The organism is Colwellia asteriadis (genome assembly GCF_039523295.1).
GTDB lineage: Bacteria > Pseudomonadota > Gammaproteobacteria > Enterobacterales > Alteromonadaceae > Colwellia > Colwellia asteriadis.
This window is the reverse complement of sequence record NZ_BAAAFA010000012.1, coordinates 1-115,343: the sequence shown is the minus strand read 5'-3', so window position 1 is coordinate 115,343 and position 115,343 is coordinate 1. Positions and strand designations below refer to the sequence as shown.

Genomic DNA, 115,343 nt, shown 5'->3' with positions numbered 1-115,343 from the left:
ACTTAGTTTGAATAGGCTCAAGCATGGCAACTACAGCATCAGCAACATCACCTTTTAAATGACCATACATTTTATCTTCATACTCAGGCACTAAATCAGCGACGGTTTTTCCTGTTGCGCATGATAATAGCGATAATAAATTAGACACGCCTGGCTTTTCTTCAATGTTGTAATAAATACGTGCTTGCTCGTCTGAATCAGTGACCGCACGCTTAATCTTTTTACTAATTTTTTTAGGGTCTTCTAATAAACCAATAAAGTTACCCGGATTAGTGTCCGACTTAGACATTTTCTTGCTTGGTTCAAGCAAACTCATAACACGAGCGCCGTGCTGTGGAATAAAAGGATCTGGCACAGTAAAAATATCACCATAAATATTATTAAAGCGTGTTGCAATATCACGCGCTAACTCTAAATGTTGCTTCTGGTCGTCACCTACCGGCACAGTATCGGCACCATAAAGTAAAATATCTGCCGCCATTAATACTGGATAAGTAAACAAGCCTGAGTTCATATTTGCTTCAGATTTTTGTGACTTATCTTTATATTGAGTCATACGGTTTAATTCACCCATTTGGGTGTAGCAGTTTAGTACCCAACTAAGTTGTGCATGCTCAGGTACATGTGACTGAATAAAAATAGTGCTTTGCTCTGGGTCAACACCACAAGCCAAATATAGCGCTAAACCGTCAAGGGTAGCATTACGTAAGTCAGCCGCTTTAGGGCGAACCGTAATAGCGTGTTGATCAACCAACATATAATAACACTCATGGGTTGGTTGCATATTTACCCATTGCTTTAATGCGCCTAAATAATTACCAATAGTTAATTCGCCTGAAGGCTGACAGCCACTTAATACAATAGGTTTACTCATGATTTTCCTTTAAATTACTTTAATCGTTATTTTATCGTAACGGCTATGGCGTTACTTTTTTTAATTCTGCGCGCATATCATCAATGGCGACTTTATAATCTGGCTGCGAAAAAATCGCGCTACCGGCAACAAACATATCAGCACCTGCCGCCGCAATTTCAGCAATATTACTTGCCTTAACACCGCCATCAACTTGCAAGCGAATATCTCGGCCACTAGCGATAATTTTTTCTTTGACTAAGCGAATTTTATCTAAAGTAGTTGGAATAAATGATTGCCCACCAAAGCCAGGATTCACCGACATCAATAAAATAACATCGAGTTTATCCATCACAAAGTCTAAACAATGCAGAGGTGTTGCTGGATTTAACACTAAACCCGCTTTACAACCATTATCTTTAATTAGCTGTAAAGTTCTATCAATATGATCGCTAGCTTCAGGATGAAAGGTAATAATATCAGCTCCTGCTTTAGCGAAACTAGGCACTAAGCTATCAACCGGCTTTACCATTAAATGTACGTCAATAGGCGCTGTAATACCGTAACTTCTTAACGACTCACAGATCATAGGACCAAATGTTAAGTTAGGCACAAAATGGTTGTCCATCACATCAAAGTGAACAACATCTGCACCTGCAGCAAGTACTTTAGCTACATCGTCACCTAAACGAGCGAAATCAGCAGAAAGTATTGATGGAGCAATTAAGTATGAAGGCATAATGGTATATTCCTGAAAAAACAGCCCACATTATACCCAAGCCAAAATGAAATGCGAATATGAAAGTGATAACTGTACCTATTAATCTGGTGCAGTTTTAACAAAACCGCACCGTTAAGGAGCATAAAAAACAATCACCCTTGATTATATAATTCATTTAAACCTCCTAAACCACTGTTATTAATATCGTTATTTTTTATATTACTTATTTTTTTTCATAGGCATTATTTTTGCTCTATCTGTAACTAGAATAAAACTTAACGTCAACATAAACACTTAGGAATATAATATGAAAAGTATACTTTTACCTATTACGTTAACTGGTTTGGTTTTCAGTACTCTCGCTATCTCTAACACTGCACAGGCAACTGAAGGCCTATCTGCTAATGTTGGCGCTACTTCAAATTATTTATGGCGCGGTTTAGAACAAACTAATGGCTCTGCCGCAATATCAGGTGGTATTGATTACGAAGATAGCTCAGGGTTTTATGCTGGCACTTGGGTGTCTAATGCCGACTGGGCTAACAATGATATGAGCTATGAGTTAGATTTATATGGTGGTTACTCTGCAGATATTAATGACAGTTTATCTTATGATGTCGGCTTTATTTATTATGCTTACCCAGATGAAACTACAGGTGATGCCGATTTTTCTGAAGTTTATGCCAGCGTAACTTTTGAAGCACTGACTTTAGGGGTAGCCGTATTAACCTCTGGTGAAGGAGCTGATGTAGGTGACACTATATACGCCAGTGCTGATTACAGTTTTGCTTTAGCAAACGATGCCGACATCACCCTGCATTTAGGCTCATACTCTGGTGATTGGCTTAGTGAAGATTCTATTGATTATGGTGTAAGCTTTAACAAATCAGGCTTTACCTTAGGTGCATCAGCAACGGATTTAGATGGTGCTGCAGGCGATATAAAAGCCTATATTGCTTACAGTATAGATATTGATTTATAAAAATAATTAAAGATACAAATTAGTATAAAATTCAAACAAAGACATAAAGGTGTGATTCGGTTATAATCGATCACACCTTTTTTATGTAATAGAGTAAATCATGTCAATACGGATGCTGGCAGATATAACTTTAACCAAGCCTAAAAGACTCTGTTTAGTCTTTATTATTGCATTAACTTTATCTTGCACTTATCGTTATAGCGTAATAATATTCACGCCAAGCAAACTCAATATGAAAACACACTTACAATCTGCACTACACTGAAGTCTGAATTACCATTAAGTCACAGTAACCATCCCTGTAATGCCGTTTATAGGCCCAACAAAAGCTGGTGGGCATGGTTTGCTGGAGAGAGTAAGTCAACTCACCGACAATTTTTAGATTTAATAGAGTTAGTACATTATAGTTTTGATTAATTAAAAATAGTTAAGCGGTAAACTACTATGAGAAATGCTAAACAAATATTTAAGAGTGTATTCGCTGCCTTTTTTGGAGTGCAAAGCAATAGCAACCGAGAAAAAGACTTTACTCAAGGAAAGCTATCCCACTTTATTATTGCAGGCGTAATATTGACGATTGCATTTATTGCATCGCTTGTTTTAATTGTGCAGTTAGTCTTAGTAAATAGTTAACTCGAAAGTTCAGTTTAGGGTTTACTATCCCGAGCTCAGGTTACTTATACAAAGCCAATAATTCAGCAACCTTTTTACGCTGCCCTGCATTTTGACTAATTGTTCTAGCCACTTGAATTGATTTTATTTTAGCTGAATGCTCATAAATCTTACGCGTCCAAATAGTATCGTGATTTGAAATCAATACCGGAATATTTTTAGCTTCATTCACTTCTTCTGCGACATTAGCTAGATCAGCCTGCTCATCTAAACCAAAGCCATTACCTGAATAACTGGTAAAACTTGCTGTTTTACTTAATGGGACATATGGAGGATCACAATAGATAACATCGCCCTGCAGTGCTCTAGCGAATGTTTTGCGATAACCTTCACAAACAAATGTAGCTTTTTGGCTCTTCTCAGCAAAAAAATTTAATTCAACTTCAGGGAAGTAAGGCTTTTTATATTTACCAAAAGGAACATTGTAACCGCCTGACTTATTATATCGACATAAGCCGTTATAACCGTGGCGGTTCATATAAAGAAAAATAAGCGAACGAAAGTAGCTATCTTTACTAGCGTTAAATTCAGCTCTTAATTGATAATAAGTGTCCGCTTCATTATGTTCAGGATTAAATATTTTTCGCGCGTCGGCAATAAAGGTATCAGGAGATTTTTGCAGTATTTGGTACAAATTAATCAAGTCTTGATTAATATCATTCAAAATATAATGATCGTAATTGGTATTTAGAAAGACCGATCCTGCGCCAACAAAAGGTTCAATTAAACGCTGTTCTTTGGGTAGCATTTTAGCAATAACATCAGACAGACCATATTTACCACCTGCCCACTTGAGAAATGCTCGATGCTTCTTGCTCATTAATCGCTTAAACCTAAAATCTGAATAAAATTACGCTGCGAATTGTAGCTCGATTTACTCTTTAAAGGTATTAATTTCCGCAAGAACAAGCGAAATGGGTTTAATCCATGGGTCTCTTACTACTAAATCATCAGGAAAAGCTTGAATTGCCGCTTTAGCATCTTCTTTGGTTGCATAATTATCAGAAGTAACGACGGTAAATACCTTACCATTTAGATCTTTAGTGTAATGATGTAAAGGCATTGTTTCATAAGTAGTTAAAAACTCAGTTAAGCGTTTATTATCAAAAAATCCAGCTATTTGTATAACGTACCCCTCTGGCGCTAACAATGCTGCTTGAGCATAGTACGATCCAGCCTCTGAAGTATTATTTTTTAAGGTTTCTGATGCTTTAATTGCTTCATTATTTTGGCTCAGAATTTCCGTATCTTCACTCGCTTCTTCTAGCGCTGCCGTTGACGTAGTTGCAAATAAAGCGTTGAACACTTCCGAACTATTTGCGACTTGTGGCGCTTTCAATTCAGTATCATTTAAAAGCGCTTGGTAAATATCAGTCGCATTAGCCTCATTAACAGTTGTAGCAGGCTTATTTAGCTGTTTATCGTTACTGTCGGTTATAGGAGCAATAAAAGTCGCTATAGGCTTACTAAAGGAGTCTTCGCTGGCTTTATCAGCCATCACCGTTGTTTGTGTGAACAATGATTTATTATCTACATCGCTAATATAAATAAATAACGCTAAGCAAGCAGCCATTAATAAAACAACACTTAAGCCTAACACTATTTTTTGCCATAAATGTACTTTAATCGGTTTAACTACGGGTGCCAGCTTCGGGTCATCGTAGTTATATAGTTGCCCTGTTAAAGCATCAATAATCACTAACTTATTCTTGAATAGCGTTTTATCACCAACGACTTCTTTACCTGAGTCAAAGCTGCCAAAAAAAATCACATTAATTAACGTGTTGCTCTTCTTAGCTACTTGAACTAGTTGACATAGTTCATATTTAATTTGTAGTGATAACGCTTGGGCATGTTCAATAATAATTGTTAATACATCACTTTGTTGCTGAGCTAAGCGTAAAACGCTTTGTACTAGTGATTGCTCAGGATCAAATAAGGTATTTGAGAAAAGCTGTTCGATTAAGCGACAACGCAGCTGAATATCATTTAATTTAGAAGATGCAGAAACAAAAGCGGTATTTACTTGGTTAGTTTCTTGATTTGATATGGCAACAAGGTATTGGCGAGCAACCTGACTATAATCATCATTACTGTCGCCTACAACAAGTACAGCTTGCTTAGTAAAGCGTAAATTATAATCAATACGAGCCGTAACATTAATATTAGCGATGCTATTATCTGGTTTTATATTAATCACTGTTGAACTGCTTGGAAGTGCAGACATACTTTACCCTTTCTATGAAAATTTGTGATAGTGTCATTTATGATGACACTATCAAATAATTTATAGAATTTGCTGAAGTAAGTCTTGTGATACATCATCACGGATTTCCGATTTACCGATTGCTGTTGGAACGATAAAGCGTAATGTACCGGCTATGTTTTTCTTATCTCTGCGCATATGTTGAATAAATTCATTAAACCCCATATTACTCGGTGCTTTAATTGGTAAGTCAAATGCAGAAATTAACAACTCTATGCGACGATATTCTGACTCTTCAAGCAAATTCATTGCTACAGCTAGTTTAGCAGCAAGTACCATGCCAGTAGCAACAGCTTCACCATGCAACCAATTACCATAGCCTTGTTCTGCTTCAATAGCATGGCCAAAGGTATGACCTAAATTGAGTAAAGCGCGTAAGCCTGATTCAGTTTCATCTTTAGCAACAATATCAGCTTTACACTGACAGCAAGTCTCTATCATTTGAGCTAAAATATCACTTCGACCTGACTTGATTGCCTCGATATTATTTTCTAACCAAATGAAAAATCGCTGATCGCCTAAAATGCCATATTTAATCACTTCAGCCATACCGGCATTAAACTCGCGTACAGGTAATGTTGTTAGGCTGTCAATGTCGATAAAAACCGCTTTAGGTTGGTAAAAAGCACCAATCATGTTTTTACCTAGCGGGTGATTAACTGCTGTTTTACCACCAACAGAAGAGTCAACTTGAGAAAGCAGTGTCGTAGGTATTTGAATAAAGTTAATACCACGTTGATAACACGCAGCAGCAAAGCCGGTAATATCACCAATAACTCCACCACCTAAAGCAATAAGCGTAGTATCACGACCATGCTCATTTTTCAGTAAACTTGCCATAATAACTTCAAAGCTAGCCAAGTTTTTATAAGCTTCGCCATCAGGGAGCACTACGTCATCAACAATAAAGTCAGTGAGTTTAGCTTTAAGTTGCTCGAGGTATAACGGAGCAACAACATCATTAGTAACAATACAGACTCTTTTACCACCAATATACGAGGGTAATTTTGACGTTTGTTGTAACAACCCTGATTCAATAAAAATAGGGTAACTGCGTTCGCCAAGCTCTAAATTCAGGGTAGTCATAGGGTGCCACTAATGATAAAAATATAAAAGTCGAACTGCTATAGATTAAAATTCGATATTAAAACTCAAGTTTATCAATGATGTTATGTGCAACAACTTTTGCACTTTGCTCATCAGTCTTAACAATAATATCAGCAATTTCTTCATAAAGAGGATTACGCTCAACAGCAAGGTTTTCGAGTACTGTACGAGGCTCTTCTGAGGTTTGTAATAAAGGACGGCGACGATCACGTTGCGTACGAGCAACTTGCTTATCAATAGTTGTCTCAAGGTATACAACAATGCCACGAGCAGATAATCGATTGCGAACATTAGTACTTATTACTGAACCACCACCAGTAGCTAGAACAATACCTTGTTTTTCACTTAAGTCTTCGATTACAGTTTCTTCTCTTTTACGAAAGCCTTCCTCGCCTTCAAGATCAAAAACCCAAGCGATATCAGCGCCAGTACGACGTTCAATTTCCTGATCAGAATCAAAAAACTCAAGGTGCAATCTGTCGGCTATTTCTCTACCTATAGTACTTTTACCAGCACCCATAGGGCCAACAAGGAAAATATTACGTTTTTCTGCCATTAGATTTATTTCATACTCGTTTTGTTAACAGGTCATTCAAAAGAAATTTCTACCTAAATAATAGTAAAAATAGCACTTTTGACGGAATAGAGGTCTCCCTCGGAAATTTCAAGGGCGTAATTATCGCAATTGTTAACTACAAATTGCAAGTAAGTTTACCGTTAACTTAATTAAAAACTCTTAAAAGCTAAAAATTCACTAAATAATAAGGGAATATTATTTAGTGAATTGAAGTAAATGTTATAAATGTTCTGTGACAATGCGCGGAGTAACAAAAATTAATAATTCTTTTTTGCGATTACTATTACTCTTAGAACTAAACATCCAACCTAAGTAAGGAATATCACCAAGTACAGGAACCTTAGAAACACTGCTAATAATCTCTTGCTGGTAAATACCACCTAATACGATTGTTTGGCCATTGTCAGCCAGTACTTGCGTACCAATACGCTGAGTATTGATTGAAGGAGCAAAGCCTACTTGTATCTCTGATATAGAGTCTTGAGTAACTACTAAATCAAGAATTATCTTATCATCAGGTGTGATATGTGGTGTTACCGTTAAGCTTAAAACGGCTTTCCTAAATTGAGTTGCCGTTGCACCACTTGAAGCAGCTTCTTGGTAAGGAATTTCAACACCTTGCTCAATATAAGCTTCTTTTTGGTTTGCGGTAGTAATTCTTGGACTGGCAATAACTTCACCTTTTTTCTCTTTCTCTAACGCTGAAAGTTCTAAATCAAGAATTGTACCATTGGCTAGTTTTGCCACTTGAAAAGCAATAGAACCAGCAGGACTAACAACAGGTAAATTTACATTTAATCTATCGCCTAAGTCAGGAACATTACCACCTCGTGCAGAGTCTACCCCAGCTAAAGAGCCTGAAGATATATTCTCGCCATCGGTATTAGTAACACCCCAACGTATACCTAACTCTTCATCTAAATCATCGTTAACCGTTACCATACGAGCTTCAATGATTACTTGGCGAACAGGAACATCTAATATAGTTACCATACGCTTAATATCTTCAATGCTTTTAGCGGTGTCACGAATTAATAAGGTATTAGTACGCTCATCAACTGACACACTACCGCGTGGCGATAAAATACTGGTATCTTCATTTTTAATAAGCTCTGAAAATTCTAATGCTTTAGCATAGTTGATTTGTACATATTCAGAGTATAAAGGCGCTAACTCTTCAACTTGTTGCTGTGCTTGTAAAGTTTGTGCTTCACGTGCGGCCAATTCATCCGCCGGAGCAACCATTAAAATGTTACCTTGCATGCGCTTATCTAAACCTTTAACTTTTAAGATAATGCTTAATGCTTGATCCCAAGGTACACCGTCTAAACGTAGCGTAATGTTACCCGTTACTGTATCGCTTGTTATTAAGTTAAAGTCGTTATAATCCGCAATTAATTGCAGTACCGTTCTTACCGGGATATCTTGAAAACTAAATGAAATGCCACGGCCAGTAAAATCTTCTGTTTCACCTAAGTATGAAGGAGCTTTCTCCGCCTCTTTTTGTACGGTTAAAATGAATAAATTACCTTCTTGCTCTTGCGAGAAAGTAAAGTTGCTTTCAACATCCAGTACAAAACGTGCATTACGGCCATCTTTAAAAGTTTCAATACCTTTAACAACAGTACCAAAATCAGTTACATCAAGTTTATAAAGTAATTCATCACTGATATTAGTGTTATGTAATTCAACATTCACCTTGCCTAACTTGTCATTAACGTCTGCTGCTAATGTACTGTCACTAAGATAAATAAGTAGCTGTCCGTCATTATTCTCATTCAATCTAAAGTCAATCGACTCAACTTGGTTAATAAATGCTTTTCCAGCAGGGCTTAAACTCTCAACAACCTCTGCAGATGAACCTGAGTTAAAAGTAATAGAAAATTCTTTATCATCTGTTAAAGCAACATCAAATACTGAGAGTTTCTCTAACTGAATACTTGCCACCATGTTACCCGTAGATGTATCAATAGTTACTTCTTCAATTCCAGCATGTTGAACAAGTGTTTTTTGTAAGTGCTGAGCATAAGTAGCAGCACCAAAATTAATTTTCACAAATGCGGGAGTCATTGAAGTGTTTACTTCAGGTAACTCACTAATACTACGATCAAACTTAAAAACTAGCTCAATTTGATCAGCTTGTAGCGTGTTATACGATATTTCACTGAGGTGGCTAACATCATTATTTTCATTCGCATTAACAATATGAGCCGCAAAACAAAGTAACAAAACTAAACAGAGTGGTAATTTGCTAAAGCCTTGGTGATTTTTGATTTTATTAAATAACATTATTATTTCCTTTACTTATTTGGCTCTGATTTAACAATTTCCAATTCTGCTTCACGCTCAACCCAACAACCTGCTCCATCCGGGGATAACTCCATAATTTTTACTTTTGTTGTACTCACTTGTGTAATTTTTCCATGATAGAGTCCTAAATAATTACCAATAGAAACTCTATGTAAGGTTAAATCTGAAGCTTCTAATAATGCCCAAAGTTTATTTTCGTCACCTAATGTGCCCTTCATAACTAAATCACTGAGTGCATATTTTTCTAATGGCTGTTTACGTCGATTACTATCAGGACTCAAACAACCTGATACTTGTTGAATTTTTTGTTCTATTACTTCAGGCTTAGGCAACACAAAGGGGCTACGTTGCTCTTGCGCTGAATACGCAATATGAATGAATGCATGAACTTCAGGCATAGGCTCAATATAGTTTGTTGTAGTGGCTTTCACTTGCTCCATATGTGCTTCAATGTCTTTAGTATCATCAAAACAGCCCGTTAATGACAGTGATAGCATCGACGCAATCAATAAAGAGCGGTAATTTATACGCTTCATTGAACTACCTCCTCTTGATAACGGTAGGTCTTAGCTTGTAACTTTAAATTAAGCGTTTCATTATCATTTTCAGCGATATTGATAATAAAGTCATGTAAAGTAACAATTCTTGGCAACCCTGCGATTTTACTCACAAATTGACCAAAAGCGTGGTAAGGACCAATCACTTCAATATCAATAGGTAACTCGATATAGATTTCTTTACTTATTTCTGGCTGCCATTCTAATTTAACAAAATCTAAACCGCTTGTAGTACCAATGAAAGTAATATCATCAAGTAAACCAGGCGTTTCATGACTGTTAGGCAAACTTCTTAATTGATTAGCAAAAGTATCTTCAGCTTCTACCATTTGCGCGCGAAATAACTCTAAATTAGCCGCAATATGATATTTGGTTTTATACGAATCTTTTAATGTTTTCTCTTCTGCATAGGAGCGTTCCAGTTGGGTTAATTGATTACTAATAATCCCCATATATCCTAGGCCTAATACAAGTACACCTAAAAATATTGCTAATACCAACTTAGCCGCTGCTGGCCACTGTCCTATGTTATCAAGTTCGAGGTTATCAAATTGCGATGCATCAAACTTCATCTTTAAACTCCCTATTTAGCCGCCAATGTTGCACTTGGATTTGCAATTAAGCCTTTAATTCTTACTTTCATTTTAAAGCTACTTAGCAATTTCGGTGAATCATCATCAGCAGTAATTGACTCTGGTGTTGCATCTGTAAATAAATCAGATAGTTCAATAGCGCGTATCATATTAGCTAAATGGTTATTAGATTCGCTCTTTCCTGTTAAATAAATAACATTCCCTTGCTTTTCAAGCTGGGTAATATAGATGCCATTAGGCACTATTTTTGCTATTTCATCAAGTACTTGAGTACCCACGTTTCGGCTACGTTGTAATTGTTCAATTACATCGATACGTTTTTGTAAGGCATCTTTTTTTTCATTAAGTGTTCTTATCTCGCTAATTTGAATGTCAAGTTGCGCTATTTCGTTTTTGAGAAATTGATTACGACTATTTTGTCCGTCAATTCGCGCTTGATAGTAAAAATTAACAATTAAAACTAACGCTAGAGCAGTTAAACCTACCGCCGTTAAAATAGTAAAATACTCTTTCTTTTTTCTTTTTAGTGAGGCTTCACGCCAAGGGAGTAGATTTATATGTGCCATGGGGTAAAACTCCTTAACGCTAAACCTGTTGCAACCATTAATTGCGGTGCAACAATAGCAAGCTCTTCACTATTAACTGATGAACCTAAAGCCATGCCGTGAAAAGGGTTAGCAATAACGGTATAAATACCTATTTCTTCCGATAATAGCGCTTCAACCCCTTCAAGTTTTGCCGTACCACCTGAAATCAACAAGTAATCGACTTTTGTTTGGCCACTAGTTGTTAAAAACATTTGAATAGCACGGCGAATTTGCTGCATCAGTACAGTATGAAAAGGAGCGAGCACTTCAAATGTATAATTAGGAGGTAAGTCGTTACTTACCTTTGCTCTTTCCGCATCATCAAAAGATTTATTATAGTAAGAGACGATCGAACGCGTATATTGCTCACCACCAAACATTTGATCGCGGCTATAAATGTGTTTACCTTGTTGAGTAACAGAAAATAAAGTAACCGTTGCCCCAATATCGACAATTGCAACAACTTTATCCTCGGCATCTTCTGGAAGTTGAGATAGGCATAAGTCATATGAACGCCCTACGGCATAAGATTCAACATCGATAACTTTTGCTGAAAAATCTCCAGCTTCTAAGGCCGCAACTCTAGCCTCAACCGACTCAGTACGCGCTGCACTTAACAAGACATTAACTTTACTGGGATCAGATTCATTAATATCCAAAGTTTCAAAATCAAGGCTGACCTCATCTAATGGGAAGGGGATTAAGCTATCAGCCTCTATTTCTATTTGGCTAGCCAGCTCTTCCTCATTTAATGCAACATCCATATAAATAACTTTGGTAATAACCGTTTGCCCTGAAACAGCTGCTGCTGCGTCTGTTGCTTTGAGTGATATTTTTTTTCTTATTTTTTCAATCACACTACCAACCGCTTCAATATCTTGAATTTCACGATCGATTACAGCGCCACGCGCCATCGGCTCAATGGCATAATCTTCTAGAATATATCCTTCAGCACCTTGACTTAATAACACAGCTTTTACTGAATGTGAGCCTATATCAATCCCAACCATCATCGGGACTTTCTTTTTCCATAAATTGTCCAGCATAAGAACCCGCAAATATTTTTTGTAATTATTTTAGACGTAAAATACGTATAAATACATTTATTACATGCTTTTACACGATATACTAGTATTATCTTACATTTTTAACTATAAAATGAGTTTTTTGTGTTTTCTCTTAAGAATTTATTAAAAATCAGCCTTGTAATGGCAACTTTAGTATTTATTGCTGCTATCGCTCTTTATTTAAGTATGCGTGATGAATTGCCCGATGTTAATTCTTTAAAGGATATTCAATGGCAAACTCCCATGAAAATTTATACGCACGATGGTTTACTCATTTCTCAGTTTGGTGAGAAAAAACGTATTCCATTAACGTTAGAGCAAGTTCCTCAACAACTGATAGACGCTTTATTAGCCACTGAAGATGACCGTTTTTACTTACATTTTGGTGTTGACCCAATTGGTATGGGTAGAGCGGTTCTTGCCAAGTTAATGGGGCAAGATAAAGGCGGCGCAAGTACTATTACCATGCAAGTTGCTCGTAACTTTTTTCTTACTCGTGAGGTTACTTACACCCGAAAGATTCGTGAAATTTTTCTTTCTTTTCATATCGAGAGCTTACTCACTAAAGATGAAATATTAATGCTGTACATTAATAAAATCGAATTAGGTCACCGTTCATTTGGTTTTGGCGCTGCTGCGCAAGTGTATTATGGTAAAGAGATTAATGAGCTAACATTACCGCAAATAGCTGTATTAGCGGGTTTACCTAAAGCCCCTTCAACGCTTAATCCGATACGTTCCCCTGAGCGTGCATTAGCGCGACGCTCTGTAGTTTTACACCGTATGCTCGTAAGTGGTTATATTGATGAAGCGACATATCAAGAAGCCAATGCTGCCCCAATTACGGGCGAAAGACATGGCGCACAAATTGAGTTATCAGCACCTTATGCTGCTGAGATGGCGCATCAAAAAATGATAGCGCTTTACGGTAAAGAAGCGGCTTATACAAACGGCTACAATGTTTTCACTACTATTAATAGTAAATTGCAAAACGCAGCTGACACCGCAGTGACTAATAACTTATTAAGCTATGATCAACGCCACGGCTACCGCGGACCAATTTTATCTTTACGCCCAAACTTAAGAAAACAAACTGAAAATAATAACTCAAGCAATGCTCCTCATGATACAAATATCAATACATCAGAAGTAGATGAACTTACGCTAGATGAAATTAATCAAGCCTTAACACAAGTTGAGTATGATCAAGGCCTTGTACCTGCGGTTGTCACCACTGTTTTAGAAAATTCTGCAAAAATTGCACTGCTTAATAATGAGCAAGGCACAATTCCTTGGGAAGGAATGCATTGGGCACGTGCTTTTATTAATGATAGAAAACAAGGCTCCCCCCCTAAAAGTGCGAATGAAATACTCACTTACGGCGATGTTATTTTAGTGCAAAAAGACAGTGATGCTAACTACCACTTAAGCCAATTACCGCAAGCGAGCTCAGCAATGGTGTCAATGTCTCCAGATGACGGGGCTATCAAAGCCATTGTCGGTGGGTTTAGCTTTAAAAAGAGTCAGTTTAATCGAGTCACTCAAGCTAAGCGCCAAGTTGGTTCTAACATTAAACCTTTTATTTATTCTGCTGCGCTTGAGCAAGGTTATACCCTAGCCTCAATCCTTAATGATGCGCCAATTAACCAATGGGATAAAAGTGGTGATGATGTATGGCGCCCTAAAAACTCTCCCGAAGAATATATTGGTCCTATTCGAATGCGCCAAGCATTAGCCCAATCAAAAAACGTTATTGCAGTACGTTTACTACAAGGTGTCGGACTCGATGGTATTATTAATCATCTGACGAAATTTGGCTTCGCTCCTTCAGACTTACCTAGAAATGAATCGCTTGCGTTAGGCTCGGCTTCTTTAACTCCGCTAGAAATAGCGACAGGTTTTGCTGCATTTGCTAACACAGGTTATTTAATATCACCTTATATCATTGATCGTATTGAAAACTCTGAAGGTGAAATTATTTACCAAGCAGATCCATTAATGGCATGTAACCCATGTGCTGCTGTTGATGCAACAAATGAAAACTTTGATAGCATGGTTAATATAGATAATGATGTAAAACTCACCGAAGACTCAATAATGACAGAGCCTGAAAGTGTAGTTTTACAACAAGAGGCTGCATCAAATACTAGCTCCCATGTTATTAAGAGCGCACCTCGTGTTATTAGTGCACAAAATGCTTTTTTAATTACTGAAGCACTTAATAGTGCAATTTGGGAAGCAGACTGGTCTGGAGCCAATGGTTGGCAAGGTACTGGCTGGCGTGCTAGAGCTTTAAAACGTCGTGATATCGCAGGAAAAACAGGTACCACCAACGAAGCAAAAGATGCTTGGTTTTCTGGTTATTCTCGCCGTTTAGTAACAACGGCCTGGATTGGCTTTGATGATCCTAGTCGTAACTTAGGTCAGAGTGTTTACAATAGCAATTTAGACAGAGAACAAATTGTTGGCGGTGAGTTTGGTGGGCGTTCGGCACAACCTGCATGGATTGCTTTTATGAAAGAGGCATTGGCTGATTTACCAATAGAGCCTTTCCAGCCACCAACTGAAATTGTTTCAGTGAGAATTGACAAAGCAACAGGTAAACTCACCAATAAAACCGACAGAAGTACTAAGTTTGAATACTTTAGGTTAGGTAAAACGCCAACGGAATATGTAACTAAAGATACCAGTGATGAAATACTTAATGGTACAGAAACAAAAACCGAAGTTGAACTATTTTAAGGCTTCATCTAAAGCATCAAGCCTAAGTAATTCAATCTAAAATATTGATTATAAATAATTATACCTAAGACATTAAAAAAGCCACTATCAAATAGTGGCTTTTCATTTTATAAACGCTCATCAAGCTATTTATATATGTTTGATAAATACTTGAGAATTACGCTGAAAGTTGTACATCTGTTTTTTCCCTTCTGGTAACGCATCTAAATTTTTCTCGATGAAACCTTGCTCTCTAAACCAGTGTCCACTTACGGTGGTTAATAAAAACAATGACGACAAACCTTGCATTTTAGCCTCTAACTCTACAGCCTGCATCACTCGTTCACCACGATTACCGTTACGATAATCAGGATGAATTACCACACAGGCAACTTCACCTGTAGCAACTTCTGGGTAAGGATATAATGCCGCACATGCAATAATGACATCTTCCTTTTTAAGCACAATAAAACGACCTATTTCTACCTCAAGTAGCTCGCGAGAGCGTTTAACTAATACCCCCTCCTCTTCCAAAGGCTGTATCAATTCTAAAATACCAGCAACATCATCAATACTAGCAACGGCTATCAGCTCTTTATGATCTTTGGCAATTAACGTACCGGCACCATCTCGGGTGAATAACTCTTGCAGTAATGCAGTATCACTTTGATAGCTAATACAATGACAGCGTTCAACACCGTTTTCACCACTTTGAATAATTGCCCGTAACAATAATTGCCGTACATGGCAGTCTTTTTCATCTAGCAAAGTTTTTACCGTTCTAACACTACAACTTTTGATTAACTCCCCAGTATTATCGATTAAACCTTCATCTTCAGTAAAAGTAATTAATTTATCGGCTTTTAAAGCAATAGCAGTTTGCGCGGCAACATCTTCTAAGGCTAAATTAAAAACCTCACCGGTTGGTGAATAGCCAATAGGCGACAATAATACAATAGAGCCATAATTTAACTGCATGTTAATGCCGTCAGAATCTATTCTGCGCACAACGCCCGTGTATTTATAATCTACACCGTCACGGACACCCATTGGTTTAGCAATGACAAAATTACCTGTACTAACACGTATTTGCGAGCCATGCATCGGTGAATTAACTAAACCAGTACTTAGTAGCGCTTCAATGTGTAAGCGTAACGAGCCCGTTGCATCTTTCACCGCAACTAAAGTTTCTGCGTCGGTAATGCGCACATTTTTTTCTATTTTTCGCTCAATATCACGCTGCGCCATGCGCTCTTCAATTTGTGGTCGTGCACCATGCACAACCACCAATTTAACGCCTAAGCTACGTAACAAAGAAATATCATGGATGATATTAGCAAAATTAGGGTGTAGTACCGCCTCACCACCAAACATTAACACAACGGTTTTACCACGATGCGCATTAATATACGGCGCGGCATTTCTAAACCATTTCACGTTGTTGATATTATTGTCCATAGACTTCAATTATTTTCCTATGCCTTTCTTATGCACGTTATGGGGTAATACTTGCACGGTTAACCATGTATTGCATGGCAACCTCATCATTGGGATCTTTATGCGGGCTAGGCTCGCTATCCTCAATAATGTTGTCTGCTAATGAACTTTTATCAATTAAATTAAAGCCTAACTTAGTGAAGTACTGTGGAATATAAGTCAGTACAATTACTTGCTGTAATTCCATTTGATGAGCAAACTCGAGTAAGTACTGAATTAATGCTCGACCTTGACCTTGCTTTTGAGCATTTTGTTCAATAACAACCGAACGAATTTCAGCTAAACCTGTTTGATAAATATAAAGTGACGCTGTGCCAACAACTTTTCCATCAAGCTCTGCAACCACAAAATTTTGAATATCGTGAATAATGTTGTCACGAGTACGCGGTAAAATTTCGCCTTGCTCTGCCCAAAACTCTGTTAACGCAAAAATATTATCTACGTCTGACATCCGCGCACGTCTAACCGACATTGCCGCTGCCTTTTGAGCATTTAAACGCTGCTTCACTTGTTTTAAAGCTGAGCTTATTTGTATTTTACTTGGCGCGCCTACCACTTGAGCATTCAAGCTATCGTGATTACCTTGAATATCAGCAAGGGCTTTTTGTACTTGAGTTCTTGAAGTACCGCCAATAGCAACACGTTTATCTAAACATGACTCAATGGATAAGTGCCCAAAAACATCTTGCTCAATTTTGTCACTGTATTGTTGCAATTGTGCTAATGAAAAATCTTCTAAAGCGTGATCCGCTTCTATCGCCGCTAAAACAACTTCGCCAACAATGTGATGCGCTTCACGAAATGGCACATCTTTACTTACTAAGTAATCAGCAAGTTCAGTTGAGTTTGCATAGCCTTGTTGAGCTGCGGCTAAAGTGCGAGCTCTATTAACTTTTAAGCCATCAGCAACCAACACTGCCATTTCCATACATTCTTGCCATGTATCAAGCGCGTCAAATAAGCCTTCTTTGTCTTCTTGCATGTCTTTGTTATAAGCCAATGGTAACGCTTTCATTGTTACCATCATACCAGACAATGAGCCCATTACGCGCCCTGCTTTACCACGAATTAATTCACAGGCATCGGGGTTTTTCTTTTGCGGCATTAATGATGAACCTGAGCTCACTAAATCGCTCATTTCAACAAAGCCGGCTTCCCCTGAGTTGTAGAAAATTAAATCTTCAGCAAAACGCGATAGATGCATCATAGAAATGCTGGCATTAGAGAGTAACTCTAATACATGATCTCGGTCTGAAACCGCATCTAAGCTGTTTAAAGTAGCACTTCTAAAGCCTAAGTTTTGCGCTAATAAATCGCGATCAATTGGGTAAGCAGTACCTGCTAAAGCACCAGATCCTAATGGTGAAGTGTCTGCTCGATAAAGGGTGTCTTTTAAACGACCAATATCACGGTCAAACATTTCAACATAAGCCAAACACCAGTGACCAAAAGTTACGGGTTGAGCACGTTGTAAGTGGGTATAGCCAGGTAATACGGTATTGCTTTCGCGCTCTGCTAAATTAAGCAGCGCTTGTTGTAAACTCACAAGGGCGAATAAAATTTCTCCCCCTGTTTCTTTACACCATAATTTTAAGTCGGTAGCGACTTGATCATTACGGCTACGGCCTGTATGGAGCTTCTTACCTAAATCACCTGTTTTTTCTATTAGGTTAACTTCAACCCAGCTATGAATATCTTCAGCATCCGAAAGTAAAATCTGTTGAGGATTTTCTTCAACTGAAGCTTTTAATTCAAGCAGTGCTGCTTTTAAGCGAGTAAATTCATCCTGACTTAATACGTCAACTGTTGTTAACGCTTCAGCCCACGCAATTGAACCAACAATATCTTGTACTGCCATACGGTAATCAACAGGTAATGAGTCGTTGAATTTTTTAAACTGTACACTCGCTTTTTCTTTAAAGCGTCCGCCCCATAGTGCCATAATTATTTGTCCTTACTTGCTTTAAGTACTGAGTCAGCTTGAGAAAGTGCTGTAATTCTGCTTGATAAACTGAACAAACGAATAAAGCCTTCAGCATGCTTTTGGTCGTAAACATCATCAGCACCAAAGGTTGCAAACGCTTCTGAATATAAGCTGTTTGGTGAACGACGTTGAATGACTTGTGCCATACCTTTGTATAACTTAACCACAACATCGCCCGTTAGTTTTTCAGCAAATGAAGCCGCTGAAGCTAACTGTGCTTTAGCTAATGGTGTAAACCAACGTCCATCGTAAATAACATGTGAGAATTCAAGACCAACTGACTCTCGGTACTTTAATGACTCTTTATCTAAAATTAAGGTTTCTAATCCTTTGTATGCCGCCATTAATACCGTACCACCTGGAGTTTCATAACAACCACGTGACTTCATGCCAACCAAACGGTTTTCAACGATATCAATACGACCAACGCCATGAGCAGCTGCTTTATCGTTTAGATACATTAATGCGTCATACGCACCTGCTCCGTTTTTACCTGAAAAGTCTTTACCATCAACAGCAACTAACTCACCTTCTACAAAGCTAAGCGCTACTTTTTCAGGCGTGTTAGGCGCATCCATAGGATCTACGGTCATAGTCCATACTTCTTTTGATGGCTCACACCATGGATCTTCTAACTCACCACCTTCGTGAGAAATATGCCATGCGTTTGCATCACGGCTATAAATTTTAGTTAATGAAGCTGAGCAAGGAATATTACGCTCTGCTAAGTAATCTAATAAATCTTCACGAGAAACCATGTCCCACTCACGCCATGGTGCAATAACGGTTAACTCTGGCGCTAACGCTGCAAAACATGACTCAAAACGCACTTGGTCATTACCTTTACCTGTACAACCATGACAAACCGCATCCGCACCAACTTTTAATGCCACTTCAACATGGGCTTTAGCAATAACTGGACGCGCCATTGAGGTACCTAATAAGTACTGACCTTCGTATACTGCACCCGTTTTAAGAATTGGGTAAATATAATCTTTTACATACTCTTCTTTTAAATCAACAACGTGACACTCACTTGCGCCCGATGCTATAGCTTTTTCTTTAATGCCTTCAAGCTCTTCTTCGCCTTGACCGACATCCGCACAAAAAGCGACAACTTCACAGCCTTCATAATTTTCTTTTAACCACGGAATGATCGCTGAAGTATCTAAACCGCCAGAATAAGCCAGAACGACTTTTTTAATTTTTTTCTTTGCTGCTAATGCCATGATTTTCTCTCTAAAATTTGTTTAATTTGTTAAGTTAACAATTAAAATCATTAACTGGGTTATGTGGTTTTCTACGTTAATATCTCTATTTTTCTCTGTTAGCTAAATTAGCTGAACAAAGAAACTAATACTGCGTTTTGCGCCCACATTCTGTTTTCTGCTTGTTGAAAGACTACTGACATTGCACTATCAAATAATGCCGTGGTAATCTCTTCTTCTAAATGTGCTGGCTGACAATGCATTACAATACTTGCATCGGCTTTTTCCATTAATTCATGGTTCACTTGATAAGGCGAAAACTTCGCTAAAATGGCCGCTTTTTTACTGGCATCTTCATCACCCATCGATACCCAAGTGTCGGTATAAATAACATCTTGATTACCAATAACATTAATATCAGTAGTGCAAGTAAATTTACTGCCTGACTTAAGGGCTAACTGTTCGGCTTTACTGATCATTGCTGCAGTTGCTTCATGCCCTTGAGGTGTTACTAACGTAAAATCGACCCCTAAAGTAGCCGCCATAATCATCAATGAATTTGAAACGTTATTACCATCGCCAACATAAGCTAATTTTACCGTTGATAAATCGCCAAACTGCTCAGTTAAGGTGACAAAGTCTGCGAGTGCCTGACAAGGGTGGAATAAATCACATAATGCGTTAACCACCGGAACACTTGCATGTTCAGCTAAGTCTTGAATAGCATCATGGCTAAAGACACGCGCGACAATTAAATCAGCAAAACATGATAAATTTTTTGCATAATCACTGACCCGTTCACGCTCACCTAACTTGCCATTTTGCTGGCCTAAGTAAAGTGCGTGTCCACCGAGCTTATTGATACCCATATCAAAACTAACGTGAGTTCTTAGTGATGGTTTTTCGAAAATCATTGCCACAGATTTACCCGCAAGTATTTGATTATACTGTTGTGGTGATTTTTTAATTTTTATTGCTAAATCAATTAAGGCTAATAATTGCACTTTTGTTAACTGATCGTCAGCTAAAAAATGTGCTAATTTGTTGGTATTTGTAGAAGTCGACATAAGTATTTTCTCTAAATTAGTAAATAACAGCTTTGATATAAGTTGGTGAGCCTTGCAACCTAATGAGGTTGAATTTGTGTACCCACACCTTGGCCATCAAGCAATTGCATAATTTGCTCTGGCGATTGCCAACTGGCAACCGCGATACTTCGTCGTAATTGTTTAGCCGCATGTAACGCAGCATTCACTTTAGCGGTCATACCGCCAGCAATAACACCTTCATTAATAAGGCTGTGAGCTTGCTCATGATCAAGTGATGATAAATACTCACCATCACTACCTTTTACGCCATTAACATCGGTAAGTAGTAATAGCTCAGCATTCAATAATTGACAAATAGCAACGGCAGCATCATCAGCATTAACATTTACCAGCTCACCACTAGGCAAAGCGCCAATAGATGAGATCACGGGAAGAAATTCAGTTTTAAGTAAGCTGTCTAATAATTTACTATTATTGGTTTTAGGAACACCAACAAAGCCTAATTCTAATAGGGATAATTCACAGCTAACCATATCGCCATCATTCAATGATAAACCAACCGCCATAAGTCCCATGCTATTAGCCGTAGCAACAATAGACTTATTCACAGTACCTGCTAAAGCACCGCTAATAATAGACATTTGCTCACTGGGTGTTACACGCAAGCCATGCTTTTTTTCTGTGGTAAAACCTGCTTGGGCTAGCATTTCATCAACCACACAGCCACCGCCATGTACTAACACCACTTGCTTGTTACGCAGCTTTGCAATAACCGCTAACAAAGCTTGTAAAGCTGATTCTTTCTCAAGAATTGCGCCACCAATTTTAATCACTAAAGGCTTAGTTGCTGTTGTTTTACTTGTGGTTGAGAATGTATTCATTAGTATGCTCTAGTTTTTTACATTTGAACTAGCGGCTGTTACCGATAGCATTGAGTATTCACTAGGTAAACCTAATGAAATATTAAAACACTGTAAGGCTTGTGAAGCAGCGCCTTTGAGTAAGTTATCTATAGCACAACTCACTACAACCACATGTTTTTCTTCATCCACTTGCCAATGAATATCAGCAAAAGGGCTATATTCAACATTCGCAATTTCTGGCCACGCACCAACCATTCTAATTAAAGGTTTATCGCCATAAGCCTGCTGAAAAGCCATATCAACCTGTTTAGCACTCACTTCTTCTTTCAATTGCATAGTAACCGTTGCCATTAACCCCCTTTTATAAGGCGCAAGGTGCGGGTTAAAAATCACGCTAGCATGTGCTTCTTGTGATATTTCAGGTTGGTGTCTATGCTGTAAAACATTGTAGGCTTTCAAACTCACTTCATTAAAGTTGGTTGCTAAACTTGCACTTCTTCCTGCCCCACTAACACCGCTAATACCGTTAACAACAATTAAAGAGTTCTCAACATGTAACTTATTAATGGTTATTGGCTTAAGCCCTAATAAACTCGCCGTTGGATAACAACCAGGTACAGCAATTAAGTTAGTTTGTGCAATGTCTGTTTCTTGCCACTCCGCTAAACCATATTGTGCGCTATTTAGTGCATCAATATTGGCATGTTCAAAGCCGTAATATTTAGGGTAGTCTGTTGACTCTTTCAAACGAAAACCGCCTGACAAATCAAAAACCTTTACGCCTGCATCAACAAAAGCTTGTGCCCAATCAGCACTAAACTCATGTGGTGTTGCAAAAAAGACTGCATCTAAATGCACGGCACAACAATCAAACCAACTAGCAGAAAACGCTTCTAGAGGTAAATCACAAAGGGTTTTAAAACGCCCATGTAAATCACTAAAAAGTTTCCCTTCTGAGCTGCTATTTTCAGAAACTACTAAATGTTCTATAGATACGCCATCATGCTGGCACAGTAAGCCCACAAGCTCAGCGCCAGCGTAACCACTAGCACCAATTACTGCCACTTTTTGCATACTGTTATTCGAATCTAATCTAGCCTTTGCCATTTTTGATGTAGCCTTATCAAAGTATGTTATTTACACTATAATGCTAAGTTAACACTAGGTGGGTAGTTATGCAACTAATTAGCATAACTATTTAAGCTTTTATTCCAATTTTTTGAGATATGTCATGACATCATTACCTAATTTCACCGATAGCCTCTCGCAATTAATAGCCTGCTCTTCTATTAGCTCTACATTACCAAGTTGGGATCAAGGTAATTTAGAGGTTATTCAATTACTTGCTACTTGGTTTGAGCAATTAGGTTTTACCATTGATATACAAGCTGTACCTGATACAAGTAATAAATTTAACTTACTCGCTAAGTTAGGTAATGGTGAAGGCGGTTTGTTATTAGCTGGCCATAGCGATACCGTGCCTTTTGATGAAAATCGTTGGCAGTCAAACCCGCATCAAGTATTAAATCAAGATGACAAGTTTTTTGGTTTAGGTACCTGTGACATGAAAGGTTTTTTTGCGTTTATTCTGCAAGTCACTAAGGACTTGAATGCAAAACAGCTCAAAAAACCTCTTTATATACTTGCCACTGCCGATGAAGAAACCACTATGGCAGGAGCTCGATTTTTCGCGAAAAATCAACATATAAAACCTGACGTGGCCATTATTGGTGAGCCAACCAATTTAGTGCCTGTAGTGATGCACAAAGGTCATATGTCGCATCGAATTAGTGTTGAAGGTAAGTCGGGTCACTCAAGTAAGCCTAACTTAGGCATTAACGCCATAGAGATTATGTATAAAGTCATTGGTCAGTTAATCAAATTAAAAGAAACGTTTGATACAAACTATAAAAATGATGCTTTTGATGTACCGGCACCAACACTTAATTTAGGTGCCATTTCAGGCGGAGATAATGCCAATAGAATTTGTGGCCACTGCCATTTAGACATTGATTTACGTTCACTACCGGGTATGAGTGATGCTGAATTAATTAACTGGCTAAGCGATGCCTTAAAACCACTAGCAGAGCAATATCCCGGTCGTATTACATTTGAAGAGATGCACCCAAGTTCACCGAGCTTTGAGCAAAAGAAGCAAGAGCAATCAATTAGTGAGTGCTTTATTAGTGTTGCCGAAGAAATTAGTGGCCATAGTTGCTGTGCAGTAAACTATGCAACTGAAGCACCTTATATTCAGCAACTTGGCTGTCAAACCATAGTAATGGGACCGGGCTCTATTGATCAAGCTCACCAGCCTAATGAATTTTTAGCTCATAGTGAAATAGATAAAACCGAGAAAATTTTGCTCTCGATGATTCAGCGTTATTGTCTTAGTTAACCTGGGTTATTTACGCTCTTGTTATAGTTCTTAAGAAAAAATGGCACGTTTTATACGTGCCATTTTTTTATTATTGATCGTGATTATTGTGGTGTAATAAAAACTTAATGTTACAAGTATTTCAATGCAATAGAGTCTGGGTGTTTCTTCTTAAAACCTCGATACCACAAACAAAACGGATAAAGCAGTAACAATAACACTCCCGTAATAATGTAGGTATTTGTGAGATTGGTAAAGTTATCTAAACCACCGTATGTAGCTGTACCCGTTAAAAAAATACGATGCACTAAATAAAACATCATCGACGTTTGCCCAAATACTAACAAAACACCATTAGGTCGAGTACCGATGCGTTGTTCTATTTTCATCATCGTTGCTAAAATAATCGCCATCAAACCTAACTCTAAGGTAATAAAACTAATAGATGGTGGGTATTTACTTACGTGTAACCATTGCTGCCAGCTAAAGTCCTCTCGATACAAAAACATATTACCGTAGTCATTAAAATAACGTACCGCCACAAAGCTTATTATTAAAAAGCTCCCTAAAGTAAACAATAGTTTCGCTGGTGAGGTTTTTATCTTACCTTCACCAAAATCAAGAATATAGCGTCCGAATACCCAGCCTAAAATCATCACGGACAACCAAGGCACAGCGGCATAAGAAATACTTAAATCAGCGGTATTGTACTTACCCACTAGTAAGGCAACTATTATTGATTGCTCCTGTCCGTGAGCAAACCAAAATTGTGCGGTAACTAATTCACCACCAATAATCCACGCCAGCGCAATAACAAGTAATTGTGTGCTTGATAAGCGACGGAAAAATGCCATACACATCATTGCGACTCCAATAGCATATAACACTTGAAAAGTAAGTTTACCTGAGAAAAATGACGTGATTGTTGGATCTAACAAGGCAATAAAAGCCCCTCGCAATAAAATATCTTTATCGATGCCTTTACTATCAATGCCACGAGCAACCTTACGCTCAACGCTAATAGCCAATGCAGTGCCGGCTAAGAATACAAAAACAGGTGCACAAATATGGCTGATCCAACGGGTAAAAAACTCAAACGCTGGTAATGGGTCTCCCACGGTATAATTGGCTGCGGAATCATTTGATATATGACCGGCATTATAGGCCATTGAAACGTGATCAAGCACCATGATAATCATCACAAAGCCTCTCATCCAATCGATAGCCGATATACGTGTTGACTTAACCATACCTATTAATATCCTTAATTAATGTTAGTCTGATTTATTCCATATTTTTTGGTGTGATTTAATAGAAAAGTATTCTTTTGCATGCCAACAGCGCGGTAACAAATCAAGTTTTTTCCGCTCATTTGCATTAGAGCTTAATAGCTCTAAAATTTCATTTAAACGCTCTTTACTTAATGACGCTAACTTTTTGGCCGTTTGAGTAAAGTATAAATTCATCGTTTTAGTGATGATAATATCATGCCCGAAACCAATAAAAGCAAGCTTGCGGGTAGTCATTCGACAATGTGGTTCATCTGGATTTTTTGGATAAAGGCTATTAACAATACCATACTCGTAACAGTCCCCCTTATCACCAAACTCACTAAAAGGCATGTAAACAATACCAAAGCCCTGAGGGAACATACCGGTAATTTGGTATAAAGCATCAACCACATTTTGTGAACAAGCACCTAACTCGGCATTTTTATTCAGTACCTGATAAACCTGCGGCAACAGCTTATAGTTATAAGTACTTTTCGTTGAGAGAACGATAGAAGTATAAATTTGTGGTACTTTTAAAATATTGCCAATAGAGCTACGGGGTTTTACACTCGACTTTATTAACTGCTGAATAAAGTTCAGTTTTTCTTTCTCGTCTTTCTTAAATTGCTCACGTTCGGCTTTGGTGTTGCCAGCAAAAACAGGAATGCCAATACCTTCTGAAATATAATGAATAGTTTCACGGTAATTAATCTGCAATAAAGCTTTACGTTGCTCAGGCTCTAAAGTGCGAAAAGGGTTTTCATTACCCTCAGGTCCGTAAATTATTTCCTGGGCTTTAGGGTGAAAGTTACCAATATCTTGTAATAAAGCAGCCATTACAATAGGCACTTTTATTTGGTGAAGGAAGTGTTGCGCCTTTTCTTTGTCATAAGCGGTAAACTCTTTGTAATTACCTGCGGGGACATCTCCAATATATTTTAAAATATTGGTTTCAACAATTTGACCATCAATAATTAAGTGATCTAATAAACGTAATGCTAAAACCGCTTTATATAGTGGTTTACACATTTCATTACTTGCTGCGATCCTTTTTCCTTCGGTAGGGCAAAGTAACTGAATAGTACCTAAAACTTGTGCCGATTTTCGATTGCTTTCAGCAAAACTATCACCTTCAACAAGCTCTATAACTTCTAAACAAAGACCCAATAAGTTACTGTATCGGTCGGTACGTTCTAACTGAGCTAACTCTTCTTCATTAGGGGTAAGCTTTTCATCAGAGCTTTTGAATTCTTTATGCTCAAAATAATCAATGGCGCGATCAAGTAAGGTATCTTTTTGTGGACTTCTAGCATAAAGGCGAGAAAGTAAACGCTGCACTTGGCGAGTATGATAAGTTTGATGAGGTGAGTCGCTTGCCATGTATTCACTTATTATTGATAAAAACTTAATAGATATTAATAATGGGAGCAAATAAACATAAAAGCAATAGTCACTTGCATAACTATTGCTTTTATAAACTAAAATCGGTGAGTCTGTTGCTCAGCTAACCTTATGCTACCAAACGAGTATTATTCGTTGATACCTTTAATCGTTACTTTATTCTGCTTATGCGCCAGTTGTTGACACATATTAACAAGATCTGAATTATAGTGGTTTACACATTTCATTACTTGCTGCGATCCTTTTTCCTTCGGTAGGGCAAAGTAACTGAATAGTACCTAAAACTTGTGCCGATTTTCGATTGCTTTCAGCAAAACTATCACCTTCAACAAGCTCTATAACTTCTAAACAAAGACCCAATAAGTTACTGTATCGGTCGGTACGTTCTAACTGAGCTAACTCTTCTTCATTAGGGGTAAGCTTTTCATCAGAGCTTTTGAATTCTTTATGCTCAAAATAATCAATGGCGCGATCAAGTAAGGTATCTTTTTGTGGACTTCTAGCATAAAGGCGAGAAAGTAAACGCTGCACTTGGCGAGTATGATAAGTTTGATGAGGTGAGTCGCTTGCCATGTATTCACTTATTATTGATAAAAACTTAATAGATATTAATAATGGGAGCAAATAAACATAAAAGCAATAGTCACTTGCATAACTATTGCTTTTATAAACTAAAATCGGTGAGTCTGTTGCTCAGCTAACCTTATGCTACCAAACGAGTATTATTCGTTGATACCTTTAATCGTTACTTTATTCTGCTTATGCGCCAGTTGTTGACACATATTAACAAGATCTGAATGTAAGCCTCCAGCGGTAACATCCCGACCTGCACCAGGACCACGTATAATCAGCGCATTATCTTGATACCAGCGACTTTCAATTTTGAAAATATTATCGCACGGCGTTAAGGTTGCAAATGCATCACTACGCGGTAATACTTCTAAGCTCACCTTCGCCTTAACTTTTGCTACTGCATTTGTCGCGTTATTATCATCTTCTACACATTGTAAACGTGCGACATAACGTATACATGATGCTTTAGCGTTAGCACTTTCAAATGCTTCTTTGAAATAGCTATCAAGTTGACTTGCTTGTGCTAAAAACTCTTGCGTTGACAAACCTTGCAATGATTCTGGCACTAAGTTTTGACAAGTAATATCTGACAAGTCTAACTCAAAGCCTGCTTTTCTCGCTAAAATAAGTAACTTACGTTGTACATCTCGCCCTGATAAATCTTCACGAGGATCTGGTTCAGTAATACCTTGAGCTAAAGCATCTAGCAACAATGTTGAAAAGGGAACACTCGCATCGTAGGTTTGAAATATCCATGATAATGTTCCAGAGAAAATCCCTGATATTTCAGTGATTTCATCACCACTTTGACGTAAATCTTTAATAGCATAATTTATAGGTAAGCCAGCACCAACGGTAGTATTACCTAGCCACATGCTATGGTTAGCGGCTGCAGTATCAATTAATTTTTGATATTTTTCACTGCTCGATGAGGCAGCCCACTTATTAGCGCCAATCACGTGAATACCTTGTTCAAAAAAGTCTTGATACAATAAGCTAAATTGCTCACAAGGCGTGATATCAACCACAATAAGCTCATCATAAGGATGGTTACTTAACCACGCTAGTAGCTGCTCATTGGTGTATTCATGAGCGCTTTGTTCAAACATAGTTAAGGCTTGATTAACATCAATACCATCATTGTTAATTAATGCTTTTTTAGATGATAGTAAACCAACCAAGTGAACATTTTCTAATAACGAGATACGATTTAACTGTGCTGGTAATAACTCTAAAAAGCGTTGACCGATATTACCTAAGCCAGCAACAACAACACCAATATGTCGAGCGTCTTTCGTCATGTCGTGGTGAACATTATTTAATAACTCAATAGAGCAAGGCTCAGGCAAAACAGCAATTAAACTATGGTTGTTTTCGCCATTAGCTAAACACAAAGGTTGGGCCGTTTTTAATGAGCGTTTGAAACGTGCTCTAATATCACCATGCTCTGCCACTCGGTGACCAACAGTGGCAATAATAGACACGGGTTTAAAAGTCACTTCGGTATCGTGACTTGCAAGCCACTGACTTAGCGATTTTTGCTGCGCTTGTGTAATAACAATATAACCTTGCTCTTCATCTAAACAAATAGGAGCAAACTCGGCTTTTGCTGCTAATAATGATTCACCAATAAAACTTTCTGAGTGTGCTATTAATAAATCATTAAGGTAAGTAACCGATAACTCCTGTTTAGCAATTTGACCAAACTTACCAATTTCAGTTCCAACCACTTGCGGATCAAAACTACTCGCCACATGTAAGTGGGTATGATGCTCACTCAATGGGTTTACTAAAGGTAATAATGTTTTAGCATGCAATACGGGGTTACCTAAGCGACCAAGCTCTTTAGCAACACCATTAGGTAAACGATGTAATTTTCTGGCATTAGGAACTACACGTGGGTCGGCACTGTAAATACCGTTAACATCGGTCCATAAAGTTACGGTACGCGCAGCAACTAACGCCGCAATAATAGTTGCTGAATAATCACTGCCATTACGACCCAACGTGCAATTATGTCCACGGTTATCTTTAGCGATATAACCCGTAATAACCGCTAATTTACCAAACTGACGTTGCTGTCTTAACTGTGCAGCGCTAATCGCATAATCAACTAAACAGTTTTGCTCATTTTCAATAACAAGAAATTCACGAGCGTCAATACTATTACTTGGACAAATTTGTTCATTTAATAATGCAGAAAGTAAGCGAGCCGACCAAACTTCGCCCAGCGCTAAAATATCATTGTGATGCAAGGCTAAATCACCAGACAACCACGTGGTTAATATTTCAATATCTTTACGCAATAAATGGCTAATAGTATTGGCATTATTTTCGTTTAGTAGTTCACTAATTAACTGCTCTTGCTGTTGAGTTAATAAAGCAACCGATTGCACGAGCTCAGCACTTAACGTAGCAATTTGTGCTGCTTCACTTTCATTACTTAAGTCAGCATTGAGCTTTTCAGCTTGTAATGTTTCAGCCTGAGTATAAAGAGCAAACAAGGCATCAGTAGTTTTACCGTTTGCTGATACCACCACAATATCGTTCAACTGACAATGTTGACGAATAATCTCTAAAACACGTTTAATACACTCTGCAGTGGCTAATGAGCTACCACCAAATTTATGTACATGAATTGCCTGTTTTGCCAACTTATTTTCAGTGGTGTTACCTACCGCAAATTCATTTTCTAGTACGATACTTTCTTGTGTCATTCTCTTGCCCTATTTACTCTATCTATCGGCTTTTATTGTTGGCTTTGCGCTAAAGCGTGTGCTAAATCCGCTAAAATATCATCTATATCTTCAATACCTACCGAAATTCGTACTAATGATTGAGTAATACCTGCTTCTAATTGTGCTGCTATTTCCATACCCGCGTGAGTCATGGTTGATGGGTGGCTGATCAAACTTTCAACCCCGCCAAGTGATTGCGCTAAGGTAAACAACGCAATATTATCGAATAATTTTTTAACTGCCTCAACGCCACCTTTTACTTCAAAACTTAACATAGCGCCAAAATTAGATTGTTGTTTTTTCGCAATTTCATGGCCAGGATGATCGCTAAAGCCAGGATAATAAACGGCATCAATCGCAGCATGATCTTTTAAGAATGCGGCAACTTTGTCAGCATTTTCTTGATGTTGTTTCATACGAATAGGTAAAGTCTTCAAACCTCGCAATGCTAAAAAGCTATCAAATGCGCTGCCAGTAATACCAATACAGTTAGCCCACCAAGCTAATGTTTCACCAAGCGCTTGCTCTTTGGTTACTAAAACACCGCCAACCACATCACTATGACCATTAATATATTTAGTCGTCGAATGAAAAACAATATCAGCCCCTAACGTTAAAGGCTGCTGTAATGCTGGAGATAAAAAGGTATTGTCTACAGCAACTAATGCACCAACCGCATGGCACGCTTTGGTTACTTCTTCAATGTCAACTAAACGTAATAATGGGTTACTTGGACTTTCTAATAAAACTAACTTAGGCTTTTGCGCTAAGGCTTCGGCCAATGCCGCTGCATTATTTTGATCAACCACAATTAGCTTAAACTGCCCGCGCTTAGCTAGGTGAGTAAAAAGTCGAAAACTCCCACCATAGCAATCATGTGGGATCACAACAGTATCTTCTACTGACAACAGCTGACAAATTAAATGTACAGCTGCCATACCGGTACTGGTAACAATACCAACACTACCCTGCTCCAACTCAGCAATAGCTTCAGCAAAAGTTGCTCGCGTTGGGTTACCGGTACGCGAATAGTCAAACTGTCTTTTTTCATTAAAACCTTTAAGTGAATAAGTACTCGATAAATGGATAGGAGCAACAACCGCACCATGGTGTTTATCGGTATTAATACCTGCTCTTACTGCCGAAGTGGTAATATTTTTAATCGACATAATAATTTCCCCATTTAGCGTTTAATAACGCATTCAATTAGTAGCTCATACTTGTTGTAAAAGTACGCTGTAGTATTAACAAATAAAGTGAATTAACGTTTAGATGTTTGGACGTCTATAACTCTAAACATTTTAGCTAAAACGGTCAAGACATTTTAGACATCTAAACTTCTACTTGACTGCTTTTTCGCAACAGGTAAAATCTACGCTATCACAACCTAGTTGTACATCATAACAATACAGAGGAATAACCATGGCTCAGTGGAATGACGAGTATATAAATCCCTATGCCGAGCACGGTAAAAAGAGTGAGCAAGTTAAGAAAATTACCGTTTCTATTCCTTTGCGAGTATTAAAAGTATTAACTGACGAACGCACTAGACGCCAAGTCAATAATTTACGTCATGCAACAAATAGTGAATTATTGTGTGAAGCTTTTTTACATGCTTTTACCGGACAGCCTTTACCTGATGATGAAGACTTAGCAAAAGATAATAATGAAAAACTACCAGCCAGTGTCCGTCGCTTACTTGAAGCAAAAGGAGTTACTGACTTTAGCGCTTATGAAGTAGATGATGATTAGCCTCTTCTAAAGGCTGTTTTTCATATAAAACCAATACGCTAAAAAAGCTAAAAGGCACTACGAAGGTGCCTTTTTATGTTGTAAAAGATGAGAATACTAAAAATTGTAAAAGTTACTTAGAAAAATCAACAGCTCCTAATACATAACTGTATTTAACCTAGGAAAACTAGCTCAACCAATTGTTTTTACGTGCAACAATGGCAACTTTTAAAAAGAGTAACGCAAAAATAGTTACCATAATTGGCATAATCAAACCACTAGGACCAAATACATCAAAAGCGTTAGCAATAAAAAACGCGTGATACATTTGCACCACAATACCTATCAACGATCCTACAAATAAATTTACTGCCCACGACATTTTAAACAGCAGCATAAAGCTTGCGGTAGTTCCCGCAAAAACAGCAACAGCAAAAGCGCCATTCGCCCAAAGAGGCATATTTAAATACATTGCTTGCTCTGCTGGGGGTAATTGCTCGAGCAATTCAGGAGTAATCGTTATCTGACTAATAAACGCAAGCACACCAATAAGATTCCATAACAAAGCGATAATTGCTACTACCATAAACCATTTAGGTACCGGCACTGATAGCTCACCATCTAGAGTCTCTACTTGAGTTTTAGCATTTAATGTTTCTTTCTGACTTTCCATGTTCACCTGTCTTTAACGTCTAATAATATTGAGTTGCTTAAACAACTTTTGCTTTAATAAGCATAGTAGCCCTAACTTAAAAGTAAAATAGCACCAAGCTATACTTAGACCTAGACTCAGACCTAGACTCAATCTTTGCCTTTGGTTAATTGCATTAAGCCACGCCATGACCTTTAGCGGCAACCCAAACTCGATACCATTGTTCAGCATTCATTGTTAAGGTTATTGCTCCCGTTGCTTCTTTAATTCTCTCTAAATTTCGGCTTCCAAGTAATGCTACAGGCTTTGAAGGGTGCTTTAATATCCAAGCATAAATAACTTGCTCTATCGAGCTTGCACCGATTTCTTCTACTAACTCATGCAAAGTTTTATGCAAGCGTATTGCTTTTTCACTGTTTTTATCGAAAACGCTACCGCCAGCAAGACAAGACCACGCCATTGGACGAATCCTTAATCTTTGTAACTGATCTGCAGTACCATCTTCAAATACATTGAAATTAAGTGGGTTTATTTCAACTTGATTGGTAATTAGCGGTTTAGAAAGCCGTGATTGTAATAATTCAAATTGACTTGCACTGAAGTTTGAAACACCAAAGTGCTTCACTTTGCCACTTTGATGTAAGAGTTCAAATGCCTCTGCCACCTCATCTGCATTCATTAGTAAATCAGGGCGATGTACTAATAACGCATCTAACTGTTCAACGCCTAAACGTTTTAGTGAGTTTTCTGTTGAGGTAATAATAGCTTCTTTGCTACTGTCATAATGAGAGACTCTATTACTATCTGGACTTGGCGCTACGCCATTAATACCAAATTTTGAAACAATTTCAATTTGCTCTCTCATACTTTTATCAAGCTTGAGCGCTTCACCAAATAGCTGCTCACTATTACCATAAATGGCGGCATTATCTACGGTTGTGATACCTAATTCGACATGAGACTTTAAAAAACTTAACCGCTGCTGCGCGGTGAAATTCCAAGCACCTAAGCGCCAATACCCTTGTACAAAAGTAGAAAAAACTGGACCGTGTGGTGCCATAGTGATTTTAGGAATAGTGATCATGAACAACTCTTTAATTAACTAAATATCTATGAGGGTGATTAATCTAGTTTATCAGAAAAGCTAAACTATTTTGTCTAAATAGTGCTCTATCTTATACTAATCTATAATTTATCCCTTTACTGTCATCCATTAACATCTGTGCTACTATTTTAACAAATGTAATCTCTTTGTGAGTTTATGATCATTTATTTAGGTTAATCTTTTGTCAGGAAAAAGCCCCCACCACATTGACGACAGTATTCTTGGACAAATATTAAATAGTGTCGACGCTTATATCTATACCAAAGATATAGCAGGAAAGTACACTTATGCTAACCAAGCTGTTTTAGAGCTTTTCGATAAATCACTTGCTGAGATTATAGGTTGCGATGACAGCCACTTTTTTGATCTTGCACTTTCAGCTGAACTCACCGAAAACGATCAACAAGTTATAAAAAAAGCAATTCGCGTAGAAGGTGAAGAATATAATTTTATTAAAAATATACAAGCTGTACGCATTTTTAAAACAGTCAAAAAGCCTTTATTTGATGCTCAAGGCAATGTTAGTGGTATGTGCGGTGTATCTACCGATATAACCTCAGAAAAAAAGCTACAAGAACAAGTTAATGAGCAAGCGTACTTACTCGATACAATCCTCAATAATATAGATGCACATATTTATATGAAAAATAATGAGCGCACTTTTATGTATGTTAATAGTAAGGTCGCAGAGTTATTTGGAGAGAGTGCTAAAAATATTATTGGTAAGAAAGATTATGATGTATTACCCCAAGCAATAGCTGATCACTTTTATCAATCAGATAAAGAAGTCTTCGCGAGTAATCAAAAACAAGTGATCGACGAAACAGTTATTGATGAAAACAACATAGCTCATCACTATATTAGTACTAAAATACCTTTTTCTCAGCCAGGAAAACCACCTGCGTTGATTGGCTTTTCAAGTGATGTAACTGAGCTGTATAACTTGAAAGAGCAATTTAAAAAGTTAGCGAATACTGATTCATTAACTAACTTATATAATCGTCGCTTTTTTACTAAACAAGCCCACAAAGAATTCCAACGCGCAAAACGTTATTCACAAGTAATGACGCTAATTTCTGTTGATATTGATCACTTTAAAATGATTAACGATAAATATGGCCATCCTGCAGGCGATAAAGTGCTTATTGATGTTTCAGCCTGTCTTAGCCAAAACTTAAGAGAGAGTGATGTGCTCGCACGCATTGGTGGCGAGGAATTCTCTATACTGTTACCTGAGACCTCATTAGAAGATGCAAAAATACTAGCTGAGCGTATTAGAGTTGAGCAAAGTGAGTTAGTGATATCAGGTAAATGGCAAGGGGATATAAAGCTCACCGTCAGTATTGGCATGTCGAGTTTAACTGAAAACGATGTGACCTTTGACGCTTTATTTTCACGTACAGATAAAGCCCTGTACCTTGCGAAAACGTCAGGCAGAAATCAAGTATATACTTTATAAAAACATAATAGTGACAAAGAGCTTCGCTCTTTACTATGAATCAAAAAAAATGCCGACACTACAATTGTCGGCATTTTTATTTTATAGATTACATACAGGGGCATTAAATTTCGCTTTTATTAACCCTAAACCAATAAACCGCATACATAAGTACTGCTGAAATAACAACGGTTCTATAGTCTATTTGCGCTAAAATAATGTTCAAACTGTCATGTGCTTGTATTGAGTTGCCATGTTCAATACTCGGAGTTATTGAAAAATAGTCCATTAAAAAATTACCAAAAAACATATCTGGTAACTGCAAGTAATTAACAATAATTCCTTCAATCACTAACAACGCTGCAATGGGTAATACCGCCCATAAAAATGGTGCTTTAGTTGCGTAAATAGACGCTAACATTAACCAACTAAATAATGGCAATAACCAAACAGCGGTTGGTAATAAGCTCACCCAAATGTAACTTAAGTTACTCACAATATTAACTTCGCCTAACAACCCAAATAGGGAAATATCATAGCCAAAGTATAATACGCTACTAATAACAATATTCACCAACAACCCTAATAAAAATAGTGCCGTTGCTGCTGACATAAAAATAGCTGGGATAACGATAGCACCAGTTAGTAACTTTATTGCCACAGTTAAACCATCTGATACTGGCAGTGAACGCCAAAACATCACTGAACGATCGCGCTTTTCATCAAACAAGCAATTAATTAAGTAATAACATTGCACAATAAACCCAACCACTAAAAACGGCGTAAATAAGGCAATGGTTGACGAAAAGAATATAGTTTGCAGCTCTGGCGAAGACTGTAACTCCGCTAATTGTTTTACTCCTGCAAGAAACTTATCACCATCAAGATCGTTTAGTAGCAATGCTAATAATGGCACCGCAATAATTAATCCGATTAAAGTAATAGGCACCCAAGTTAGCATCCCCTTAAATTCCCACAATTCTTTTTTAATAGAAGCTTTAATTAATGATGTGTTCATTAGCACGTCTCCTTATTCATCATACCAACAAAAATATCGGCTAAACTCGGCACACTCACTTGCCCCAAATCTTGTAATAAAGCCTGATCTGATGCGTTAAAATCACTATTATCAAAAAGCATCGTCGTTAACCCCATCATAGTATTCTTAAATAACGGCTTAAGCGTTTCGGCCTGTTCAACATGCTCAGCATTTACCGCTAAAATATTGAAGCGTTCACGAATATTTTCAGTGCTTTGCGACAACACTATTTCACCTGCTTTAATAAAAGCCACATCCGTTAAGATATGTTCAATTTCTTCAATTTGGTGTGTAGTAATCACAATACATTTATCTTCGGTATAGAAATCTTCTAGAAGATGCTTGTAAAACTGTCGACGCGTTAAAATATCTAACCCTAGCGTTGGTTCATCTAAAATCAGTACTTTGGCATCAATCGCTAAAATAAGCGCTAAATGCAATTGCGTAATCATGCCTTTTGAAAGCGATTTTACTTTATCGCTTAAGGCAATATTGGTTTTGGCTAAAAACCCCTGTGCTTTGGCTATATCAAAATTATGATGAATATCATTCATATAACTTAATGCCTGCGATACTTTTAACCAACGAGGTAAAATAGCAACATCAGCAATATATGCCACATCATTGAGCATCTTCACGCGATCTTTTTTAGGGTGGTGCCCTAAAACATCAATATCGCCAGAAAAATCAATAAGCCCCAATATCGCTTGTAAACAAGTCGTTTTACCTGCGCCATTAGGCCCGACTAGACCAATTATTTGTCCTGCTTCAAACGATAAATTGATATCTGTCAGTACTTTTTTGTCACCAAACGACTTGTTTAAATTAGTCACTGATACTAATGCGCTCATGCGTTATTCTCCTTATCTTCTGCAAGCAACTGTGCTACCGACAGCTTTAGTCGTGTTATTTGTTTTAATACTTGTGGCCACTGCGTGGTTAAAAAGCTCTCTCGTTCACGAGTGAGCATTAACTCTTGCGCGCCATGTTTAACAAAAAGCCCTTTACCCCGTTGTTTCTCGACAATATTTTCATCTTGAAGCATTTGATAAGCTTTTGAGATTGTTATCGGGTTAAGTTGATACTCTGCCGCAACCTTACGCACAGATGGCAAAGGCTCGCCTTCTTTTATGTACCCATCTAAAATACGAGCAACCACTTGTTGGTAAAGTTGTAGGTAGATAGGTTTATCAGCATCCCATTGAGGGGTCATATCTTACTCCCTTGCGTTAACATAAAAACAATACACGTGTTATACATCACCAACACACCAAAACACAAGTAATAAATTAAAAAATATCAATAAAAAAGCGAGTAGTGTTATACACACTACTCGCTTAACGCTAACTTAACTTCTTAACTTCTTAACTTAAGAGCTATAATAAATGACTCCAACCCTCTAACTATGTTTTGTCTAAGTGTTTATCTAGGAAGGTAATCACTTTTCTCATATAGGCTTTTTGGGTTTCAGGGTTATAAAACCCGTGCCCTTCCTTATCAATAAAAAACCATTCATAAGATTTATTCGCCTTATCGAGTGAATCTCTTAAGCTTTCTACATGTTCAAAAGGTGCTCTTTCATCATCTTCACCATGGGCAAGTAGCAGCGGAATAGTAATCTTACTAGCATAATTAACAGGTGACATGCTTTTAAGCGCGGCTTCATTGGTGCCCAATACCTCTTGTAAGTAACTCAAGCCTGAATCACGAGCTTGTACATCACCTTTATCAAACATCAACTCCAAGTCATAAATACCGGCATTGGCAATAGCACATTGGTAGGTGTCAGGGTAAATAGCTGCACTTTGCACGGCAGAATAAGCACCAAAGCTAGCCCCCATAATACAAGCATTATCTGTTTCAGCCATACCTTCTTTTACTAACCACTGGAACCCCTCTAAAATATCTTGCTGTATTCTAGAACCCCACTGTTGATGTCCATCCGTTTCAAATTTTACACCGTAGCCACCAGAGCCTCTAAAATTAACTTGTAAAACAGAATAACCATTCAAAGCTAAGTATTGCACTTCTGACGAGAACCCCCAATAGTCTCTTGGACCATGAGGACCACCATGTACTAGCACCACCACAGGTGCGACTTTATTATTTAGTGTCGTTTTAGCCTGCGTGAGATAGCCATGAATAACCTGCCCGTCTGAAGCACTATACTGAATAGGCTCCACCGCCGCAAAGTCACTTTCATGAAAGTTAGGCATTAATTTAAACAAATACTTAATCGTATTATTTTTTAAGTCATATAAGTAAAGTGTACCTGGGTTGACATCTGATGACACCATAAATACATAAAAATCACCATGCTGTGTTTTACTGGTTATTTTAACTTTTTGATTAGGAAAGGACGTAAGTAAGTTTTTAAATATTCCAGCTTCTTCAGCTTTTTTATCAAGTATTAAGTAAGCGGGATAATTTTCATCCGTTCTAATTGCATAAGCTGAACGCCTATCAGTCGCCATCTCGACATTGGTTATATCCACTTTTGGGTCGGTATAGACATGCTGATAAGAAAAATCGTTTAAATTAAGCTTGAATATACCGTCAAGGTCTTGTTTATGGTTATCTAAAGTATATAAATACTCACCTGAACCATTAATGGATAAAGGCCATACCGAAGAACTTGTGGTTCCAGGTGCTAGCTTTGCCCAGCCACTATCACCTTGCTTGATGTATATTTGCTGGTAGTTGTTCTCATCGGTTCCTACTAAAGCTCGTAATTCTCCTTTAGTGTCGGTAATAAACCTCGCAAAAGGTATAGGTGATGTTCCGAGTTTATTTTTTAGGTGCCCAGTATAAACATTAAGCCGATATACGGTTGCTAGTCTCTCCCCGGTGCTGCTCATAGGAGTAGAGCTAATTAGAATATGATCCTCGTCTTCTGGGAGTGTATCGATAACCTCTCCCCAACCTTGAATTGATTCTCTCTTCTTAAGCCGACTACCGGTTTGAATCTCCCCAGCATTAACACCATAAATCATTCTACCTCGCGAACCGTCCATATTAACTGCATAAAGTTCACCATAAAAAACAGGCATTGCTTGTGAATACACACGTTTTACAACATTAAGCACTAAACGTTCATTATTAACCCAATGATATTCACCGACCTCTGTTCTTCCAGAAAAATTTATAAACCCAACCGGTTTATTTAACTCGTTTACCTTAAAGACAATTAATGCCACTTTACCTCTAACATTGGCAGCAACAGCTAAATGCTTCCCATCAGGTGATATTTTAGCATTTTGATAGCTGGAGTGATCGAATAGTTGTTCCCATTGACTATTTTCAGCTTCGACAGAAAAGCTCAAAATCATGATGAGCAACGAGAGAAACTTTAATATTTGATATAACATTCCTTATCCTTAAAAATTAGATATTTATTAACATGTTAAATATTAACACTTATTTAACATGGCCACTATTATTGATTTATTAAGTACTTTACAAATAAAAAGCCGAGTATACGTTAAGTAAACTCGGCTTTATTAAGCAATACACATTAAACGGTAGTTAAGTTAATACATAACTAACCTAGTAAAATATATTCAGTGTTATTTATGGTAAGGCTGACTTAAACGGCGTACCGACTCAATAAAGTGACCTGCATGTTCAGGGTTAACGTCTGGGTGAATACCGTGACCTAAGTTAAATACGTGACCTGTACCGCCATGACCAAAGCCTGCTAAAATTTTAGCGACTTCTTCTTCAATACGTGGTTTCGGTGCATATAACATTGATGGGTCCATATTGCCTTGTAAGGCAACTTTATCACCTACTCGTGCTTTTGCATCTTCAATATCAATAGTCCAGTCAAGGCCAACGGCGTCACAGCCTGTTGCCGCAATAGACTCTAGCCACATACCACCATTTTTAGTAAATAATGTTACCGGTACTTTACGGCCATCTGCATGACGGGTTAAACCATCAACAATTTTCGCCATATATTGTAATGAAAAATCTTTATAGTCGCGTGGTGATAACACCCCGCCCCAAGTATCGAAAACCATTACCGATTGTGCGCCCGCAGCAATTTGAGCATTAAGGTAGGTAATAACTGAATCCGCCAGTTTATCCAGTAACATATGCAAAGCTTGTGGCTCAGCAAACATCATTTTTTTGATTTTAGTAAAGGCTTTTGAACTACCGCCTTCAATCATATAAGTAGCTAATGTCCATGGGCTACCTGAAAAACCAATTAATGGCACTTCGCCGTTAAGCTCTTTGCGAATTGTACGTACCGCATTCATAACATAGCCTAACTCATCTTCTGGATCAGGAATGCCAATTTTTTCGATATCAGCTTTACAAGTAATTGGATTGGTAAACTTTGGACCTTCACCCGTTTCAAAGTATAAACCTAGGCCCATTGCATCAGGAATTGTTAAAATATCACTGAATAAAATCGCAGCATCTAATTTGAAACGACGTAATGGTTGAATAGTAACTTCACAAGCAAATTCAGCATTACGGCATAATGACATAAAGTCACCTGCAGTTGCTCTTAACTCACGGTATTCAGGTAAATAGCGACCAGCTTGGCGCATCATCCATACTGGCGTGTAATCGACAGGTTGCTTTAATAGCGCACGTAAATAATTGTCATTTTTTAATTCGGTCACCGAGAGTTCCTCTTAAGGTATTTACCTGTTTAATACGCAAAGTTAATTAGTTTTGTTAATTAAACTGTTATAGGCAGTAATTTATTGGCACAGTTTACCATCAGAGAACACTTTGATCCATGCGCTAAATCAAGGCAGAGAGAAAGTGAATATAAAAAGTTCAAATTAATTTTAATTATTTTTTTAGCCAACATAAGCTATTGCATTTTACCAATGAATATCAAATCAATAGCTTAGGAGCAACAACTAATTAGACCACTTTACTACGAAAAAAATCGTGGAGTTTATGCTCTATTAAAGTTGTTGCGGTGGCAAAAATGCTTTGGTATAAAATGCCTGCGCTTCAGAAAAACAATAATAAATATAAAACGCTACAACTAATAAGAAGCTTGTTTAACAAGACCATAATGCGAGCATTTCAAGCCTTTCTCTTTGAGAAAGGCTTTTTTATTGCCCTATTTTTCCTGTCTTTTATAATAATCATGTAATTTTGCTTCATATAGTCTTATATTAAACTTTTATTGATTAAGCCAAGGATACTTTCGTTATGAAAATAGCCCCTAAAATGTTACCTGCGGTGTTACTACCTGCACTGTTAAGCCTTTCAGTATTACCAGTATCGGCAAATGAACTAGCAGACTTAACTAAGTCTGCTGCTCAATCAGCAACCAAACAAGTCACGTCAGCAAGCCAAGAGCAAACTAAACCGTTACAAACCAACGCCATGATAAGTTATGCCGCTGAACAGCTTAACCTATCAGAAAGCACAGTTTCTGCTGGTTTTGGCTCTTTATTAAAGGTCGCTAAAGATAATTTAAGCGGTGAGAATTTTGCGATGATTAGCAAGGTTATACCTGATTTAGATAGCTACTTATCACAAGCACCAGAAGTTGCAGAATCAAAAAATTCATTGAATTCATTATTATCTAATGCAGGTGATGCAGGGAAAAAAGCAGAAAGCTTACAATACCTAAATAGCGCTTTTGAAAAAATTGGTATTCCAAAAGAACAAGCACCAGTGTTAGTAAATACCTTAAATGGCTACTTACAAAGTAACGGTTACAGGCAGGTAGCGACATACTTAGAAAAAGGTTTGAGCTTTTTATAACCAATGTATTTCCGCCTAAACTTTATTTAGGCGGAAAAACCCATAACACTTTACCTGCAATTTGTGATTTCCCTACCGGTCCAATTTTTTCAATGGGCAAACTACTTTTATGATGCCCTTTTAACCAAAAGAGTCCATTTCGATCAGTTTGTGCTAACGATTTCACCATATAACCGTATTTAGGGTGTAATACTTTCAGCAAACTTCCCTCTTTTAGCTTAAATATTTTTAACCAAGGTACAATAAATATATAGCTATTTTCAGGAATAGTTGGCGACATACTAATGCCGCTAACTTTACAAAAATGAAAACCAAACATAATAATGTTCCTTGAAAATAAGTTAACTTAAGCTAGCTTAGGATAAATTAATGGTTGCGTTGGTGGATAAGGACAAGCTGCGACAAAAGTCTCAACCCCTTTTGTTGTCCAGAAAATTTCAGCAAAACGATTCACCAGCGTTAATAGCTTAAGACTTGCCGCTTTACTAATGTGTTGTTTTGCTTGTGATGTCGCTAACATAATATTGTGAACCAATTCATGCAGCTCTGGATATGCATCGAGTTGTGGCGCTTTAATATAGTCGCCCCAAATGACATTAACTTCTGCTTTAACTTTCAAGCCATGTTTTTCTTTTTGATCGACTAAACGCAAAAACTGCGCCTGCTCATCCAATGTTAACGTATCTTTAGCTTTAAGTTCATCAAGTAAATCAACCATACGTATTATGGTTAATACCGCCAGCTGTGCACTAATGGGATCATAAATTTTACAGGGGATATCACAATGGGCACTCACAACAGGAAAGTGAAATTTTTCATCAATTTTAGCAATAAGGTTGTAAAACATAACGGTATCCTGCGTTAATAATAACTAATGACTTTTATCTGACTTAGTCGCTTTTATCTTTCGGTAACTCATCACTGCCATCACAACAATAACCGGTGCTAGCCATAACAAATGAATTAAGGTTGAGTTAGCAGCATTATGATCATGGCCAGAATGTGCTAACACGGTAGCGCTGCTCAAAAAAATAAGTACGCTAATAAATAATTTCGTTGCATTCATATTTATCTAACTCCTGTTATATGTAAATAATGTTATTGCCGTGCGATAACCTCAAACATTGCGCAAGCCACTTTTAGCTAATGTAGTATCGGTTGTCTCGCTGCAACCTCCACGGCCATTTTTTGTAATGAAGCCAAACAGCTGTCACAAGCCGGATGCTTTTTACTGAATTCCAATAAAGGTGTTAACGTGCTCTTTAGAAATCGTAAAGCAATAAATTGAAACTCATCACTATAAGCAGGATGCTGTGAGATCTCTGTCATACGTTGATGCGGTATTTGTAAATAACGAAACGCTATTCTAGGTTTACTTTGCTCTTCATATAAAATAGCTAAATGATGAAAAGCTCCTACCCATGCCTGTAACAACGCTACATTTTCAATATCATCGCGCCACTTTTCCTCTAAGCATTCAATTGCTTGATGATAATATTCTTCTGCTTGAGCCCATAAATTATGATTAAAGCTATAATTTGCTCTTTGTAATAACGCTTGCCATATTTCCATTCACAACAACCAAACACAAATGATAATGGTTATCATTTTATTTAAAGTGAAGTTTTATGTAAAGAAATAGTTGTTATTATTTTTTATTTAACTGCTCACTTAATCAGCAAATGTAATCACGCCCTGATAAATAAAACAAATTACCTTCTCCAGTATAAGCATTGCGACACTTGTCGTTTTATCTGCTAGCATTATGATAATTATTGATAATATGCAGATCAGACCATGAGCCAACCGCAACGCGATATAACCCTTAGATTTTTAGCCGAGCCTCAAGATGTTAATTTTGGTGGTAAAGTACACGGTGGCGCCGTAATGAAATGGATAGATTTAGCTGCTTATGCCTGTGCAGCTGGCTGGAGTGGCCGCTACTGCGTTACCGCTTATGCCGGTGGCATTCGTTTTGTTGCGCCCATTCATGTTGGTAGCTTAGTAGAGGTTGAGGCTAAGGTTATTTATACTGGAAACTCTTCAATGCATATTGCCCTTGAAGTAAATGCTTGCGATCCAAAATCGCTTAATCGCCGCTTAACTACTCATTGTATTGTTATAATGGTCGCGGTTGATCAAAACGGTCAATCAGAGAGCGTTCCACAATGGGTGCCAAAAACTGAAGCTGATAAAAAGCAGCATTCAACCGCAGTCAAACTCATGGAAATGCGTAAACAAATTGGCGAAGAAATGCAGATTTTTGTTGATTAATTAACGGGTAAGTTTATGACTAAACACGTTATTAAAGCACTACTCTTACTTTGTTTGGTCTATGCTCAACCTAGCTTTGCTCTGGCTAAGCTAGGTCATCAATTAGTTTGTCAATTAGCTTTTGAACACTTACCTGAGAGTAAACAACAGCGAATAAAACAATTGCTCGCATTTATTCCTGCCAAAGAACAACGCCGCATTAACCGCTATAACCACACAAAAGAAAGTGATGAAATAACCTTTGCTAAAGCGTGTACTTGGGCAGATGCTATAAAAAAACAAGATAGCTACCAGCAATATAATGCTTGGCATTATATGAATCTACCCAGAAGTAACACTAACGTAATTGCTAATAGCTGTGATAAAAATTGCCTACCGCAAGCTATTTTGTACCACCAAAATAAATTACAACACTTAGATGTTTCCTGGCAAAAAACACAAGCATTACTCTTTTTGGGGCATTGGCTGGGTGATATTCATCAACCCCTACATGTAAGCTACGCCAGCGACTTAGGAGGAAACAAGATCAAGCTTGCTAAGCAAAAGCAATGCACAAACTTACATTGGTATTGGGACAGTTGTATTTTGGCTCAGTCGCAACGCACTTACGTGCAATGGCTAAGTTTATTAGCGGCGCAGTGGCATAAGAAAAGTACACCAGCTTATCAACCTGCACAAGTATGGCTATGGGCTGATCAAAGTTATCAGCTAGTGCGAAAAAATAGTTTTCAATACTGTCAGCTTGACAGCGCAGGCGAAGCAAGTAATAAACGCTGCGTACAACCACGAAAAACAGTAGTGCTCACTGATAATTATCAGCAAGTGCACTTACCCATTATGGAACAACAACTGCTGCTGGCAGCAAAGCGCCTACAAAAAGTATTAGAGGCTTCACTTTAGTAAAAAATAAGTTTCATATCAGGTATCATTTTAGGTATCACTTTCACTCGAACTTTCAAAATCCGTTAACGCCTTTAGCTGAGTTTTAACCTCTATCCACTGTGACATGTAACGCGTGCTTTTATGGTGATGATGATTAAGCATGCCGCCAATAAAGTTTTGTTGCCGCTCTTGCGCTAAATTTTCAATTAATTGTGATAAGCGCAAGTTGAAGTTGCTCATTATTGCCGCTTGTTGATACAGTAACCTCGCATTAATGGGCCCAAGATTACTTGCCAATTGCCAGCGATTTTTGTCTTGATATAACTCGACTGCAGCATCAGCAATAGTTTGAGAATCATTAGCAATAATACCCGCCCAATCATTTGCTGTTTCCATGCTTTCTGCGCCAATATCTGTGGTCACTGAAGGCGTTGCACACATCATAGCTTCTGCTAATTTTCCTTTGATACCTGCGCCAAAGCGCAGCGGTGCTAAGCATACTCGCGCTGATTGCATTGCTTGTACTGCATCATCAACCCAGCCCTTTACTAAAAAACCTGACTTAATATCGTGTAAATCAGTGGCTTTGGGCGGTGGATAAGCACCATAAACCGACAAATTAACATCAGGTAGCTGTTTTCTAATAAGTGGCCATACTTGCTGTTTTAACCACAATACCGCATCCCAATTCGGCGCGTGCCTGAAGTTACCTATCACCATAAAACCATCACGTTCATCAAAACAAGGATTACCTTGATTCAATTGCTGCTCAGTAAACATAAAAGGGCAATAATGCAGTAACTGACTAGGTACATTAAATAACCGTGGTAATAACTCCATTTCATGTTGTGAAATCATTAAGCTTAAATCACAGCGAAAAATAGCGGCGATTTCTCTTTTTGCTAGCTCAGACGATAATAAATCATTATCAGTCATCGCCACTCCTTGCTTATAAGCTTTGTGGCGCGCATCACGTAAACTAAAGAGGTCTTCAGTATCAAGAATACGTAATGCTTGTGGGCAGTGCTCATTAACACGCCAACCAAATTGCTCTTCCATCATAAAGCGATCATACATCACTGCATCAGGCTGTAACGCTTTAATAAATGCATCAAAACTACTATTGTTGAGTTCAATATTGGCAATATCAATATTTAAACTAGGCAGGTCAACCATATGATCGCTTTGCTGAGCGGGGCTGGTAAAAGTGATTTGATAGTTTTGCTGTTTGAATGCTTCAATTAGTTGCATCATGCGACTACCAGCCGCTGATGAATTTGGCTCTGGCCATACGTAGCCAATAATAAGGAGTTTTTTCATCATCGTATTTTACACCTGAATTTAACAACTAACCTGAACTCAGGTTAAAAAAATTAATTATATATTGAAGCTTAAAGAAGAATTAACAAAACTACCTTTTAGCGAGATGCTTACGACGCTAAAATAAGTTAGCTGTTCACTGACGCGTTCTTCATAAACTGCTCATATTTACGCGTAAAGCCAGCAACACTAAAGCCAGACATTTGATACTCCCCCATAAATATTAACGGAACACCTTTACCTTTAATTTGCTTAAATTCATGTTTATAGCGCGTCGATTTATCAATGTTTTTTTCAACATACTTAATGTTATGGGCAGTAAAGTGTTTTCTAGCTTTGGCACAATAACCACAACTTGATGTGGTATACATCACCACGGTGTCGCTCAATCTATTTCGATAGATATCACCCTCAACAAGACTTGATGGCTCTTTAGTGTAGCTGCTACCTCGTGCATTAATCTGTTGTTCACTCAGTACTACGACTTTCTCTTCGGCTGGTGGCTTATCACCAAAATGTTTTTTTCCGTCTTTATCTGTCCACTGATAAATCTTCGCATTAGCAATAAACGCTGAGGTTATCATTAACATTATTGATATTGCCAATAGCACACTTTTTTTCATTTCTAACATCCTTATTATCTAATAAAAAATACTGCAGCTAAGCATAATAGCTTGCGCTTAATAAAAGCTCAACGCGAGCGTAAATACCTTAAGCGCAACAAAACAAAAAGCCACGAATGAAATCACTCGTGGCTCTAAAAACTTTATAACAAGTTATTGTTATTGTGCGGCTTGATCGCCTACCTGTGGTGCAGCTTCTTCCTGTTGAATTTCTAATAATTCAATTTCAAACTGAAGCACAGAGTTACCTGGAATACGTGGTGGGTTACCATTTGGGCCGTAAGCTAAATCTGATGGAATAGTAAAGGTATACTTTGAACCAACAGACATTAATTGTACACCTTCAGTCCAACCTTTAATAACACGGTTAAGTGGGAAAACAGCAGGCTCATTACGATCGTATGAACTATCGAATGTTTCACCGTTTAAGAAAGTACCTTTGTAATGTACTTTAACGGTATCTGTTGCTGCTGGCTTATCACCCTCGCCTTCAGTAACTACAACATATTGAATGCCTGACTCAGTTACTTGTACGCCTTCTTTCTTAGCATTTTCAGCTAAAAACTTGGTGCCTTCTGCTAACGCTGCTTCAGCTTCAGCGATAATCGCTTCTTGCTGTTTTTCTTTCATGGTTGCATCTAGGTTCATTAATAATGCTTGAATTTCTTCTTTTTCAATTAATGCTTTACCATCAATACTGTCAATAAAACCTCTAGTAATAAGCTCTTTATCTAACGTTAAGCCTAATTTGTCATGCTCTACTAGGTTACGCTCCATATACATACCAATTGAAGCACCTAAACCATAGGCTTGCTTTTGAATTTCTGTTTCAAGTACTGGTGCTTTTACTTCTTCAACTGCTTTTTCTTGACAACCAGTAACTGCAACTAAGGCAAGTGCTACTAATGTAGGCTTAAAAAATTTCATTTGTTTCTCCGTATATTATGAGCCACTAGGATTATGACCTAATGTTGTATTTAGGTTTTTTGAATATTAACACTAAACAATTTCAAAAAAGAACTTATACTAACGATAAATACCTAGATAAAAAAGTATTAATATTTTGTTTAAATGTAACTTACCATGTTTACTGTTAATTACCATAATGTTAACGGCTTGCCAGCCTGTTACACAGCAGCCGCTTGCTCGTTTAAAAATGGCCGTTGACGGCGCTTATGCTGGCCAAATTAGCAACGATGGTAAATATAGTATTGTCTCTTCTATACATCATGGTGTCAGTGTTTGGGATATCAAGACCAAACAGCGATTATATAATTGGGCGCAAGAACAAAATAGCAGTGACAACTTAGTACTATCTATCGATATTAGCCAGAACAGTAGCCATGCATTAACGGCCAACAGGGAGAGCTTTGCTTTATGGAACTTAACTACAGGGCAATCTGAGGGTTACTGGAAAGTACGTGAGTCCAATATTCGCGATATTGCTATTGCCAATAATGGTGATTACGTACTTATTGGGAAAAGTAACGGTACGGTAGTACATGTAAGTATTGATAGTGGCAGGCGCTTAGAGTTTTTAGGGCACAAAGAAAAGATTAATAGTGTCGATATGCTGCCTAATGGCAGAGTTGCCATATCAGGGGGAAACGACTTTATTGCGTATATTTGGGATACTGTTTCTGGACAAGTCATCTACCAGTTAAACCACAGCTCCCGAGTATCTAAAGTGGCGCTAGATGAACAAGCTCGCTTCGCTTTTTCAGCTGATAGCATGAAAGGCGCATACATTTGGGATTTAAAAACAGGTAAACGTATTAGCACGCTACAAGGAACTAAACGCCAAGAGGTATTTAGCAGCGTTCGCTTTTCTCCTGACGGAAAAACTTTAGTTACCGGTGCAGCTTCACGTAAAGTCAGTGTTTGGGATGTCAAAACAGGTCAACGACTTAGTCATTGGTTTGTAACACCAAAAGAAGCGAAAAGACCAACCGGCGCTGTTGTGTATAGTATCGCGTTTAGCGATAATAACACCTTATTAACGATAAGCTCATCAGGATACGCTGAAACATGGCCAATGCCGAAATCACACTAAGTGCACACAGCACTAATAATCAATATATTAAAGACTTAGAAGATCGTGTTGACTCATTAGAGTCACGTAATGTTTTTCAAGATGATGTTATTGATCAATTAAGCGAAGAGCTAGCTGTTCACCAACATGCTATTGCTGAGCTTAAGCAGCAAATTCAATTAGTGGCTAATCGCCTAAAAGATGCGGGTAACTTGTCGTCTTCACAAACAGAAGAAGTAGAGCCGCCACCACCTCATTATTAAATATAACGCAGTTAAAAATCCTGAATAGCGACTAACGATTATTCAGGATTAAAAACACCAATCACTTGCTCGTGCTGACGAACCGCTTTGGCCACTTGCGCCTCAGGTTGAACCATTTGCTCACCACAACTAACACACGTTACTTTTTCAACGCTATTTTCTTTAGTTAACGCCATGGTGTCCATCGCTTTACATTTTGGGCAAACCGCCCCAGCGATAAATCGTTTTTTATGATTTGTCATAAACTCTATAGCTCTCTTTAACTAAGTTTTCACTCAAGCTAGCCATCTATAACAATGCTTAACTTAAAGTTAAATGAATAATATCGGTTATTTTACCTTGAATAGTGGCTATAGGAAAAGGGACAATGCATGCGCATTTTGCTTTCGATAAGATATTGAGGACTTACCATTGATTACCGCAACAGACCTAAGTTTAGATAGAGGGGCTAAAAACCTAATAAAATCATCTAGCTTCACTATTCATCCAAATCATAAAGTAGGCTTAGTGGGCAGTAACGGCTGTGGTAAGTCTTCACTTTTTGCCGCACTCTTAGGCGACTTAGCGCCAGATGCGGGTGATTTATCAATGCCAAATAGCTGGGATGTTGCCACGGTAAAGCAAGAAACCCCTTCTTTAGAGCAATCAGCTCTTGATTATGTCATGGACGGCGACAAAGAATTTCGTCAATTAGAGCAAGAATTAGAACACGCTAGATCGACTCAAAACGGTAACCTTGAAGCCACTATTATTAATAAAATTGATACGATTAACGGTTACAGTTTACCGGCTCGTGCTGGTGAGTTACTTCATGGCTTAGGTTTTTTACAATCTCAGCTAAATAACCCTGTAAAAGACTTTTCAGGTGGTTGGCGCATGCGCTTAAACTTAGCACAAGCGTTAATCTCTCGTGCTGACTTATTACTGCTTGATGAACCAACCAACCATTTAGACTTAGATGCCGTTATTTGGCTACAACGTTGGTTAAAACGCTTCACTGGTACCTTAGTACTTATTTCTCATGATAGGGACTTTCTTGATACGGTTATTGGGCAAATTTTGCATATTGAACATCAACAAGCGAAATTATATAGCGGCAATTACACCGCTTTTGAACGCCAACGTGCTGAGCATTTGGCGCAGCAAGATGCACAGTATCAACGCCAACAAAAAGAAGCCGCTCATTTAACGGCTTTTGTTGATCGTTTTCGTGCAAAAGCCAGTAAAGCGAAACAGGCACAAAGCCGCTTAAAGCGCTTAGAAAAACTCCCTAATTTAGCACCAGCGCATGTCGATAGTCAATTCACTTTTAGCTTTGAAGAACCTGAAAACCTACCCTACCCGCTATTATCTCTAAAAGAAACTCAGTGTGGTTATGCTAAGTCAGATAAAAGCGAACAAGCAATTATTTTAGCCGATGTTGGTTTAACTTTAGTACCTGGTAGTCGCATTGGCTTACTTGGGCGAAATGGCGCAGGTAAATCAACGCTTATAAAATCACTGGCAGGTGAATTAGCAATACTCAGTGGCGAACGTTACTGCGCACAAGAGCTAAAAATTGGTTACTTTTCTCAACATCAATTAGAACAGCTGCATGCGCCATCTAGCCCTGTTGATCATATCCTACGCGCAAAACCCACCTTAGGCGAACCACAAGCACGTACTTTTTTAGGTAAATTTGGCTTTAGTGGTGACCAAGCGCTAAGTCAGGTTAAAACCATGTCTGGTGGTGAAAAAGCACGTTTAGTACTAGCGTTAATCGTGCTAGAAAAGCCACAATTATTATTACTCGATGAACCAACTAACCATTTAGACTTAGAGATGCGCCAAGCCTTGGTCATGGCACTACAAAACTTTGGCGGCGCTATTATTCTGATTGCCCATGATAGATTTTTATTAGAGTCTTGTGTTGACGAGTTTTACTTAGTCGCGAACGGCACCGTAAAAGATTTCAGTGGCGATATAGATGATTACCAGCAATGGTTAAACGATGATAAAAAAGATACGGTAAAATCAAACAAAACTGAAAACAGTAACAATAATGAAAAAACGGTTGATAAAAAGCAATTACGCCAACAACAAGCCGAACTTAGAAAAATATCTGCGCCACTGAGAAAGAAAGCCGATAAACTTGAAAAAGATATTCAAACTTGGCAAAAAGAATTAGCCGAGGTAGAAGCGCTATTGAGTGATAGTGATATTTATCAAGCAGAGCGAAAGAGTGAATTAACAACACAACTAAAACGCCAAGCTAGCTTAAAAAACGATATTGAAGAAAATGAAATGGTATGGCTAGAATTAGCAGAAGAAATTGAAGAAATAATGTCTGCTGCCAATTAACAAACATAACTATGAATTTCGCTCGTTTTAACCTATAGAGTACTATACCCTATAATAAACCATTGATTAAAAGGAATGAGTTATGAATAACACACTGAAAATATTGCTTTTTAGCACCTCGTTATTCGCTAGCACTACCACATTAGCTCAAGGAGCTGATTTAGATGCGGGTATTTATGAATTAAATAGAGGCGAATTTAAAGCGGCTATTGCCGAGTTTACCCCGCTGGTTGAAGAAGGCTACTCTCCTGCACAATATCAAATGGCAATGATGTATAAAAACGGTTATGGCATGCCGAAAGATATTGCCAAAGCGATTGAGTTATTAACATTATCAGCCGAGCAACATTACCCCGATGCTCAATTTGAATTGGCCTTGTTTTATACTGAAGGAAAGTTTGTTAAAAAAGATTTAAAAAAAGCATTCGAGCTTACCAGTAAAGCTGCCTATAAAGGCTTAGCCAGTGCTCAATTTAATTTAGCAGTAATGTATGCCACTGGCGAAGGCGTTAAGCAAGACGATTTTGCAGCCTCTCGTTGGTATAAAAGTGCTGCAGATCAGAACTACGCTTTAGCACAATACAATTTAGCCTTACTATATAGCGAAGGCAAAGGCATCGAAAAAAGTATTGAGCAGTCTTATATATGGAACACCATTGCCTCATGGAATGGCTACCCTGACGCTGAAACTAGCCGAAAAATTGATGAACGAGCGTTATCAAAACTTAAAATTGAACGCGGCCGTGAAAAAGCCAATGAAATTTATCAAAAAATACTAGACCAACAAGAAATTAAAGCGAAAATGGCTGATAACAAGTCAATATATTGATCTACATCAGCAAGTTAACTAGGTGACTTAAGTACACTAGATATATGGAAAGTAACAACGCCGTTGTTGTTATCTCACTTTATATTTACGAGTAATTAGGAGCCTATTATGGATCTGTTATCAATGTTAACTAACGACCCTATTGTAATGTTTTCTTTTGGTGGCTTAGGGGTTGTATTAGCTATTTGTGCTTACTACATTTATTACTTTATTACGCATATTGTTAACGATAAAAAATAGTATAATCGGGTTTAAATACTCAAGTAGCTAAAATAGTGGCACTTATTTTTGGTTATTATCTGTTTATATTTCATACAGACCTCTGCTATAATTACTGACATCGTCAACTCTTTAGTAGAGGCAACCTTTTATGCTTAGCATCAATCAATCAAACAATAACTTAAGTTTTATTGAGCGTTTAAATCAACGAGCTGAGCAGCAAAGTGAGAAACTCGCTTCAGGTAAACGTATCAATAAAGCTGCTGATGATGCCGCAGGGCTACAAATAGCCAACCGCCTAACAAGCCAAATTAATGGCAATCAACAGTTAAGCTTTAACGCACAAGATCAAGTTAACCTTAATACCGTAAAAACGGGTGCCTTATCTGCCATAACAGAAGGCTTAGAGCGCGCTAATGTATTGTCAGTACAATCAGGCAACCCACTTTACGATAGCAGTGCTATTCAAGACGAGCTAAATCAAATCACTGAAGAAATAAACACCGTGGCAAGTAATGTGCTCGGCCAAGAGAACTTTATCAGTGGCCTTGATGCTAGTGATCCTCAAGCAACACAAACCGTTATTCAAGATACCGCAGAAATCGTTAATACTAGCGCAAGTGAGCTAGGGGCAAGTAGTAATAGTTTAGCTAGCCAAGTTAGTAGTTACGAAACCAGTGTCGTCAATGTTAGCGCTTCTCGCTCACGTATTGAAGATACTGATTTTGCTGCACAAACGAGCGAACAACAGCAAACAGAAATACTATTACAAGCAGCAATTATCAATAAGAAAAATGAAGAAGAGCGTAAAGGGCTACTCTTCAATAAATTAGTTTAATATCAGCTTTATGCATAAGTGCTCTTGTTAATAGCTGGTATACAAACTTCTAGCTTTTAACTTTCTTTATATCCCCCTTACCTGCTCTGAACTTGTTATACTGCGCTTCGTCACTTTTTTAATGCAGGCTATTATGATTATTCCATTCGAACAAATTGCTGATGAAACACTAACCGCCATTATCGAAGAGTTTATTGTGCGCGAGGGCGGTGATAATGGGGATATTGATATAAACAATGATCAAAAAATCACACAAGTTAAACAACAGCTCAAGCAAGGTAGCGTGGTAGTCGTTTATTCTGAGCTTTATGAAAGTGTAAATATACTGCCTAAAGCACAATTTATGCAGCAACTAGCGGAAAGTGAGCATGATGAGTTTACTCATCAAAATAACGATGAATTTAAGTAACCTGAACTCGGTTTGAAAGAGATTTAAAAAATTGAAATATCAGGAAAAATAACTACTAGAGAAACATTTGTTAAGCCGAAATCAGGTTAAGTAGGTTATCAGGTAATGATAAACCTACAGGCTAACAAGAGCAGCTTCCCGTAGGTTTAAAGACTCAACAAACATCTACAACTAATCAATTACGATTATTTAACCTGAGTCCGATTTAAGAGATATTTAACAAATTAAAATATCAGAACAAATTACTTTTCTGAATCGCTAACTTGATAGTTTTCTTCTTTTCATATGTTAAGCCGCTCTCGGGTTATTTAGCAACATTAGTACTATCAAATATTTTATCTGCTGAAGCGGCGACAAAGCCGGTGTATAACTCACCATTTGCTAATGGATAACGTTTAGCAAACTCATAAAAGCAGCTTGGGATGGCTAGTGTTGTATCACTAAATTGCACTTGCGCTGTGTCAGCAAGCGTTGATGATTGTTCAAGCTTTACTGCTTCATCGCCTTTCACTTCACCACCATTAGTATTTAGTGGATAACCCGCTGCTTTTAACGCCGCATTAACTTCTAGAATATCATCGTATTGTTCAAGGTGATTAATGCTAACCGTAAAGTGATTAGCACGATAACCCCATGCAGCAAGCCATGCAGCATATTCACTTTCAGCTAACAAGGTTTGGTAATCTGCTGAGCTAATGTTCCATAATTGCCCTGAATATAAAAAGTCAGCTCGATCACTAACATCATCAGGTAGTTGGGCAACTAAATCATTAATAATACGTTGCGCTTGTGCTGAAAATTCTTCAACGCGTAGTTCACTAATAAAAACTTTAGGCATAGTGCTATCAGGGTGTTCAAAGTGCTTAGCATCAAGCTTTTTCGCTGCAAAGTCATATTGACCACATTCGGTATAGCCCAATGCTAATAAGTGCTTCGCTAATGCCGCTAAATTCACTTTAGTATTGTTAAAGGTGCGATACGCGACATGATCGTTAATCACATCAGCACCATTGCCTAATAAAGCGTGAATTTTTTCAGCTGATGGCGTAACTTGCAGGTATTGTTGCCAAATGTTGTCAAAAAGTGCGGTTACTTGCGTTGTCATATTGTTTCCTCTTGCTTTGTGTTCAATCGACATATTTTTAATATGTTCATCGTTAATAGGGAATGAGCAACTCAAATTCTACTTAAAAAAATAGATGATGAATTAGCTTAGATCAACGGATAGCGACAAAGTGTCAGAAAATAACAATAGGATATTTTTGATGGCAGCAATGGCTATCCATCAAAAATTTAAATTTGATCAATACTCTTGAAGAAGCACGGACGATGTCCTGCTTGATGATGTAAGGTATGCTGTTTTAAAATGCTGGTTAACATAAAATTAATTAGTAATGTTGTCTATGCGCTTTAATAATACTTTGCCATGCAAAATCTCGAGAGCCTAAACTAACAAAGTCAGGGTTAAGTAAGCTCTCACGTTGATTATAACTCAGTGGTTGAAATTCGCTATCTAAAATATTACCACCTGCTTGCTCTAAAATACATTGGCTTGCCCCAGTATCCCATTCACCAGTAACACCAACACGTAAATAACAGTCAGCTCCACCCTCAGCAATGAGGCAGTTTTTCAATGAGCAACTACCTAAAGCAATATAATCATAATTATATTGCTCATTAAGATATTGCCCCATAAGTTCAAGTTGCTGGCGACGACTAATAGCCACTTTAATTTTTCGGTTTTCGTCAAAATTAGCAACCTGAATTGCATGACTCGCTTGGCTATTATCTTTAAAAGATCCTAAACCTTTTTGACCGTAATAAGTTAAGCAGTGATCAGGGGCATGAATAACACCAATGGTCGGGTGACCATTTTCAACTAACGCAATATTTACGGCGAAGTCTCCACTACCAATAATAAACTCACCGGTGCCGTCAATAGGGTCAAGTAACCAATAACGCGACCAGTTTTTTCGCTCACTTAATGCTAATGTGCCAACCTCTTCAGATATAATTGGAATATCAGGTGTTAATGTTCTTAGTTGGTCCATTAAAACGTCATTTGAGGCTATATCGGCACTTGTTACTGGGCTTTCGTCATCTTTTAATTCAGCGGTATAGTTACCTTGTCGGTAATATTTCATTACCTCAACACCTGCTTTTTTCGCACTTTGTAATGCGACATTCAGTAGTTTATCTTGGATATTTTCGTTATTACTCATGATTACCTCTGAATTTATCAATGACTAACATTAGGGCTGCAATACTACGTGCTTCGGTAAAATCATTTTGCTGCAATAAGCCTTTATAATCAGCTATAGGCCACTCAACTATTTCTAGTGGCTCAGGCTCATCACCCTCAAGTTTACATTCATATAAACCTTCTGCTAAAAATACGGTCATTTTAGCGTTAAAAAAAGCAGGAGCCATCATTAACTCTGCAACATATGAAAGTTTATCTGCACCAAAAAATATTTCTTCTTTCAACTCACGGTTAGCCGCATTTTCAGCTTGTTCACCTGGATCGATCAACCCTTTAGGAAAACCTAGCTGGTAACTGTGAGTACCAGCACAATATTCTCTGACTAATACCATCGTATTTTTATTAATCATAGGTACTATCAATACCGCACCGCGACCAGATCCTAACATACGCTCGTATTGCCGTTTCTCACCATTACTGAACGTTAAATCGATTTGTTCAATATTAAAAAGTGCACTTTTGGCAACAGTTCGTTTTCCTGTAATTTCTGGAAGTTGATTTTTATCTATCATGAGCACAATACAATAATTGAATAATTCAGTTAAGTTAACGCTATAATGACACGATAAATAACTCTTTTGGAATCATTAAATTGTTAAATTGGTCAGAAATATCTACCGTTCTCATTGATATGGACGGAACCATTTTAGATTTACATTTTGATAACCACTTTTGGTTAACACATTTACCTTTGCGTTATAGCCAAAAAATGGGCATTTCAGTCGAGGCCGCACAAAAAAAACTTGCGGCCCATTATCAGTCTGTTGCCGGCACTATTGAGTGGTACTGTTTAGATTACTGGGAAGCTCAAACAACAATGCCCATTAAGGAGCTCAAACGAGAAATAGAGCATTTAATTCAATTACGTGACGATGCCAAAAGTTTTTTAATGGCGCTAAAAGCCAGCGGTCGTGAAGTGGTACTGGTAACCAATGCTCATCCTGAGGCGTTATCATTAAAAATAGAGCGCACTCAACTTGATCAATATTTTGATGTGCTTTATTCCACCCATGAATTTGGTGTCACCAAAGAGTCACAGCTCCTTTGGCAACGTTTACAGCACAAACAAAATTTCAACAACGATAAAACGCTCTTTATCGACGATAGCATTGACATATTACACTCAGCCAAGCGTTTTGGTATCAAGCACTTATTGGCAGTTGCCAACCCTGACAGTAAAAAAGCAATGAATATTATCGACGACTTCCAGACGGTAACAGATTTCAGGTTATTAATTAAAGATCTTTAAAACACCTAACATATTGAATCAATACGTTATCAGCACTAGCCTAGCAATTAAATTTACAACTAAAGGAAGAATATTGTGAACTATCGTAAGTACAGTATCGCTGCCGCATTATTACTAGCTTGCCCTGTCTTTGCGGATTCAGATCAATTTTTTGATAAGTTAGATAATCAATTAGACGCCTCACAGTATTTATCTGAAAATGCTTATGGCTTTCTCCCTGTACCTATTATTATTACCGATCCGGCCGTCGAAGGCGGTTTAGGTATGATGGGATTATTCTTTCATGAAAGTGAAGAAGAGCGCAGTGCTCGACTCAAAGCAATGCAAGATGAAAATAACCAATCAGCAGCTGCTCATCTTATGCCACCAAGCGTCTCAGCGGCTATTGGCGCTTATACAGGTAATGACTCTTATTTTGTTGGTGGCGGCCATTTAGGTTTTTTCAAACAAGGGCGTATTCGTTATAAAGGTGGTATTGGTTATGGGGATATTAATATAGACTTTTATGGCTTTGGTGACGTGAATTTAAACAAGCCAATAGAAATAACTACCCAAGCTACCGGTGTTTTACAAACGCTAAAATTTAAATTAGGTGACAGTAAGTTTTATTTTGGCCCTACTCAACGATATATTAATGCCAGTATTTCTCCCCAAAACACTAACGAATTAATTGATAATATTCCCCCACAGTGGCAAGAATCCATCAGTAAGTTATTAACGCGCGATGTAGCAACTTCAGGTGCAGGCTTTACCTTAGAGTATGACTCAAGAGATAACTTTTTCTCACCAACACAAGGCTTACGATATGAACTCAATCACTTATGGTTTGATGATAAAATAGGCTCAGATATTGATTACCAACTGACAGAGTTAACTGCACTCAACTACTTTAAACTCTCAAAAAATTGGCGAACAGGCATTAGAGTCGCAGTCAATTATGCAAATTCAGATAACTTTTTACCGCCTTATGCAACCCCGTCTATTGATATGCGCGGTATTCCATCGGCCCGTTATCAAGGATTATCCGTTGCAATGTCAGAGCTAGAATTAGTTTATAAAGTTAACTTTCGCTGGGAAGTTAATGCCTTTGTGGGCGCAGGTAAAGCCAGTAATGATTTTTCTGACTTAGCCAGTAGCCAAAGTAAAGTCAGTAAAGGCCTTGGCTTTCGTTATCTTATTGCTAGACGTTATGGTTTTAATATGGGCGTAGATATAGCAAAGGGCCCAGAAGATACGGTATTTTATATTCAAGCGGGTTCGGCTTGGTAATCACTTTACGTCAAATAACAGGCAATGCGTTAGTATAATGAACTTGCTATAAAATTAACGCACATAAAAAAACCGCAATCTCAAAGAGAATGCGGTTTTTATTAATAACATTGGTTACAGCATTACGCTATAACAACGTTATTATGCTTCAGCGATAACAACAACTTTGATGCTAGTATCAACATCGTTGTGTAAGTGAATAGCGATATCGAATTCACCTGTTTCGCGGATTGCACCTAATGGTAAACGTACTTCAGCTTTAGTAACTTCTACGCCAGCTTCAGTGATCGCATCAGCGATATCACGAGTACCAATAGAGCCGAATAATTTACCTTCGTCACCAGATTTTGATGCGATTGTAACTTCAGCTAATTCTGCTAATTTAGCAGCACGTGCTTGTGCAGCAGCTAAAACTGTAGCTAAGTTAGCTTCAATTTCAGCACGACGAGCTTCAAAGTGCTCAACGTTAGCTTGAGATGCAAAAACTGCTTTACCTTGTGGTAATAAGAAGTTACGAGCATAGCCAGATTTAACAGTTACCTTGTCACCAAGGCCGCCTAATTTGGCGATTTTATCTAGAAGAATTACTTCCATTTTAAACCCCTTATTAGCTTACTTATGTAAGTCGGTGTATGGTAACAATGACAAGTAACGAGCGCGTTTGATCGCACGAGTTAATTGACGTTGATATTTAGCAGCAGTACCAGTGATACGGCTAGGAACAATTTTACCACTTTCAGTGATATAGTTTTTTAAAGTTGCAACATCTTTATAATCAATAGAAGTTGCGCCTTCCGCTGTGAAGCGGCAAAACTTACGACGTCTAAAAAAACGAGACATGGAGTTCTCCTAATATGGTTTTTTTATGCTAAAAATAGCGTAAAAAATCCTTAATTAATCATTTCTATCTGCTGGGCATGTAGTACTAAAAGCGGATTTCCGTTTCTAGATTCGTGACGATTAATAAAACCACTCACTTTCACCATACTACCAGCAACTAATTCACGCGTTAACTGTGATAATTCACCTGTTGCCACCACCTGTATTCTCACAAAAGCTTGGCGGTTAAAACCCCCTTCATTTTGAATAGACTTATGATCTATTGAAAATTGGCTATGTGCTATACCTGCAGGGCTTGATGACTGTTTAGGCGCTTTCACGACTTCACCTGTCATCACCAGGTTATTCTCTGGAAGAGAGTCTTGCATAGATATTCTCTATTAAAATCTCAACGAGAGAGCCATCACAAATGACTATTCTTCGCTAGCAGTTTCTTCAGACTTCTCTTGTGAAGAGCCTTCAGTTGCTTCTTGCGCAGGTGCATCATTTTTAACTTCACGACGGTCTTCTTTAGCAGCAGCCATAGGTGATGCTTCAGTTACCGCGTTTTTAGTACGCATGATCATGTTACGAATAACAACATCGTTATAACGGAAAGAAGTTTCAAGTTCATCAATAACTGACTGTGGCGCTTCAATGTTCATAAGAACATAGTGTGCTTTATGCAATTTATTGATTGGGTATGCTAATTGACGACGGCCCCAGTCTTCAAGACGGTGGATTTTGCCTTCAGCAGCATCGATCAAGTCTGTGTAGCGCTGGATCATACCAGACACTTGTTCACTCTGATCAGGGTGAACCATAAATACGATTTCGTAATGACGCATTACGAGCTCCTTACGGTTGTAGCCTCTTAATCTGGCTCAGCCAACACCAGTATTGAGGCAAGGAACAAAAGTTCAGGCTGAATTAAGGACGCGTATTATAGGCGCAAGACATATTAATAACAAGCATAAAAATCACTCAAAGCGAAGTTAGTTGCCAATAAACTCACGCCCTGCAAATTCACTACGAAATGATTCAATGGCGCCGCGTTTTTGCATGGTTACAAATACCGTTTTTCCATCTTTGCCGCCAAAGGCAACATTAGTTGGATGCTGACCGGTTAATTGCACTTCACGTAATAATTCGCCTTGTGGCGAAACAATGGCAATAACGCCTTTGCCATAACGTGCAATATATAAATTACCTTGCTTGTCGGTTCTCATACCATCTAAACCAAAATCATCAAAACTGATTAATAATTTTTTATGTTCAATATCGCCTTGTGGCGTTAATGAGTACTGCCATACCTTACGTTGCACACTTTCATTAACATACAGGGTATTGTTATCAGGGCTTACTTCAACGCCATTAGTAGTACCCATATTCGCTTCAAGTAATACCGCTTCACCTTGTGGCTTATCATCTTGGCTACTACCCTGAGCTGAGTTTGAGGTGTTAATACGCCATAATTGTCCCGAGCCATTTGCCCAATTAGGGTCACTAGCAAATAAAATACCATTGGCCATAATGGCAATATCATTAGGTTGATTCATTTGTGCAGAATGGGCATAAACTTGTACTTTTTCGGCCGATACTGAATTATTGGCAAGATCTTGTGCCGCTATTTTTAAGACGTTGTGATTTACATAATCGGCAATATACATATTACCAATGCTATCAAAACGAATACCATTACCCACTGAGCCATTAGGTAACGCAACCAATAGCTCAGCGTTGCTTTGCCCACTAACTTTACCAATAGTACCTTCTTGCTGATAATTGACCGCATATAAAGTGCCATTTTGAGCTACTGCTGGGCCTTCAACGCCTTGCGTAAATACACCATCAGTAATCCAGTCTGTGCTTTGATATAAAGGCACATTATTAACCTGCTGAGCTGTTGTTGATGTAGAGTTTTTCGTACAAGCGCTTGCTAGTATTGTCATTGCACATACTAAAGCTACTTTAGTTAAATTATTCTGTTTCATTTAATACTCTCTGCTTTTATCAATAGGGTTTAGGGGCTGTTGACCTTTCAAACTTAAATTTGCAGCTATCTGTTTAGTATTTAGCAAGGCAGCACCTCTATGGTGTGATTATTGACAACTTGCCATAAGCTCACGAATAACTGGCGCAGTCGCTAATACTATTTCTTGTTGTTTACTTTGTATTGCTAGCACTTGTTGGTTAATTGCAAGTTGCTGTGATTGGCTTAGTGGTAGACCTTGTTTACACGCAGAAATCACCTGTAACCCCAAATTATTTAAACGTTTAAAGTCTGCCACATAGCCTGATAAATCAGCTAATTTTTCATGTTTTGCTATTAACGCAGCTAATGAAGGTTCGCTTTGCTGCCAAGCTAGTATGCTGCTTTCAATAACATCTAGTGCTGACTTATTACCTTGCTGATAGGCCTGTAATTGGCGCTTTAATGCTAATAAACTAAAGCTCTCAACCGCTAAATAATCGACATATAGGTTTAATGGCGCTTGTTGGTGATATTGATTTTGCTGATATTTTATATGATGACGAGTGTAATACTGCGCTGGCGCTAACACTTGCGAAAATTCAGTTAACACCGCAATATCATTTACAACCTCCTCTGCTGAGGTATTATCATTAAGTAATTGCTTAAAACCATCTTGTTGCTGTTGTTTATGCTGCAAGCCAAGCACGTTAGCAGCATAATCATCGATATAATGTAAGCGTTGATACATATAATTACTGTCTGTTAGGCTTTTAGCTGACCAAAAACGCTCAGCGATAGCAAACAAGCGCGGCCATGCCCGTAAATCAACATTATTTTCATCAATCATTTCAGCCCATAATGTTGCTTCACCACCAAGAATATTCTTCGCTTGCTCATTTGATAATAACGGTAATAAGTTGATTTGATTAACAACCGTTGCTTTTTGACTTGAGTTAGTTTTTGCCACTAAAGGATAATAACTATTACCAACAAAAATCACTCCCTGCAATGCAGCTGAATTAGAGGTATCTAGCTCAAAACGCATAGCACCCATCCAACTATCGTAATTAAAAACAACCTTATTAGCTTTAAACTCACTGAGTGATGAGAGTAAGGTAACTTCTTTATAAAAGTGATCATTTAGCTTTAAATAGGCACTAAAATTTGTTGCGGTGTCACTTTTATCAACACCATTATTATTGTCTGTGATCAGGGTTAACTCACCACGAACGCTACTGCCTTTTAAACGTGGCATGGTAAAAGAAAAAGACTGCCAAGTTTGATGCCCAGCTTTATTTATTTGAGTAGGCTTATTAAGCCCTTGGTGATTGGTATAGGCAAGTGGGTCATTGCGGTAGTGGTAACTAGTAGGCTGAGGTTGGTCAATATAATAACCTGCAGATAACAACGCTTGATAGCCCTGCCCTGCAATATGATTAATAGATTCTAAACCGCGCCAGGATTGCACCACCACATCTTTAGGAAGGTCTTTGTGGAGTATTTCATCCCAGCCCATCATTTTACGTTGGTGCTTCATTAATATTTTTTGGACTTTACCATTAAAAAAGCGGTGCAAATCTTCGCTATCGTGCAAGCCCTCTTTTACCATTAACGCTTGAATATCAGCATTTTCCTGCCATTGTTTAGGATTAACTTCATCGCCACCAATATGCAAATATGCATCAGGAAATAAAGTGGTAATCTCTTGAACCATTTTATCAACAAACAGATAAACATTTTCATTGCTGACATCTAATAACGGCTCAAAAACTCCCCAGTGGCGCTCCATTTCATAAACTTTTTGTTCTGCCATTAACGCTGGATACGCCACCGCAATTGCAGAAGCATGACCTGGAATGTCAAACTCTGGCACGACACGAATCCCTAAATCACTAGCATACGCAACTACCGACTTAATCTCAGCTTGGCTGTAATATAAGTTATCAGAAGCTAATTGATGTAATTTAGGATAAGCCTTTGATTCAATTCGCCACCCCTGATCATCGGTTAAATGCCAATGAAACACGTTGAGTTTAGCTCCAGCCATGCCGTCTAACTGACGTTTCACAGTAGCAACAGGCATAAAATGACGTGAACTGTCGAGTAAAAACCCGCGCCATTTAAAGCGCGGTTTATCATTAATATTCGCCTGAGTTAATGCTAAAGCATCCGTTTTAGCGTGTACATTATCGGTAATAAATGGCCGTGCGCCATGAGGTAAAGCCGCTAATTGCACTAAAGTTGTTAACCCCTGTAAAGCGCCAAATTCGGAATTAGCATTAAGTAATATTTTCGAGCTATTAATGGTGAGCTGGTAGCTTTCATCATCGCCTAATGCGGGTAATTGATAGGTTTGATTAGCAGAGTGAACTAACACAACAATATCTGCACTTTTCTTTGTGTTGGTAACCTCTAACTTTTGAAAAGCAAAACCATTAATTTTTTTTAAATGCCGATTTAATCGCGCTAACGCCACTTTTTGTCGCTGCTCACTCATACCTTGTATAAAAACTTTAGGGGCAACAGATAAATGATAAAGCCCGTCTTTTATTTCGATTTGCTGCGGACAAGGCATTAACCCTAAACAACTTTCAATAGTAGCCTTTTGAGCGAATGCTGAAAAACACATTACTGTTAAACCCAATTTAAGGGTGATAAGTGGTAAAAAACTAGAGAGACGTCGCACAATAATTCCTATGTATTTTAAAAGTTTTGATATATTAGTGGCTAATAGTTGTCTATCCGCTTTGCTCTATTTCAGCGGCAATAACGTTGTTATTAACTGGGGTACGCTTATAGGTAAGTAAGGTCACAATTACACCTGCCAATGTAGCGCAAACAAGTGCTGGTAGTACTGAATTACCAAAAAAACTATTCCAGCTTTCATTAGTACTTACTAAAATAGCGCTGCTCATTCCGGCAATTAACGTAGCAATAGCACCTTGCCAGTTATACTTAGGCCATAAGCGACCTAACAGCCCACAAACACACATGCCAGACATTAGTACCGCAATCATTTGCGTGATATAGGTAATAATATTGTTCGAGAGCATGGCAAACATTAAGGCAATACTAATGGTAATGACCAAACCGAGACGAGAAAAAAGCATCATGCGATCAGCGGCAGGTTTTCTTGAAAAAATCGCTTGATAAATGTCTGTTAACAGTACGCTAACCCCAGCAATAGCGTCTGAACTAGCACTAGAGAGTGTTGCTGATATACCAGCAATAATAATTAATACACCTAAAGCAACCGGCATAACATTTAATGCGATATGAGGAAAAGCATACGCGGCATTTTCTAAATCTGCGGTCATCGCATAAGCACTCATACCGATTAGCGCAGGAATAATAGAGAAAGCTAAATATAAAACGCCCGAATAAATGAAAGACTTACGAATAGTGCTAACGTTTTTTCCTGAGTAAATGCGCTGTCTAAAAGACGGCGTTGCTAACACCCCCACCAATACAGCCAATGCGAGCGAAAGTGCAGGTAAAGCGCCCATTTTATCTAAAGCAAACCAACTGGTATTTTCTGTAGGTTGGCTATCAAGCATAGCTTGCCAACCACCAACATAATCAACAGAAAAATAAGCCATTAAAATAAAGCCAACAAACAAAATAAGTGCTTGAATTGAGTCGGTCCATACCACAGCGGTATAACCACCAATAACAACATAAATAGCAAAACTAAGCGCGATAAGTAACTTAGCACTGTTTAGGTCTAAGCCTGTTAGCCATGATAAATACATACCACCGCCAATAATGTGCGCACCTAACCAGCCAATACTTGCGGCATAAATAATAAAAGCAATAATATTTCTTACATAAATATTATTGCCAACATAATAAGCGAGCTCTTCACTCATGGTAGTGAAGTTAAGTTTTCGCACTGGCACAAAAAGCCAAGCAAGTAATAGAATACCTACCGCTCCCCCTAAACCATAAAGAGCACCAGCCCAGCCATTATGATAAGCAAAACCGACCGCGCCCATTGACGAGCCAGTGCCAACCATAGTAGCAACCGTAGTACCTAGCGAAAGAAGTAAAGGAACATTACGGCCTGCTAATAAAAAATCATCTCCCGATTTTTGCTTACGCGAAACTAACCAGCCAATAGCGATCATCACCAACATGTAAGCGATAAAAGCAATAATAAATAATGTTTCCATACCTGCCCTCTTAACTACTTTATGATTGGGTTATCAAACCTTATGGAGCTTTATAACAAGTCACATCAACTTCAACTTTACAATCAACAACCAAGTCGGCCACTAAACAAATTCGCGCTGGAGGATGTTCACCAAAAAACTCTTTAAAGACTTTATTAAATGATTGGAAATATCGAGAATCAGTCAGCACAACCGAAACATGAGTCACATGCTCAAGACCATAGTTAGCCTCGGTCATAATCTCGATACAATTTTCAATAGCAATACGCGATTGTTCGATAATGCCACCTTCAACCACTTCACCATCTCGCATTGGTGTTTGACCTGAGACCTTTAACCAACCACCCGCTTCAACTGCACGAGAAAAAGGTAAATGTTGTCCACCGGTACCTTTACCACCTTCAACACCATAACGTTTAATTGTCATTGTTTTTTCCTTACTTATCTGACTTTATTTATAAAAATGGATCTATTTAAATTTATTTACATTCTTGACTATTTTGAGTGCTTATTGTGCTAGCAAACGTGTTAACAAACCTCGTTATGAGTTAGAAAACGCCCTGCACCTTGCGTTGAAACGGCGGCATTATTTTCATAACTGAGTTGACCATTAACCCAAACACACTTTATGCCTTGTGAGGTCGCCACAGGATTGGTAAAGCTAGCCACATCTTTAATGGTTTTAGGATCAAATAGCACCAAATCAGCAAAGTAACCTTCGCGGATAAAACCACGCTGGTTAAGCTTAAATTCGGTTGCCGATAGCCCAGTCATTTTATGAATACCCTGCGCAAGCGCTAATACATTTTCATCACGACAATAATGCCCTAAAACACGTGGAAAAGTTCCCCACAGTCTTGGATGCGGATGAGGATCACAAGGTAAACCGTCTGAGCCAATCATGCTATAAGGTGCCCGCATAATGGTGCGAACATCCTCCTCAAACATACCGTGATAAACAGCGCCAGCGGGTTGTAGTCGCTTAGCCGCCTCAAGTAATGACACTTGCCATTGCTCGGCAATTGCCGCTAAGGTTTGTTGCGCTTTTTCAGGATGAGGCTCAGACCAGGTAATATAAATTTCAAAGTCTTCAGTAACTTGTGCTAAATCTAAAGTGCTAGAACTCGCATTATAAGGGTAACAATCACAGCTAATATGCTGATTCTGTTGATTACTTTCTATATGGTTAAGTATTTCACCAGCACGCCCCCAGTTATTTTTTCCGGCACACTTTAAGTGTGAGATAACCACGGGCACCTCGGCTTTCTTGCCTACACTAAAAGCTTCATCTAACGCATCAATAATGCCGTCAAATTCGGTACGTAAATGAGTTGAATAAATCGCGCTATAATCACCCAACAGCTGCACTAACGCTTGCACTTCTTCTGTAGGCGCGCAATTAGCATTATGGTAGGCCAGCCCTGTACTGAAACCCTTGGCACCTTGCTCTAGCGCGCTGCGCAATAACAGCACCATTTGCTCAATTTCTCCAGGTGTTGCTGCGCGATCTAATGAGTCCATCACTTGCGCTCTAAGACTTGTATGCCCCACCAGTGCTGCCACATTAATAAAAGGCTTTATTTGCTTAAATTTAGTGACATACGCTTGTAAATTAGGAAAGCAAAACTCTTCAGGCTTACCAAGTAAATTTATTGGATCAATGGGAGCCTTATCTGACTGATACGGACTAGCGCTAATACCACAGTTACCAACAATAACACTAGTTACCCCTTGGCTAATTTTATTGTGCATTTGAGGATTACGTAACACCTCAAGATCATCATGGGTATGCACATCAATAAAGCCTGGCGCTAATAGTAAACCCTCACCATCAATCAGTGTTGTAGCGCTCCAATGTTTCAGATCACCTATGGCAATAATTTTATCACCTTTAATAGCAACGTCTTGCTGAACACTCTTATCGCCACTGCCATCACACAACTCTGCATTAATAATTAAGGTATCAATAGTAATCTCAGTTGAGTGCTTACTTGAGTTATTTAATGGGGCTGCATTATTTGGCACTTCCATTGTTTTTTTGTGCACGTACTAATCCCCTAATGGTAAACGTTTAAGGTGCTCATTCATGCTATCGTTCCCTGTAGCATGCTGTTCACGGTGCGCATCAAGCTGTACTTTTAATCGGCGCAACTTCTCTCGTGATTTTCGTTGATTTTTCATCGCTAATTCACTGGATAAAATATCAATCGCCGCAAGCATTACATAACGAGAAGCGCTCGGTTTGAATATATAGTCACTTTCTTGTGTCGCTATCGGCAGGTGAAAGTCTGCTAAGTTAGCCAACTCTCCATCAGGGCAAATAGCAACAATAATAGCGCCATACTCTTTCGCTATTTGCGTAGCATGATAAACATCTGGGCTTAAGCCACTAAGTGATAAGCACACCACAACATCATCATTATCAACCGTAGCGGCAGTCATACGCATCATCATCGGATCGCTATGCGCGTTGCTTGGTATACCTAAACGAAAAAAACGATTTTGACACTCTTGTGCCATCATGCTGCTGCCGCCGCCAACACCAAAAACCAAGGTATGTTTTGCTGCACAGATATGTTGTCCCGCTTGCTCAACCGTTTCATCTTCAATCAATCCAGCGTTTAAAGTTAGAATGTCGTGTATAGATTGATAAACATGAGAAATATCTTTTTTATCAACGGCATCTTCATTAATAAAGCGTTCACCAACGGCTGCCGATTGCGCTAGCTTTAATTTAAGTTCGCGGACATTCGCACAAGTTAAGGTACGTGCTAAACGGGTAATACTGGCGTGACTTACTTTAGCTTTTTCAGCTAATTCATTAATAGGAGCATTGGCCGCATAATTGAGATCGGCCAAAATAAAGCGAGCAACCTTCTCCTCGGCGGGGCTAAAGTGCCCTAGACCGGCTTTAATTCTACTGACTATATCCATTGATTTACTCTATTTTAAAGGTTACTAATAATGGTTTAGCTAAAATAAGGTGGTTATGGTTTTTTCAACTGTGAAGTCTTGATTTCTAATGCCGATATATCGCCATTTATCAAATGTTAAACACGGGTGTGAGCTTGAAAAAATCACTAAATCACCCGGTTTTAAGTCACAATCAAGGCTCACTTCCATCATGCAGTGTTGATCCATAATTTTTACAACCTGCCAGCCATTAACTTTGCTTGGTTTATCATTACCTGGTCGGTAACTATATTCTGGTGTCGGTAGGCCCGCGTCAAAAGCAACATCACGTTTACCCAAACCAACAATCACCAACCCCGGCTCAGGGATTGAATGAACATAAGCCCATAACTCAAGGCTAGAAATCAAATCGCCAGCAATATCACAGGCTAATTGACTACGTGCTACAATAGCATTTTGTGCTTCTTGATATATACCCGTGTCATGAATAAGATAACAACCAGGACGAATAACAACGGTAAAGTCAGAGGTTAAAGGCAATAATTCTTTAGCAACTACGTCATACCAAGCTGAACCTGCGCCGGTTAAAATAACCTCTGGCAGTGCAAATTTTTGTTGGGTAAGTAAGCGCTGTGCCAGTACTTTTACTTCATCAATAAATTGGCAAACTTGTTGATGAGAGTTGTCACCATGAATTACTCCTTCATAAAAGCTTAACCCTGTTAATTTCAAGCTACTACTTTGAGTGATTACATCCACTAAACTATCAATATTAGCAATATCACGCCAACCACAGCGCCCACCTTTAACACCCAGTTCAAGTAGAATATTCAAGGTAACACCACGACTTGAGAAATAATTATCAAGCGCTTTGGCGTTATCAATAGAGTCAACAAAACAATAAAGCTCAATATCTGTATCAATGATTAAGTCTGCAATGAGTTTAAAGTGATATAAACCAATAAGTTGATTCGCTAACATAATACGCTTAACGCCACTATTATAGGCATTAACCACTTGCGGGACAGTCGCCAGGGTAATCCCCCAACAGCCTTGCGCTAGTTGTAGTTGGAACAACTCAGGCGACATTGAGGTTTTGCCATGGGGCGCTAATTTTACCGCGGATTCATCACTAAAACGCTGCATCCAGCGGGCATTATTAGTTAATGCTTGCTCATTTAACACCGCAGTAGGGAAGCTCACCTCTTCGGCAAGTAAGTTCCATTTTTTTTGTGCATTATTAGTAACGCCGCTGCCTTTTTCTACCACAGCTTTTGTAAAGCTATTTTTCATACCTTAGACCTATTCGCCTTGCTTACTTACCTATGCTTACTTACCTATAAAGATATATCAATGAACAATATCATAATGGTCAATTAACAACCAAAACTGTAAATATATGTTGATTTTTACCACATACTAATGTTAAAAAGTAACAAGTTCAATACTTAATGGTTGTTATTTTATAACTTTACGTATCAAAAAGACAATAACGTATAATAAGTTAATTTAAGTGAATAATAATTCATTGTGATATGGTGACTATATACCTAAACTGTGGGGCGGCTTAGGTAAATGTACATTAGTAATATATGCCATATTATTTCTGTACAGATTAAGGAGAGCCTTTATAAAAAACCTAATTATCAATATGTTAATTGGAGTTAATATCAACTTTAATACATAGGTGTTCTTTTATAGGGAGAGAATATTCACTTAATTAATAGAGTTGCTATGACAGGCGTAACAAGAAAAAAATAAATAAAACCTAAGGCTATATAAAGAGCCAAATATTAAAATAATAAATATTGAGGGTATACAATGTCGAGCAAGTTTGAGAGAAAACGCTTAGCAATCGCCATATCAGCGGCCGTTGCTTATTCGGTATCAACAGCAGCTTTTGCTGCTGATGACGTCAATAAAAAAGAAGTTAAAGATGAAGATCTTGAAGTAATACAAGTCGTCGGTATGCGTAATAGTATTAATAGTGCGCAAAACCTAAAACGCCATGCTGACACCGTTAAAGATGTAATTACCGCTGCAGACATTGGTGCATTACCTGATGTATCAGTAACAGAAGCCTTGCAACGCTTACCTGGTGTGACTATCGAGCGCTTTGCATCATCAAGCGATCCTAAGCACTTTGCTGATGAAGGTACCGGTGTACTAATACGTGGTTTAGACCGTGTTCGTAGTGAGGTAAATGGTCGCGATTCATTTAGTGCAAACCCACATGGTGGTTTAAGTTATGAAGATTTCCCAGCAGAATTACTAGGTGCGGTAGAAGTTGTTAAAAACCAAACCGCTGATCTAATTTCTGGCGGTATCGCTGGTACTGTTAACTTAGTAACTCGTAAAGCGTTTGACTCTGAAGAGCCTGTTTTTGCTTTTACAGCGAAAGCAAACTACGGTGATTACCGTGAAGAAGTCACACCATCATTTAGTGCTCTTTTCTCAGATAGTTGGGATACTGATGCTGGTAAATTTGGGGTATTAGTTGCTGGTTCATATTCAGAACACAAAAGTCGTGGTGACGGCTTTGGTTTAGGTAACTTCCATAGTCGCGGTCCTGCCGATACTTTTTCATACGATGAGTGGGGTACACCAAGCCCAGGCGTAATCGCAGGGCAATATTCTAACCCTTGTATTCCAGGCGCTTCAGATTGGCGTGCTTGTGGTGCCGACTTAGGCGATACCGTCCAATACTCAGAGCAAGATGCTGCAAACTATACTGCGCCGTTTGAAGCACAGGAACTTGAAGGTCAACCTGAAGGTTCAACTTGGTATGCGCCAGCAAGTTACACTATGACCAGTGCAGAAAATGATCGTAAGCGTCAAGGTTTAACCGCCTCTTTGCAATGGCAAAGTAATGACGAACGTATTACCGCAACCTTAGAACACATAAGCTCAGAAGCCTCATTAGAGTGGCGAGAGCATGTTATTGCCTCAGGTGACCGTGGTTTCTTATCTTATGCACCTAATGGTATACAATGGTTTGATGGCTATGAAGGGAATAATCAAGATTACCCATTAACGGTTGATAGCAACGGCTATGTAACCTCTGGTGTTGGTCGTGGTACTAGCCCTGATTTACCACTGCAATTCCGCTCACGTTACAACTATAATGAAAGTACGGTTGATGACACTTCATTAAATGTAGTATTTAAAGCGACCGATCGTTTAACCGTTGCGTTTGATTACCAACATATTGATTCTGAACAAATTGTTCACAATAACTCACTAACTTCACGTATCAATGGTAACCAAACTAGTGAGCATGCTCCATTCTTCCTAGATTTACGCGGTGATACCCCAACTTTAGAATATTTAAATTCGAATACGTCTATGCCACCAGACGTGGATGCTGATACCAACCCTATTCTACGATTAGCAAGTGGTATGCAACAAGAAGAGCATAACGAAGCAAGTTCTGACGCGATTAAGTTAGACTTTGAATATGCCCTTGATGGTGCTTTTACCGCAATTAAAGCCGGTGTTTACTATTCAGAAAAAGAACTTACCGTTCGTGATACTGATTATGAAGGCTGGCAAGCGCTAGGCACTCCGTGGAATGCTCAAGCTTCTTACAATGCTTCGCCGCAAGTAGAGCCTGGTTTATTCGATCGTATTAGTTTTGCTGACCATTACAAAGGCGATAGTTTAGTTGGTGCTAATAATAGCTTTTTATTCCCACGTATGGACTTAGCACAGAACTACGCTCAAACACTTCGTGATGGTTGTGGTACATGGAGCGCTAACGGTAATGCTATGGACGGTAGTGGCGGTTGTGCATTAGCTTATGCCGACGTAGGTGATCGCGTATTTAGTCACTTTGCTCCTCGTCATATTAGCTCAAGTGAAACTCAACGTACTGAGTTCTACGTACGTGGTGATTTTGATTTCGACATAAGTGATATTATTATTAAAGGTAATGTTGGTCTACGTTATGTTGACTATCAACTACAATCGACTGGTGGTATTAATACACCAGCCACTGCTCGTCGCGGCACAAGTGAAAGTGATTCACTTTACCAAGTAATGCTAAATGACTACCCAAGTATTTTCGCATTAGCTTCAGGTGAAAGCTTCGCTAGCACGGTTGATGGAACTGATTACACTACAATACTACCAAGCTTAAACTTAAGTTTTGGTCTTACTGATGAGTTAATTGTTCGATTTGGCGCTTCAAAAGGGCTTTACTACCCAAGCCTAGTCGACTCAGCTAACAAAATGAACATTAGTTTAGATTACCAAGAAGTACTATTAGACCCTTCTCAAGGTAAAGATGAAGCGACTAACCCAACGGTTGATCTTAGAAACATTGAAATCAGCGCTAATGCACGTAATGCGTTTTTAGAGCCTGAAGAGTCAATAAACCTAGATTTAACAACCGAATGGTACTTTGCCGATGCTGGCTCTGTAACAGTTGGCTTGTTCCACAAAAAGCTTTCAAACATTATTCGTAACAAGCAATTTTCTACCGAAGTTGAAGTCGATGGTACCACTTACCCAGTATCAGCTTACGGCCCTGATAACACAGGATCGGGCACAATTCGTGGTGTAGAACTTGCTTATAGTCAGTTCTACGATATGTTACCTGGCGTATTTAGTGGTTTAGGTATGCAGTTTAACTATACCTATATTGATCAAAATGGTTTAGAAGATCCAAATACTTCACCTGCTGAGCAGCTACAATACAATGGTGCTGGTGTTCCAGTTACCGACAATCGTAACTCGTTCCGCCAGTTTACTAACTTACCATTACAAGGGTATTCTGATCAGAACTTCAACATTGTCGGCATGTATGAAAAATACGACTTCTCACTTCGCCTAGCTTACACATGGCGCTCTGAGTATCTATTAACTTTACGTGAATCTGAAGAGTTCGTCCCTGCTTACTCTGAAGCACAAGGCATGATGGATGCTAGTCTTTTCTACAACATTACCGATAATGTCAAAATTGGCCTAACGGTAAATAATGTTTTAGATTCAGACACTAAAACTAAATATCAACAAAATCAGGAAGGGACATTAACCGATGCCTTTACCTTTACGACAGACCGTCGTTACTCGTTGAGTCTTAGCGCTGTTTTCTAGTAGCTAAAAAAAGTAGAAAAGGTAATATAAACGGCGCTGTAGCAATGCAGCGTCGTTTATTTACTTTAGGGGCTGTAGAAAGTAACCTCGAAATATCAACGCCACTAATACAAGCTCACAACCCCACGAGAAAATAATATAACACTTATTATAAATACGGCCTTATTATGCAAAACGCTTTAAAATCTATCTGTATTGTTGGTGGCGGTACCGCCGGCTGGATGGCAGCAACACTCCTTTCAAGTGCTTTAAGAGGCAGTAACATTCAAATTACTGTCGTGGAGTCACCTGATATTGCGACCATAGGTGTAGGTGAGTCTACCGTACCTTCAATGATGGACTTTATACAAGCAAGTCAAATTAACTTAAAAGAGTTTATTCAAGCAACTTCTGCTACTTTCAAGTTAGGCATACGCTTTGATGACTGGTTAACCCAAGGCGAAAGCTATTTTCACCCTTTTGGTAAAGTGGGCAAAGACATCAACGGTTTTGAATTTTATCAAGCCTGGTTGAAATCACTTGCTGATGGAGAAAAATCACGCTGGCTTGACTTTTCTCCAAGCGCTATCATGGCTGAAAACGAACGTTTTATGTTACGCCCCGCAAAGCATGATAACTGGGTACTATCAAGTTATGCCCATGCGCTACATTTAGATGCCGTAAAAGTTGCTCACTATTTACGTGATCTTTGCCATAAACGCGGAGTCACTCGTATTGAAGCCACAGTGAAAAACGTTAATCTAGATGAAAAGGATTTTATAAAAAGTGTTGAACTTGACAATGACACAAGCCTTACCAGTGATTTTTTTATCGACTGCACCGGCTTTCACGGACTATTAATTGAAAAGTCATTACAGGTTGGCTTTGAAGACTGGTCGCATTATTTACCTTGTAATCGCGCTGTTGCAGTACAAACTGAACAAGTAAATAACCCCGTTCCTTATACAATAGCAACCGCACAAAAAGCGGGTTGGTCTTGGAGCATTCCTTTACAGCATAGGGTGGGTAATGGTTATGTTTTTGCTAGCCAGTTCTGTAGTGACGAACAAGCAATTGAAACCTTACTTAAGCAAATCAAAGGGAAAATGCTAAATGAACCTAGAGTTATTCCGTTTACAACCGGAAGACGGAAAAAAATATGGCACAATAACTGTTTAGCTTTAGGGTTAGCGGGTGGATTTTTAGAGCCCTTAGAGTCAACGGCTATTCATTTAGTTTATAAATCGCTGGTCCATTTTATCAAGCACTTCCCTGATAGCGACTTTGATGCTTATAACGAGCAAGCCTTTAACGACAACATTAATACCGATTACCAAGAAATTCGAGATTTTATTATTTTACATTATTGTACTTCGGGTCGTGACGATAGTGATTTTTGGCAATGGTGCCAAACCATGCCTGTTCCTAAGTCGCTGAACGAGAAAATACATACGTTTCGAGAACGTGGTCAATTAGATCATACATTAGGCCAGTTTTTTACAAATGACAGTTGGTGTTCTATTTTAGAAGGAATGAAAATTCGTCCTAAAAAATACCACCCGCTATTAGATGCGTTTCATCAGCAAGACCTAACCAATACATTAACTAAAAATATTAATGATATTCGTGCTACGGTAAAACAAATGCCTAATCACCACGAATATATTCAAACGCATTGCCAAGCGCGTAATTAATTAAAAAGTAAGATTATGAAAGGTGTCAATAAAAGTAAATGACCGTATATAAAAGCATTTCAGAGTACAACCTACATAGTGCAACATTAAGTGCCGCACAGTTTTTTCAAGAAGTTGCCCCTGCGCAAAAACCTATCGTCATCCGTGGGTTTGCTAAAAACTGGCCATTAGTGGCTGCTGCTCAAAAATCACCTAACGCTTTTGTCGATTATTTAAATCAGTTTTATCAAGGGACAAAAGCCAAAATGGTCGTAGCTCCCCCCGCGGCTAACAAGCGCTTTTATTATAACGAAGAGATGACCGATGTTAACTATTTAAGTGGCGAAGAGCGTGTTGATCTTTTTCTAGGACGTTTACTTGAACTAATAGATCGCGAGACTTACCCTGCTATTTCTATGCAAAATGCGCGCACTAGCGATATTTTACCTGGCTTAGTTCAGAATAATCAGTCTGACTTCTTTCCTCACATTGAACCACGCTTATGGGTTGGTAATGAAGGCATTGTTAGCGCTCATTATGATGGCTCCGATAATATCGCGTGTGTTGTTGCAGGTCGCAGACGCTTTATACTTTTTCCACCCGAGCAAACAGCGAATTTATACCCTGGTTCACTCAACTTTACCCCTGCTGGAGCCCCAACAAGCTTAGTTAACTTTGCACAGCCTGATTATGAGCGTTATCCATTATTTAAACAGGCACAAGCCGCCGCATATAGCGTAGAGTTAGCCCCTGGTGACGCTATTTTCATTCCTATGCTTTGGTGGCACCACGTTGAATCTTTATCAAAAGTAAATGCGTTAATGAATTACTGGTGGAATGGCTCTTCCGCGCCAAATGCAATATCTCCTAGTCCTATTGATAGTTTAAATATAGCATTACTTGCTATGCGAGATTTGAGCCCTAAACAGCGCGATGCTTGGCGCTGCATGTTCGATCATTATTTGTTCAAACAAGGTGTCGATCCAGCTTCTTATATTCCTGAACATCAGCATCATTTACTCGGCGATTTATCCCCTGAATATATTACAGCGGTTAAAGAATACTTCGTTACCAAGCTTAAACAGTAATTCCTCAAAGTACTTAAAATAATAAAGAATGAGCATAAAACAATGTTAAATAATGACGGCAAGCCAAAAAAAATAGTAATTGTAGGTGGTGGTACTGCAGGCTGGATGGCAGCAAACTTACTCGCTTCTCGGTGGAAAAACACTGAAATTTGTTTAGTTGAATCCGAGCAGATAGGCATTATTGGCGTAGGAGAAGGCAGTACACCGCATTTAAAATTATTTTTTGATGCCATAGGCGTTACTGACTCACAATGGATGCCCCATTGTAATGCCACCTACAAAAATGGTATTACTTTTGATAAGTGGTCAAACATTAAAGGTTTTGAGTCTTACTTTCACCCCTTCGCCGCACAAACTGACGATATGTTAACCGTACCGCTTTTTTTCAAAAATATTCAAGCAAAAATGCAGGGCTATGATGTTAACGCACATCCTGATAGTTATTTTTTAGAGACCTATTTATCGAAAAATAACTTAGGGCCTTTACCTGCTGAAAGTTTCCCTTTTGGTATTGCTTACGGCTATCACTTTGATTCTGCACTGTTAGGGAAGTTCTTAACTGAACATGCGCAAAATCTAGGTGTAAAAAAAATCGTCAGTACTGTTAGTGACGTATTAGTACATAACGACGGTAATTTAAAAGCAGTAAAGCTAAGTGATCAAACCTTACTTGAAGCCGACTTTTTCTTAGATTGTTCTGGTTTTAATTCATTATTAATGCAAAAAACCTTAAAAGTTAACTATCAAAGCTTTAAAGATAATTTATTCAATGACTCTGCTGTTGTCATGCCCAGCGAAATATCATCAATACTACCAGTAGAAACCAAAGCCACCGCACTTACTAACGGTTGGGCTTGGCAAATACCGTTACAAAACCGTTTTGGCAATGGTTATGTTTATAGCAGTGATTATATCAATGCCGATCAAGCTGAAACTGAACTGAGAGATCATTTAGGTTTATTAGATAGCGATGTCGAAGCAAGACATTTGAAAATGAAAGTAGGTAGGGTTGAAAAGCATTGGCATAAAAACTGTTTAGCGGTTGGGCTATCACAAGGTTTTATCGAGCCTTTAGAGGCAACAGCAATAGCACTTTCCTTTAATACCGTTTCGCAATTTATGCTTCACTATCAAGAGGGTAAAGGTACTAATAAATTTGAATCCGCATTTAATCAAGATATAAACTCAAGGTTTGATGGCATTAGAGACTATGTGGTTTGCCACTACAAAGCCAACCAACGCCTTGATACTGATTATTGGCGAGATAATGCAAAAAATAGCAACATATCAGAGACGTTAAGTCGAATATTATACCTGTGGACCAATAGTCAAAATTTCGCTGACGATATGATTAAATATAAACTAATGGGCAGCTACCAGCCTAAGTCATGGGCTTGTATGTTGGCTGGTTACGGAGTATTCCCACAGACAAATACAAATCAAACAATTGATTATACAGCGCATCACCAAGAAATGGCTGGTTTGGGTGACTTCATTCGCCGTTGTGGCTTAAACTTTAACGCTCATAACAGCTTACTAACGCCCTAAGAATAACGCCCTAAGAAATAAAATAACTTTCGCACCTTCGATAAAACGTACGTATTATCGAAGGTGCCTCACATAGCTTTTCCTGCACAACCTCACTTCTCATATTTTCTTATCGTTAACGGTTATAAGTTAAACATAATGATTTATTAATAAGCAAAAAAAATGGTTGCTTTCCTCCCTCTTAGAATGTTACAAATTAACAACCTACACGGAAGTAAGTGTTAATTTGTAACTTAAGTGGCAAATAATCATTCCTAAAATGTGGGTTAAAAGTGGTTTAATAGTTAATTTATTAACTATTAATCATAGAGTTAATGCTTTTAACAAATTCATGCCTCGCCCTTACACATACTGCTTGCTTGAATATTAACGCATTTAACTTCTTTGAATAAAATCACTTTCTCTTATTGGTATTTACCTGTATGCAGGTACTTTTTTGTTCATAAATTGCAACGTGTATTTATAAAAATGACAGCGTTCGACATTTAAATGAAAAAGCAGTAGAAAAGTACCTGAATGCATTTGAAAAGTACCACTATTGTTTTAAATACCAGAGAAAATTGAACTGAAAACGTACTAACTCTAATTATAAATAATAAAAAACATGTTAAGGGTCCTATTGTGTCAAATATAAAATTTAAAAAAAGTTTGTTATCAACAAGCATAGCTGTAGTCTTATCTACCAGCGCTGTTCCATATGCAATGGCTGCAGAAGATACCGCTAGATCAGTAAAAGATGATGTAGAAGTTATCCAAGTAACAGGTATTCGTGGCAGCACCAAAGCTAGCATTAATACTAAACGTTTTGCTACCTCTCAAGTTGACGGTATCGCAGCAGAAGATATAGGTAAAATGCCGGACGTTACAATTTCTGATTCTTTACAGCGTATTTCAGGTGTACAAATTACACGTGTTGCGGGTGAAGGTGGCGTTGTTGCAATTCGTGGTTTACCACAAATCGATACAACGATGAACGGTGAAGTATTTTTAAGTGCAACCACCATTGATTCAGCAGGCGCTGACTTTAGTGATTTACCAGCGCAACTATTCTCTGGGGTTGATGTTTATAAAACTGCAACGGCAACCAATAATGCTCAAGGCATTGCCGGCTCTGTAGACCTAAAGACACGTCGTCCATTTGATCTTGCCAGCGGTTACACCTTTGCTGGTGGCCTTGAAGGTAGTACAGGCTCAATTAGTGAAGAGAACGACTACAATTTAAATGGCTTAGTGGGCTATAACGCTAGCTCTTGGGGTGTTGTATTCTCTGCCGTAACTTCTGAAGCGTTATTAGCAACTGACTATAATGGCTATTTCGACACCTCTGAAAACGGTGGCATCGGTGCAGCGAAAAACCCACACGCGTTAACTTGGGATTTTGCTCCTGATAACGAAATGAGACATGTAGTTCCGAACGGTTTCTCAGCTTTTAATAAACAAGAAGAACGTAAACGTGATGCTTACCAGTTCTCTTTCCAAGCAGACTTAGGTGAAGGTTTTGAGTTTACCGCTGATGTCTTTTATACCGAGCAAGAACGTTATAACCGCCGTCAAGGTTTATCACATAACAACCGTTGGTCTACTTTTAGTCAATACGCTCACCCAGCAGCTGGAGGCCTTACAGGTAATCAATTCCAAGCGATAGATCCTAATACAGGTGAATTAGCAAACTGGGAGGGCGTTAATGCCTTTGATTTAGAATCATGGCGTTTACAGTCATTCACACAAGTGAATAAAAATGTCGAAAAATCAAGAAACGTTAACTTAGAACTAAACTATGACAACGGCGGTGCCTTAACCGGTCAAGTACGTATGACAGATGCTAGTGCTACTGCAAGAATGCGTCACGCTTACGGTGAAGGTGATGTTTTAAGTATTGATAATGGTAGTTATGCGACGGGTCAAGGTCAGTTTACTCAAGGTGAACATTGTACCAACGGCGAGGAGATTGTTGGTGAGCGTGGTGGCTGTTATGCGCAATTTGCACCTGGTGGTATTACAGACCGCTTCACTGTTGGTTATGACGCTTCAGGTAAGCACCCTGTTTTCAGTGGTTTTGATCAAATGGTCAACGGCGGCGCGGGGATGCGTAGCGTATCTGATTATATGGGCGATATTAACTCATATCATGTAGGCGCATTCTCTTCTGAGGGTAATACTGATGATAAAGGCACCATAACAACCTTCAGTACTAAGTGGAATTATGCTTTTGAGGATGTACCATTTATCACTAGCGTTGATTTTGGTCTACGTGCCATGAAACGTGATATGGATCATGACCAATTTACCTACACCTCAGACTTTGGCGGTGGTTGTGATGTTGCACAATGGAAAGCTGTTGACCAATACATGAACACTGAAGGCTGTGAAGGTAATCCAGAAGCCGGTGAAATTTTAGCACAAGATACTGTTGATTTAGAGGGTAACCCTCACTCTGCCGGTGATTGGGTACCTTATACAATATTACCTCCAACGCGTTTAGATAAACATACCACAGTATCATATATTGATAGTTACGGTGGCGTTAAAGGCTTACCTGGTGTATGGGTAATGGATCCGAGTAATTTTGACGATGCACTATCTTTCCACAAGAACACCTTTGGTAATGCTCAGCGTACTGAAAACGCTGGTGCGACTTACGATGTAAGTCTAGATGAGCTAAGCTACTTTGTACAAGCTAACTTCGAAGAAGGTATCTTTAGCGGTAACATTGGTTTAAAAGTCATTGAAACAGATCTTTATACTAAACAAAATATTGTTGGCGCTAGCTTGCCACACTCAGGTTTAGGTCCAGATACTGGCGATGCGGTTACCGAAAGAAGCTATACTGACTACTTGCCAACATTTAACTTAGCTGCTGCGGTAACTGAAGATGTTATTTTACGTGCTGCTTACTCGCAAAATATGCAAGCTCTTGACTTACAAAGCTGGGCTGGTGGTAAAACCGTAGGCCGTACTAACAACGAAGACTGTGACTGTTTACGTATCGTTAGTGGTGAGTTAATTGGTAACCCTGGACTTGATCCTTGGCGTTCAGAGAACATTTCATTATCTGCTGAGTGGTACATAGGCGAAGCATCAATGGCGTCAGTTTCTTACTTCAACATTGAAATTGATAGCTTTACCCAAGATGGACAAGTTTATTTAGATGAACCAGATGCCGATGGCGTAAACCGTGGCCCACATCCTTTCAGTACTAAAGTACAAGGCAATGGTGGTGATGTTAAAGGTTACGAAATTAACGGCCGTGTTGCACTAAATGACTTTATGGATGTTTTCATTCTATCTTCATTTGGTTTAGATGCTAACTATACTTATAACGATAGTTCACAAGACGCTGTAGATGTTTATGGTAACTCATTACCGTTTGAAGGCATGTCAGAAGATACATACAACTTAGTATTATGGTTTGAAGAAGGTGGTTTCTCAGCACGTGTTGCTTGGAATGAAGTAAGCCCGCGTTTAATTACTTCTGGTTATAACAATACCGATGTTGGTGGACAATCTTTATATCAAGATACTTATTCACAAATCGATATCAGTGCTAACTACGACGTTACTGAAAATATTAGTGTCTATGTTAGTGGTGCTAACGTAACAGAAGAGTATCAACAAACTTACCTTGAGTTTAAAGAGCAAAAAGCTTTCCAAAACTTATATGAAGCTCGTTATACTGCAGGTGTTCGTGTAATTTTCTAAACGAAGAAAATTATTAACAATATTCTGTTAGTATAATAATGTTCAAACCGCCACAATTATGTTGTGGCGGTTTTTTAGCTTTAAGCTAAACATATAAAGTTAACCGTGAAAGCTCAACAGCCCCTAATAAAACAAACGTAAGCGCTAATCTTAGCGACGGATAATGCATGACTATAAAAAAAATAAAATCCATCGTCATTGTTGGTGGCGGTACCTCAGGTTGGATGACCGCTGCAGCATTAAGTAAACATTTTAAAAATAAAGCCATCAACATCACCTTGATTGACTCATCTCAACTCGGCACCATTGGTGTAGGGGAAGCGACTATTCCTACTTTAAGACGCTTTTACCAAGGACTCGGCTTTAGTGATTTAGATGTTATCAATGCTACCAATGCTACCTGCAAATTAGGTATTGAGTTTAAAGATTGGCATAAAAAAGGGAGCTCATTTATACACCCTTTTGGTCTCTATGGCCAAGGTACCAAAGAAGTTCCGTTTCATCACTATTGGCTCAAAGCTCGCCAACAAGGCGATTGTACCGATATTGCCGATTACTCACTTGGCGTTAACCTCGCCAAACATAATAAATTCACCTTTCCTGACAGTAAACCGAGTAGCCAATTAGAGATTTTTGATTGGGCACTACACTTTGATGCGTCATTGTTTGCGCAATTAATGCGCGACTATGCCATAAGTAATGGCGTAAGACATATTGATAATAAAATAACTAATGTCAACTTATCAGCTGTTGATGGCAGTATTAACTCGTTAACCTTAGCTGATAATAGCCAGTTAGATGGTGATCTTTTTATTGACTGCTCTGGCTTTAAGGGCTTGCTAATTCAACAAACATTAAAGACAGGTTATATCGACTGGAGCAAATGGTTAGTGTGTGATCGCGCCGTTGCCGTACAAAGTAAAGCATCAGCAACCCCCATTCCTCGCACCATTTCTCATGCACAAAAAGCAGGTTGGCTATGGCACATTCCTTTACAGCATAGAACAGGGAATGGTCATGTTTATAGCAGTAAATTTATCAGTGATGAAGAAGCAAAAGCAACATTAATGCAAAGCCTTGATGATGAAGCATTGCATGAGCCGAGGTTTTTCTCATTTACCCCTGGGCGCAGTAAAGCTGCATGGAATAAAAACTGCATTGCAGTTGGGCTTTCTTCAGGTTTTATCGAACCACTCGAAAGCACGAGCATAGCACTTGTTGAAACCGCCATCGATAAAATCATCCTTTCTTTTAGTGAAAATCAGTATAGTCAACGAGAAGTTGACCGCTTTAATGAAGTGACAGCTTTAGAGTATGAGCGTGTTCGCGACTTTATTATTCTCCACTATAAAGCTAATCAGCGAGGTGACTCACCTATGTGGCAATACTGCCAAGAAATGGAGTTACCAGAAATGCTTAAAGAAAAAATGCGACTGTTCAAGGAAGAGGCTAAGATTATCCGCTACCCTTGGGAAATATTTGGCCTAGATAGCTGGTTAGCCATATTCAGCGGGTTAGACTATTTACCTGAGGTTTACGATAAAAAAGTAGATAATATGAAATTAGACTATTTAACCGACAACCTAAATTATATGCGCAGCAGAGTCAGTAAATCTGTCGATATGGCACCTAGTCACAACGACTTTCTCCAACAATATTGCCATTTCAACCCACAGAAATAATAGCCACTATGATTAACAGCCAAGTTCAGGACATTTTATGAAACCTACAAAAGATGCAATTAAGAAGTTTGTTATTGTTGGTGGTGGCACCGCGGGTTGGTTAGCCGCAGCAACATTAGGCAATATATTTAGGCACTCAGAGGTAACCGTTGAGCTCGTGGAGTCGGAAGATGTCGGTATTATTGGTGTCGGTGAAGCAAGTTTGCCATCATTACTTAAAATTATCGAAGACTTAGGCATTGACCAAGTAGACTTTATTCAAAAAACACAGGCAACTTTTAAATGGGGTATACAATTTAAAGACTGGTACAACAAAGGTAGCAGCTTTTTTCATCCTTTTGGTAAGCTGGGACAAACAATTGATGGTCACAACTTTTATCAATGTTGGTTAAAATCAAAACATGAAGGCGATCAAACACCATTAATGGCGCATTCACCTGAAACTGTACTGTCTGAACACAACCGATTTTTCTTACCTTTTAATGCCATGAATACTCCACTAGCGTCAGCAAATTACGGACTGCATATTGATGCAGTTTTAGTCGGTCGCTATTTACGTGATTTTGCGAAGCAAGCTGGTGTTAAAAGAGTAATAGGCCATGTAGAAGCTGTTACTAAAAATGAAGCTGACTTTATCAGTAAGCTAATACTAAAAGATGGTCAAGAAGTAGCTGGCGACTTTTTTATTGACTGCACTGGCTTTCAGGGGTTACTTATTGAAGGGGCATTACAGACAGGTTATGACGATTGGTCACAGTATCTGCCATGTAATCGAGCGGTAACAGTACAAACAGAAAATATTGATGAGCCAACACCTTATACGGTATCAACGGCACGAGAAGCTGGCTGGACATGGTGTATCCCTTTACAGCATAGAACCGGTAATGGTTATGTTTTTTGTGATAAATATTGCAGTGACGAACAAGCAATAGCAACCTTACTCAATTCGGTTAAAGGTGAGATTATCGGCACGCCACGAGTGATCCCTTTTGTTACGGGAATAAGAAATAAAGCCTGGCATAAAAACTGTTTAGCGCTGGGCTTAGCACAAGGTTTTTTAGAGCCTCTGGAGTCAACCGCGATCCACTTAGTGTCAAAAACACTGGCGCTATTTATACGAAACTTCCCTGAAAAGGATTGCAATAGTGTTCTTATCAACGAATTTAACCGTCGAGTTCGTACTGATTATGAAGAGATCAGAGACTTCATCATATTGCATTACTGCACCACTGAGCGTGAAGACAGTGAGTTTTGGCGCTGGTGTAAAAATATGGACATTCCTAAAACACTACAAGATAAACTCGAGTACTTTAAGGTTTCAGGTGAGCTAATTCCAGGTGTTGAAGAGCTATTTCAACCCACAAGTTGGTATGCGATTTTAACTGGCATGAACATCATACCGCAAAGCTACAACACCACAATTGACGCGCTTGATTATCAGAAGCTGCAATTAAGTTTACATAAAGGTAAAGAGGCTTTATTAACCGTGGTAAAACAGCAGCCTAGCCATGGCGATTTTATCTCGAAATACTGCCCCGCCGCTAAACCACAATAAACTTCAAGCTATCACCTAAATTAGCTTATGGATTCGAAGTCTATTAGCCGACAAAAAAGCGCCTCTAATACTTGCTATTAGAGGCGCTTTCATAGTTACTCACTTAAATCGAGATAGCTAAATAACCTGAGCTCGCCTTAACAAAGGTTTAAAGATCACAAACTGCTCGACAATGCTTTTCAATAAAAGCTTGGTGCGACATCGCTTGCTCTGCCGCGCCATAAATAGAGTTACGCATTTGCATTAATTTTTGCTCTATCATCTTTGAGTCAAGGTTTTTAATGCGAACATCATAGCGCTGCGGCACAACCTTAAAGCCGTGATACATCGACAGCCAACTAGCCTCTTCAAACGACTCATGATCGTGCATCACAATATGTCCTTGGCTTTTAAATACCTCAATTTTATGTGCTAACGTATCGGATATTTTCATTTGCTGGCAGTAGCGCCAAAACTCAGTATCGTCACGCTTGGTTAACTTATAATGCATAGCTAAAAAGTCAACAATACGGTCAAGCTCTGTGCTGTGCAAACGGTTTACTTCAGCAATATCAGCTTCATTGAATGATTTATCTGGGAAGAAAGTTAAGAGTTTAGCCAACGCTGTTTGAATTAAAGAAATCCCTAACGACTCTAGTGGCTCAAGAAAACCACCTGCTAGCCCTAAAGAAAAACAGTTTTTATGCCAGGTTTTTTCTCGTCGCCCTAATGGGAAAGTGAAGTGTCTAACATCATTAATGGTTTGACCTTGAACGCTTGCCAGTAGGCTATCTTCAGCGGCTTGTTTGTCGCTGAACTGGCTGCTGTAAATGTAGCCATTACCCATACGGTGTTGCAATGGAATCTGCCACTGCCAACCCGCCTCTTTAGCAATAGCGCGCGTATAAGGCAGTGGTTTTCCTGCCAACTCAGTTTGTACAGCAACCGCACTATTACAAGGTAACCACTGACTTAAATCATCTAAACCAATGCCCATAGCACCTTCAATTAATAACCCTTTAAAACCTGAGCAATCAATAAATAAATCACCAAAAATACAACGTCCATCATCAAGTTCAACCGATTCAATAAAACCCGATTCCTTATTTAAATGAACCTTATCAACATTAGCGAGAATATGTTCAACCCCTTGTTTAACCGAAAAATCAGTTAAGAACTTGCCATATAAGGCGGCATCTAAATGATACGCATAAGAATAGTCAGCCATAGGGTTAGTAGGATTTGGATGCGGCTGGGCAAAGTTACCCTGTTTAGCTAGCACACAAGCAAAACTGTAATCTTGCAAATCCAATGAATAACCTTCACTGTTGAGCTTGTTAATATAATGATGAAACTCTACGTTATCGACTTTCATGCCGTAGTCAGCAAACGGGTGGAAAAAGCGCGTGTCTTTTTGGTGCCAACCTTCAAACTCAATACCGAGTTTAAAAGTAGCTTGTGTCGCTTTAATTAACTCAACTTCATCAATACCTAAGTTTCGATTAAATGAAACAATATTAGGGATAGTTGCTTCACCAACACCTACGGTATTGATGTTAGGCGACTCAATTAAGGTAACGGTAATATTTTTATCTTTAACGTAGCGTGACAAGCTAGCTGCAGCCATCCACCCCGTTGTACCACCGCCAACAATTACAATTTTTTCAATGCCCTCTGACATAACCGTTCACCGTAAATCCATCATCAAAATAGGTATATTACCTTACTATAATGTTCTTAAAAAACATACAGAAGAAGCTGATATAACCCACAATTGAATACGCTATTTTCATCTATTTTATACGCGAAAGTTTGGCTCTGAAAGCTCAGCCTAAATTAGACTCTGTTGATGCCTTAACGAAAAAAACCGATGAGGTTAATCTATATGATTTACCTCATCGGTTTATATATTTTTACGCTTTATATTCGTAGTGTTTAGTGTTTAGTGTTTAGTGTTTAGTGTTTAGTGTTTAGTGTTTAGTGTTTAAGCAGAGCGTTGACGTACTATTTCAAATAAACAAATACCTGTTGCCACAGATACGTTTAAGCTAGAAACACTACCTGCCATAGGAAGTTTCACTAGCTGATCACAATTTTCTCGCGTTAGTCGACGCATGCCCTTACCTTCTGCCCCCATCACTAACGCCATCGGACCTGAAAGTTTAGTCTCATAAAGGCAAGTGTCTGTTTCGCCGGCAGTACCAATAATCCACACACCCATTTGTTGCAATTGCTTCATAGTACGTACTAAGTTAGTCACTTGCACTAAGGGTACATATTCTGCTGCACCAACCGCTACTTTACGCACAGTTGGTGTTAAGCGTGCGGCATTGTCTTTCGGTACAATAATCGCTTGTACACCTGCGGCGTCAGCATTACGTAAACAAGCGCCTAAATTATGCGTGTCGGTAACACCATCTAAAATAAGTAAAAATGGAGGTTGACCTTTTTTCTCTGCACTAGCAAGAATGTCGTCTAAATCATTTTCGGTAAAGACTTTACCCGGTCTAACACGCGCAACCACACCTTGGTGCTGCTCACCCTCGCTTTTTTCATCAAGAAATTTACGCTGTACCATTTGTGTTGAAATACCGTACTTACGCGCTAAGTTAATAATTGGCATAAGGCGTTCATCTTCTCGGCCTTTTAATAACCAAATCTCAATAAAACGCTCGGGAGCGCTGTCAATTAAGGCATTAATTGCGTGAATACCAAAAACTAACTCTTCATTTTTCGCCATGTTTTTCTCTTTTAAAATTATTACTGCGCCGCTTTATTTATAAAAGCGTTGCCGTTAACCACTTATTGGTTGGTCTCATATAGTTTATAACTTTAGGAAACTATTTCGCTTTTTTACGGGCATTTTTTCCAGGACGCTTTTTACGTTCAGTGCGCTTTTTTGCTTTGCGTTTCTCAGTTTTTACTTTACTGCCGTTTTTATCTGTCGCTTTTGTTTTTTTAGTACCACTAGTTGTAGCTGCTTTACTTGAACTTGAGCGACCTCCAGTTTTAGCTTTACCTTTGCCCTGACGTTTTGATGGCTTATCTGTTTGGCTAGCGACTCCCTCAATAGTTAAGTCGATCTTTTTCTCATCAAGGTGAACTGCCGCAACACGCACGTTAACTTCATCGCCAACACGGTATTTAATGCCTGAGTTTTCACCCGTTAAGCACATTCTGACATCATCAAAATGATAAAAATCTCGACCTAACGAGGTAATGTGTACTAAACCTTCAATATGTAAATCCGCTAAACGAACAAACATGCCAAAATTAGTAACGGTAGAGATAACACCAGTGAATTCATCACCAATGTGGTCTTGCATAAACTCACATTTAAGCCAGTCGGCAACATCGCGTGTTGCTTCGTCGGCTCGACGTTCGGTCATTGAACAGTGCTCACCTAACTCAATAACTTCGGCAAGTTTATAGTCATAAAAGCCTGCATTCGCTGCTGAACTGTCTACTGAATTGTTTGTTGAATGATCTGCTGATTGCGCTAACAATTGCTCTTGTAAAATAGCCTTAATCACCCGATGTACCACTAAATCAGGGTAGCGACGAATAGGTGAGGTAAAGTGACTATATGACTCTAACGCTAAACCAAAATGCCCTAAGTTATCACTTTGGTAAACCGCTTGACGCATAGAGCGCAATAACATGGTTTGAATAAGCTCTTGGTCTGGGCGACCTGCTACTTTCGCTAAAATATCGCCATAGTCTCTTGGCTCTGGTGATTCTTTTGCAGGTAATGATAAACCTAATTCATTCAAGTAGGTAACAAAGTTTTTATACTTGTCTTCACTCGGTTTGTCATGAACGCGGAATAAGCCCGGTTTATTATGTTGCTCAATAAATTGTGCGGTGGCAACATTGGCTAAAATCATACATTCTTCAATGATTTTATGGGCGTCGTTACGAATAAGAGGTACAACGCTATCAATTTTTTTATCTTCATTAAACAAGAAGATAGACTCTTCTGTTTCAAAGGCTATCGCGCCACGCTTACTGCGAGCATCACTTAAAGCTAAGTACATTTTTTCAAGGTTTTCTAAATCAGCAACTTGCGCTGCATATTCACTACGTAACGCGTCATCGCCCGTTAAAATGGCAGCGACTTTTGTATAGGTAAAACGTGCGTGTGATTGCATTACCGCAGGGTAAAATTCGCTAGTAGTTAATGCGCCGTTAGCGCTCACCGTCATTTCACAAACCATACACAACCGATCAACATGCGGGTTCAATGAACACAAACCGTTAGAAAGTTTTTCAGGTAACATCGGAATAACTTGGCTTGGGAAATAAACCGAGTTACCACGAGAAATAGCTTCATCATCAAGCGCGCTACCGTGGCGAACATAATAACTAACATCGGCAATAGCGACCCATAAGCGCCAACTACCATCACCTTCAGGGCGACAGTAAACCGCATCATCAAAATCTCGCGCATCTTCACCATCAATCGTGACTAACGGTAACTCTCGTAAATCTCGACGGGGTAGCTTTGCACTTTCTTCGACTTCATCAGCAATGCTGGCTAACTCTTCGGTAATTGTATGAGAAAATTGATGCGGTAAATCATGGGCACGTAAGGCAATTTCAATTTCCATACCTGGCGCTAAATGGTCACCTAATACTTCAACCACTTTACCTATAGCGTGCGAGCGTTTGGTAGGTCGTTGTAGTAATTCAACGACCACCATTTGACCATGGCGAGCACCCATTTTAGCTTCAGGGTCTATGGTGATTTCTTGCTTAATTTTAGTGTCTTCGGGAATAACAGTGCAAACATGATGATCAACATAAAAACGCCCTACAAATGGCGCTTTTCTTGGTTCAATAACATCAATAATTTTAACTTCTTTACGACCTTTGCGATCAACACGGTCAACTAAAATAGCCTCAACAATATCGCCATGAAAAACACGCTGCATTTCATGAGACGAAATATAAAAGTCTTTCCCGCGTTTATCCGTAATACTGCTGTCATCAGGACTAAAGAAACCAAAACCGTCACGATGCCCAATAACCTTGCCAGTAAGCAGGCTACTTTTTGCCGGTATCGCGTACTGCTTAAACTTATTAAACACCAACTGACCACTGTTTTCCATGGCACGTAAACGACGTTTCAAACCAATTAATTGATAGTCTTCATCATACTTGAGTGTTTTAGCTAGGGCTTTAAAGGTAGGCGGCGGTGAGAATTTTTCAATAACAGATAACAGTAGCTCACGAGAAGCTACAGGCTTTTCATATTTTTGTGCTTCGCGTTTAGCGTGTGGGTCTTGAAATGTCACTATATTAAGTCAGTATATAAAGGATTAACTGCTATCAGTATATCACGTTATCTGTAGAATTTTATTACCAAAATAGTGTGGCTGTTTCTTTGGGCTGCTTTTAAATAGTTAGAGCGGGCGATAGCACTTTTGATAAAACAACTTCACCGTGTTTTACGCTCTAACCCGAAAAGTTTAATTGGTGTAACTGCGCCTTTTAGCGTCTTCAATCACTTGAGGTGGCATTTTAGTGGCTAACTGTGCAAGTAACTGGCTAATTTTTTTATGTGTTTTTTTATCATCCGTTAGTGAATTATGTAGTTGCGAATATAAGGCTGGATAGTCGAGCGGACTGCCATAACCTTGCTCATACAAACTCGCTAAACGCATTTGCGCTTTTAAATTATTTAATGAGGCTGCAGTTTTTAAATAAACAATCGCTTTATCAATATCAACCTGCATAAACTTACCAATATGATAATAGCGTCCAAGTTGCTCTAGCCCTTCTGATAAACCTTGATCGGCCGCTAAATTCATATAGTGCAATCCCAACGGAATATCTTTTTTCACACACACACCAAAGGCAAGCATATCGCCCCATAAAAATTGATACGATGGCATATTGGCTTTATTGGCTCGCGCTTCAATATCTTGCACTAACTGACACTCATCTAATACCACTTGGCTTAAATGTTTGTTTTCTTTAATTAAGTCAAGTAATTGATCGTCTGTATATATTTGCACAGCTTGCATGTTGGCACTTTGTGCTAATGAAGATAAAGCCATCAAGCCACTGAACAAGGTTGTCAATAAAATGCGCATAAAAAAATCCTATGGTAAAGCAATTCACTTTTGAATCTATATTATATGCTCTGAAAAATAGAGTTAACTACAACAATAAATTACCCAAAGCTAACTAGGTTATCGGCAATGTGATGACAAATATGATGTATAAATTAGATTAATATTTATAACGCTCAGCTACATTAAATGTCATCACTTATTTAGATAATATTTATGCAAACTGCTGACCAAGTTTTAGCGGCATGAATATTTAAACCAAGCTGCTATTGACGCGAATTTTGCCTTGCTTATCATATGAAAAGAAGAAAAACTATCAAGCTAGCGATTTAGAAAAGTAATTTTTGCTGACATTTCAATTTGTTAAATATCTTTTAAACCGAGTTCAGGTTATATAATAGAAAGATACAGCAAAGTAAAACCAGGTGTTACTATTACCAATAAAAACGCCGACAATTTGTCGGCGTTTTTGTGTAATCAATTCGTTGTATCGGCTAAATAGAAAAAGATGAACCACAGCCACAGGTTGTTGATGCGTTAGGGTTATTGACCACAAATCGGCTACCTTCTAAACTCTCTAGGTAGTCAACCTCACCATCAACAAGATATTGTAAGCTCATTGGATCAACCACCATAGTCACTCCTTGCTTATCAATAGTTAAGTCACCGTCATTCACTTTTTCGTCAAAGGTAAAACCGTATGAAAAGCCTGAACAGCCGCCACCTGTTACATAAACTCGTAATTTAAGCGCTGGGTTTTCTTCTTCGGTGATTAATGACAGGACTTTACTTGCCGCAGCATCGGTAAATTTTATCGGTAATTCTGGAGTGGACATAGCGCTCTACTTACTTAAATGAATGGTATACAACAAGGGTAATTATCTTAAACCTGACTAATTTAATCAAGTATTATGTTTTTTATCTGTTTATGGCTTTTCAAGCTGCCATGGCATAATTTTTTCTAAGTCGGCCTGCTTTTGCCCTGTTCTTCGAGGCAAGTTAACACTTAACTGTACATTTTCAGGAGTAAAGCTTTCTGGCAATGTGAATTCACCGCTAAGCACCTGAAAAAATTGAAAGCTAAACGAACGTTCCTGCTTAGATACATTAGAAACATCACTTAATTTTAGTGTTTTAATTTGGTTATTTTCACTACCCAAAAACGTTAAGTTGATATCGCCTTTACTATAGCGCCTTTTTAACTGTTGCTGTAGTAACGTGACTTCAAAGCGATAATGGTGCGCTAACGAGGTTGGGAATATTTTAACGCCTTCAACGACTAAACTACCCGCTTGCTTCTCTGGCGCCATAATTTTTTCATAAAAAGCCAGTTGTTTCTTTACTTGGTGATGCTCTTGCGCTGCAGATTTAATTGAGGCTTGCGCTTCTTTATTGGCTAATTGTTCAAGCGTTAATTCGACTTCTAGGGTATGTATCTGCTCTATCGCTTGCTCATGCTGTTGATACAAATTATCTAAGCGCTCTTTTTGTTGTGCCAAAGTAGAAACTTGCGCGTGATGATAATAGTTACCGGCTCGATAGCCAATAAATAAACATAGGCTGATCAAAGCCACTAAAAATAAGGCTGACTTAAAAGCCCCTAACCTTTGTACAACAATACCTAGATTTATTTTTGCTAACCAATTCATTTGTAAAGTATTATAATCCTATGAAAAGTAAAGATATGGCCTAATCACGCTTTATGCGACAATAATCATTACGGCAACTGCATATAAACTAAGCATGCGTACTATAACAGCTTAGCAACGCTAAGTCGTTTTCATTTGATTATTAGTCATTAAGAATGCCAAAAGGTTTTAGTGACTATACGAGTAATTAACGCCAATAACATCGCGACTCTTTTCACTGTTTAAATTTTAGCGAATCACACCTAAGGTGAGGAAAACCATTAATGAGCAATTTTTTAATCAACAATATTTTATGGTTAAAGGCATTTCATGTCATTTTTATGGTTGCTTGGTTTGCTGGTATTTTTTATTTACCACGCCTATTTGTAAACCATGCTGAAACATCATCAAACGTAGTATCTGAACAACTTAAAGGCATGGAGCGACGTTTATTATTATTTGTAACACCTTTTGCATTATTCACTTTAGTGCTCGGGTTAGCCATTATCTATGCTTATGGTACAGCATGGTTTGTTAGTGCTACTTGGTTACATATCAAGCTAAGTTTAGTTATTTTGCTTTTTATCTATCACGGTTACTGTTTTAAATTAGTAAAAACTTTTCAACAAGACAAAAACACTCGTTCAGGGAAGTTTTATCGATTTTTCAATGAAATCCCCGTTATCATTTTGTTTGTCGTTATTATTTTGGCATACGTAAAACCGTAGATCCTAATATAGTCAAGTAAAAGGCAGGTGCAGTAAGTTAACAGCACCTGTCAATTCATCGCATCAATTATAATTAACCTGCATACTTTTAGTTACAAGTCATACGGTAAAAGCATTCAAATAAAGTTAAGTGCTGGGCAAATTTATGCTATATTTCGTGGCAAATTTTTACCTGAATGTACAACTACTCAAGATGATGAAATTTCAAGGCAGTCATATTCTTTCGGTATCACAGTTTGACCGTGACGCTATCGCCAAAATATTAAATGTTTCCGCACAAATGGCACCTTACGCCTCCAGACAAAAACGTTGTCATGTTTTAGATGGTGCTATTTTAAGTAACCTGTTTTTTGAGCCAAGTACTCGTACCCGAGTTAGCTTTGGCACTGCATTTAACTTACTAGGTGGTTTTGTTCGAGAAACCGTAGGGCAAGAAAATTCATCATTAAGTAAAGGCGAGTCATTATTTGATACTGCCCAAGTAATTAGCGGTTATTCAGATGTTATTGCCATGCGTCACCCGCAAATGCATTCGGTTGAACAATTTGCACAAGGCAGCACAGTTCCAGTAATTAACGGCGGTGATGGTGCCAATGAACACCCAACACAAGCGCTACTAGACCTATTTACTATTCAATCAGAAATGATGCATTTTAATAAAGGCTTAGATAATTTAAATATTGTCTTAATGGGTGATTTAAAACACGGCCGTACCGTACATTCATTATCAAAGTTATTAAGTCTTTATAACAATGTTAAAGTCACTATGGTGTCACCAAAAGAGTTACAAATGCCTGATAGCGTTATTTCTACGTTAACTAATGCAGGCCATCAAGTGATCGTCACCGATACTATGGCAGGCAACCTTTCGTGTGATGTTATTTATCAAACCCGTATTCAACAAGAACGCTTTGCCAGTAAAGACGAGGCCGACTTGTATCGTGGTCACTTTAGTTTAAATAAAAGTGTCTATAAACAATATTGCCAAGAAAACACGGTAATTATGCATCCATTGCCGCGTGACTCTCGCCCTGAAGCAAACGAGTTAGATATCGACCTAAATGATTTAGATAACCTTGCCATTTTCAGACAAGCACAAAATGGTGTTCTAGTTCGCATGGCACTATTTGCTTTAACCTTAGGTGTTGAAGAGCAATTAACCGCTTATGAAAAAACCGTCAATTGGTTCACTAATAAAAATCGTTAATACCTTTTGTCTACGTTAGCTATCACTTTTTAAAAGAAACATATTATGAATAAATCAGAACAATTATTTGAACAAGCTCAACAAGTTATCCCTGGTGGCGTAAATTCGCCCGTTCGTGCTTTTAATGGCGTTGGTGGTGTTCCTTGTTTTATTAAACGCGCTGAAGGCGCCTATATTTTTGATGCCGATGACAACGCTTATATCGATTACGTTGGCTCATGGGGACCAATGATTTTAGGTCATAATCACCCCGCTATTCTTGATGCGGTAATAAGCACAGCTAAAAACGGTTTAAGCTTTGGTGCGCCAACCGAAGTTGAGATTACCATGGCGAATAAAGTGCGTGAACTGGTACCGTCAATGGAATCATTACGCATGGTAAGCTCAGGGACAGAAGCAACCATGAGCGCTATTCGCTTGGCTCGTGGTTATACTGGCCGTGACAAAATTTTAAAGTTTGAAGGCTGCTATCATGGCCATGCCGACTCTTTATTGGTAAAAGCTGGCTCTGGCGCACTAACCATGGGCGTACCTAACTCTCCGGGTATTCCTGCAGACTTTGCTCAACATACTTTAACCGTTAGCTTTAATAATATTGACGAAGTTAAAGCTATTTTCGCTAAATACCCAGAAGATATTGCTTGTATTATTGTTGAGCCCGTTGCTGGCAACATGAACTGCATTCCACCTGTAGAAGGCTTTTTAGAAGGGCTACGCGAGGTTTGTAATCAATATAATAGCGTACTTATTTTTGACGAAGTAATGACAGGCTTCCGCGTTGCTTTAGGTGGCGCACAAGCGCACTACAACATTAAGCCCGACTTAACCACATTAGGTAAAGTTATTGGTGGCGGTATGCCCGTTGGTGCATTTGGCGGCAAACAAGAAATTATGGACTACATTGCGCCGATTGGCCCGGTTTACCAAGCAGGCACCTTATCAGGCAACCCATTAGCAATGTCAGCAGGTTTAGCATCATTAACCGAGCTAGCCCAAGGTGAAAAACACGCACAATTAAGTGCTTCAACTGAAAAGCTCGCGATGGGATTAAAGGCTGCTGCTGAACGCAATGGTGTAGACTTAAGTGTTAATTACGTTGGCGGAATGTTTGGCTTTTTCTTTACAAACGATAGCGCGCCAATTACCAGTTATGCACAAGCGACCGCCTGTGACGCTGACCTATTTAAACGCTTTTTCCACTTAATGCTAGCTGAAGGGGTTTATTTAGCGCCATCAGCCTTTGAAACAGGTTTTGTTTCAACAGCGCACAGCGATGAAATTATTGAGAAAACATTAGCTGCAGCAGACAAATGTTTTGCTCAACTATAACTTTGCTCAACTATAAGAATAGGCGATCTATTTATTTTGAACCTAGCTAAGCTATTAATCATTAGTTAGATTCAATAGTTAATTAAAAGTCACGTTAATAATAACTTATTGTTAACGTGATTATATTTAATTACTCAGTTACGAGGCGACTTCGTTCACGTTTGGGCTAGACATTGACTTTACTTCAGTTTTCAACCATTGATAAGCCTGTAACCAACCAGACTCAACACCGTCAAACATTTTAAAGTTCCAACGCTGCTCTTGACGCAAAGCCCGTACGCTCTGAGCGACACTCTCTCCTTGAAAGTCGTACGTTACCACAGCAATCGCCATCATATTTTTTTGTGAAACAACACTTATTTTCGCTTCAAAGGTATAATCATATAAATTAATTTTATTGATTAATAAGGCAAACGGCCCTGAAAACTGGCGAGTAAAATACTCATCACATTCAGTAATCATAGCCACCGATATTTCAACATTAGGGTGCACCGTAATTTCTGCAATATGTTCTGTGAGTATGTTCACGTCGGCAAAGCTTAATTCATCCATGATTTAACTTACCTTGTTTTTTTTGTTGAATACAACAGTTATTATTGTACATTTGTTAAATTTATTACGACCACTTTACAAGAAAGCCATTCTATATACAAAAGACTTTAATTAATTATTTAAGAATATATCAAATAGTTGCACAGTCACTTGTTGGCCTTTAGTTATATGTCCCTGCTCTTGTGGCAATTCAATAAAACAATTAGCTTGAGATAGGCTAGATAAAATACCTGAGCCTTGCGCGCCTGTTGAGTGAACAACATTATCACCTTCAGCATTTACCGTTAGAAAACCGCGTTGGAAATCTTTTCTCCCTGGGGATTTACGTAAGTCATCAGCCGATTTAACTTGTAAGCGTGTACGTGTCAAAGGTGCTGCGTTTTGCATTTTTGTTAGGGCTATTAAAGCAAGTTGATGAAAGGTCACTAAAGCTGAAACAGGGTTACCGGGTAAGCCAAAAAAAACACTATTGGCTAGCTTACCAAAAGCAAAGGGCTTTCCTGGCTTCATCGCTATTTTCCAAAAACCAATATCACCGAGTTCATCGAGTACCGCTTTAGTGTAATCTGCATCACCAACGGAAACACCACCTGAAGAGATAACCGCATCCGCTTGTTCATCAGCACTGATAAAAGCCTGTTTTATTTTTTGGTAATCGTCTTCAATAATGCCAAAATTGATCACTTCAACGCCTAGTTTTTCTAACATTGATGACAGTACAAAGCTGTTAGTTTCATAAATGTCACCGGCTTGTAACGCTTGCCCTGGTAATTTCAGCTCATCACCGGTAGCAATTAAAGCAACCCTTAACTTACGAAAAACACGCAATGTCACAACACCTAACGACGCTAACACGCCAATATCAACAGAGGTTATTTTATGGCCTTTCGCTAACACTCGTTGCGTTATTTGTATATCTTCACCCGTTTTACGCACATGAGAGCCAAGTTTTTTCTCTTGCAAGAAAGTAATATTATCGCCATTAACCGTTGTATTTTCTTGCATTTCAACACTATCACAGCCTTGGGGCATTTTAGCTCCTGTCATGATACGTATGCACTGTCCTGCTTGGCATTCACCTTGATAAGGTGCTCCTGCCATAGATCGCCCAACCAATGTTAAGGTTTTGCTCTGCTGTAAACTGCTCAAAGCAAAAGCATAACCATCCATGGCAGAATTGTCATGAGGCGGTACATTTAATGGGCTTACAACATCTGAAGCTAATACATAGTTTTGCGCTTGAGTAATAGGCAATTCAATGGTTTCGGTGATCGCAGAAACTTGATCAAGCATTTTAGTTAACGCCTGTTCAAACGATAATAATCCGGGGGCTGAGCAACAATCTGACATAAAAAACTCACTGGCTATATATGGGATTTGCTACTTATCGCGAATGACAGCAACAAATGGATACAATAATATAATGATAGTATCGCCTAAATAAAGTCTGTATTGATAGCAATTTAATCACCGATATGTTGATATACAATAAGAAAAGCGATTATTTTACTCTGCTATAATAACGATAGACTTTTAGGTAATACTGAAACTTATAAGCTAAAATTTATAAACTAGAATTTACAAAAAACACCGAGCTTTTATTGCTACCTTAGCTCTAGCTAGCACGCAATATTATGCCGTAGCGTTTTATTATAAAAATGTTTAGTGACATAACTTTATAATTAAAGACACTGCCAAGGTTAACAAGGAAACGCGTTAGCCTCCCGACTTTGGAAAGGTGATATGTTAACAGACAACTTTGGCAGAAGGTTTCATTACCTGCGCCTATCAATAACTGACGTGTGTAACTTTAGTTGCAACTATTGTCTGCCTGATGGTTATCAATGCGATCAACCACGCGACTTTATGTCGTTAACCGAAATTAAACGTGTTGCTAAGGCGTTTGCAGAGCTCGGTACTGAAAAAATTCGCATAACTGGCGGTGAGCCAGCACTTCGCAAAGATTTACCTGAAATTATAAAAGCCTGCAAACAAACACCGGGCATTAAAAAGGTAGCAATTACCACCAATGGTTTTAAGTTACCTGAGCATTTACCTTTATGGCTTGATGCTGGCATAGATGCCATTAATGTCAGTATTGATAGTTTAGATGCGCGTCAATTTAAAATAATTACCGGTCACGATAAGCTGCAAACCATATTAAAAGGTATTGATATGGCACTAGCCGACGGTCGCGCTCAAATTAAAGTGAACACTGTGTTAATGCGCGAATATAGCGGCAAAGGCATCGCTCAATACCTTGAGTGGCTAAAAAATACGCCAGTGACTTTACGCTTTATTGAGTTAATGCAAACAGGCGACAATCAAGAATTTTTTAACGCACAACATGTGCAAGGTTCTCGTATTAAACAAAACCTTATTCTTGATGGTTGGTTACCTGTCATACAAGACAGAGCCGCGGGTCCTGCACAAGAATTCTATCACCCTGATTATCAAGGCCGTATTGGTTTAATCATGCCTTATGCAAAAGACTTTTGTGATAGCTGCAATCGCTTACGCATTAGCTCAAGTGCTAAATTACATTTATGTTTGTTTGGTGAGCAAGGGCTATCTGTACGAGATGAGCTACAAAGTGATGACTTAGTGCCTTTGCAGACAAAAATTATTTCACTGCTTAATGATAAAAAAGCAACTCACTTTCTTCATGAAAAACTCACAGGTGCTACCAAACACCTTGCGATGCTTGGCGGTTAATATGCATTATTTAAAAACAAATACCTGTAACAGTGCTCAAGTGGTTAACAATCAAAACACACAACATTTAATAGCAATGCAAAATGCTAACTGCCTAGGCGTTATTCTTGCCGGTGGTTTATCTTCACGTATGGGGCAAGACAAAAGCCAATTAATGCATAATCGCGATAATATCTCGATGTTAGATTATTCAAAAAAGCTATTAAAGAGTTCAGGTATTGAGCACATTATTACCAGTGGCGATAAACACCAAGTGGCTGATATTATTCCACAAGCTGGTCCTGTTGGTGGCATTTACAGTGTGTTATCGCACTTTACTGGCCCAGTTCAACCTAAAGGCTTACTTATATTGCCGGTAGATTTACCGTTAATGTCTGCCAAGGCGTTGACTGAATTACGTATTAAGGGAGAGCTAAGTCAAAAAGCGACTTACTTTACCGACAGCCAAGGTAGTAACCACCATATTCCGCTGTATTTACCTAATAATGCTTATTTAGCGCTTTTCCTTGAGCAAGCCTTTCAAAACGGTTTCCTTACATCTCAAAAAAATGCGAGCCAAAGTGATGTTAATAGCTTTACTAAGAGCAATATTAAAAACAGCCATGAAAGCTCTCCTAAAAGCAAGAAGAATGGTCCATCAATTAAGCAGCTATTAAGTAAAGTTCCTTCACAAGCTATAACTTGTACCCATGATAGTGCTTTGTTTAATACCAACACGCCACAGCAGTGGCAGCAAGCAAATCAGTACCTTTAGGGCATTAAATTTTATAACGCATATAACGATACAACTCAACTTAAACCATTTATTAAAAATATTTAGCATAAGGAAAACCCTATGTCAGCACACGGCGGCAAAGCATTTACTCCTCTTAACATTGCCATTTTAACGGTTTCAGACACACGCACTGAAGAAAATGATACTTCTGGACAAGCATTAGTTGAGCGTATTACCTCAGCTGGGCACCACTTAGCTGACAAAGCAATTGTTATTGATGATGTTTATCAGCTACGCGCTAAAGTATCTCAATGGATAGCAGATGATAACATTCACGCGATTATTTCAACCGGTGGCACAGGCTTTACAGAACGCGACAACACTCCTGAAGCCTTAATGCCTTTATTTGATAAAGCAGTAGAAGGTTTTGGCGAAATATTTCGCCACGTATCATTACATGAAATAGGCACATCAACTATTCAATCTCGCGCCTTTGGTGGTATAGCAAATAAAACCGTAGTACTTTGCGTACCCGGCTCAACCAATGCGTGTAAAACAGCGTGGGATAAAGTGATTAAAGAACAGCTAGATGCGAGCCACAAACCTTGTAACTTTGTACCTCATCTAAATATTACAGCCAACCTTTGCGAGACTCGTGGCTAATGACAACGCTAAAAAATAACGAACAGCAACCAACAGCTAACGTTGCACTAAGTCACCTGAATCAACAAGGTGAAGCTAATATGGTTGATGTAACCGAAAAAGCAATGACTTCGCGTACAGCAACTGCGCAAGGCATTATCAGTATGAATGCAGCTACCTTTGAGTTAATTACAACAGGCAAACATAAAAAAGGTGATGTGTTTGCGGTTGCCCGTATTGCCGGTATTCAAGCCGCCAAGAAATGCAGTGACTTAATTCCATTGTGTCACCCATTAATGCTTACTAAAGTGCAAGTTGATTTCACTCTTGATACTGAAAATCAACAAGTTATTGTTACTAGCTTATGCCGTTTAACAGGGCAAACTGGCGTTGAAATGGAAGCACTGACCGCTGCATCAGTGGCTTGTTTAACTTTATTTGATATGTGTAAAGCGGCCGATCCCGCCATGGAAATTCACGGTATTAAAGTACTCACCAAAGAAGGTGGTAAATCAGGTCACTGGCAAGCTAAATAAGGAAGTATTACTTATGATCAAAGTTGTTTTTTTTGCCGCACTACGCGAGCAATTACAATGTAGTGAATTATCATTACCAACAGATAACATTAAAACCATTAACGATGTAAAAAACCAACTCATCAATAAAGGTGAGCAATGGCAAAGCGCATTGGCTAATACCTCACTATTAGCTGCTGTAAATCATGATATGGTTGACAGCAACACTGCGGTAAAATCAGGTGATGAAGTCGCTTTTTTCCCACCGGTTACAGGCGGATAATTAATGTCGAAAATCAACTCAACAGCTACCAGCAACGAGGTTTCAATTCAGCAGCAAGATTTCAGCCTTGCTGATGAAGTAGCACTGTTAGAGCAGGATAATGCAATCGATGGCGCGGTGGTAACTTTTACTGGTAGAGTGCGCAACCAAAATAATGGTAACCATGTTACTGGATTAACTTTAGAGCACTACCCAGGTATGACTGAAAAAACCATTATCACTATTATTGCAACAGCAAAAGAGCGTTGGAATATTGGTCGAGTTAAAGTCATTCATCGTATTGGTCAACTTAATATTGGCGAGCAAATTGTTTTTGTCGGTGTAACGAGTAAACACCGCCAAGATGCTTTTGCAGCCAATGAATTCATTATGGACTTTCTTAAAGTGAAAGCGCCTTTTTGGAAAAAAGAACGCGTAGTTACCAGGACAGACAGCTCAAACTCCACTCACGAAACTAAAATCAACACTAAAACCGACACTAAAATAGAAACTGAACAATGGTTAGACGCCAAAGACAGTGACAATAATAAAGCGCAAACATGGTCTTAATTTTCAATCAAAAATATCAACAACTTAAGCGAATAATGTTGTCGCTTTGCTCGGTTTTGCCCTGTTCAGTATTACTCTTTGTTATTTTTACTGGTACTAATGCGTTTGCCAACGCCTTAAAGAGTAACGACGATACGCCGCTACGCATTGCTGTGGCAGCAAACTTTGCTCCTGTTCTTGAACTATTATTAGCTGACTTTGAAAACGAAACCGGCATTAAGAGCCAAGTTATTAACGGTGCCAGTGGCGCTATCTATTTACAATTAAAACATGGGGCTCCGTTTGATATTTTTTTAAGTGCTGATCAGCGTCGTCCGTTACAACTTGAGCAAGATAATTTAATTGTCAAAAATAGTCGAAAAACTTACGCGACAGGACAACTCGCATTATTCATTAATGATCTGAAACCTAGCAAAAGCCAGAACCAAAACCAAAACCAAAACCAAAGTAAAAAAACAGTAATAGAAGCAAGCAACAACGCTAATTCTCTTTTCGATGTATTACAAAATCCTCCTAAAAATTTCGCCATTGCTAACCCCAAAATCGCCCCTTATGGTAAAGCAGCTCAAGAGACGTTAACGTATTTAAAACTTTGGGATATTTATCAAAAGCGTTTAATTAAAGGCATTAATATCAATCAAACCTTTATGCAAATTCAAAGTAAAGCGGTAAAAAGTGGCTTGGTTGCCAATAGTCAGTTAGTGCTTAACAACCTGTCAGGCATTGCTATTCCGAGTGAATTCCATCAACCAATAAAACAACAATTGGTTATTTTACGTAACAGTAAAAATATAGCCAAAGCACAACAGCTTAGTAGTTTTTTACTACGCCCAAGCACCCAAAACATTATTGTAAGATATGGTTATGCAAAATCCTGATTTACAAGCTCTGATCACCACCTTACAAATGGCAGGCTTAACCACGGTCATTTTGTTAATACTAGGAACGCCGCTTTCCTGGTATTTAGCAAAAATGACTAGCCGATTTAAAGTGGTTATTGAAGCCGTTGTTGCATTGCCTTTAGTATTACCGCCAACCGTACTAGGCTTTTACTTACTAATTGCTTTTTCGCCTGAATATTTACCGGGTCAATTATGGCAGCAAGCCACTGGACAACAACTTGCTTTTAGCTTTTCAGCAATTGTTATCGGCTCGGTTTTATATTCGCTGCCTTTTGTGGTGCAGCCATTACAAAAAGCCTTTGAGCAGTTAGGCGATAACTTACTTGAAGCGGGCGCAGTACTCGGCGCAGGTCCGTTTGACCGGTTTTTCTACATTGTTTTACCCTTAACTAAAGCCAGTTTTATAACAGCTGCTAGTTTAGGTTTCGCCCATACGGTTGGAGAGTTTGGTGTAATATTAATGATTGGCGGTAATATTCCCGGTGAAACTCGCGTATTATCCATTGCACTTTTTGATCATGTTGAAGCCTTTGATTACGCTAAAGCGCATTTACTGGCAATCAGCTTATTGATTAGCTCAATGATTTTACTTTCTGCGGTTTACTTAATTAACTTACCGAAAAAACACCGTAACGCTAACTCAGTAGGGGCCGATAAATGACAACTGATGTTACCTACTCAACACTACGCCCTGAAAGCCAAAAAAGCTTTGATAACTTATTGTGTTTAGACATCAACATTCACTATGAAAACTTTCGTTTAGCCCTTAAACAAGATATTCCATTAACAGGGATTACCGGTATATTTGGTCATTCAGGCTCAGGTAAGTCAACGTTATTACGCGCTATCGCAGGATTAGAGCCTAAAACACAAGGCAAAATAACACTTGCTAATAAAACCTTACTCAACAGCAATGGCGCACTTTTTTTAAAAAGTGAGCAACGCGGCGTTGGTTTAGTTTTTCAAAACAGTCGTTTATTTCCGCATCTTAGCGTAATGAAAAATCTCAACTTTGCCAGTAAGCGCTGCAAAAATTCTACCTTAACGCTAAATGAAATTATTGAGCTAACCGGTTTAACTCCTTTATTAAACACACCCGTAACCGCACTTTCAGGAGGTCAGCAACAACGTGTCGCCCTTGCTAGAGCTATTCTCGCTGAGCCTCAGTTATTATTATTAGACGAGCCTCTCAGTGCATTAGACCAGCAAAGTAAAGCTCAATTACTCAACTTAATTACCACTATTCAGCAGCGACTTAGTTTACCTATTTTATATGTCAGTCACTCCCTTGATGAACTACAACAGGTCTGTGATAACCTATTAGTGTTAACCAATAATACCGCGATAATGACAAAAAAAAGTGCAAATGAACATTCAGCGTTTTTTGGCAATATTCACCATATGATTCACCAGTTAACACAAAGGCAGTATCAGGCGATAGACAGCACTGTGCAAGGCAATATAATTCAGCCTCAAACTAGCTTAGCGTTACCAATACTATCTACTAACAATGGTCATGGTTTAGCCGTGATCTCTCTACAAAAACAGCAAATATTATTACCAAGTTCTCAACTTGTTTTTGCTGAAAAAATCACTGCTGAAAGATTAGTAGGACAACCATTACGTTGTTTTATTCTCGCCAGCGATATTAGTATTTGTTTAACCGAGCCGCACAATAGCAGCATAGTAAACCAGCTACAGGGCACAATAAACAATATAAAAAAGGATAATACTAAGGTACTGCTGAGCATTGATTGTGACGCCCAAGAGTTTTTTGTTAGTATTAGCGCCTACTCGCAGAACAAATTAGCGTTAAAACAAGGACAAAGCGTATTTTTGCAATTTAAAGCCAGTGCCGTGCGCACTTTCCTGAATTGATTTTTAACTAAATTTTCAGCGGATTACCTTAACGGAAAACCAAAGTAACATCATGCCAAACTATAGGAAAAAACGTGTTAAGTAACCAAGAGCAACTCAAATATTCTCGTCAAATTATGCTAACTAACATTGGTGAGCAAGGCCAAATAGCATTACGGAATGCCAAAGTACTCATTTTAGGTGTTGGCGGTTTAGGTAACCCTGCGAGTTTATATTTAGCAGCGGCGGGTGTTGGCACCTTGTTTTTGGCCGATGGTGATGTGATTGAATTGAGTAACTTACCAAGACAAATACTATTTACTGAAAACGATATTGACAACAACAAAGCCGATGTCGCTGCCGAAAAGCTTCAGGCACAATTTCCTGATACAAACATTGAAGTGATTGATGAAATGCTAGATAAAGAGCTTTGCGATTACTATTTAGAGCAAGTTGATGTGGTACTCGATTGCTCTGATAACATTCAAACTCGCTATTTAATTAATCAAGCTTGTGTTGAGCATAAAGTCCCGTTAATTGTTGGTGCTGCCACAGGTTTTGACGGTCAACAATTAACCATTGATCCGCGTGACAATAACAGCGCTTGTTATCACTGTTTATTTCCTGCCAGTGAAAAAGCACCCGCAAATAACTGCCAAACTATCGGAATTATGGGTCCTGTACTGGCGATGGTCGCAGGTATGCAAACCTTACAAGCCATTAAACTACTTACGGGAAACCCTGTACAAATAAATCAGCTCAATATGCTTGATGGCTTATCAAATCAGTGGCAGCAATTCACCATGAAAAAACAAAAAAGCTGCACTGTTTGTGGTGGTTAGTTATAGAGTTAGTTATAGAGTTAGTTATAGAGTTAGTTATAGAGTTAGTTATCGGGTTATTTAACCTCTGAGTTAGCTAATTAACCTGAGCTCTGGTTAACTAGTAATGCCCCAAAATAAATTTTTGCCCATCGCTATAAAAATACAATGCTACGGGCTCTGTTGATTGCTTTTCTTGGTTAGCACTTTGTTCAGCCGCTAAATCAACCCATTGATAATAAACATTGCGATGTACTTTCGCGAACAAGTTACGGCGCACATTAATGTATAAGTTCCCTTGTTCATCTATAGTTAGGTGACGGCTCGCATCAAGGACAAAAGTGTCTGCAAGGTTAGTCGAAACTTCCATGGTTGTTTGCTTGTCATCAAGCCAGCGCCACTGAGTAATAATAAAAGGCGCATCTTCAACCGTTATTTTAACTTTTTCGACAGGTGTTACTAAAAAATATTCATCGCGCTGTTCATCTTGCTCTCGCCATAGCACACTTGCAAACAGCTTCACTAAGGCTAAACGCTTAAAAACCGTACCACCATAATACCAATCACCATTGGCTTTTATTTGTAAATCAATTTCACCGCAAAAAGGCGGGTTCCACAACTCAATTGGCGGTAGCTTAGCTTGGTCACTGTTATTATTTTGTTGCAGCTGTTTTGAGAGTTTATCTAATGACATACCTTTCCTTAAACCGTTAACTAGCTAATTGCCCACTAATCTTACATTTCCGTTACTTTACCCTATTTGGCGACGTTCGCGACTAAGTTCTCTTGATTATAATAAATAACCTGCTATTTTATTCTGGATACATTTATTTAACATTTGTAATGCTGCGTTATTGTTGTACCGACATTACAAAAAACAGATACATTAAGCCATCATTTAATTCACTCTTAATGTTATCACCACTTACTCTATGAGCTTTTATGAACCCTTTAACAACTAAACAACTCGCGAACAAACTGTGCTTAGTCATTTCTTCAGCCCTGCTAATTAGTGCATGTAGCCATAACGAAAATACTGCTAACGAACTGCCAGATAACCAAACGCCTATGATCTCAATTACCGCACCAGTAGCCAAAAAAGTCCCTTATGAAATAGTCACCCACGGTCATAAACGTGTTGATGATTATTATTGGATGCGTGACGATACCCGTACTGATCCTGAAATTTTAGCGCATTTAGCCGCTGAGAATAGCTACGTAGACGCAAAGTTAGCGCACACGAGCGAACTACAAGAAACGCTTTTTGAAGAAATAAAAGCCCGCATTAAAAAGGATGACAATAGTGTACCCACTAAACGTGGCAATTACTTTTACGCCAGCCAAATGCAAGGCGACAACGAGTACCCTATTTATATTCGTTCCACCGACTTTTCTGGTAGTAATACCGAGGTATTATTGGATGTAAATCAACTCGCGAAAGCTCATGATTATTATCAATTATCAGGTCTGCGCGTTAGTCCAAGTGAAAAGGTATTAGCTTATGGTGAAGACACCGTTAGCCGAAGAATATATACCATTAAATTTAAAGATCTCTCAACAGGAGAGTTACTTGCTGATGAGCTTATCGGTACCAGTGGTAATATTGAATGGGGCAACGACAATAAAACCGTTTATTACATCAAACGTGACCCACAAACCCTACTCGCTTATCAAGTATTCCGTCATACCTTAGGTACACCACAAGCTAATGATGAGTTAATTTATGAGGAGCAAGATAAAACCTTTTACACTTTCATGAGTAAAAGCAAAGACAATAGCTCGGTAATTATTTGGCATAGCTCAACTGAAACCAAAAGTGCCTCAGTGATTGATGCTAATAGTCCAAAGGCTACGCCTATTGAGTTTATTCCCCGTGAAACAGGGATCGAGTATTCAATCGCCAAAATGCATGACTGGTTTTACATCAGCACCAACTGGCAAGCCCAAAACTTTCGTTTAATGAAAGTGCATAAAGACAAGGTTGGCGATAAAAGCAATTGGCAAGATGTTATTGCTGCGAATGATAATATCAAGCTAGATGATTTTGAATTATTTAATGACCATTTAGTTTATCAACAACGAGAAAATGGTTTAATCCGCGTTACCGTACGCCAATTATCAACGGGTAAAGAACAACAACTTAGTTTCAATGACAGTGCGTTTAACTTAGGCCTTTACGGTAACAATAATTTAGATAACAGTGCATTACGCCTTTATTACACTAGCTTAACTACGCCATACACTGACTATGATGTTGATTTAACAACCCTTGAAAAAACGCAATTAAAACAAGATGAAGTGTTGGGTGATTTTGACTCAAATAACTATGCTTCTGAGCGCATTTTTATTACCGCACGCGATGGGGTAAAGGTTCCCGTATCGCTTGTCTATCGCAAAGATAAGTTTAAAAAAGATGGCACTAACCCATTACATCAATACGGCTATGGCTCATATGGAAGCACTATTGATCCAAGGTTTTCATTTAGTCGTTTAAGCTTACTCGACCGTGGCTTTGTTTATGCTATCGCTCATGTACGTGGCTCACAAATGCTTGGACGCCCTTGGTATGAAGATGGCAAAAAATTAACAAAAAATAATACCTTCACTGACTTTATTGACGTAACCAAAGCACTCGTCGCACAAGGCTATGGCGATAAAGATAACGTTTTTGCTTCTGGTGGCAGTGCTGGTGGTTTATTAATGGGAGCGGTGATGAATATGGCGCCTGAATTATATAACGGTGTGCATGCTGCTGTACCTTTTGTTGATGTGGTAACAACAATGCTCGATGAGAGTATCCCACTAACGACCAATGAATTTGATGAATGGGGTAACCCTAAAAATAAAGAATACTACAACTACATGTTGTCATACTCTCCTTATGATCAAATTAAAAAACAAAGCTACCCTAATACCTTAATCACCACAGGTTTACACGACTCACAGGTACAGTATTTTGAACCAATGAAATGGGTTGCTAAATTACGCGAATACAAAACGGGTGATAATATTTTGTTATTTAAAACTGATATGGAGTCAGGCCATGGCGGTGCATCGGGTCGCTTTAAAGGTATTCATGAAACCGCGTTAGAATACAGCTTCTTTATTGATTTACTTAAATAAGCTGAGTTCAGGTTAAATAACATATAGTACTTAATTTAACATAAACATTTGATACCAGGCGCTACTCACCATGGCACCTGGTATATTTCTACCTATCCTCGCCAGTCGTTAACCCCCTCCTCTATTATTACGCCTAGATAAAGCACTTCAAAGCAAACGTACTCGCCAAAACCAACCCTATCAATGCAGCTGTATATTATCTATTAAAAATCATGCTTAATTAACCTGAGCTCGGCTTAACAAATGTTTCTCTAGCAGCTATTCAGAAAAGTAATTTTTGATTATATTTCAATTTGTTAAACATCTCTTAAACCGAGTTCAGGTTAATTAATGTTTTTAAACTATGAAAGTGGTATGTTAATCGGCTACCTATAAAAACATAATCTAAATCAATAAGTAGAAAGGGCTATGGATCGAAACTTAACTTACGATGGGCTAAGAGGTTGGCTACTCATTGTCATTGCCTGTAATCACTTATATGGTAGTTTTATTACGCAGGTTACACGTGAGCCTTTTGGTTTTGTCTCGGCTGCTGAAGGGTTTGTTTTTTTATCAGGTTTTGTCGCTTACATAGTCTATAGCCGCCTCGCTGAACACCCTATTAAGCTTAAATTTAAAATATGGCGACGCTGTCTCACTATTTATGGTTTTCATATCAGTGCTATTTTAATTACTTTTAGCTTAGTCTGGTTTTTCCGTTTTATAAAACGATTTGGACCGACTTTTTTAATGCCGCTAATTGGTTTATAAGCACCGAGCAAAGTGCTATATCTAGCATCTTTTTGCTACAGCACCCTGGTTATCACGATATTCTTATTTTGTATATGGTTCCTATGTTGTTTTTACCTTTTGCTATTTTTGCTATCAAAAAAGGTAAAGCGGCGTTAGTGATAACTATATCGCTGTTGTTATGGCTAGCAGCGCCTTTTATTTCCATTAATGCACTAACTCCACTACATCAGTATTTATTTCCCGACATAACAATAAATGTCAGCTATTTTGATCCGCTAGCTTGGCAGCTTTACTTTTATTTAGGCGTTTTATTAAGTCACCTGAAACTTGATAAACAGCACAACTTCAATTTTTCTGTGTCGACAAAAACAGTACTATTAATAGCTTTAGTTGTATTATTTTATTTAAAACATTGGCCGCAAGAGTGGATGAAAGCCTTGTTAGCTGAGCCGCAAATACTATCTACGGTACGTTTAGTCAATTTACTAATCGTTATTTATGGCATGATGCTATGGATGCGTTATGCTCCGCGTTTCTTCACACTAAAATACCCGGTGTTCCTCGGTCAGCATGCTTTACCCGTATTCTCTTTTCATACCATCGTTATTTATTACTTACTACCAGCTACCTATGAATTTACCACTGAAAAGTGGTATTGGGATTTATTAAGCTGCTTATTTTTTGTCGCTTTATTAGCAATACCGGCGAAATTAGATCAACTTTACCGTAATAAAAAGCGTTATAGGATAGTCAACCAGGCTAAATTAAGTAACAGCTAAACTACGATAAATAAAACAGTTCAAGCTCTTTAAGCCAATCCCATAAATTAAGGTATTAATTAATACCTTAATTTTAAAACACCTTGCCTATAATCAGCCCGCAATGCTTGCTACGCTTTGTGTTTTGATATTTTATTAACTGCAAAAATCTCCTTTTTAACGCTACTGTAAACTTTTGTAAAGTCTGTACCGTATTAAATCAACAGCCTGTAAACTGAGCTGCTATAAATATAAGAATAACGTTCGGCCCATCAAAGAGTAGGTTATGTTTAATGACGTATAAATTTTTACTGCCATTGTGCAGCAGTTTATTTTTGTTGGCTTGTAGTAGCACTTCTGAAATAGATCCAAGCATTAAAGAAGTACCACTGCCAGCGCAATGGCAAAATGGTCAAGCGCTAACAGAGCAAACGCTTGAGGAAAAAGCAGCATTAAGTGCCCAAGATAACTGGCTAGCACAATTAAAAAACCCACAAATACATCAATTAGTTAATAAAGCATTAGTGCATAACCAACAGTTTGCGATGCAAGCTTACTCGCTACAAATTGCTGAACAACAACTGATTATGGTTGGTAGTGAATTATGGCCAAGCCTAGATTTAGCTTTTAAAAGTGGCCGTAACAAAAACAATCAACCCGTTAGTTACGATAATAGTAACACTCTCAATTTAAATTTAAGTTATGAGGTTGATATTTGGGGCAAGCTATCCGCTGCCGATCGCCAAAGTAATTATAATTACCTTTCACAAAAATCAACATTTGAAGAGTACAAACAACAGCTTGTTGTTGATGTTGTAACAACGTGGTTTGATGTTATTGAGGCTGATAAGTTACTCAAACTTTATCAAAATCGCGTAGCTAACTCTCGTCAAAATTTAGCCATTATTGAAGCCGGTTATCAAGCTGGTTTAAGTGAAGCACTTGATGTTTATTTGGCACGTAATGAGCTTAATAACGAACTCACTCGAGTAGCAGACCAGCAAGTTGCAAAAATTAAAGTTATTCGCCAATTAGAACGTTTAACCGGTGAATACCCTCAAGGTGATTTATTAGTTGAGGCTAACCTTCCCTTATTAACCGATGAAATACCTATGGGGTTACCGTCTGAATTAATCAGTAGAAAACCCTCTTTAAAAGCAAGCTGGTATCAATTGCTAGCACAAGATGCAGGCTTAGCTTATGCCCATAAACAGCGCTTTCCCAGTTTAGTTCTAACTAGCTCTATTGGTGATTCAGCCAGTGATATTGGCAACTTGCTTTCCAGCTCTTCGCTTGCTTGGTCGCTACTTGGCAGTATTTCTGCACCTATTTTCAATGCAGGACGCTTAGCCGCGAATGAAGAAAAATCTCGTCTTGAGCTTAAACAAAAAGAACAGCAATATTTAGACACCCTATACAGTGCTTTTAGTGATGTCGAAAACGCTATTTCTACAGAGCAAGGGCTAAAGCAAAGTTACAACACTATGCTAGAAGCCCAAGAAAACGCAAAAATAGCGTCAACATTATCGTTTGAACAATACCAAAGTGGTTTAGTGACTTATACCACAGTGCTTGATGCGCAAAAACGTGCTTTTGACGCACAAAGCACGCTAATCCAAATAAAAAAACAACTGATCACTAACCGCATTAATTTACATTTTTCTCTAGGCGGTGACTTCACCACCCCATCACTAGTAACTGAGGCTAAGTAGCATGTCTAATCACCCAAACAATAGCGCCCTTAAAACGACATCCTCTAAAAAAACAATATTGCAAAGAGTATTACTCCCCGCAATTATTAGCGCCATCGCCCTAGTTTTAGTTTGGATTATTTTTGACAACCCTCCTGAGAGCAATCGCGGAAAACCCTCAAAAGCACCACAAATGACCGTTGCAATACAAACGCTTACACCACAGCCTTATCAAGTGATGGTGCAAAGTTTTGGTACTGTGCAGCCTCGTACTCAAAGCGTACTGTTTGCACAAGTATCTGGACAAATAAACCAAGTAAGCTCTGAGTTTAGAGACGGTGGTTTTTTTGAGAAAGGCGATGTGTTGATGCAATTAGATGACAGAGATCACCGAGCTGAAGTTAACATTGCTCAAGCAAGCTTTATGGCAGCACAGCAAAATTTACAAGAAGAAGGCGCACGTGTACGCCAGGCGCAAGCTGACTGGGAGCGACTAGGTAATGGTAAAGATGCCAGTGCTTTAGTTTTACGCCAACCACAATTTGAAGCGGCAAAAGCGCAAGTACTATCTGCCGAGGCACAACTTAACAAAGCTAAACTGTCATTAGAGCGTACTAAAATCGTTGCGCCTTATGCTGGTCGTATTTTGAAAAAGCATGTTGATATTGGACAAGTCATTTCAAGCAATACCCAATTAGCCGATATTTACGCGGTCGACTATGTTGAAATTCGTCTACCGATAAAAAATAAAGACTTACCGTTAATGAAGTTGCCTGAAGAATATCGCGATAGCCACCAAAACCAAAATAACGAAACCGTCGTCAGCAATGTTGTGATTACCTCAACATTATTAGGTAAGCAAACATGGCAAGGTAAAGTAGTGCGTACTGAAAGTGCTATTGATGAGCTGTCTCAACAGCTTTATGTCGTTGCACAAATAATTAGTCCTTACGACAGTGAAACCAATAACGCGGCAAAAAACCAAGGTGCACAAATTAAAATAGGCCAATACGTTACTGCAGAAATTACGGGCAGAATATTAGCTGACTCATTAGTGATACCGAGCAGCGCAATTTATCAAGGCAGCTACGTTTATACCGTTGAAAATGGTTTACTTATGCGTAAAGAAGTTTCTATACGCTGGCAAAATGGTACCGAGTCTATTATTGCCGCAGGCCTAGTCGCTGGCGATGCTTTAGTATTAACACCGTTAGGACAGGTCAGTTCCGGTACGCCCGTTGCTATTGAAGGTGCCGCCTCAAAAGGTCAAGCCAATAAAAACACTAAAACAGGTGAACGAAAAAATAGAAATAAAGACGGAAAACCCAAAAAAGACCGTTCATCAGCAAATAATGATAACGCTCGTAAAGCTAAGGTGAAACAGTCATGATCGCTTGGTTTGCTCGAAATCACGTTGCTGCTAATTTACTATTAGTAACCATTTTACTCGCGGGTTTATTTAGCTTATCAACCCGTATACCGTTAGAAGTATTCCCTTCGTTTGAAACTGATCGTATCAGCGTTAGTGTTTCACTACGTGGTGCAACTCCTGAAGATGTCGAACAAAGCGTTTCTATTCGTATTGAAGAAGCAATACAAGACTTAGAGGGCGTAAAAGAAATCTCAAGTCGCTCTTCTGAAGGTTCATCATCGGTTAGTATTGAAGTAGATACTGGCTACGATCCTCGTGAAATGTTAGCGGATATTAAAAGTCGCGTTGACGCCATTAACACCTTTCCTGCTGACGCTGAAAAACCTATTGTTGCGTTAGCTGAGCGTAAACGTGAAGTTATTGCTGTGACAATTTCCAGCCTATACAGCGAAAAAGAAACGCGTGAATATGCTGAAATGGTACGTGACGATTTACTTAAAATACCAAGTATTACTCAAGTAGAGCTTAGTGGCGTACGTAATTACGAAATGACTATTGAAGTATCGCAAGATGTCATGCGCCAATACAATTTAACGATTACGCAAATATCACAAGCGATTTCAAATTCAAGCACTGATATATCTGCAGGTAACTTGAAAACCCAAGGCGGCGACATTTTATTGCGATCTAAGGGTCAGGCATATCATAAAGACGAATTTGATAAAATTGTTATAAAAACCCATACCGACGGCTCAATTATTCGTTTAGGTGATATTGCACAAGTTAAAGATGACTTTGAAGAAACGCCAGTACGCACTCGCTTTAATGGCAAAACTGCGGCTTTTATTGATGTATATCGCATTGGTCAGCAAAGTGCTATTGAGGTCGCAGACGCCGTAAAAAATTACATTGACGCTAAACAAAGTAGTTTGCCGCAAGGCTTTTATTTAAGCTTTTGGGATGACGACTCACAAGTGGTAAAAAACCGTATTGCCACCCTCACCAGTAGCGCATTACAAGGCGGAATTTTAGTACTGGCATTGCTATCTTTATTTTTACGACCTTCAATCGCTTTTTGGGTATTTATAGGTATTCCTATTTCATTTATGGGCGCCTTTATAATGATGCCTGTATTTGGCGTGACCTTAAATATTATGAGTTTATTCGCCTTTATTTTGGTACTTGGTATTGTCGTCGATGATGCCATTGTTACCGGTGAAAATATTTATACTCACCTGAAAACATCAGAATCAGGCGAAGAAGCGGCAATAAAAGGCACTCAAGAAGTCGCAACCCCCGTTACCTTTGGTATTTTAACCACAGTAGCCGCATTTTTACCGCTTGCTTTTATTGAAGGCGCACGCGGCGCATTATTTGCGCAAATTCCTATTATTGTTATCCCTGTACTTATTTTTTCCTTAATAGAGTCTAAGTTTGTTTTACCTTCACATTTAAAAACCCTAAAAATTCGTAAAGAAGGTGATAAAAAGTCTCGTTTTAGTCAATTACAACAACGCTTTGCTGATGGTTTTGAGAGCGCGATAATTCGCTACTATCAACCACTGTTAAATATAGCGCTACGTAATAAAACTTCGACATTATTGGGTTTTATTGGGGTGTTTTTGGTAATTTTAGCGTTAATTATGAGCGGCTGGACCAAGTTTATTTTCTTCCCGCGCATTCCAAGCGAAACCATTAGAGCATCAATTACCTTGCCCGCTGGCACCCCGTTTGAAGTCACGAATAAATACGTGATAAAAATGGCCGAGCAAGCGCAGTTACTTAAAGAGAAGTACATTGAGCCATCAACTAACAAAAGCGTTATTTTAAATATTTTAGCCACAACAGGTAGTCGTGGCGGCGCTTCTAACGCTGGTAGTGTTCGCTTTGAAATAACACCGCCTGAATCACGAGAACTCTCAATTAATTCAGCGCAACTAGTGCGGGAGTGGCGAACTTTAATTGGCCCTATTCCTGGCGCTGAAAGCATGACCTTTAGAGCTGAAATAGGTCGTTCATCTAGCCCAATTCAAGTACAACTCAATGCTACCTCGTTAGTTACGCTAAAAGAAGTCGCCGAACGAGTGAAAGCGCGTTTAGCTACTTACCCAACGGTATTTGATATTGCCGACAGCCTATCTAATGGTAAAGAAGAGTTACAGATAGAGCTTACCGAACAAGGGCAAGCATTAGGGTTAACTCGCGTGGGTGTTTCTGGACAAGTTCGACAAGCTTTTTTTGGCTCGCAGGTACAACGTATACAACGCGGTCGTGACGATGTACGTGTGATGGTACGCTTTCCTATTGACGAACGTCGTACCATTGCCGACATTGAGAGCATATTAATTAATTTTGTGACATTGGGGGTTATATCTAAAATCGTTTCGCACAAAACTAAAGCCTAATCTTAATTACCCTACAGTACCACATTTTATGATCAACTGGCAGTTTTGCATTGTTCATCTGATAAATTAACT

The 115,343-nt window shown here is 38.6% G+C and carries 103 protein-coding genes, 1 pseudogene and 1 riboswitch (1 of these 105 running past the window's edge); of the genes and pseudogenes, 44 read left to right on the top strand and 60 right to left on the bottom strand.

Going from position 1 to position 115,343, the window contains the following annotated elements; translation table 11 throughout:
• Both trpS and rpe read right to left on the bottom strand, forming a co-directional pair.
• Positions 1-874: the 5' portion of a tryptophan--tRNA ligase gene (gene trpS / locus ABD005_RS16385; protein WP_343818765.1), read on the bottom strand. The gene continues 131 nt to the left of window position 1, outside the view; only the first 874 of its 1,005 coding nucleotides appear in the window; its start codon is at positions 872-874; its stop codon lies beyond the left edge, outside the window.
• Positions 875-917: 43 nt separating this feature from the next.
• Positions 918-1,592, bottom strand: coding sequence for a ribulose-phosphate 3-epimerase (gene rpe / locus ABD005_RS16380; protein ID WP_215979436.1), 675 nt, complete (start codon positions 1,590-1,592; stop codon positions 918-920).
• Positions 1,593-1,881: 289 nt separating this feature from the next.
• Between rpe and ABD005_RS16375 the strand changes: the two genes are divergently transcribed.
• Complete coding sequence (locus tag ABD005_RS16375; protein ID WP_343818763.1) at positions 1,882-2,556, top strand: TorF family putative porin; 675 nt, start codon at positions 1,882-1,884, stop codon at positions 2,554-2,556.
• A 444-nt stretch (positions 2,557-3,000) separates the two neighbouring features.
• Positions 3,001-3,189, top strand: coding sequence for a DUF2970 domain-containing protein (locus ABD005_RS16370; RefSeq protein WP_343818762.1), 189 nt, complete (start codon positions 3,001-3,003; stop codon positions 3,187-3,189).
• 40 nt (positions 3,190-3,229) lie between these two features.
• Here the strand turns inward: ABD005_RS16370 and ABD005_RS16365 are convergent, their stop codons facing one another.
• The 9 genes from ABD005_RS16365 to ABD005_RS16325 all read right to left on the bottom strand — a co-directional run bounded on the left by ABD005_RS16365 (position 3,230) and on the right by ABD005_RS16325 (position 12,271).
• Entirely contained in the window at positions 3,230-4,048 is an 819-nt protein-coding gene (locus ABD005_RS16365) for a Dam family site-specific DNA-(adenine-N6)-methyltransferase (RefSeq protein WP_215979432.1), read from the bottom strand.
• A gap of 54 nt (positions 4,049-4,102) precedes the next feature.
• Entirely contained in the window at positions 4,103-5,455 is a 1,353-nt protein-coding gene (locus ABD005_RS16360) for an SPOR domain-containing protein (RefSeq protein WP_343818761.1), read from the bottom strand.
• A gap of 60 nt (positions 5,456-5,515) precedes the next feature.
• Entirely contained in the window at positions 5,516-6,580 is a 1,065-nt protein-coding gene (gene aroB / locus ABD005_RS16355) for a 3-dehydroquinate synthase (RefSeq protein WP_343818760.1), read from the bottom strand.
• A 58-nt stretch (positions 6,581-6,638) separates the two neighbouring features.
• A complete protein-coding gene (gene aroK / locus ABD005_RS16350; protein WP_215979429.1) occupies positions 6,639-7,157 on the bottom strand; it encodes a shikimate kinase AroK in 519 nt (172 codons plus the stop codon).
• A gap of 240 nt (positions 7,158-7,397) precedes the next feature.
• A complete protein-coding gene (locus ABD005_RS16345; RefSeq protein ID WP_343818759.1) occupies positions 7,398-9,467 on the bottom strand; it encodes a type IV pilus secretin PilQ in 2,070 nt (689 codons plus the stop codon).
• An 11-nt stretch (positions 9,468-9,478) separates the two neighbouring features.
• Complete coding sequence (locus ABD005_RS16340; protein ID WP_343818758.1) at positions 9,479-10,024, bottom strand: pilus assembly protein PilP; 546 nt, start codon at positions 10,022-10,024, stop codon at positions 9,479-9,481.
• Positions 10,021-10,617 (bottom strand): type IV pilus inner membrane component PilO, encoded by a 597-nt coding sequence (locus tag ABD005_RS16335; protein WP_343818757.1) that lies wholly within the window; start codon positions 10,615-10,617, stop codon positions 10,021-10,023. Before ABD005_RS16335 ends, ABD005_RS16340 begins: the two co-directional genes overlap by 4 nt.
• Before the next feature lie 11 nt (positions 10,618-10,628).
• Positions 10,629-11,204 carry a PilN domain-containing protein gene (locus ABD005_RS16330; protein ID WP_215979425.1) on the bottom strand — a complete coding sequence of 192 codons (576 nt, stop codon included), beginning with the start codon at positions 11,202-11,204 and terminating at the stop codon, positions 10,629-10,631.
• Positions 11,192-12,271, bottom strand: a complete 1,080-nt coding sequence (locus tag ABD005_RS16325) for a pilus assembly protein PilM (protein ID WP_215979424.1) — start codon at positions 12,269-12,271, stop codon at positions 11,192-11,194. Before ABD005_RS16325 ends, ABD005_RS16330 begins: the two co-directional genes overlap by 13 nt.
• A 123-nt stretch (positions 12,272-12,394) precedes the next feature.
• Here ABD005_RS16325 and ABD005_RS16320 point away from each other — a divergent pair, with 123 nt between their 5' ends.
• Positions 12,395-15,034 (top strand): penicillin-binding protein 1A, encoded by a 2,640-nt coding sequence (locus ABD005_RS16320; RefSeq protein ID WP_425544912.1) that lies wholly within the window; start codon positions 12,395-12,397, stop codon positions 15,032-15,034.
• 129 nt (positions 15,035-15,163) lie between these two features.
• On the opposite strand, the gene argA is transcribed toward ABD005_RS16320, so the two are convergent.
• The 6 genes from argA to argC all read right to left on the bottom strand — a co-directional run bounded on the left by argA (position 15,164) and on the right by argC (position 22,721).
• The gene (gene argA, locus ABD005_RS16315) at positions 15,164-16,471 is read right to left on the bottom strand and encodes an amino-acid N-acetyltransferase (protein ID WP_215979422.1); all 1,308 of its coding nucleotides are present in this window, start codon (positions 16,469-16,471) and stop codon (positions 15,164-15,166) included.
• A gap of 37 nt (positions 16,472-16,508) precedes the next feature.
• The gene (gene argH, locus ABD005_RS16310) at positions 16,509-18,452 is read right to left on the bottom strand and encodes an argininosuccinate lyase (RefSeq protein WP_215979421.1); all 1,944 of its coding nucleotides are present in this window, start codon (positions 18,450-18,452) and stop codon (positions 16,509-16,511) included.
• A 2-nt stretch (positions 18,453-18,454) separates the two neighbouring features.
• A complete protein-coding gene (locus tag ABD005_RS16305) occupies positions 18,455-19,723 on the bottom strand; it encodes an argininosuccinate synthase (protein ID WP_215979420.1) in 1,269 nt (422 codons plus the stop codon).
• Between the two features lie 107 nt (positions 19,724-19,830).
• Positions 19,831-20,769, bottom strand: coding sequence for an ornithine carbamoyltransferase (locus ABD005_RS16300; protein WP_343818752.1), 939 nt, complete (start codon positions 20,767-20,769; stop codon positions 19,831-19,833).
• Between the two features lie 59 nt (positions 20,770-20,828).
• Entirely contained in the window at positions 20,829-21,632 is an 804-nt protein-coding gene (gene argB, locus ABD005_RS16295) for an acetylglutamate kinase (protein WP_343818750.1), read from the bottom strand.
• Between the two features lie 9 nt (positions 21,633-21,641).
• On the bottom strand, positions 21,642-22,721 hold the full coding sequence (gene argC / locus ABD005_RS16290; protein ID WP_343818749.1) for an N-acetyl-gamma-glutamyl-phosphate reductase: 1,080 nt from the start codon (positions 22,719-22,721) through the stop codon (positions 21,642-21,644).
• A 124-nt stretch (positions 22,722-22,845) separates the two neighbouring features.
• On the opposite strand from argC, the gene argE reads away from it, so the two are divergent.
• A complete protein-coding gene (argE, locus tag ABD005_RS16285) occupies positions 22,846-24,012 on the top strand; it encodes an acetylornithine deacetylase (protein WP_343818748.1) in 1,167 nt (388 codons plus the stop codon).
• A gap of 110 nt (positions 24,013-24,122) precedes the next feature.
• Here the strand turns inward: argE and ABD005_RS16280 are convergent, their stop codons facing one another.
• From ABD005_RS16280 to metB, 5 genes are all read right to left on the bottom strand, one after another.
• Positions 24,123-25,241 carry an acetyltransferase domain-containing protein gene (locus tag ABD005_RS16280; protein WP_343818747.1) on the bottom strand — a complete coding sequence of 373 codons (1,119 nt, stop codon included), beginning with the start codon at positions 25,239-25,241 and terminating at the stop codon, positions 24,123-24,125.
• Between the two features lie 24 nt (positions 25,242-25,265).
• Complete coding sequence (locus ABD005_RS16275; protein WP_343818745.1) at positions 25,266-26,642, bottom strand: hypothetical protein; 1,377 nt, start codon at positions 26,640-26,642, stop codon at positions 25,266-25,268.
• Between the two features lie 225 nt (positions 26,643-26,867).
• Positions 26,868-27,236, bottom strand: coding sequence for a hypothetical protein (locus tag ABD005_RS16270; RefSeq protein WP_343818743.1), 369 nt, complete (start codon positions 27,234-27,236; stop codon positions 26,868-26,870).
• 149 nt (positions 27,237-27,385) lie between these two features.
• Complete coding sequence (gene metL / locus ABD005_RS16265) at positions 27,386-29,953, bottom strand: bifunctional aspartate kinase/homoserine dehydrogenase II (RefSeq protein WP_343818741.1); 2,568 nt, start codon at positions 29,951-29,953, stop codon at positions 27,386-27,388.
• Positions 29,954-29,985: 32 nt separating this feature from the next.
• Positions 29,986-31,143 (bottom strand): cystathionine gamma-synthase, encoded by a 1,158-nt coding sequence (gene metB, locus ABD005_RS16260; RefSeq protein ID WP_215979412.1) that lies wholly within the window; start codon positions 31,141-31,143, stop codon positions 29,986-29,988.
• A 253-nt stretch (positions 31,144-31,396) separates the two neighbouring features.
• Here metB and metJ point away from each other — a divergent pair, with 253 nt between their 5' ends.
• Positions 31,397-31,726 (top strand): met regulon transcriptional regulator MetJ, encoded by a 330-nt coding sequence (gene metJ / locus ABD005_RS16255; protein WP_215979411.1) that lies wholly within the window; start codon positions 31,397-31,399, stop codon positions 31,724-31,726.
• 166 nt (positions 31,727-31,892) lie between these two features.
• Here the strand turns inward: metJ and ABD005_RS16250 are convergent, their stop codons facing one another.
• The gene (locus ABD005_RS16250) at positions 31,893-32,378 is read right to left on the bottom strand and encodes a hypothetical protein (protein WP_343818738.1); all 486 of its coding nucleotides are present in this window, start codon (positions 32,376-32,378) and stop codon (positions 31,893-31,895) included.
• A gap of 154 nt (positions 32,379-32,532) precedes the next feature.
• Positions 32,533-33,441: an aldo/keto reductase gene (locus ABD005_RS16245; RefSeq protein ID WP_343818736.1), complete on the bottom strand. Its 909-nt coding sequence runs from the start codon at positions 33,439-33,441 to the stop codon at positions 32,533-32,535.
• A gap of 202 nt (positions 33,442-33,643) precedes the next feature.
• Between ABD005_RS16245 and ABD005_RS16240 the strand changes: the two genes are divergently transcribed.
• Positions 33,644-34,921, top strand: coding sequence for a sensor domain-containing diguanylate cyclase (locus ABD005_RS16240; RefSeq protein ID WP_343818735.1), 1,278 nt, complete (start codon positions 33,644-33,646; stop codon positions 34,919-34,921).
• A gap of 103 nt (positions 34,922-35,024) precedes the next feature.
• Here the strand turns inward: ABD005_RS16240 and ABD005_RS16235 are convergent, their stop codons facing one another.
• The 5 genes from ABD005_RS16235 to hemE all read right to left on the bottom strand — a co-directional run bounded on the left by ABD005_RS16235 (position 35,025) and on the right by hemE (position 40,573).
• Positions 35,025-35,918: an ABC transporter permease gene (locus ABD005_RS16235; protein WP_343818733.1), complete on the bottom strand. Its 894-nt coding sequence runs from the start codon at positions 35,916-35,918 to the stop codon at positions 35,025-35,027.
• Complete coding sequence (locus ABD005_RS16230) at positions 35,918-36,790, bottom strand: ABC transporter ATP-binding protein (protein WP_215979882.1); 873 nt, start codon at positions 36,788-36,790, stop codon at positions 35,918-35,920. Before ABD005_RS16230 ends, ABD005_RS16235 begins: the two co-directional genes overlap by 1 nt.
• A complete protein-coding gene (locus tag ABD005_RS16225; protein ID WP_215979883.1) occupies positions 36,787-37,152 on the bottom strand; it encodes a GntR family transcriptional regulator in 366 nt (121 codons plus the stop codon). Before ABD005_RS16225 ends, ABD005_RS16230 begins: the two co-directional genes overlap by 4 nt.
• Before the next feature lie 190 nt (positions 37,153-37,342).
• Positions 37,343-39,307, bottom strand: a complete 1,965-nt coding sequence (locus tag ABD005_RS16220; RefSeq protein ID WP_343818730.1) for an alpha/beta hydrolase family protein — start codon at positions 39,305-39,307, stop codon at positions 37,343-37,345.
• 198 nt (positions 39,308-39,505) lie between these two features.
• Positions 39,506-40,573 carry a uroporphyrinogen decarboxylase gene (hemE, locus tag ABD005_RS16215; protein ID WP_215979884.1) on the bottom strand — a complete coding sequence of 356 codons (1,068 nt, stop codon included), beginning with the start codon at positions 40,571-40,573 and terminating at the stop codon, positions 39,506-39,508.
• A 547-nt stretch (positions 40,574-41,120) separates the two neighbouring features.
• Between hemE and ABD005_RS16210 the strand changes: the two genes are divergently transcribed.
• On the top strand, positions 41,121-41,681 hold the full coding sequence (locus tag ABD005_RS16210) for a DUF2780 domain-containing protein (RefSeq protein ID WP_343818729.1): 561 nt from the start codon (positions 41,121-41,123) through the stop codon (positions 41,679-41,681).
• Positions 41,682-41,703: 22 nt separating this feature from the next.
• Here the strand turns inward: ABD005_RS16210 and sodX are convergent, their stop codons facing one another.
• The 4 genes from sodX to ABD005_RS16190 all read right to left on the bottom strand — a co-directional run bounded on the left by sodX (position 41,704) and on the right by ABD005_RS16190 (position 43,253).
• Positions 41,704-42,000, bottom strand: coding sequence for a nickel-type superoxide dismutase maturation protease (gene sodX, locus ABD005_RS16205; RefSeq protein ID WP_215979886.1), 297 nt, complete (start codon positions 41,998-42,000; stop codon positions 41,704-41,706).
• A 27-nt stretch (positions 42,001-42,027) separates the two neighbouring features.
• On the bottom strand, positions 42,028-42,528 hold the full coding sequence (gene sodN / locus ABD005_RS16200) for a superoxide dismutase, Ni (RefSeq protein WP_215979887.1): 501 nt from the start codon (positions 42,526-42,528) through the stop codon (positions 42,028-42,030).
• Between the two features lie 24 nt (positions 42,529-42,552).
• Positions 42,553-42,747 (bottom strand): hypothetical protein, encoded by a 195-nt coding sequence (locus ABD005_RS16195; protein WP_343818727.1) that lies wholly within the window; start codon positions 42,745-42,747, stop codon positions 42,553-42,555.
• A gap of 77 nt (positions 42,748-42,824) precedes the next feature.
• Positions 42,825-43,253, bottom strand: coding sequence for a hypothetical protein (locus tag ABD005_RS16190; RefSeq protein WP_343818726.1), 429 nt, complete (start codon positions 43,251-43,253; stop codon positions 42,825-42,827).
• A 225-nt stretch (positions 43,254-43,478) separates the two neighbouring features.
• Here ABD005_RS16190 and ABD005_RS16185 point away from each other — a divergent pair, with 225 nt between their 5' ends.
• A complete protein-coding gene (locus tag ABD005_RS16185; RefSeq protein ID WP_215979890.1) occupies positions 43,479-43,955 on the top strand; it encodes an acyl-CoA thioesterase in 477 nt (158 codons plus the stop codon).
• Positions 43,956-43,970: 15 nt separating this feature from the next.
• The gene (locus ABD005_RS16180; protein ID WP_215979891.1) at positions 43,971-44,855 is read left to right on the top strand and encodes a S1/P1 nuclease; all 885 of its coding nucleotides are present in this window, start codon (positions 43,971-43,973) and stop codon (positions 44,853-44,855) included.
• A 30-nt stretch (positions 44,856-44,885) separates the two neighbouring features.
• Here the strand turns inward: ABD005_RS16180 and ABD005_RS16175 are convergent, their stop codons facing one another.
• From ABD005_RS16175 to bamJ, 3 genes are all read right to left on the bottom strand, one after another.
• Positions 44,886-46,157 (bottom strand): glycosyltransferase, encoded by a 1,272-nt coding sequence (locus ABD005_RS16175; protein WP_343818805.1) that lies wholly within the window; start codon positions 46,155-46,157, stop codon positions 44,886-44,888.
• Between the two features lie 128 nt (positions 46,158-46,285).
• A complete protein-coding gene (locus ABD005_RS16170; RefSeq protein ID WP_343818723.1) occupies positions 46,286-46,780 on the bottom strand; it encodes a glutaredoxin domain-containing protein in 495 nt (164 codons plus the stop codon).
• A gap of 159 nt (positions 46,781-46,939) precedes the next feature.
• On the bottom strand, positions 46,940-47,707 hold the full coding sequence (gene bamJ, locus ABD005_RS16165) for a BamJ family beta-barrel-assembly machinery protein (RefSeq protein WP_215979893.1): 768 nt from the start codon (positions 47,705-47,707) through the stop codon (positions 46,940-46,942).
• 136 nt (positions 47,708-47,843) lie between these two features.
• Here bamJ and ABD005_RS16160 point away from each other — a divergent pair, with 136 nt between their 5' ends.
• A complete protein-coding gene (locus ABD005_RS16160; protein WP_343818721.1) occupies positions 47,844-48,833 on the top strand; it encodes a WD40 repeat domain-containing protein in 990 nt (329 codons plus the stop codon).
• Positions 48,809-49,075 carry a SlyX family protein gene (locus ABD005_RS16155; protein WP_343818720.1) on the top strand — a complete coding sequence of 89 codons (267 nt, stop codon included), beginning with the start codon at positions 48,809-48,811 and terminating at the stop codon, positions 49,073-49,075. The genes ABD005_RS16160 and ABD005_RS16155 overlap by 25 nt, the downstream gene beginning before the upstream one ends.
• Before the next feature lie 38 nt (positions 49,076-49,113).
• Here the strand turns inward: ABD005_RS16155 and ABD005_RS16150 are convergent, their stop codons facing one another.
• A complete protein-coding gene (locus ABD005_RS16150) occupies positions 49,114-49,317 on the bottom strand; it encodes a YheV family putative zinc ribbon protein (protein ID WP_215979895.1) in 204 nt (67 codons plus the stop codon).
• Between the two features lie 169 nt (positions 49,318-49,486).
• Here ABD005_RS16150 and ABD005_RS16145 point away from each other — a divergent pair, with 169 nt between their 5' ends.
• From ABD005_RS16145 to ABD005_RS16125, 5 genes are all read left to right on the top strand, one after another.
• Positions 49,487-51,415: an ATP-binding cassette domain-containing protein gene (locus ABD005_RS16145; RefSeq protein WP_343818718.1), complete on the top strand. Its 1,929-nt coding sequence runs from the start codon at positions 49,487-49,489 to the stop codon at positions 51,413-51,415.
• Positions 51,416-51,497: 82 nt separating this feature from the next.
• Complete coding sequence (locus ABD005_RS16140; RefSeq protein ID WP_343818717.1) at positions 51,498-52,244, top strand: tetratricopeptide repeat protein; 747 nt, start codon at positions 51,498-51,500, stop codon at positions 52,242-52,244.
• Positions 52,245-52,352: 108 nt separating this feature from the next.
• Positions 52,353-52,484, top strand: a complete 132-nt coding sequence (locus tag ABD005_RS16135; RefSeq protein WP_215979898.1) for a DUF3149 domain-containing protein — start codon at positions 52,353-52,355, stop codon at positions 52,482-52,484.
• A 130-nt stretch (positions 52,485-52,614) separates the two neighbouring features.
• Positions 52,615-53,301: a flagellin gene (locus tag ABD005_RS16130; RefSeq protein ID WP_343818715.1), complete on the top strand. Its 687-nt coding sequence runs from the start codon at positions 52,615-52,617 to the stop codon at positions 53,299-53,301.
• Between the two features lie 133 nt (positions 53,302-53,434).
• Positions 53,435-53,710, top strand: a complete 276-nt coding sequence (locus tag ABD005_RS16125; RefSeq protein ID WP_215979900.1) for a YheU family protein — start codon at positions 53,435-53,437, stop codon at positions 53,708-53,710.
• A gap of 304 nt (positions 53,711-54,014) precedes the next feature.
• Here ABD005_RS16125 and ABD005_RS16120 read toward each other — a convergent pair whose 3' ends face one another.
• The 3 genes from ABD005_RS16120 to nudE all read right to left on the bottom strand — a co-directional run bounded on the left by ABD005_RS16120 (position 54,015) and on the right by nudE (position 56,485).
• Positions 54,015-54,815: a DUF1338 domain-containing protein gene (locus ABD005_RS16120; protein ID WP_343818713.1), complete on the bottom strand. Its 801-nt coding sequence runs from the start codon at positions 54,813-54,815 to the stop codon at positions 54,015-54,017.
• A 283-nt stretch (positions 54,816-55,098) separates the two neighbouring features.
• Positions 55,099-55,932: a 3'(2'),5'-bisphosphate nucleotidase CysQ gene (cysQ, locus tag ABD005_RS16115; protein ID WP_343818711.1), complete on the bottom strand. Its 834-nt coding sequence runs from the start codon at positions 55,930-55,932 to the stop codon at positions 55,099-55,101.
• A complete protein-coding gene (gene nudE / locus ABD005_RS16110; protein ID WP_215979903.1) occupies positions 55,925-56,485 on the bottom strand; it encodes an ADP compounds hydrolase NudE in 561 nt (186 codons plus the stop codon). Before nudE ends, cysQ begins: the two co-directional genes overlap by 8 nt.
• 74 nt (positions 56,486-56,559) lie before the next feature.
• On the opposite strand from nudE, the gene yrfG reads away from it, so the two are divergent.
• Positions 56,560-57,222, top strand: a complete 663-nt coding sequence (yrfG, locus tag ABD005_RS16105) for a GMP/IMP nucleotidase (protein ID WP_343818803.1) — start codon at positions 56,560-56,562, stop codon at positions 57,220-57,222.
• 75 nt (positions 57,223-57,297) lie between these two features.
• A complete protein-coding gene (locus ABD005_RS16100) occupies positions 57,298-58,491 on the top strand; it encodes a BamA/TamA family outer membrane protein (protein ID WP_343818709.1) in 1,194 nt (397 codons plus the stop codon).
• A 141-nt stretch (positions 58,492-58,632) separates the two neighbouring features.
• Here ABD005_RS16100 and rplI read toward each other — a convergent pair whose 3' ends face one another.
• The 11 genes from rplI to ABD005_RS16045 all read right to left on the bottom strand — a co-directional run bounded on the left by rplI (position 58,633) and on the right by ABD005_RS16045 (position 69,663).
• On the bottom strand, positions 58,633-59,085 hold the full coding sequence (gene rplI, locus ABD005_RS16095; RefSeq protein ID WP_215979905.1) for a 50S ribosomal protein L9: 453 nt from the start codon (positions 59,083-59,085) through the stop codon (positions 58,633-58,635).
• A gap of 18 nt (positions 59,086-59,103) precedes the next feature.
• On the bottom strand, positions 59,104-59,331 hold the full coding sequence (gene rpsR / locus ABD005_RS16090; protein ID WP_019029522.1) for a 30S ribosomal protein S18: 228 nt from the start codon (positions 59,329-59,331) through the stop codon (positions 59,104-59,106).
• A 50-nt stretch (positions 59,332-59,381) separates the two neighbouring features.
• Positions 59,382-59,699 carry a primosomal replication protein N gene (gene priB, locus ABD005_RS16085; RefSeq protein ID WP_215979906.1) on the bottom strand — a complete coding sequence of 106 codons (318 nt, stop codon included), beginning with the start codon at positions 59,697-59,699 and terminating at the stop codon, positions 59,382-59,384.
• Between the two features lie 45 nt (positions 59,700-59,744).
• Positions 59,745-60,158 carry a 30S ribosomal protein S6 gene (gene rpsF, locus ABD005_RS16080; RefSeq protein ID WP_215979907.1) on the bottom strand — a complete coding sequence of 138 codons (414 nt, stop codon included), beginning with the start codon at positions 60,156-60,158 and terminating at the stop codon, positions 59,745-59,747.
• A gap of 147 nt (positions 60,159-60,305) precedes the next feature.
• A complete protein-coding gene (locus ABD005_RS16075) occupies positions 60,306-61,304 on the bottom strand; it encodes an SMP-30/gluconolactonase/LRE family protein (RefSeq protein WP_343818704.1) in 999 nt (332 codons plus the stop codon).
• A gap of 108 nt (positions 61,305-61,412) precedes the next feature.
• Complete coding sequence (locus tag ABD005_RS16070; protein WP_343818702.1) at positions 61,413-63,971, bottom strand: beta-N-acetylhexosaminidase; 2,559 nt, start codon at positions 63,969-63,971, stop codon at positions 61,413-61,415.
• 52 nt (positions 63,972-64,023) lie between these two features.
• A complete protein-coding gene (locus tag ABD005_RS16065; protein ID WP_343818701.1) occupies positions 64,024-65,457 on the bottom strand; it encodes a sodium:solute symporter family protein in 1,434 nt (477 codons plus the stop codon).
• Positions 65,458-65,497: 40 nt separating this feature from the next.
• Positions 65,498-65,884 (bottom strand): RidA family protein, encoded by a 387-nt coding sequence (locus ABD005_RS16060; protein WP_215979910.1) that lies wholly within the window; start codon positions 65,882-65,884, stop codon positions 65,498-65,500.
• Positions 65,885-65,985: 101 nt separating this feature from the next.
• Positions 65,986-67,503 (bottom strand): N-acyl-D-amino-acid deacylase family protein, encoded by a 1,518-nt coding sequence (locus tag ABD005_RS16055; protein ID WP_343818698.1) that lies wholly within the window; start codon positions 67,501-67,503, stop codon positions 65,986-65,988.
• 3 nt (positions 67,504-67,506) lie between these two features.
• Positions 67,507-68,391 carry a MurR/RpiR family transcriptional regulator gene (locus ABD005_RS16050; protein ID WP_215979911.1) on the bottom strand — a complete coding sequence of 295 codons (885 nt, stop codon included), beginning with the start codon at positions 68,389-68,391 and terminating at the stop codon, positions 67,507-67,509.
• Between the two features lie 39 nt (positions 68,392-68,430).
• A complete protein-coding gene (locus ABD005_RS16045; RefSeq protein ID WP_343818695.1) occupies positions 68,431-69,663 on the bottom strand; it encodes an amino acid deaminase in 1,233 nt (410 codons plus the stop codon).
• A 528-nt stretch (positions 69,664-70,191) separates the two neighbouring features.
• On the opposite strand from ABD005_RS16045, the gene ABD005_RS16040 reads away from it, so the two are divergent.
• From ABD005_RS16040 to ABD005_RS16010, 7 genes are all read left to right on the top strand, one after another.
• Positions 70,192-73,467 (top strand): TonB-dependent receptor, encoded by a 3,276-nt coding sequence (locus tag ABD005_RS16040; RefSeq protein WP_215979913.1) that lies wholly within the window; start codon positions 70,192-70,194, stop codon positions 73,465-73,467.
• Positions 73,468-73,634: 167 nt separating this feature from the next.
• Entirely contained in the window at positions 73,635-75,140 is a 1,506-nt protein-coding gene (locus tag ABD005_RS16035; protein WP_343818693.1) for a tryptophan halogenase family protein, read from the top strand.
• A gap of 38 nt (positions 75,141-75,178) precedes the next feature.
• On the top strand, positions 75,179-76,207 hold the full coding sequence (locus ABD005_RS16030; RefSeq protein WP_343818692.1) for a cupin-like domain-containing protein: 1,029 nt from the start codon (positions 75,179-75,181) through the stop codon (positions 76,205-76,207).
• A 42-nt stretch (positions 76,208-76,249) separates the two neighbouring features.
• On the top strand, positions 76,250-77,755 hold the full coding sequence (locus ABD005_RS16025) for a tryptophan halogenase family protein (RefSeq protein WP_343818691.1): 1,506 nt from the start codon (positions 76,250-76,252) through the stop codon (positions 77,753-77,755).
• Between the two features lie 621 nt (positions 77,756-78,376).
• Positions 78,377-81,454 carry a TonB-dependent receptor gene (locus tag ABD005_RS16020; protein WP_343818690.1) on the top strand — a complete coding sequence of 1,026 codons (3,078 nt, stop codon included), beginning with the start codon at positions 78,377-78,379 and terminating at the stop codon, positions 81,452-81,454.
• A 167-nt stretch (positions 81,455-81,621) separates the two neighbouring features.
• A complete protein-coding gene (locus ABD005_RS16015) occupies positions 81,622-83,136 on the top strand; it encodes a tryptophan halogenase family protein (protein ID WP_343818688.1) in 1,515 nt (504 codons plus the stop codon).
• Positions 83,137-83,173: 37 nt separating this feature from the next.
• Positions 83,174-84,691: a tryptophan halogenase family protein gene (locus ABD005_RS16010; RefSeq protein WP_343818686.1), complete on the top strand. Its 1,518-nt coding sequence runs from the start codon at positions 83,174-83,176 to the stop codon at positions 84,689-84,691.
• 148 nt (positions 84,692-84,839) lie between these two features.
• On the opposite strand, the gene ABD005_RS16005 is transcribed toward ABD005_RS16010, so the two are convergent.
• From ABD005_RS16005 to ABD005_RS15980, 6 genes are all read right to left on the bottom strand, one after another.
• Positions 84,840-86,351 carry a tryptophan halogenase family protein gene (locus ABD005_RS16005; protein ID WP_343818684.1) on the bottom strand — a complete coding sequence of 504 codons (1,512 nt, stop codon included), beginning with the start codon at positions 86,349-86,351 and terminating at the stop codon, positions 84,840-84,842.
• A gap of 303 nt (positions 86,352-86,654) precedes the next feature.
• The gene (gene rlmB / locus ABD005_RS16000; RefSeq protein ID WP_215979921.1) at positions 86,655-87,410 is read right to left on the bottom strand and encodes a 23S rRNA (guanosine(2251)-2'-O)-methyltransferase RlmB; all 756 of its coding nucleotides are present in this window, start codon (positions 87,408-87,410) and stop codon (positions 86,655-86,657) included.
• Between the two features lie 100 nt (positions 87,411-87,510).
• Positions 87,511-89,967 (bottom strand): ribonuclease R, encoded by a 2,457-nt coding sequence (gene rnr / locus ABD005_RS15995; protein ID WP_343818681.1) that lies wholly within the window; start codon positions 89,965-89,967, stop codon positions 87,511-87,513.
• A 174-nt stretch (positions 89,968-90,141) separates the two neighbouring features.
• The gene (locus ABD005_RS15990; protein ID WP_343818680.1) at positions 90,142-90,768 is read right to left on the bottom strand and encodes a tetratricopeptide repeat protein; all 627 of its coding nucleotides are present in this window, start codon (positions 90,766-90,768) and stop codon (positions 90,142-90,144) included.
• Positions 90,769-91,241: 473 nt separating this feature from the next.
• Positions 91,242-91,583, bottom strand: a complete 342-nt coding sequence (erpA, locus tag ABD005_RS15985) for an iron-sulfur cluster insertion protein ErpA (RefSeq protein ID WP_215979924.1) — start codon at positions 91,581-91,583, stop codon at positions 91,242-91,244.
• A gap of 90 nt (positions 91,584-91,673) precedes the next feature.
• Positions 91,674-92,396, bottom strand: a complete 723-nt coding sequence (locus ABD005_RS15980) for a DUF6776 family protein (protein ID WP_343818678.1) — start codon at positions 92,394-92,396, stop codon at positions 91,674-91,676.
• A 263-nt stretch (positions 92,397-92,659) separates the two neighbouring features.
• Between ABD005_RS15980 and hemJ the strand changes: the two genes are divergently transcribed.
• From hemJ to hemL, 3 genes are all read left to right on the top strand, one after another.
• A complete protein-coding gene (hemJ, locus tag ABD005_RS15975; protein ID WP_343818676.1) occupies positions 92,660-93,103 on the top strand; it encodes a protoporphyrinogen oxidase HemJ in 444 nt (147 codons plus the stop codon).
• A 193-nt stretch (positions 93,104-93,296) separates the two neighbouring features.
• Entirely contained in the window at positions 93,297-94,310 is a 1,014-nt protein-coding gene (locus ABD005_RS15970; protein ID WP_343818674.1) for an aspartate carbamoyltransferase, read from the top strand.
• Between the two features lie 45 nt (positions 94,311-94,355).
• Complete coding sequence (gene hemL / locus ABD005_RS15965; protein ID WP_343818672.1) at positions 94,356-95,639, top strand: glutamate-1-semialdehyde 2,1-aminomutase; 1,284 nt, start codon at positions 94,356-94,358, stop codon at positions 95,637-95,639.
• A 138-nt stretch (positions 95,640-95,777) separates the two neighbouring features.
• Here hemL and ABD005_RS15960 read toward each other — a convergent pair whose 3' ends face one another.
• Together ABD005_RS15960 and moeA are read right to left on the bottom strand one after the other, a co-directional pair.
• Positions 95,778-96,191: a hypothetical protein gene (locus tag ABD005_RS15960; RefSeq protein WP_215979929.1), complete on the bottom strand. Its 414-nt coding sequence runs from the start codon at positions 96,189-96,191 to the stop codon at positions 95,778-95,780.
• A gap of 111 nt (positions 96,192-96,302) precedes the next feature.
• Positions 96,303-97,541 carry a molybdopterin molybdotransferase MoeA gene (gene moeA / locus ABD005_RS15955; protein WP_343818670.1) on the bottom strand — a complete coding sequence of 413 codons (1,239 nt, stop codon included), beginning with the start codon at positions 97,539-97,541 and terminating at the stop codon, positions 96,303-96,305.
• Between the two features lie 226 nt (positions 97,542-97,767).
• Positions 97,768-97,948, top strand: a riboswitch (molybdenum cofactor riboswitch).
• On the opposite strand from moeA, the gene moaA reads away from it, so the two are divergent.
• From moaA to ABD005_RS15905, 10 genes are all read left to right on the top strand, one after another.
• The gene (gene moaA, locus ABD005_RS15950) at positions 97,935-98,906 is read left to right on the top strand and encodes a GTP 3',8-cyclase MoaA (protein WP_343818669.1); all 972 of its coding nucleotides are present in this window, start codon (positions 97,935-97,937) and stop codon (positions 98,904-98,906) included. It overlaps the preceding riboswitch by 14 nt.
• A complete protein-coding gene (mobA, locus tag ABD005_RS15945; protein WP_343818668.1) occupies positions 98,857-99,660 on the top strand; it encodes a molybdenum cofactor guanylyltransferase in 804 nt (267 codons plus the stop codon). Before moaA ends, mobA begins: the two co-directional genes overlap by 50 nt.
• Positions 99,661-99,741: 81 nt before the next feature.
• Positions 99,742-100,284, top strand: a complete 543-nt coding sequence (moaB, locus tag ABD005_RS15940) for a molybdenum cofactor biosynthesis protein B (protein ID WP_215979932.1) — start codon at positions 99,742-99,744, stop codon at positions 100,282-100,284.
• Positions 100,284-100,799, top strand: a complete 516-nt coding sequence (moaC, locus tag ABD005_RS15935; RefSeq protein WP_215979933.1) for a cyclic pyranopterin monophosphate synthase MoaC — start codon at positions 100,284-100,286, stop codon at positions 100,797-100,799. Before moaB ends, moaC begins: the two co-directional genes overlap by 1 nt.
• 13 nt (positions 100,800-100,812) lie before the next feature.
• Positions 100,813-101,061, top strand: a complete 249-nt coding sequence (gene moaD / locus ABD005_RS15930) for a molybdopterin converting factor subunit 1 (protein ID WP_215979934.1) — start codon at positions 100,813-100,815, stop codon at positions 101,059-101,061.
• Positions 101,062-101,064: 3 nt separating this feature from the next.
• A complete protein-coding gene (gene moaE / locus ABD005_RS15925) occupies positions 101,065-101,610 on the top strand; it encodes a molybdopterin synthase catalytic subunit MoaE (RefSeq protein WP_343818665.1) in 546 nt (181 codons plus the stop codon).
• Positions 101,601-102,488, top strand: coding sequence for a molybdate ABC transporter substrate-binding protein (gene modA / locus ABD005_RS15920; protein WP_343818664.1), 888 nt, complete (start codon positions 101,601-101,603; stop codon positions 102,486-102,488). The genes moaE and modA overlap by 10 nt, the downstream gene beginning before the upstream one ends.
• A complete protein-coding gene (gene modB / locus ABD005_RS15915; protein WP_343818662.1) occupies positions 102,475-103,173 on the top strand; it encodes a molybdate ABC transporter permease subunit in 699 nt (232 codons plus the stop codon). The genes modA and modB overlap by 14 nt, the downstream gene beginning before the upstream one ends.
• Positions 103,170-104,390 carry a molybdenum ABC transporter ATP-binding protein gene (modC, locus tag ABD005_RS15910; protein ID WP_343818660.1) on the top strand — a complete coding sequence of 407 codons (1,221 nt, stop codon included), beginning with the start codon at positions 103,170-103,172 and terminating at the stop codon, positions 104,388-104,390. Before modB ends, modC begins: the two co-directional genes overlap by 4 nt.
• Before the next feature lie 74 nt (positions 104,391-104,464).
• Positions 104,465-105,211, top strand: coding sequence for a HesA/MoeB/ThiF family protein (locus ABD005_RS15905; RefSeq protein ID WP_343818658.1), 747 nt, complete (start codon positions 104,465-104,467; stop codon positions 105,209-105,211).
• Positions 105,212-105,311: 100 nt separating this feature from the next.
• Here the strand turns inward: ABD005_RS15905 and ABD005_RS15900 are convergent, their stop codons facing one another.
• The gene (locus tag ABD005_RS15900) at positions 105,312-105,884 is read right to left on the bottom strand and encodes a DUF1285 domain-containing protein (protein WP_343818656.1); all 573 of its coding nucleotides are present in this window, start codon (positions 105,882-105,884) and stop codon (positions 105,312-105,314) included.
• Between the two features lie 248 nt (positions 105,885-106,132).
• Between ABD005_RS15900 and ABD005_RS15895 the strand changes: the two genes are divergently transcribed.
• From ABD005_RS15895 to ABD005_RS15870, 6 genes and pseudogenes are all read left to right on the top strand, one after another.
• A complete protein-coding gene (locus ABD005_RS15895) occupies positions 106,133-108,313 on the top strand; it encodes a S9 family peptidase (protein ID WP_425544911.1) in 2,181 nt (726 codons plus the stop codon).
• 408 nt (positions 108,314-108,721) lie between these two features.
• Positions 108,722-109,063 (top strand): OpgC domain-containing protein, encoded by a 342-nt coding sequence (gene opgC / locus ABD005_RS15890; RefSeq protein ID WP_343818654.1) that lies wholly within the window; start codon positions 108,722-108,724, stop codon positions 109,061-109,063.
• 32 nt (positions 109,064-109,095) lie between these two features.
• The gene (gene opgC, locus ABD005_RS15885; RefSeq protein ID WP_343818652.1) at positions 109,096-109,824 is read left to right on the top strand and encodes an OpgC domain-containing protein; all 729 of its coding nucleotides are present in this window, start codon (positions 109,096-109,098) and stop codon (positions 109,822-109,824) included.
• 272 nt (positions 109,825-110,096) lie between these two features.
• Positions 110,097-111,515, top strand: a complete 1,419-nt coding sequence (locus tag ABD005_RS15880) for an efflux transporter outer membrane subunit (RefSeq protein WP_343818650.1) — start codon at positions 110,097-110,099, stop codon at positions 111,513-111,515.
• Between the two features lies 1 nt (position 111,516).
• Positions 111,517-112,884 (top strand): efflux RND transporter periplasmic adaptor subunit, encoded by a 1,368-nt coding sequence (locus ABD005_RS15875; protein ID WP_343818649.1) that lies wholly within the window; start codon positions 111,517-111,519, stop codon positions 112,882-112,884.
• A pseudogene (locus ABD005_RS15870) lies at positions 112,881-115,217 on the top strand (efflux RND transporter permease subunit); the annotation flags it as partial. The gene ABD005_RS15875 and the pseudogene ABD005_RS15870, both read left to right, overlap by 4 nt.
• Between the last annotated feature and the right edge of the window lie 126 nt (positions 115,218-115,343).

Excerpts from the sequence above, each read along its gene's own strand:
- ABD005_RS16065 (WP_343818701.1), bottom strand. The coding sequence starts at position 65,457 with ATGGAAACATTATTTATTATTGCTTTTATCGCTTACATGTTGGTGATG.
- ABD005_RS16375 (WP_343818763.1), top strand. The coding sequence starts at position 1,882 with ATGAAAAGTATACTTTTACCTATTACGTTAACTGGTTTGGTTTTCAGT.
- ABD005_RS15880 (WP_343818650.1), top strand. The coding sequence starts at position 110,097 with ATGACGTATAAATTTTTACTGCCATTGTGCAGCAGTTTATTTTTGTTG.
- ABD005_RS16155 (WP_343818720.1), top strand. The coding sequence starts at position 48,809 with ATGGCCAATGCCGAAATCACACTAAGTGCACACAGCACTAATAATCAA.
- mobA (WP_343818668.1), top strand. The coding sequence starts at position 98,857 with ATGAAAAACTCACAGGTGCTACCAAACACCTTGCGATGCTTGGCGGTT.
- ABD005_RS16280 (WP_343818747.1), bottom strand. The coding sequence starts at position 25,241 with ATGGTTAAGTCAACACGTATATCGGCTATCGATTGGATGAGAGGCTTT.
- ABD005_RS16005 (WP_343818684.1), bottom strand. The coding sequence starts at position 86,351 with ATGTCAGAGGGCATTGAAAAAATTGTAATTGTTGGCGGTGGTACAACG.
- ABD005_RS16185 (WP_215979890.1), top strand. The coding sequence starts at position 43,479 with ATGAGCCAACCGCAACGCGATATAACCCTTAGATTTTTAGCCGAGCCT.
- hemJ (WP_343818676.1), top strand. The coding sequence starts at position 92,660 with ATGAGCAATTTTTTAATCAACAATATTTTATGGTTAAAGGCATTTCAT.
- ABD005_RS16040 (WP_215979913.1), top strand. The coding sequence starts at position 70,192 with ATGTCGAGCAAGTTTGAGAGAAAACGCTTAGCAATCGCCATATCAGCG.
- ABD005_RS16220 (WP_343818730.1), bottom strand. The coding sequence starts at position 39,307 with ATGTTATATCAAATATTAAAGTTTCTCTCGTTGCTCATCATGATTTTG.
- ABD005_RS16360 (WP_343818761.1), bottom strand. The coding sequence starts at position 5,455 with ATGTCTGCACTTCCAAGCAGTTCAACAGTGATTAATATAAAACCAGAT.
- aroB (WP_343818760.1), bottom strand. The coding sequence starts at position 6,580 with ATGACTACCCTGAATTTAGAGCTTGGCGAACGCAGTTACCCTATTTTT.
- ABD005_RS16275 (WP_343818745.1), bottom strand. The coding sequence starts at position 26,642 with ATGGCAAGCGACTCACCTCATCAAACTTATCATACTCGCCAAGTGCAG.
- ABD005_RS16010 (WP_343818686.1), top strand. The coding sequence starts at position 83,174 with ATGAAACCTACAAAAGATGCAATTAAGAAGTTTGTTATTGTTGGTGGT.
- moaD (WP_215979934.1), top strand. The coding sequence starts at position 100,813 with ATGATCAAAGTTGTTTTTTTTGCCGCACTACGCGAGCAATTACAATGT.
- ABD005_RS16230 (WP_215979882.1), bottom strand. The coding sequence starts at position 36,790 with ATGAGCGCATTAGTATCAGTGACTAATTTAAACAAGTCGTTTGGTGAC.
- moaA (WP_343818669.1), top strand. The coding sequence starts at position 97,935 with ATGTTAACAGACAACTTTGGCAGAAGGTTTCATTACCTGCGCCTATCA.
- ABD005_RS16030 (WP_343818692.1), top strand. The coding sequence starts at position 75,179 with ATGACCGTATATAAAAGCATTTCAGAGTACAACCTACATAGTGCAACA.
- ABD005_RS16235 (WP_343818733.1), bottom strand. The coding sequence starts at position 35,918 with ATGAACACATCATTAATTAAAGCTTCTATTAAAAAAGAATTGTGGGAA.
- ABD005_RS16125 (WP_215979900.1), top strand. The coding sequence starts at position 53,435 with ATGATTATTCCATTCGAACAAATTGCTGATGAAACACTAACCGCCATT.
- moaE (WP_343818665.1), top strand. The coding sequence starts at position 101,065 with ATGTCGAAAATCAACTCAACAGCTACCAGCAACGAGGTTTCAATTCAG.
- ABD005_RS16180 (WP_215979891.1), top strand. The coding sequence starts at position 43,971 with ATGACTAAACACGTTATTAAAGCACTACTCTTACTTTGTTTGGTCTAT.
- sodX (WP_215979886.1), bottom strand. The coding sequence starts at position 42,000 with ATGTTTGGTTTTCATTTTTGTAAAGTTAGCGGCATTAGTATGTCGCCA.
- ABD005_RS15970 (WP_343818674.1), top strand. The coding sequence starts at position 93,297 with ATGATGAAATTTCAAGGCAGTCATATTCTTTCGGTATCACAGTTTGAC.
- ABD005_RS16060 (WP_215979910.1), bottom strand. The coding sequence starts at position 65,884 with ATGACAATTAAACGTTATGGTGTTGAAGGTGGTAAAGGTACCGGTGGA.
- ABD005_RS16025 (WP_343818691.1), top strand. The coding sequence starts at position 76,250 with ATGTTAAATAATGACGGCAAGCCAAAAAAAATAGTAATTGTAGGTGGT.
- ABD005_RS16045 (WP_343818695.1), bottom strand. The coding sequence starts at position 69,663 with ATGAAAAATAGCTTTACAAAAGCTGTGGTAGAAAAAGGCAGCGGCGTT.
- modA (WP_343818664.1), top strand. The coding sequence starts at position 101,601 with ATGGTCTTAATTTTCAATCAAAAATATCAACAACTTAAGCGAATAATG.
- ABD005_RS16175 (WP_343818805.1), bottom strand. The coding sequence starts at position 46,157 with ATGAAAAAACTCCTTATTATTGGCTACGTATGGCCAGAGCCAAATTCA.
- rpe (WP_215979436.1), bottom strand. The coding sequence starts at position 1,592 with ATGCCTTCATACTTAATTGCTCCATCAATACTTTCTGCTGATTTCGCT.
- ABD005_RS16365 (WP_215979432.1), bottom strand. The coding sequence starts at position 4,048 with ATGAGCAAGAAGCATCGAGCATTTCTCAAGTGGGCAGGTGGTAAATAT.
- ABD005_RS16190 (WP_343818726.1), bottom strand. The coding sequence starts at position 43,253 with ATGGAAATATGGCAAGCGTTATTACAAAGAGCAAATTATAGCTTTAAT.
- bamJ (WP_215979893.1), bottom strand. The coding sequence starts at position 47,707 with ATGAAATTTTTTAAGCCTACATTAGTAGCACTTGCCTTAGTTGCAGTT.
- ABD005_RS16335 (WP_343818757.1), bottom strand. The coding sequence starts at position 10,617 with ATGAAGTTTGATGCATCGCAATTTGATAACCTCGAACTTGATAACATA.
- ABD005_RS16270 (WP_343818743.1), bottom strand. The coding sequence starts at position 27,236 with ATGGCAAGCGACTCACCTCATCAAACTTATCATACTCGCCAAGTGCAG.
- moaB (WP_215979932.1), top strand. The coding sequence starts at position 99,742 with ATGTCAGCACACGGCGGCAAAGCATTTACTCCTCTTAACATTGCCATT.
- ABD005_RS16340 (WP_343818758.1), bottom strand. The coding sequence starts at position 10,024 with ATGAAGCGTATAAATTACCGCTCTTTATTGATTGCGTCGATGCTATCA.
- ABD005_RS15960 (WP_215979929.1), bottom strand. The coding sequence starts at position 96,191 with ATGGATGAATTAAGCTTTGCCGACGTGAACATACTCACAGAACATATT.
- metJ (WP_215979411.1), top strand. The coding sequence starts at position 31,397 with ATGGCTCAGTGGAATGACGAGTATATAAATCCCTATGCCGAGCACGGT.
- ABD005_RS16370 (WP_343818762.1), top strand. The coding sequence starts at position 3,001 with ATGAGAAATGCTAAACAAATATTTAAGAGTGTATTCGCTGCCTTTTTT.
- ABD005_RS16345 (WP_343818759.1), bottom strand. The coding sequence starts at position 9,467 with ATGTTATTTAATAAAATCAAAAATCACCAAGGCTTTAGCAAATTACCA.
- ABD005_RS16150 (WP_215979895.1), bottom strand. The coding sequence starts at position 49,317 with ATGACAAATCATAAAAAACGATTTATCGCTGGGGCGGTTTGCCCAAAA.
- modB (WP_343818662.1), top strand. The coding sequence starts at position 102,475 with ATGCAAAATCCTGATTTACAAGCTCTGATCACCACCTTACAAATGGCA.
- ABD005_RS16130 (WP_343818715.1), top strand. The coding sequence starts at position 52,615 with ATGCTTAGCATCAATCAATCAAACAATAACTTAAGTTTTATTGAGCGT.
- argB (WP_343818750.1), bottom strand. The coding sequence starts at position 21,632 with ATGAATACATTCTCAACCACAAGTAAAACAACAGCAACTAAGCCTTTA.
- opgC (WP_343818654.1), top strand. The coding sequence starts at position 108,722 with ATGGATCGAAACTTAACTTACGATGGGCTAAGAGGTTGGCTACTCATT.
- ABD005_RS16140 (WP_343818717.1), top strand. The coding sequence starts at position 51,498 with ATGAATAACACACTGAAAATATTGCTTTTTAGCACCTCGTTATTCGCT.
- ABD005_RS16325 (WP_215979424.1), bottom strand. The coding sequence starts at position 12,271 with ATGCTGGACAATTTATGGAAAAAGAAAGTCCCGATGATGGTTGGGATT.
- ABD005_RS15875 (WP_343818649.1), top strand. The coding sequence starts at position 111,517 with ATGTCTAATCACCCAAACAATAGCGCCCTTAAAACGACATCCTCTAAA.
- ABD005_RS16300 (WP_343818752.1), bottom strand. The coding sequence starts at position 20,769 with ATGTCGACTTCTACAAATACCAACAAATTAGCACATTTTTTAGCTGAC.
- nudE (WP_215979903.1), bottom strand. The coding sequence starts at position 56,485 with ATGATAGATAAAAATCAACTTCCAGAAATTACAGGAAAACGAACTGTT.
- ABD005_RS16250 (WP_343818738.1), bottom strand. The coding sequence starts at position 32,378 with ATGGAAAGTCAGAAAGAAACATTAAATGCTAAAACTCAAGTAGAGACT.
- ABD005_RS15980 (WP_343818678.1), bottom strand. The coding sequence starts at position 92,396 with ATGAATTGGTTAGCAAAAATAAATCTAGGTATTGTTGTACAAAGGTTA.
- ABD005_RS15900 (WP_343818656.1), bottom strand. The coding sequence starts at position 105,884 with ATGTCATTAGATAAACTCTCAAAACAGCTGCAACAAAATAATAACAGT.
- ABD005_RS15895 (WP_425544911.1), top strand. The coding sequence starts at position 106,133 with ATGAACCCTTTAACAACTAAACAACTCGCGAACAAACTGTGCTTAGTC.
- hemL (WP_343818672.1), top strand. The coding sequence starts at position 94,356 with ATGAATAAATCAGAACAATTATTTGAACAAGCTCAACAAGTTATCCCT.
- ABD005_RS16135 (WP_215979898.1), top strand. The coding sequence starts at position 52,353 with ATGGATCTGTTATCAATGTTAACTAACGACCCTATTGTAATGTTTTCT.
- ABD005_RS16170 (WP_343818723.1), bottom strand. The coding sequence starts at position 46,780 with ATGAAAAAAAGTGTGCTATTGGCAATATCAATAATGTTAATGATAACC.
- ABD005_RS16305 (WP_215979420.1), bottom strand. The coding sequence starts at position 19,723 with ATGGCATTAGCAGCAAAGAAAAAAATTAAAAAAGTCGTTCTGGCTTAT.
- priB (WP_215979906.1), bottom strand. The coding sequence starts at position 59,699 with ATGCAAGACTCTCTTCCAGAGAATAACCTGGTGATGACAGGTGAAGTC.
- ABD005_RS15990 (WP_343818680.1), bottom strand. The coding sequence starts at position 90,768 with ATGCGCATTTTATTGACAACCTTGTTCAGTGGCTTGATGGCTTTATCT.
- rplI (WP_215979905.1), bottom strand. The coding sequence starts at position 59,085 with ATGGAAGTAATTCTTCTAGATAAAATCGCCAAATTAGGCGGCCTTGGT.
- modC (WP_343818660.1), top strand. The coding sequence starts at position 103,170 with ATGACAACTGATGTTACCTACTCAACACTACGCCCTGAAAGCCAAAAA.
- ABD005_RS16245 (WP_343818736.1), bottom strand. The coding sequence starts at position 33,441 with ATGATCACTATTCCTAAAATCACTATGGCACCACACGGTCCAGTTTTT.
- moeA (WP_343818670.1), bottom strand. The coding sequence starts at position 97,541 with ATGTCAGATTGTTGCTCAGCCCCCGGATTATTATCGTTTGAACAGGCG.
- argE (WP_343818748.1), top strand. The coding sequence starts at position 22,846 with ATGACATCATTACCTAATTTCACCGATAGCCTCTCGCAATTAATAGCC.
- argC (WP_343818749.1), bottom strand. The coding sequence starts at position 22,721 with ATGGCAAAGGCTAGATTAGATTCGAATAACAGTATGCAAAAAGTGGCA.
- argH (WP_215979421.1), bottom strand. The coding sequence starts at position 18,452 with ATGGCACTATGGGGCGGACGCTTTAAAGAAAAAGCGAGTGTACAGTTT.
- rpsF (WP_215979907.1), bottom strand. The coding sequence starts at position 60,158 with ATGCGTCATTACGAAATCGTATTTATGGTTCACCCTGATCAGAGTGAA.
- sodN (WP_215979887.1), bottom strand. The coding sequence starts at position 42,528 with ATGTTTTACAACCTTATTGCTAAAATTGATGAAAAATTTCACTTTCCT.
- moaC (WP_215979933.1), top strand. The coding sequence starts at position 100,284 with ATGACAACGCTAAAAAATAACGAACAGCAACCAACAGCTAACGTTGCA.
- ABD005_RS16035 (WP_343818693.1), top strand. The coding sequence starts at position 73,635 with ATGCAAAACGCTTTAAAATCTATCTGTATTGTTGGTGGCGGTACCGCC.
- cysQ (WP_343818711.1), bottom strand. The coding sequence starts at position 55,932 with ATGAGTAATAACGAAAATATCCAAGATAAACTACTGAATGTCGCATTA.
- metL (WP_343818741.1), bottom strand. The coding sequence starts at position 29,953 with ATGACACAAGAAAGTATCGTACTAGAAAATGAATTTGCGGTAGGTAAC.
- ABD005_RS16075 (WP_343818704.1), bottom strand. The coding sequence starts at position 61,304 with ATGAAACAGAATAATTTAACTAAAGTAGCTTTAGTATGTGCAATGACA.
- metB (WP_215979412.1), bottom strand. The coding sequence starts at position 31,143 with ATGTCGATTAAAAATATTACCACTTCGGCAGTAAGAGCAGGTATTAAT.
- ABD005_RS16050 (WP_215979911.1), bottom strand. The coding sequence starts at position 68,391 with ATGGATATAGTCAGTAGAATTAAAGCCGGTCTAGGGCACTTTAGCCCC.
- rlmB (WP_215979921.1), bottom strand. The coding sequence starts at position 87,410 with ATGGCGAAAAATGAAGAGTTAGTTTTTGGTATTCACGCAATTAATGCC.
- ABD005_RS16195 (WP_343818727.1), bottom strand. The coding sequence starts at position 42,747 with ATGAATGCAACGAAATTATTTATTAGCGTACTTATTTTTTTGAGCAGC.
- argA (WP_215979422.1), bottom strand. The coding sequence starts at position 16,471 with ATGGACAATAATATCAACAACGTGAAATGGTTTAGAAATGCCGCGCCG.
- aroK (WP_215979429.1), bottom strand. The coding sequence starts at position 7,157 with ATGGCAGAAAAACGTAATATTTTCCTTGTTGGCCCTATGGGTGCTGGT.
- ABD005_RS16225 (WP_215979883.1), bottom strand. The coding sequence starts at position 37,152 with ATGACCCCTCAATGGGATGCTGATAAACCTATCTACCTACAACTTTAC.
- erpA (WP_215979924.1), bottom strand. The coding sequence starts at position 91,583 with ATGTCCACTCCAGAATTACCGATAAAATTTACCGATGCTGCGGCAAGT.
- ABD005_RS16330 (WP_215979425.1), bottom strand. The coding sequence starts at position 11,204 with ATGGCACATATAAATCTACTCCCTTGGCGTGAAGCCTCACTAAAAAGA.
- ABD005_RS16210 (WP_343818729.1), top strand. The coding sequence starts at position 41,121 with ATGAAAATAGCCCCTAAAATGTTACCTGCGGTGTTACTACCTGCACTG.
- ABD005_RS16015 (WP_343818688.1), top strand. The coding sequence starts at position 81,622 with ATGACTATAAAAAAAATAAAATCCATCGTCATTGTTGGTGGCGGTACC.
- rpsR (WP_019029522.1), bottom strand. The coding sequence starts at position 59,331 with ATGTCTCGTTTTTTTAGACGTCGTAAGTTTTGCCGCTTCACAGCGGAA.
- ABD005_RS16120 (WP_343818713.1), bottom strand. The coding sequence starts at position 54,815 with ATGACAACGCAAGTAACCGCACTTTTTGACAACATTTGGCAACAATAC.